This is a genomic window from Ferrovibrio sp. (assembly GCF_019636075.1).
In the GTDB taxonomy this organism is placed as follows: Bacteria; Pseudomonadota; Alphaproteobacteria; order Ferrovibrionales; family Ferrovibrionaceae; genus Ferrovibrio.
Genome location: NZ_JAHBYG010000005.1, coordinates 1 through 112,334, shown reverse-complemented (window position 1 = coordinate 112,334; position 112,334 = coordinate 1). Strand labels below are relative to the sequence as shown.

113 protein-coding genes (1 of these 113 running past the window's edge) are annotated in these 112,334 nt (G+C 61.0%); 71 read left to right on the top strand and 42 right to left on the bottom strand.

What is annotated here, in order from left to right:
- The 4 genes in view from KF827_RS04075 to KF827_RS04060 are tightly spaced (at most 58 nt apart) and all read left to right on the top strand, a layout consistent with a single transcriptional unit that may run on beyond the window.
- A protein-coding gene (locus tag KF827_RS04075) for a C4-dicarboxylate TRAP transporter substrate-binding protein (RefSeq protein ID WP_291000553.1) crosses the window boundary here: on the top strand, nt 1-1,031 show its 3' portion. It extends 94 nt beyond the left edge of the window; the window shows 1,031 of its 1,125 coding nt (coding positions 95-1,125); its start codon lies off the left edge, out of view; the stop codon is at nt 1,029-1,031.
- 58 nt (nt 1,032-1,089) lie between these two features.
- Nucleotides 1,090-1,821 (top strand): glucose 1-dehydrogenase, encoded by a 732-nt coding sequence (locus KF827_RS04070; RefSeq protein WP_291000550.1) that lies wholly within the window; start codon nt 1,090-1,092, stop codon nt 1,819-1,821.
- Between the two features lie 3 nt (nt 1,822-1,824).
- The gene (locus tag KF827_RS04065) at nt 1,825-2,586 is read left to right on the top strand and encodes an SDR family oxidoreductase (protein ID WP_291000547.1); all 762 of its coding nucleotides are present in this window, start codon (nt 1,825-1,827) and stop codon (nt 2,584-2,586) included.
- Nucleotides 2,586-4,280 carry an FAD-dependent oxidoreductase gene (locus KF827_RS04060; RefSeq protein ID WP_291000544.1) on the top strand — a complete coding sequence of 565 codons (1,695 nt, stop codon included), beginning with the start codon at nt 2,586-2,588 and terminating at the stop codon, nt 4,278-4,280. Before KF827_RS04065 ends, KF827_RS04060 begins: the two co-directional genes overlap by 1 nt.
- Here KF827_RS04060 and KF827_RS04055 read toward each other — a convergent pair.
- Both KF827_RS04055 and KF827_RS04050 read right to left on the bottom strand, forming a co-directional pair.
- Nucleotides 4,272-4,967 (bottom strand): amino acid racemase, encoded by a 696-nt coding sequence (locus tag KF827_RS04055; protein WP_291000541.1) that lies wholly within the window; start codon nt 4,965-4,967, stop codon nt 4,272-4,274. The two genes, KF827_RS04060 and KF827_RS04055, sit on opposite strands and share 9 nt — an antisense overlap.
- 4 nt (nt 4,968-4,971) lie before the next feature.
- Nucleotides 4,972-5,991, bottom strand: coding sequence for a D-cysteine desulfhydrase (locus KF827_RS04050; protein ID WP_291000537.1), 1,020 nt, complete (start codon nt 5,989-5,991; stop codon nt 4,972-4,974).
- A 159-nt stretch (nt 5,992-6,150) separates the two neighbouring features.
- Here KF827_RS04050 and KF827_RS04045 point away from each other — a divergent pair, with 159 nt between their 5' ends.
- Nucleotides 6,151-7,068, top strand: coding sequence for an NAD(P)-dependent oxidoreductase (locus tag KF827_RS04045; protein ID WP_291000534.1), 918 nt, complete (start codon nt 6,151-6,153; stop codon nt 7,066-7,068).
- A gap of 16 nt (nt 7,069-7,084) precedes the next feature.
- On the opposite strand, the gene KF827_RS04040 is transcribed toward KF827_RS04045, so the two are convergent.
- From KF827_RS04040 to KF827_RS04030, 3 genes are all read right to left on the bottom strand, one after another.
- Nucleotides 7,085-7,711, bottom strand: coding sequence for an SRPBCC family protein (locus KF827_RS04040; protein ID WP_291000532.1), 627 nt, complete (start codon nt 7,709-7,711; stop codon nt 7,085-7,087).
- Between the two features lie 2 nt (nt 7,712-7,713).
- Nucleotides 7,714-8,631 (bottom strand): polysaccharide deacetylase family protein, encoded by a 918-nt coding sequence (locus tag KF827_RS04035; protein WP_291000529.1) that lies wholly within the window; start codon nt 8,629-8,631, stop codon nt 7,714-7,716.
- Nucleotides 8,632-8,843: 212 nt separating this feature from the next.
- On the bottom strand, nt 8,844-9,536 hold the full coding sequence (locus KF827_RS04030) for a GntR family transcriptional regulator (protein WP_291000526.1): 693 nt from the start codon (nt 9,534-9,536) through the stop codon (nt 8,844-8,846).
- Nucleotides 9,537-9,834: 298 nt separating this feature from the next.
- Here KF827_RS04030 and KF827_RS04025 point away from each other — a divergent pair, with 298 nt between their 5' ends.
- The 10 genes from KF827_RS04025 (at nt 9,835) to KF827_RS03980 (ending at nt 19,936) form a co-directional block, all read left to right on the top strand.
- A complete protein-coding gene (locus tag KF827_RS04025; RefSeq protein ID WP_291000523.1) occupies nt 9,835-10,434 on the top strand; it encodes a TetR/AcrR family transcriptional regulator in 600 nt (199 codons plus the stop codon).
- 159 nt (nt 10,435-10,593) lie between these two features.
- The gene (locus KF827_RS04020; RefSeq protein WP_291000520.1) at nt 10,594-12,000 is read left to right on the top strand and encodes an amidase; all 1,407 of its coding nucleotides are present in this window, start codon (nt 10,594-10,596) and stop codon (nt 11,998-12,000) included.
- A 16-nt stretch (nt 12,001-12,016) separates the two neighbouring features.
- The gene (locus tag KF827_RS04015) at nt 12,017-13,075 is read left to right on the top strand and encodes an NAD(P)-dependent oxidoreductase (RefSeq protein ID WP_291000518.1); all 1,059 of its coding nucleotides are present in this window, start codon (nt 12,017-12,019) and stop codon (nt 13,073-13,075) included.
- Nucleotides 13,062-13,919, top strand: a complete 858-nt coding sequence (locus KF827_RS04010) for a GNAT family N-acetyltransferase (RefSeq protein WP_291000515.1) — start codon at nt 13,062-13,064, stop codon at nt 13,917-13,919. The genes KF827_RS04015 and KF827_RS04010 overlap by 14 nt, the downstream gene beginning before the upstream one ends.
- An 8-nt stretch (nt 13,920-13,927) precedes the next feature.
- Entirely contained in the window at nt 13,928-15,025 is a 1,098-nt protein-coding gene (locus KF827_RS04005; protein ID WP_291000512.1) for a dihydrodipicolinate synthase family protein, read from the top strand.
- On the top strand, nt 15,025-15,795 hold the full coding sequence (locus tag KF827_RS04000; RefSeq protein WP_291000509.1) for an ABC transporter permease: 771 nt from the start codon (nt 15,025-15,027) through the stop codon (nt 15,793-15,795). Before KF827_RS04005 ends, KF827_RS04000 begins: the two co-directional genes overlap by 1 nt.
- A 38-nt stretch (nt 15,796-15,833) precedes the next feature.
- Complete coding sequence (locus tag KF827_RS03995; RefSeq protein WP_291000505.1) at nt 15,834-16,847, top strand: ABC transporter substrate-binding protein; 1,014 nt, start codon at nt 15,834-15,836, stop codon at nt 16,845-16,847.
- A 33-nt stretch (nt 16,848-16,880) separates the two neighbouring features.
- Nucleotides 16,881-17,660: an ABC transporter ATP-binding protein gene (locus KF827_RS03990; RefSeq protein ID WP_291000502.1), complete on the top strand. Its 780-nt coding sequence runs from the start codon at nt 16,881-16,883 to the stop codon at nt 17,658-17,660.
- 6 nt (nt 17,661-17,666) lie between these two features.
- On the top strand, nt 17,667-18,509 hold the full coding sequence (locus KF827_RS03985) for a sugar phosphate isomerase/epimerase family protein (protein ID WP_291000499.1): 843 nt from the start codon (nt 17,667-17,669) through the stop codon (nt 18,507-18,509).
- Nucleotides 18,506-19,936, top strand: a complete 1,431-nt coding sequence (locus KF827_RS03980) for a mandelate racemase (protein ID WP_291000496.1) — start codon at nt 18,506-18,508, stop codon at nt 19,934-19,936. The genes KF827_RS03985 and KF827_RS03980 overlap by 4 nt, the downstream gene beginning before the upstream one ends.
- On the opposite strand, the gene KF827_RS03975 is transcribed toward KF827_RS03980, so the two are convergent.
- From KF827_RS03975 to KF827_RS03940, 8 genes are all read right to left on the bottom strand, one after another.
- Nucleotides 19,933-20,580, bottom strand: coding sequence for a nicotinamidase (locus tag KF827_RS03975; RefSeq protein ID WP_291000493.1), 648 nt, complete (start codon nt 20,578-20,580; stop codon nt 19,933-19,935). The two genes, KF827_RS03980 and KF827_RS03975, sit on opposite strands and share 4 nt — an antisense overlap.
- A 15-nt stretch (nt 20,581-20,595) precedes the next feature.
- Nucleotides 20,596-20,937: an antibiotic biosynthesis monooxygenase family protein gene (locus KF827_RS03970; RefSeq protein WP_291000490.1), complete on the bottom strand. Its 342-nt coding sequence runs from the start codon at nt 20,935-20,937 to the stop codon at nt 20,596-20,598.
- A gap of 37 nt (nt 20,938-20,974) precedes the next feature.
- On the bottom strand, nt 20,975-21,814 hold the full coding sequence (locus KF827_RS03965) for an ABC transporter permease (RefSeq protein WP_291000487.1): 840 nt from the start codon (nt 21,812-21,814) through the stop codon (nt 20,975-20,977).
- On the bottom strand, nt 21,811-22,638 hold the full coding sequence (locus KF827_RS03960; protein WP_291000485.1) for an ABC transporter ATP-binding protein: 828 nt from the start codon (nt 22,636-22,638) through the stop codon (nt 21,811-21,813). The genes KF827_RS03965 and KF827_RS03960 overlap by 4 nt, the downstream gene beginning before the upstream one ends.
- A gap of 16 nt (nt 22,639-22,654) precedes the next feature.
- The gene (locus KF827_RS03955) at nt 22,655-23,785 is read right to left on the bottom strand and encodes an aromatic ring-hydroxylating dioxygenase subunit alpha (RefSeq protein WP_291000482.1); all 1,131 of its coding nucleotides are present in this window, start codon (nt 23,783-23,785) and stop codon (nt 22,655-22,657) included.
- A gap of 83 nt (nt 23,786-23,868) precedes the next feature.
- Nucleotides 23,869-24,894, bottom strand: coding sequence for a hypothetical protein (locus KF827_RS03950; RefSeq protein WP_291000475.1), 1,026 nt, complete (start codon nt 24,892-24,894; stop codon nt 23,869-23,871).
- Nucleotides 24,884-26,380, bottom strand: coding sequence for an amidase (locus KF827_RS03945; RefSeq protein ID WP_291000473.1), 1,497 nt, complete (start codon nt 26,378-26,380; stop codon nt 24,884-24,886). The genes KF827_RS03950 and KF827_RS03945 overlap by 11 nt, the downstream gene beginning before the upstream one ends.
- Nucleotides 26,377-27,234, bottom strand: coding sequence for a GntR family transcriptional regulator (locus tag KF827_RS03940; protein WP_291000471.1), 858 nt, complete (start codon nt 27,232-27,234; stop codon nt 26,377-26,379). The genes KF827_RS03945 and KF827_RS03940 overlap by 4 nt, the downstream gene beginning before the upstream one ends.
- 213 nt (nt 27,235-27,447) lie before the next feature.
- Between KF827_RS03940 and KF827_RS03935 the strand changes: the two genes are divergently transcribed.
- From KF827_RS03935 to KF827_RS03855, 17 genes are all read left to right on the top strand, one after another.
- Nucleotides 27,448-28,347: a xanthine dehydrogenase family protein subunit M gene (locus KF827_RS03935; RefSeq protein WP_291000468.1), complete on the top strand. Its 900-nt coding sequence runs from the start codon at nt 27,448-27,450 to the stop codon at nt 28,345-28,347.
- Between the two features lie 60 nt (nt 28,348-28,407).
- Entirely contained in the window at nt 28,408-28,899 is a 492-nt protein-coding gene (locus KF827_RS03930) for a (2Fe-2S)-binding protein (protein ID WP_291000463.1), read from the top strand.
- Nucleotides 28,896-31,301, top strand: coding sequence for a xanthine dehydrogenase family protein molybdopterin-binding subunit (locus tag KF827_RS03925; RefSeq protein ID WP_291000459.1), 2,406 nt, complete (start codon nt 28,896-28,898; stop codon nt 31,299-31,301). Before KF827_RS03930 ends, KF827_RS03925 begins: the two co-directional genes overlap by 4 nt.
- Nucleotides 31,301-32,158 carry an FAD binding domain-containing protein gene (locus KF827_RS03920; RefSeq protein WP_291000456.1) on the top strand — a complete coding sequence of 286 codons (858 nt, stop codon included), beginning with the start codon at nt 31,301-31,303 and terminating at the stop codon, nt 32,156-32,158. Before KF827_RS03925 ends, KF827_RS03920 begins: the two co-directional genes overlap by 1 nt.
- Complete coding sequence (locus KF827_RS03915; protein ID WP_291000453.1) at nt 32,155-32,655, top strand: (2Fe-2S)-binding protein; 501 nt, start codon at nt 32,155-32,157, stop codon at nt 32,653-32,655. The genes KF827_RS03920 and KF827_RS03915 overlap by 4 nt, the downstream gene beginning before the upstream one ends.
- A complete protein-coding gene (locus tag KF827_RS03910) occupies nt 32,652-34,919 on the top strand; it encodes a xanthine dehydrogenase family protein molybdopterin-binding subunit (RefSeq protein ID WP_291000446.1) in 2,268 nt (755 codons plus the stop codon). Before KF827_RS03915 ends, KF827_RS03910 begins: the two co-directional genes overlap by 4 nt.
- 10 nt (nt 34,920-34,929) lie before the next feature.
- Nucleotides 34,930-36,594 (top strand): class I adenylate-forming enzyme family protein, encoded by a 1,665-nt coding sequence (locus KF827_RS03905; RefSeq protein WP_291000444.1) that lies wholly within the window; start codon nt 34,930-34,932, stop codon nt 36,592-36,594.
- A 1-nt stretch (nt 36,595) separates the two neighbouring features.
- The gene (locus KF827_RS03900; RefSeq protein WP_291000441.1) at nt 36,596-37,582 is read left to right on the top strand and encodes an NADPH:quinone oxidoreductase family protein; all 987 of its coding nucleotides are present in this window, start codon (nt 36,596-36,598) and stop codon (nt 37,580-37,582) included.
- A gap of 9 nt (nt 37,583-37,591) precedes the next feature.
- Nucleotides 37,592-37,771 (top strand): hypothetical protein, encoded by a 180-nt coding sequence (locus tag KF827_RS03895; RefSeq protein WP_291000438.1) that lies wholly within the window; start codon nt 37,592-37,594, stop codon nt 37,769-37,771.
- Entirely contained in the window at nt 37,764-39,116 is a 1,353-nt protein-coding gene (locus KF827_RS03890; RefSeq protein WP_291000435.1) for an amidase, read from the top strand. The genes KF827_RS03895 and KF827_RS03890 overlap by 8 nt, the downstream gene beginning before the upstream one ends.
- A gap of 10 nt (nt 39,117-39,126) precedes the next feature.
- On the top strand, nt 39,127-40,116 hold the full coding sequence (locus tag KF827_RS03885) for an ABC transporter substrate-binding protein (RefSeq protein WP_291000432.1): 990 nt from the start codon (nt 39,127-39,129) through the stop codon (nt 40,114-40,116).
- 442 nt (nt 40,117-40,558) lie between these two features.
- A complete protein-coding gene (tcuA, locus tag KF827_RS03880) occupies nt 40,559-42,037 on the top strand; it encodes an FAD-dependent tricarballylate dehydrogenase TcuA (protein WP_291000429.1) in 1,479 nt (492 codons plus the stop codon).
- The gene (locus tag KF827_RS03875) at nt 42,034-43,299 is read left to right on the top strand and encodes a Rieske 2Fe-2S domain-containing protein (RefSeq protein ID WP_291000426.1); all 1,266 of its coding nucleotides are present in this window, start codon (nt 42,034-42,036) and stop codon (nt 43,297-43,299) included. The genes tcuA and KF827_RS03875 overlap by 4 nt, the downstream gene beginning before the upstream one ends.
- 2 nt (nt 43,300-43,301) lie before the next feature.
- Nucleotides 43,302-43,811 (top strand): nuclear transport factor 2 family protein, encoded by a 510-nt coding sequence (locus KF827_RS03870; protein ID WP_291000420.1) that lies wholly within the window; start codon nt 43,302-43,304, stop codon nt 43,809-43,811.
- 117 nt (nt 43,812-43,928) lie between these two features.
- Entirely contained in the window at nt 43,929-44,942 is a 1,014-nt protein-coding gene (locus KF827_RS03865; RefSeq protein ID WP_291000417.1) for an ABC transporter substrate-binding protein, read from the top strand.
- Between the two features lie 85 nt (nt 44,943-45,027).
- Nucleotides 45,028-45,426, top strand: a complete 399-nt coding sequence (locus KF827_RS03860) for a VOC family protein (protein WP_291000414.1) — start codon at nt 45,028-45,030, stop codon at nt 45,424-45,426.
- 3 nt (nt 45,427-45,429) lie between these two features.
- Nucleotides 45,430-45,831 (top strand): VOC family protein, encoded by a 402-nt coding sequence (locus tag KF827_RS03855; protein ID WP_291000409.1) that lies wholly within the window; start codon nt 45,430-45,432, stop codon nt 45,829-45,831.
- Here KF827_RS03855 and cofC read toward each other — a convergent pair.
- Genes cofC through KF827_RS03795 form a run of 12 tightly spaced genes read right to left on the bottom strand, consistent with a single transcriptional unit; the run spans nt 45,828 to nt 56,925 of the window.
- Nucleotides 45,828-46,448: a 2-phospho-L-lactate guanylyltransferase gene (gene cofC / locus KF827_RS03850; RefSeq protein WP_291000406.1), complete on the bottom strand. Its 621-nt coding sequence runs from the start codon at nt 46,446-46,448 to the stop codon at nt 45,828-45,830. The genes KF827_RS03855 and cofC overlap by 4 nt on opposite strands.
- 2 nt (nt 46,449-46,450) lie before the next feature.
- Complete coding sequence (gene cofD, locus KF827_RS03845; RefSeq protein WP_291000403.1) at nt 46,451-47,383, bottom strand: 2-phospho-L-lactate transferase; 933 nt, start codon at nt 47,381-47,383, stop codon at nt 46,451-46,453.
- A gap of 18 nt (nt 47,384-47,401) precedes the next feature.
- Nucleotides 47,402-48,169, bottom strand: coding sequence for a coenzyme F420-0:L-glutamate ligase (cofE, locus tag KF827_RS03840; protein WP_291000400.1), 768 nt, complete (start codon nt 48,167-48,169; stop codon nt 47,402-47,404).
- 23 nt (nt 48,170-48,192) lie between these two features.
- Entirely contained in the window at nt 48,193-48,426 is a 234-nt protein-coding gene (locus KF827_RS03835; RefSeq protein WP_291000397.1) for a MoaD/ThiS family protein, read from the bottom strand.
- Entirely contained in the window at nt 48,423-50,708 is a 2,286-nt protein-coding gene (locus KF827_RS03830) for a xanthine dehydrogenase family protein molybdopterin-binding subunit (RefSeq protein WP_291000394.1), read from the bottom strand. The genes KF827_RS03835 and KF827_RS03830 overlap by 4 nt, the downstream gene beginning before the upstream one ends.
- Complete coding sequence (locus tag KF827_RS03825; RefSeq protein WP_291000391.1) at nt 50,705-51,208, bottom strand: (2Fe-2S)-binding protein; 504 nt, start codon at nt 51,206-51,208, stop codon at nt 50,705-50,707. Before KF827_RS03825 ends, KF827_RS03830 begins: the two co-directional genes overlap by 4 nt.
- Before the next feature lie 2 nt (nt 51,209-51,210).
- The gene (locus KF827_RS03820) at nt 51,211-52,083 is read right to left on the bottom strand and encodes a xanthine dehydrogenase family protein subunit M (protein WP_291000388.1); all 873 of its coding nucleotides are present in this window, start codon (nt 52,081-52,083) and stop codon (nt 51,211-51,213) included.
- Entirely contained in the window at nt 52,080-53,120 is a 1,041-nt protein-coding gene (locus KF827_RS03815; RefSeq protein WP_291000385.1) for an LLM class flavin-dependent oxidoreductase, read from the bottom strand. Before KF827_RS03815 ends, KF827_RS03820 begins: the two co-directional genes overlap by 4 nt.
- 32 nt (nt 53,121-53,152) lie before the next feature.
- Nucleotides 53,153-53,482, bottom strand: a complete 330-nt coding sequence (locus KF827_RS03810; RefSeq protein ID WP_291000381.1) for a hypothetical protein — start codon at nt 53,480-53,482, stop codon at nt 53,153-53,155.
- Between the two features lie 17 nt (nt 53,483-53,499).
- On the bottom strand, nt 53,500-55,050 hold the full coding sequence (locus KF827_RS03805; RefSeq protein WP_291000378.1) for a hydantoinase/oxoprolinase family protein: 1,551 nt from the start codon (nt 55,048-55,050) through the stop codon (nt 53,500-53,502).
- Nucleotides 55,047-56,123 carry a DUF917 domain-containing protein gene (locus KF827_RS03800; RefSeq protein WP_291000371.1) on the bottom strand — a complete coding sequence of 359 codons (1,077 nt, stop codon included), beginning with the start codon at nt 56,121-56,123 and terminating at the stop codon, nt 55,047-55,049. The genes KF827_RS03805 and KF827_RS03800 overlap by 4 nt, the downstream gene beginning before the upstream one ends.
- 37 nt (nt 56,124-56,160) lie before the next feature.
- Nucleotides 56,161-56,925 carry an IclR family transcriptional regulator gene (locus KF827_RS03795; RefSeq protein WP_367273117.1) on the bottom strand — a complete coding sequence of 255 codons (765 nt, stop codon included), beginning with the start codon at nt 56,923-56,925 and terminating at the stop codon, nt 56,161-56,163.
- On the opposite strand from KF827_RS03795, the gene KF827_RS03790 reads away from it, so the two are divergent.
- From KF827_RS03790 to KF827_RS03755, 8 genes are all read left to right on the top strand, one after another.
- Nucleotides 56,825-57,055: a hypothetical protein gene (locus KF827_RS03790; RefSeq protein WP_291000359.1), complete on the top strand. Its 231-nt coding sequence runs from the start codon at nt 56,825-56,827 to the stop codon at nt 57,053-57,055. The genes KF827_RS03795 and KF827_RS03790 overlap by 101 nt on opposite strands.
- Nucleotides 57,056-57,194: 139 nt before the next feature.
- Nucleotides 57,195-58,826 (top strand): ABC transporter substrate-binding protein, encoded by a 1,632-nt coding sequence (locus tag KF827_RS03785; RefSeq protein WP_291000356.1) that lies wholly within the window; start codon nt 57,195-57,197, stop codon nt 58,824-58,826.
- A gap of 47 nt (nt 58,827-58,873) precedes the next feature.
- A complete protein-coding gene (locus tag KF827_RS03780; RefSeq protein WP_291000353.1) occupies nt 58,874-59,890 on the top strand; it encodes an ABC transporter permease in 1,017 nt (338 codons plus the stop codon).
- On the top strand, nt 59,890-60,771 hold the full coding sequence (locus KF827_RS03775; RefSeq protein ID WP_291000350.1) for an ABC transporter permease: 882 nt from the start codon (nt 59,890-59,892) through the stop codon (nt 60,769-60,771). Before KF827_RS03780 ends, KF827_RS03775 begins: the two co-directional genes overlap by 1 nt.
- The gene (locus tag KF827_RS03770; RefSeq protein ID WP_291000345.1) at nt 60,768-61,754 is read left to right on the top strand and encodes an ABC transporter ATP-binding protein; all 987 of its coding nucleotides are present in this window, start codon (nt 60,768-60,770) and stop codon (nt 61,752-61,754) included. The genes KF827_RS03775 and KF827_RS03770 overlap by 4 nt, the downstream gene beginning before the upstream one ends.
- The gene (locus KF827_RS03765) at nt 61,751-62,728 is read left to right on the top strand and encodes an ABC transporter ATP-binding protein (RefSeq protein ID WP_291000327.1); all 978 of its coding nucleotides are present in this window, start codon (nt 61,751-61,753) and stop codon (nt 62,726-62,728) included. Before KF827_RS03770 ends, KF827_RS03765 begins: the two co-directional genes overlap by 4 nt.
- Nucleotides 62,729-62,762: 34 nt before the next feature.
- Nucleotides 62,763-63,086, top strand: coding sequence for a hypothetical protein (locus KF827_RS03760; protein ID WP_291000324.1), 324 nt, complete (start codon nt 62,763-62,765; stop codon nt 63,084-63,086).
- A gap of 10 nt (nt 63,087-63,096) precedes the next feature.
- Nucleotides 63,097-63,864 (top strand): SDR family NAD(P)-dependent oxidoreductase, encoded by a 768-nt coding sequence (locus tag KF827_RS03755; protein WP_291000321.1) that lies wholly within the window; start codon nt 63,097-63,099, stop codon nt 63,862-63,864.
- A 4-nt stretch (nt 63,865-63,868) separates the two neighbouring features.
- Here the strand turns inward: KF827_RS03755 and fgd are convergent, their stop codons facing one another.
- The 9 genes from fgd to KF827_RS03710 form a co-directional block, all read right to left on the bottom strand.
- On the bottom strand, nt 63,869-64,873 hold the full coding sequence (fgd, locus tag KF827_RS03750) for a glucose-6-phosphate dehydrogenase (coenzyme-F420) (RefSeq protein WP_291000318.1): 1,005 nt from the start codon (nt 64,871-64,873) through the stop codon (nt 63,869-63,871).
- A 32-nt stretch (nt 64,874-64,905) separates the two neighbouring features.
- Nucleotides 64,906-67,293, bottom strand: coding sequence for a 5-amino-6-(D-ribitylamino)uracil--L-tyrosine 4-hydroxyphenyl transferase CofH (cofH, locus tag KF827_RS03745; RefSeq protein WP_291000314.1), 2,388 nt, complete (start codon nt 67,291-67,293; stop codon nt 64,906-64,908).
- A gap of 185 nt (nt 67,294-67,478) precedes the next feature.
- Complete coding sequence (gene gnd / locus KF827_RS03740; RefSeq protein ID WP_291000311.1) at nt 67,479-68,456, bottom strand: phosphogluconate dehydrogenase (NAD(+)-dependent, decarboxylating); 978 nt, start codon at nt 68,454-68,456, stop codon at nt 67,479-67,481.
- 38 nt (nt 68,457-68,494) lie between these two features.
- A complete protein-coding gene (locus KF827_RS03735; RefSeq protein WP_291000308.1) occupies nt 68,495-69,223 on the bottom strand; it encodes a carboxymuconolactone decarboxylase family protein in 729 nt (242 codons plus the stop codon).
- A 15-nt stretch (nt 69,224-69,238) separates the two neighbouring features.
- Complete coding sequence (locus KF827_RS03730) at nt 69,239-72,628, bottom strand: molybdopterin cofactor-binding domain-containing protein (protein ID WP_291000305.1); 3,390 nt, start codon at nt 72,626-72,628, stop codon at nt 69,239-69,241.
- Nucleotides 72,625-73,083: a (2Fe-2S)-binding protein gene (locus KF827_RS03725; protein WP_291000302.1), complete on the bottom strand. Its 459-nt coding sequence runs from the start codon at nt 73,081-73,083 to the stop codon at nt 72,625-72,627. Before KF827_RS03725 ends, KF827_RS03730 begins: the two co-directional genes overlap by 4 nt.
- The gene (locus KF827_RS03720) at nt 73,080-74,006 is read right to left on the bottom strand and encodes a DUF1177 domain-containing protein (protein ID WP_291000299.1); all 927 of its coding nucleotides are present in this window, start codon (nt 74,004-74,006) and stop codon (nt 73,080-73,082) included. Before KF827_RS03720 ends, KF827_RS03725 begins: the two co-directional genes overlap by 4 nt.
- Before the next feature lie 14 nt (nt 74,007-74,020).
- Nucleotides 74,021-75,025, bottom strand: a complete 1,005-nt coding sequence (locus tag KF827_RS03715) for an LLM class flavin-dependent oxidoreductase (protein ID WP_291000297.1) — start codon at nt 75,023-75,025, stop codon at nt 74,021-74,023.
- 5 nt (nt 75,026-75,030) lie between these two features.
- Entirely contained in the window at nt 75,031-75,729 is a 699-nt protein-coding gene (locus KF827_RS03710; protein WP_291000294.1) for a GntR family transcriptional regulator, read from the bottom strand.
- Between the two features lie 338 nt (nt 75,730-76,067).
- Here KF827_RS03710 and KF827_RS03705 point away from each other — a divergent pair, with 338 nt between their 5' ends.
- From KF827_RS03705 to KF827_RS03615, 19 genes are all read left to right on the top strand, one after another.
- Nucleotides 76,068-77,168 carry an ABC transporter ATP-binding protein gene (locus tag KF827_RS03705; RefSeq protein WP_291000291.1) on the top strand — a complete coding sequence of 367 codons (1,101 nt, stop codon included), beginning with the start codon at nt 76,068-76,070 and terminating at the stop codon, nt 77,166-77,168.
- Nucleotides 77,168-77,869, top strand: coding sequence for a dipeptidase PepE (gene pepE / locus KF827_RS03700; protein WP_291000288.1), 702 nt, complete (start codon nt 77,168-77,170; stop codon nt 77,867-77,869). Before KF827_RS03705 ends, pepE begins: the two co-directional genes overlap by 1 nt.
- A 7-nt stretch (nt 77,870-77,876) precedes the next feature.
- Nucleotides 77,877-78,752, top strand: coding sequence for a xanthine dehydrogenase family protein subunit M (locus KF827_RS03695; RefSeq protein ID WP_291000285.1), 876 nt, complete (start codon nt 77,877-77,879; stop codon nt 78,750-78,752).
- A gap of 11 nt (nt 78,753-78,763) precedes the next feature.
- Nucleotides 78,764-79,279: a (2Fe-2S)-binding protein gene (locus KF827_RS03690; RefSeq protein ID WP_291000282.1), complete on the top strand. Its 516-nt coding sequence runs from the start codon at nt 78,764-78,766 to the stop codon at nt 79,277-79,279.
- Nucleotides 79,276-80,301: an extracellular solute-binding protein gene (locus tag KF827_RS03685; RefSeq protein WP_291000279.1), complete on the top strand. Its 1,026-nt coding sequence runs from the start codon at nt 79,276-79,278 to the stop codon at nt 80,299-80,301. The genes KF827_RS03690 and KF827_RS03685 overlap by 4 nt, the downstream gene beginning before the upstream one ends.
- Before the next feature lie 39 nt (nt 80,302-80,340).
- Nucleotides 80,341-81,174: an ABC transporter permease gene (locus tag KF827_RS03680; protein WP_291000276.1), complete on the top strand. Its 834-nt coding sequence runs from the start codon at nt 80,341-80,343 to the stop codon at nt 81,172-81,174.
- Nucleotides 81,171-81,986 carry an ABC transporter permease gene (locus KF827_RS03675; protein ID WP_291000273.1) on the top strand — a complete coding sequence of 272 codons (816 nt, stop codon included), beginning with the start codon at nt 81,171-81,173 and terminating at the stop codon, nt 81,984-81,986. The genes KF827_RS03680 and KF827_RS03675 overlap by 4 nt, the downstream gene beginning before the upstream one ends.
- Nucleotide 81,987: 1 nt before the next feature.
- Nucleotides 81,988-84,264 carry a xanthine dehydrogenase family protein molybdopterin-binding subunit gene (locus tag KF827_RS03670; RefSeq protein WP_291000268.1) on the top strand — a complete coding sequence of 759 codons (2,277 nt, stop codon included), beginning with the start codon at nt 81,988-81,990 and terminating at the stop codon, nt 84,262-84,264.
- Nucleotides 84,265-84,368: 104 nt separating this feature from the next.
- Complete coding sequence (locus tag KF827_RS03665; RefSeq protein WP_291000265.1) at nt 84,369-84,989, top strand: flavin reductase family protein; 621 nt, start codon at nt 84,369-84,371, stop codon at nt 84,987-84,989.
- 189 nt (nt 84,990-85,178) lie between these two features.
- Nucleotides 85,179-86,027, top strand: a complete 849-nt coding sequence (locus KF827_RS03660) for a DeoR/GlpR family DNA-binding transcription regulator (protein ID WP_291000263.1) — start codon at nt 85,179-85,181, stop codon at nt 86,025-86,027.
- Complete coding sequence (locus tag KF827_RS03655; protein ID WP_291000260.1) at nt 86,024-87,037, top strand: extracellular solute-binding protein; 1,014 nt, start codon at nt 86,024-86,026, stop codon at nt 87,035-87,037. Before KF827_RS03660 ends, KF827_RS03655 begins: the two co-directional genes overlap by 4 nt.
- Nucleotides 87,038-87,102: 65 nt before the next feature.
- Complete coding sequence (locus tag KF827_RS03650; protein WP_291000257.1) at nt 87,103-87,927, top strand: ABC transporter permease; 825 nt, start codon at nt 87,103-87,105, stop codon at nt 87,925-87,927.
- 5 nt (nt 87,928-87,932) lie between these two features.
- Entirely contained in the window at nt 87,933-88,736 is an 804-nt protein-coding gene (locus tag KF827_RS03645) for an ABC transporter permease (RefSeq protein ID WP_291000254.1), read from the top strand.
- Complete coding sequence (locus KF827_RS03640) at nt 88,737-89,768, top strand: ABC transporter ATP-binding protein (protein ID WP_291000249.1); 1,032 nt, start codon at nt 88,737-88,739, stop codon at nt 89,766-89,768.
- A 15-nt stretch (nt 89,769-89,783) separates the two neighbouring features.
- Entirely contained in the window at nt 89,784-90,599 is an 816-nt protein-coding gene (locus KF827_RS03635) for a phosphodiesterase (protein WP_291000246.1), read from the top strand.
- Between the two features lie 200 nt (nt 90,600-90,799).
- Nucleotides 90,800-91,819 carry a glycine betaine ABC transporter substrate-binding protein gene (locus KF827_RS03630; RefSeq protein ID WP_291000243.1) on the top strand — a complete coding sequence of 340 codons (1,020 nt, stop codon included), beginning with the start codon at nt 90,800-90,802 and terminating at the stop codon, nt 91,817-91,819.
- A 145-nt stretch (nt 91,820-91,964) separates the two neighbouring features.
- Nucleotides 91,965-92,837 (top strand): proline/glycine betaine ABC transporter permease, encoded by an 873-nt coding sequence (locus tag KF827_RS03625; protein WP_291000240.1) that lies wholly within the window; start codon nt 91,965-91,967, stop codon nt 92,835-92,837.
- Entirely contained in the window at nt 92,834-93,877 is a 1,044-nt protein-coding gene (locus KF827_RS03620; RefSeq protein WP_291000237.1) for a glycine betaine/L-proline ABC transporter ATP-binding protein, read from the top strand. The genes KF827_RS03625 and KF827_RS03620 overlap by 4 nt, the downstream gene beginning before the upstream one ends.
- A gap of 98 nt (nt 93,878-93,975) precedes the next feature.
- The gene (locus tag KF827_RS03615; RefSeq protein WP_291000233.1) at nt 93,976-94,719 is read left to right on the top strand and encodes a GntR family transcriptional regulator; all 744 of its coding nucleotides are present in this window, start codon (nt 93,976-93,978) and stop codon (nt 94,717-94,719) included.
- Here the strand turns inward: KF827_RS03615 and KF827_RS03610 are convergent.
- The 6 genes from KF827_RS03610 to KF827_RS03585 all read right to left on the bottom strand — a co-directional run bounded on the left by KF827_RS03610 (nt 94,716) and on the right by KF827_RS03585 (nt 99,590).
- The gene (locus tag KF827_RS03610; RefSeq protein ID WP_291000230.1) at nt 94,716-95,552 is read right to left on the bottom strand and encodes a fumarylacetoacetate hydrolase family protein; all 837 of its coding nucleotides are present in this window, start codon (nt 95,550-95,552) and stop codon (nt 94,716-94,718) included. The genes KF827_RS03615 and KF827_RS03610 overlap by 4 nt on opposite strands.
- Nucleotides 95,553-95,584: 32 nt before the next feature.
- Nucleotides 95,585-96,340, bottom strand: coding sequence for an ABC transporter permease (locus KF827_RS03605; RefSeq protein ID WP_291000227.1), 756 nt, complete (start codon nt 96,338-96,340; stop codon nt 95,585-95,587).
- Nucleotides 96,340-97,137 (bottom strand): ABC transporter ATP-binding protein, encoded by a 798-nt coding sequence (locus tag KF827_RS03600; protein WP_291000224.1) that lies wholly within the window; start codon nt 97,135-97,137, stop codon nt 96,340-96,342. The genes KF827_RS03605 and KF827_RS03600 overlap by 1 nt, the downstream gene beginning before the upstream one ends.
- 3 nt (nt 97,138-97,140) lie before the next feature.
- Nucleotides 97,141-97,860, bottom strand: coding sequence for an ABC transporter permease (locus KF827_RS03595; RefSeq protein WP_291000221.1), 720 nt, complete (start codon nt 97,858-97,860; stop codon nt 97,141-97,143).
- 78 nt (nt 97,861-97,938) lie between these two features.
- Nucleotides 97,939-98,949 carry an ABC transporter substrate-binding protein gene (locus KF827_RS03590; RefSeq protein WP_291000218.1) on the bottom strand — a complete coding sequence of 337 codons (1,011 nt, stop codon included), beginning with the start codon at nt 98,947-98,949 and terminating at the stop codon, nt 97,939-97,941.
- A 41-nt stretch (nt 98,950-98,990) separates the two neighbouring features.
- Complete coding sequence (locus KF827_RS03585) at nt 98,991-99,590, bottom strand: VOC family protein (protein ID WP_291000215.1); 600 nt, start codon at nt 99,588-99,590, stop codon at nt 98,991-98,993.
- A 142-nt stretch (nt 99,591-99,732) separates the two neighbouring features.
- On the opposite strand from KF827_RS03585, the gene KF827_RS03580 reads away from it, so the two are divergent.
- From KF827_RS03580 to KF827_RS03555, 6 genes are read left to right on the top strand one after another with little or no spacing between them, the layout of a single operon-like run.
- On the top strand, nt 99,733-101,391 hold the full coding sequence (locus KF827_RS03580) for an FAD-dependent oxidoreductase (protein ID WP_291000212.1): 1,659 nt from the start codon (nt 99,733-99,735) through the stop codon (nt 101,389-101,391).
- A gap of 28 nt (nt 101,392-101,419) precedes the next feature.
- Nucleotides 101,420-102,418, top strand: a complete 999-nt coding sequence (locus KF827_RS03575; RefSeq protein WP_291000209.1) for an ABC transporter substrate-binding protein — start codon at nt 101,420-101,422, stop codon at nt 102,416-102,418.
- Between the two features lie 24 nt (nt 102,419-102,442).
- Nucleotides 102,443-103,282: a fumarylacetoacetate hydrolase family protein gene (locus tag KF827_RS03570; protein WP_291000205.1), complete on the top strand. Its 840-nt coding sequence runs from the start codon at nt 102,443-102,445 to the stop codon at nt 103,280-103,282.
- A gap of 9 nt (nt 103,283-103,291) precedes the next feature.
- Nucleotides 103,292-103,702 carry a nuclear transport factor 2 family protein gene (locus KF827_RS03565; RefSeq protein WP_291000200.1) on the top strand — a complete coding sequence of 137 codons (411 nt, stop codon included), beginning with the start codon at nt 103,292-103,294 and terminating at the stop codon, nt 103,700-103,702.
- Nucleotides 103,703-103,753: 51 nt separating this feature from the next.
- A complete protein-coding gene (locus KF827_RS03560) occupies nt 103,754-104,014 on the top strand; it encodes a hypothetical protein (protein ID WP_291000197.1) in 261 nt (86 codons plus the stop codon).
- Nucleotides 104,011-104,547: a DUF924 family protein gene (locus KF827_RS03555; RefSeq protein ID WP_291000194.1), complete on the top strand. Its 537-nt coding sequence runs from the start codon at nt 104,011-104,013 to the stop codon at nt 104,545-104,547. Before KF827_RS03560 ends, KF827_RS03555 begins: the two co-directional genes overlap by 4 nt.
- On the opposite strand, the gene KF827_RS03550 is transcribed toward KF827_RS03555, so the two are convergent.
- Nucleotides 104,544-105,341 carry an IclR family transcriptional regulator gene (locus KF827_RS03550; protein ID WP_291000191.1) on the bottom strand — a complete coding sequence of 266 codons (798 nt, stop codon included), beginning with the start codon at nt 105,339-105,341 and terminating at the stop codon, nt 104,544-104,546. The genes KF827_RS03555 and KF827_RS03550 overlap by 4 nt on opposite strands.
- A gap of 141 nt (nt 105,342-105,482) precedes the next feature.
- Here KF827_RS03550 and KF827_RS03545 point away from each other — a divergent pair, with 141 nt between their 5' ends.
- The 6 genes from KF827_RS03545 (at nt 105,483) to KF827_RS03520 (ending at nt 111,177) form a co-directional block, all read left to right on the top strand.
- Nucleotides 105,483-106,112, top strand: coding sequence for a nuclear transport factor 2 family protein (locus tag KF827_RS03545; RefSeq protein ID WP_291000188.1), 630 nt, complete (start codon nt 105,483-105,485; stop codon nt 106,110-106,112).
- A 17-nt stretch (nt 106,113-106,129) separates the two neighbouring features.
- Nucleotides 106,130-107,209 carry a maleylacetate reductase gene (locus KF827_RS03540; protein ID WP_291000185.1) on the top strand — a complete coding sequence of 360 codons (1,080 nt, stop codon included), beginning with the start codon at nt 106,130-106,132 and terminating at the stop codon, nt 107,207-107,209.
- Nucleotides 107,210-107,221: 12 nt separating this feature from the next.
- The gene (locus tag KF827_RS03535; protein WP_291000182.1) at nt 107,222-108,106 is read left to right on the top strand and encodes an intradiol ring-cleavage dioxygenase; all 885 of its coding nucleotides are present in this window, start codon (nt 107,222-107,224) and stop codon (nt 108,104-108,106) included.
- Between the two features lie 102 nt (nt 108,107-108,208).
- Nucleotides 108,209-109,189 carry a tripartite tricarboxylate transporter substrate binding protein gene (locus KF827_RS03530; RefSeq protein WP_291000179.1) on the top strand — a complete coding sequence of 327 codons (981 nt, stop codon included), beginning with the start codon at nt 108,209-108,211 and terminating at the stop codon, nt 109,187-109,189.
- A 30-nt stretch (nt 109,190-109,219) separates the two neighbouring features.
- Complete coding sequence (locus KF827_RS03525; RefSeq protein WP_291000174.1) at nt 109,220-109,672, top strand: tripartite tricarboxylate transporter TctB family protein; 453 nt, start codon at nt 109,220-109,222, stop codon at nt 109,670-109,672.
- Nucleotides 109,669-111,177, top strand: a complete 1,509-nt coding sequence (locus tag KF827_RS03520; protein WP_291000171.1) for a tripartite tricarboxylate transporter permease — start codon at nt 109,669-109,671, stop codon at nt 111,175-111,177. The genes KF827_RS03525 and KF827_RS03520 overlap by 4 nt, the downstream gene beginning before the upstream one ends.
- Before the next feature lie 447 nt (nt 111,178-111,624).
- Here KF827_RS03520 and KF827_RS03515 read toward each other — a convergent pair.
- Nucleotides 111,625-112,334, bottom strand: a 710-nt coding sequence (locus KF827_RS03515; RefSeq protein ID WP_291000168.1) for a hypothetical protein, incomplete at its 5' end; no start/stop codon positions are given.

The following is a 112,334-nucleotide window of genomic DNA, read 5'->3' as shown; positions in this document are numbered from 1 at the left end:
TGGCGCCGGCTCATATTCTGAACGAGTTCACGTATCAGAAATGGGCGGAAGATGTGGCCAAAGCCAGCAATGGCAGCCTGAAATTCGAAATCCATTCTTCGGGTTCGCTGGTGCCGGCGCGCTCCACCATGCAGGGCATCCGTGATCGCGTGGCTGCTGTGGGCATCGTCTATCCGGGCTATACGCCTTCGGAATTGCCGCTCAACAACGTGATCAACGATCTGGTTTTCGTGACCGACGATGATTTCGCTGCTGCTTTCGCTTATTCCGAAGTGGGCATGCTGAATGCCAAGCTGCAGGGCGAGTGGAAGAAGAATGGCGGTCTTTTTGCCGGTGGTTACGCCACGCCTGTCTATAACTTCGTCTGCATGAAGCCCATCCGTGGCCTCAATGACGCCAAGGGTTTGAAGATTCGTACGGCTGGCGGCGCGCAGACCGATTGGGTGAAGCTGCTGGGTGGCGTGCCGGTTTCGGTGCCGATCGGCGACGTTTATACCGGTCTGGAGCGCGGCTCGCTCGATTGCACCATGACCGATCCCACCAACCTGGATAAGGGCAACAAGTTCTGGGAAGTGGCCAAGTCGGTCACTCTGCTGCCCATGGGCGTGGTGGTTGGCGCCAACTATGTCTACAACCCTGATTTCTGGAAGGGTTTGAAGAACGAGCAGCGGCGCGTTCTTCTCGATGCCATGGCTATGGGCAATGTGCGTGCGCAGATCGCCTATCATGTTGGCGTGAAGGCGGCGCTGGATGGTTCCAAGCAGCGTGGCCTGGAAATCATCACCCCGGCGGCCGATCTTTCGACCAAGCTGACGGAGTTCAACAAGGATTTCGTGAGTGGCCTGGCGAAGAATTCCGTCGAGAGCCGCAAGGTCGCCGATCCGTCTGACCTGGTTCAGGAATTCCTGAAGGTGCAGGACAAGTGGAAGGGCCTGCTCAAGGGTGTGGATCGCACCAACGAGGCTGCGGTGTACAAGGTGTTGCACGACAATCTCTACAGCAAGATCGACGAAAAGAAGTTCGGTCTGTGATCTGCCGGGCCGAGGGAAAACCCTCGGCCCCTTTTCTTTTTTTCCAAGGGTGAGCCAGATGGCTAAACCGATTGCATTGGTGACGGGTGCTGCCGCTGGGATTGGCGCGGCGATAGCCGAAAGGCTGGCTGCCGATGGCTACCGGGTATGTATTGCTGATCGTGCGGCGGGCCCAGCAGAAGCTACGGCGGACGCAATTCGCAAGGCGGGCGGAGACGCTTTCGCCGAAGCGTTGGATATCACCGATGAGATCGCGCAGGCCGCTCTGTTGCAGCGTCTCGGTGAATTGGATGTGCTGGTAAATAACGCCGGTATTTTCGATGTGAAGGATTTTTTCGAGCTGACGGCGGATGATTTCCGCCGGATGTACGAGATCAACACGGTGGCGATGTTCACCCTCAGCCGCAATGCTGCCACGCGTATGGCCAAGGGTGCGCGCATCGTGAATATCGCTTCACGCGCCATGCTTGGGGCGCGGCATTATGCCCATTATGTGTCATCCAAGGCGGCTGTAGTGGGGCTTACCCGCGCCATGGCCCTGGAATTGGCGCCGCGCGGCATCTCGGTGAATGCCGTTGCGCCGGGTGTGATCGAAACCCAGATGCTGAAAGCGCGCTCCGATACCAATCTGGATGGCCTGCGTGCCTTGCAGCCGTTGGGTCGCTTGGGTGTGCCTGAAGATATCGCCCGGACCGTGGCATTCCTTGCCGCACCGGAAGCCGATTTCATTACCGGACAAATTTTGCTTGTGGATGGCGGCCGTTCGTTGGGCGGCGCAACGGGGATTTAGGTGATGGCTGCAGAACTGAATGGCAAGATTGCGATTGTTACCGGTGCTGGCTCTGGTATTGGCCAGGCGATCACGCGCCTATTCTGTGCCGAAGGCGCCTGGGTGTTGGCGGTAGACCGCGATGCCAAAGGACTGGCAGAAACCCTGGGGCAATGCCCGCCCGGACAATTTAGCGAATTGGTTGGCGATGTAACCGACGCAGCTTTGCCCGATGCAATCCGTAAGGCTTTGCCCGGTCCGTTGGATATCCTGATCAATAATGCCGGCGTGGGTGCGGGCGGCATGATCGAAGCGACCAGCGACGATGATCTTCGCCGGTTTTTCGAGATCAATGTGGTCGGCTTGTTCCGTCTCGCGCGTATGGGCGTGGAACTAATGAAAAAGCGTGGCGGCAGCATCGTTAATCTCGCCTCGATCTTTGCCGAGATCGGTGCTACATCGTCGGCGGCTTACAGCGCATCCAAGGGTGCGGTGGCCTCGCTCACACGTCAGATGGCCACCGATTACGGCCCGATTGGCATTCGCGTGAATTCTTTGGGGCCGGGCCTGATCGAAACACCGCTCACCCGAGATCGTATTCGCGATCAGGCCTGGCGCCGCACCATTTTCATCGATCAGGCGCCGCTGCGTCGTGTTGGCCAACCCGAGGATGTGGCCAATGCAGCGCTGTTTCTGGCCAGTGATCGCTCGGCTTTCATCACAGGCGAATTGCTGCGGGTGGATGGCGGCTGGGCTATGGGGCGTTATCCGCGCGAGACGATCTGATGTCAGACGAATATGATGTTGTTGTCGTTGGCTCCGGTGCCGGCGGCATGGCCGCTGCTATCACCAGTGCGGCTGAAGGCTTGAAAGTTGTCGTGTTGGAAAAGGCCGCTGTTATCGGCGGTTCGACAGCTGTCTCCGGCGGCGCGGTTTGGGTGCCCAACACCCATTATGCCAAGGCGATGGGCATCCAGGATAGCGAAGAGGCCGTGATGGCCTACCTGTCCGCGGTGTTGGGTAATGCTCTGCGGCCCGATATGATGCGCGCCTATTTGCGCCGGGGCCCGGAGGCGATCGAATTTTTCGACCGCAACAGCGAAGTGAAGCTGGCGGCGCGTGCCTATTCGCCGGATTATTATCCGGAGCTGGAAGGGGCGGGCAAGGCCGGTCGACCGATGGATCCCGAGCCTTATGATGGCCGTTTACTGGGTGAGGATTTCAAGCGCCTGCGCGATCCATTGAAAGAATTCACCGTGCTGGGCGGCATGATGGTGAATGTGGTGGATGTGAAACATCTGCTCAAGGTCACCAAGTCATTCGCATCCTGGAAGCACGGCATGAAGCTGGTGCTGGCTTATTTTAGGGACCGCGCCAGCGGTCATGCCAGAGGCACGCGTTTGTTGATGGGCAATGCGCTTGCAGCCAGATTGCTGAAAAGTGCGCGCGATAGGGGCGTCGATATCCGCACCCAGGCGGAAGTTGTGGGCCTGCTGCGTGATGGCGGCCGTGTTGTGGGCGTGCAGGCCAGGATCAATGGCAAGCAAACGGATTTGAAAGCCCGCCATGGCGTGGTGCTTGCCACCGGCGGTTTTCCCTGGGATGCCACGTTGCGCGCCGAGCGTTTCCCAAAGGGCAGCGGCTTGTGGTCGATGGCGCCGCGCGACAATACCGGCGATGGTATTCGCATGGCCCGCCAGATCGGCGCGGATTTCATGGATGCACCTGCGGATGCCGGCCTTTGGGCGCCGGTTTCGCTATGGAAAAAGCCCGATGGCAGCGAAGTGCGCTTCCCGCATCTGATCTGGGATCGCGCCAAGCCTGGGCTTATGGCGGTGAATTCCGCCGGTCGGCGTTTCGTGAATGAAGGCACCAGCTATCATGAATTCGTGCGTGCCATGTATCGGTCGCATGAAAGCGTACCCAGCATTCCGTCCTATCTGATCTGCGACCGCGCCTTTATAGATGTATGGGGCCTCGGACTGGTCTTGCCGGGCAAGCGACCGCGCGGACATTTGATCCGCGATGGCTACCTAGTGGAGGCGCAGAGTATCCCAGAGTTGGCGGCCAAGCTGCAGATCGATCCGGCAACGCTTGCTGAAAGCGTGGCGCGATTCAACAAGTCTGCTGAAGTCGGTGAGGATGCCGAGTTCGGCAAGGGTAGTTCGGAATACAATCGCTATTACGGCGATCCTGAGAAAACCGAAGGGCATCCAAACCTCGGCCCCATCAATGCGGCGCCATTCTATGCCGTACGGGTTTATCCCGGCGATATCGGCACGGCCTCGGGATTGCGCACGGATGCGGATGCCCGCGTATTGGATGCTGGCGGACAGCCGATTGCAGGGCTTTATGCCTGCGGCAACGACATGGCCTCGGTGATGGGTGGGCATTATCCCGGCGCGGGTATCACGCTCGGGCCGGCGCTTACCTTCGGGTATTGCGCAGGCAAGGCTATCGTTGCCAGCGCATCACGCTAGCGCAAAGCCGATCGTTGCATTCACCAGCACGTCCACGCTGTCCACGGCCGGCAGGCCATCGGGCACGGCATCGGCGATGATGGAGAATTCGCTGCATCCGACCAGCATGGTGCCGGCGCCGCGCCGGTGCAATTCACGGCAGGCATCGGCGAATATCTCGCGCGCTCCGGCATCTGTGCTGGAGGCCTTGATGGCACGGATAGCGGCAAGGATCCGGTCCTGATCCTCAGGATACAGGCTGCGCAGCCCAAGTGCGGCAAAGGCCTTGTCGTATATGCCGGTGATCTTGATCGCCGGCGAGGCCAGGATGCCAACCGGTTTGCCGGCGCCGGCTGTGTTGAGGATTTGCCGGGCGGTGAGTTCCACCATGTTCAGCAGTGGGATCCGCACGGCGGCCTGAATCTCAGCAGCATAATTATGCGCCGTATTGCAGGGCATGGCCAAGGCCTGTGCGCCCTGGGCTTCCAGTCCGCGCGCCATGGCGGCCAGGGTTGGTACGGGGTCTTCCCCCTGGCCTTCGATCAGCCTTTTGATGCGCGATGGTATCTGCGTGTTGTTGTCCACGATCATCGGGATATGGTCGGCATCATCCCGCGCCTTGGTGTGCTGAATCACACGGGCCATGAACATCACCGTGGCTTCCGGGCCCATGCCGCCCAGCACGCCGATCTTGCGTGGCGCGGTCATTGTTTCAGCCCAGTTTCCATGAACGATCATAATCGAAAGCGTTGAGATAGCCGAACAGGCCGGCGGCGCCGCCGGTGTGAATGAACACCACGCGTTCGCCCTTGCGGAAATGCCCTTTGCGGATCAGATCGATCAGTCCGGCAGCACCTTTGCCGGTATAAACCGGATCGAGCAGAATGGCTTCCAGCCGGGCAAACATCTCGATGGCTTCGATGGTATCCGGCCCGGGAATGCCATAACCCTTGCCTACATAGTCGCTATTGGCCACCACATCGGTGCGCTGCACCGCATCGGGAATGCCCAGCTTCTGTGCCGCGGCCTGCGCCAGTTTGAACACAGTCTCTTCCTGCTTTTCCTTCGGTGCGCGCACGCCGATGCCCAGCAGCGGAATCTGGGCATTCAAGGCTTTCAAACCCACCACCAGGCCGGCCTGGGTGCCGGCGCTGCCGGTGGCATGCACGATATGATCGATCTTCAAGCTGCGTTCATTGGCCTGATGCAGCAATTCCAAGGCGCAGTTGGCATAGCCCAAAGCGCCGGTGGGATTCGAGCCACCGCCCGGAATGGTGTAGACCTTCAAGCCCTTGGCGCGTTCGCGCTCGGCCACGGCTTCCATCTCGGCATTCATGTCCAGCCCCGGGCCGCGTTTTTCGGCGCTGGCGCCATGCATGAAGTCCAGCAGCACATTGCCGTTGAAATTATAATTCTCGTCGTTGGAGCCGGTGCGGTCTTCCAGCAGGATGTGGCAGCGCATGCCAAGCTTGGCGGCAAAGGCGCTGGTCTGGCGCGCATGGTTGGATTGCGTGGCGCCCTGGGTCATCACCAGATCGGCGCCTTGCTGCTGTGCCTCGGCCATCAGGAATTCCAGCTTGCGGGTTTTGTTGCCGCCGGTGGAAAGCCCGGTGCAATCATCCCGTTTGATCCAGATTTCCGGTCCGCCGAGGGCCTCCGACAGTCTTTTCAGCGGCTCTAGAGGGGTGGGCAGATGGGCGAGGTGAATCCGGGGAAAGCGGGCCAGATGCATCAGGGGTTTCCTCAAAGGTTTTATCGGCGGAATGTTGGAACAAATTCGGCGGTGCTGTAAACGCATTCCATGGCGGGGCGAGCGAATTTCCGCGCCGGCCCTTGCTTGCCGCCGCCTGGCCGGAGAGGATGCGCCATGTTTCATGCCGAAGGAAGCAGCATGCGCGCGATATTTGTGGATGCCAACGAAACCCTGGCCCTGGTGATGGAGCGGCTGCGTGGCGCCGATGCGCCTTATGTGGCTGTGAACCGCCAACCCGATGTCACGCCGCCGGAATTGCCTGCCTTGCTGGGTGATGCCGAGATCGCCATCATCGACCATACGGCGTTGCCAACCGATATCGCGCGGCAATGCAAGGGGCTCAAGCATGTGGTGTTTCTAGGCACCGGTGCGCGCAGCTACATGAATCCCGAGGAATTGGCCGCGCTTGGCATCGCAGTGCATATCATCAAGGGCTATGGTGATACTGCCGTGGCGGAATGCGCCATTGCCCTCATGTGGGCGGCTGCCAAGGATATCGCCTATATGGATCGTGGTATGCGCGACGGCAAATGGCTGCGCCGCGATGGTTTGCAACTCACCGGAAAAACCATCGGCCTGATCGGCTATGGCGGCATTGCTGCCGAAGTGGCGCGCATCGCTACCGGCAGCGGCATGCGCGTGTTGGCATGGAACCGCAGCCCGAAAAACGATCCGAATGCAAACTTTGTGGGGCTGGACGAATTATTGGCGCAAAGCCATGTCGTGTCGCTGCATCTGCTGCTGAACGACGATACCCGCAATTTCCTTTCGGCGGCGCGTATCGCGCAGATGCGGCCTGGCGCCATCCTGATCAACACCGCGCGCGGTGCGCTGGTGGATGAAGCTGCCATGGTGGCCGCCTTGCAATCGGGCCATATCGCCCATGCCGGGCTGGATGTCTTTATCACCGAACCGCTGCCTGCTGACCATGCTTTCAGCCGGCTGCCTAACGTTACGCTTTCAGCGCATTCCGCCTTCCGCACGCCGGAAGCCAGCGACAATCTGATCAACGCTGCCCTGGAGCATTGCCGCCGCATTCGCGCCGAGGGGCGCTAAGCGGCGGGTCATGGGCTTAACTGCGGCCGGAAAATAGCCGGCCGAACATGGCGCGGATCGCCAGCCAAAGCAGGGAGAAACCGGAAATCGGTTTCGCTTGTGGCGGCGGCGGTGCAACAACCGTGGCGCTCGGTGCTGCGGCTTCGCCTGAAGCAGCCATTCCGGCCGATTGAGCAGGTGCCGCAGCCGGCATCTGTTCGATTTCCTTGCGCAGCGATTGCACGAACTGGCCGATCAACTGATCCGCAATGGTTTGAATCATACCGCTGCTGCGCCCATATTGCGCCACCATGCCCGAAAGCGTGAGGTCTGTGCGCACGAAAACCTTCGATCCGGCCGCAGTAGGCTCCAGGCGGAAGGCAACATTGGCATTGGCGCCGCCGCGCCCCTTGGAATCGCTGCCGTTGGCCTTGATGTTTGCCGTATGCGCTGCGTCGTTGATATCGAGCAATTGCGCCGTGCCGTTGAAAGACAGCGTGATCGGCCCCAGCTTCACCGAAACCTTGCCTTTGTAGCGGTTGTCGCCCAGCACTTCGGTCAATTCCGCACCCGGCATGCATGGTGCGATGCGCGGCACATCCAGCAGCACCTTCCAGGCCTGATCCGGCGGCAACGGCACTTCAAAGCTATTCTCGAACTCCATACTCACTCCTCCTGAGGCGCGCTGCCGGGAACGATACCCTTCGGCAGGCTGGCGGCATGCTCGGCGATCTGGCCCGGTGTGGTAACCCAGACCTTTCTGGCGAAATCACGATGGTTGAAAATATAATTTAGCGCCTGGCGCAACTGCGTCAGGCGGAATGGCTGGCCAACGCAGAATGTGTGCAGGGCGATGCCGAAAACCAGCGGCTGCCGCTCCGAAAGCGCCAGCATCGTATCGAATTGATCGATAATCATCTGGCGGAAATCGGTGGCCGGCTGAGCGCGGGTCAGCATGATCGGGCTATCGTTGATTTCGATCGGATAGGGCACTGAAAGCAGTGGACCCGAGCGCGTGCGCATCCAGAAGGGTTGATCGTCGGCCGGCCAATCCATCAAATAGCGATAGCCGGCTTCCTTCAATGTATCCGGCGTCTCCATGGTTTCGGCGATCCAGGGGCCCATCCAGCCATAGGGTCGTTTGCCGCAGGTGCGTTCCAAGGTTTCGGTGGCGGCGCGGATCATCGCGGCTTCGGTCGCCACGTCCATGTCTGATTGGCGTTCCGAATTGGTGTAGCCATGGCCCACCACTTCATCGCCGCGTTGCCGGATGCGCTCAGGGATTTGCGGGCAATGCTCTGCCGCCGATGCATTCAACAGATGGCACAGCGGCAACTTGAATTCTTCAGCCAGATCGAAAATGCGCCAGATGCCCACGCGCAAACCATAGTCGCGCCAGGCGAAATTGCGCGGATCCGGCGGCGGACCCAGCGAAGTAGGCGTATGCCCCAGGCCTTCGCCGAAAGAGAAATGCTCCACATTCAGCGCCACATAGAAGGCAAGGCGCTTGCCATCCGGCCAATCGTAATTCTGCCGCTGCGTGATGGGCGAGTATTCATAACGGCCATGGGTTTTTATTTGCACGGTAGGTCGCTTCCTGACGTGAGATATCTTCGGCTCCGCGGCTGGATTTTCGGCCTGCTTGCGGGGGCATGGCGAGGGCTGAATATTACGTCGTCGACATGACGCATTGCCACAATTTCAGCGGCTTTTATTGCTTTTGCCGGCACCGAACGCCGCATGCAATCCTTGGTCTTTTCGGCGCGGAGCCGCACAATTCATTAGGGTGGTCGATGTCAGTCCTTGGTGAATAGCATGCGAATGCGCGTGGAGCCGGCGGTGCGGATATGCTCTCGTGCGGCCCGCTCGGCTTCTTCGGGCTTGCGCTGTGATATCCATTTTACGATCTCGGCATGCTCATCCCAGGCCACCGGCATGCGGCCGGGATGGCTGAAGGTGGTGGTGCTCAGCAGCGCCAGCGCATCCTGCAGGATATTGAGGGCCTTCAGCAGATATACATTATGGGCCGTGGCGCTGATGGCTTTGTGCAATTGGATGTTATGCCGCGCCGCTTCGTCGGGGGTTTTGATGCTGGCCTGTTCGGCGATCAGTTCGTTGAGATACTGGATTTCGAGATCGGATGCCTGCAGCGCAGCAAAGCGCGCTGCGGCGCCTTCCAGGATTTCGCGCATCGCGTATAGCTCCATCACGCGGCCGCGGTCCAGTTGCGCCACGGCAAAGCCGCGCGGTTGGGTGAAGGCCACCAGGCCATCGGCTTCCAGCCGCTTGAGCGCTTCGCGGATCGGCGTGCGGCTGACATTGAGCTGCTCAGCCAGTTCAACCTCGCGCAGGCGGTCGCCGGAGCGCAGGCTGCGCTTTTGAATCCGCTCCCGCAATTCCTGATAGACGAACTCGCCGCGTGCTGCCGTCAGCCCGCCTGTGGCAGGTTTGGCAGTAACGGTCTTTTTCCGTGAGCCGGTTGTTTTCACGCCTGGTTCCCAATGTATCGCTTCGTATACTAGCGTATACTTGGTTCGAATCTAAGCGGATAGCCGGGCCGGGGCAAATTTTTATTGTGCTTTGCCAGAGTTTTCGTGCAGGCATGCCGGGCGTTGGCCAATATACAGGCCGTGGCATTGGCCTGCATTGCATTATATAGTTCCGATCAAACATTTGGTTGAGCGTTGGTCGGGGGCGGTGTCCATGGTATCGGCAAAGCCGACAGTGTCGGCAAAACCGGCGGGGGCGGTAAAATCCGGCAGGAAGCCTGCGGCGGAGCGCAGCGAGATGAGCAGCCGCGACCTGTTGTTGGCGGCGGCCCATGAGGAATTCGCCAGCCGTGGCTATGAAGGCGCCCGCGTGGATGCCATCGCCAAGAAGGCTGGTGTCAACAAGCAGCTGGTTTATCACCATTTTGGCAACAAGGAAGACCTTTACGGCAAAGTGCTGGAAAGCGCGTATGACGGCATTCGCGAGCGGGAGCGTCGACTCGACCTGGCGCGGCTGCGGCCACAGACGGCGATGCGGCGCCTGATCGAGACCAGCTTCGATTATCTTGCGGAAAATCGGGATTTTGTCGCTCTGCTGACCGACGAAAACCTGCATAAAGGCAAGCATATGAAGCGAATCGTGGACATCCAGCGGATGAACACGCCGCTGCTGGGCACGCTGGATGGCATCCTGCGCCGGGGCGCGGCCGAAGGGGTTTTCCGTAAGGGGCTGGACCCATTGCAGGTCTATGTCTCGATTGCCGGCATGGGCTTTTTCTATTTCAATAATATCTACACACTTTCAGCCATTTTCGGCCAGAATCTCGATAGCCAGGAGGCTATCGCCAGCCGCCGCCGCCATGTGGTGGATATGCTGATGCACGCCTTGCGGCCCTGAAGCCTGGCAAAAAAATCTGCCGAGCCGGTTCCTCCTCTGCAATCCAGTCCCAGCGTTTCTTTCTTGACAGGTTCCTAATCGCGGTGTTCAAATCAACCAACTGGTTGATCAGGGCCTTGATGTTGCATCGCGGCCGTTGGGCGCCAGCAGCGGGGGATCATGCAAAACGCCATTGAATGGTTGATGGCAACCGAGGTGTTGCAAGCCTATCGTGCGGGCGATCTGTCGCCTGTGGAAGTGGCGCAGGCGACCTTGCGGCGTGCCGAAGCCCTGCAGCCCAGCCTGAATGCTTTCTGTCTGCTCGACCCCGAAAACGCCCTGGCGCAAGCCAAGGCTTCCGAAGCGCGTTGGCGCAAAGGCCAGCCGCTCGGCTTGCTGGATGGCGTGCCGGTTTCGATCAAGGATATCATCCTCACCAAGGGCTGGCCCACCTTGCGCGGCTCCAAGGCGATCAACCCGGATCAACCCTGGACCGAGGACGGCCCGGCCGTAGCGCGTCTGCGCGAACACGGCGCGGTGATTTTCGGCAAGACCACCACCAGCGAATTCGCGGCCAAGCCCACCACCAACACAGCCTTGTGCGGCATTACCCGCAACCCCTGGAACACGGCGCGTACCCCAGGCGGCAGCAGCGGCGGTGCGGCGGCCAGCGTGGCGGCGGGCGTGTCGGCACTGGCTTTGGGCACAGATGCCGGTGGTTCCATACGCATGCCGGCGAATTTCTGCGGCATTTTCGGCTTCAAGCCGGGCGGCGGCCGGGTGGCGATGTATCCGCCTACGCCCTATGCCACTTTTGCCGGATTCGGGCCGATGACGCGTAGCGTAACCGATGCCGCGTTGATGCTCAGCGTGATTGCCGCGCCGGATCCGCGCGATTGGGAATCGTTGCCTGCGGAAGCGCAGCCTTATCATGAAGGCCTCAAGGCCGATCCCCGGCAATGGCGTATCGCCTGGTGCCCCAGTTTCTGGGGCGTGAAAGTGGATGCGGAAGTGGCGGCCCTCACCGAAAAGGCCGCGCAAGTGTTTGCCGCGCTGGGCGCCAAGGTCGAGCTTGTCGAACAGGTTTGCGAAGATTCGCGGCCGCTGCATGGTCAGTTGATGCGCGGCCTCACCGAATATGCCTTCCAGCGTTTCACGCCCGAGCAACTGGCGGTGATGGATCCCGATCTGGTGCGCAATATCGAGCAGAGCCGCAATGTGCCGGCCGTGGATTTGCTGGATGCCGAAATGCGGCGCGTGCAATTCGCCCGTCAGCTCAACGAATTCCATCAGAGCTACGATCTGCTGCTGACGCCGGTTACGTGTGTTGCCGCTTTCGATGCCGCACGTGATTGGCCAGAGGGCTATCAGCCGCGCGAGTGGTATCCCTTCACGGCGCCATTCAATATCACGCGCCAGCCGGCGGCCAGCGTGCCTTGCGGTTTCACCTCCGAGGGTCTGCCGGTCGGCCTGCATATCGTTGGCCCGCGCCATCGCGATCTGCAGGTGCTGCAAGCCGCTTTTGCCTTCGAGCAGGCCGCGCCATGGTCGGCGCGCCGGCCGCCGCTTGATCTCAAATTCGCATAAGGGAGCGTTCGACCCCATGAAGCAGGAAAAAGCCTCGGCCATGCAGGCAGCCATCGGTTGGCCCGCCACCATTGTCGATAACGAAACTTTGGAAGAGGTCTTGTCGCGGCCCGATATCGTCTTGCAGCAGCAATTGCAGAAGCTGGATGGCGATATCATGGTGTTGGGCGTGGGCGGCAAGATGGGGCCGTCGCTCGCGCATATGGCCAAACGTGCGGCTCCGGAAAAGCGCGTGATCGGCGTGGCCCGATTCAGCGAAGCCGGCTTGCGCGAGCAATTGCAAAGCTGGGGCATCGAAACCATCGCCTGCGACCTGACCGATCGCGCGGCGCTGGAAGCCCTGCCGAAAGCGAAGAATATCGTTTTCATGGCGGGTATGAAATTCGGCTCCGGCGGTGATCTGCCTGCCACCTGGGCGCTGAACACCTATCTGCCTGGCCTTGTGGCGGAAACTTTCGTTCAATCGCGCATCGTGGCGTTTTCCACCGGCTGCGTTTATCCCTTTGTGGGGTTGGACCAGATCGGCGCCACCGAAGACATGCCGCTCACGCCGCCAGGGGAATACGCCAATTCCTGTGTGGGCCGCGAAAGGCTGTTTCAGCATTTTTCCGCGCGCCACGGCACGCCAGGCAAGCTGATCCGCCTGAATTATGCCATCGATCTGCGGTATGGCGTGCTTTACGATATCGCCGTGAAGGTGCGCGATGGCCAGCCGGTGGATCTCACGACGGGCCATGTGAATGTGATCTGGCAGGGCGATTCCAATCGCTACGCCTTGCTTGCGCTGGCCCATGCCACGGCACCCACAACGCCGATCAATATCAGCGGCCCGGAAACCCTGGCGGTGCGCTGGCTGGCCGAGGAATTCGGCAAGCGGCTTGGCAAGGAGGTTGGCTTCACGGGCAGCCCGGCGCCCACCGCTTGGCTGAACAATGCCGCCGAAGCCATGCGGCAATTCGGCTATCCGCTGGTGCCGTTGAAATTAATGCTGGATTGGGTGGCCGATTGGGTGGCCGCCAATCGCCCCGGCCTGAACAAGCCCACCAAATTCGAGAATCGTGATGGCGCCTACTGAAGCCATTGTCCGTATCGCTCTGACCGAGGCGCATGTGCCAGCCGCACAGCGCCTGTCGGACGAGGCGCAATGGAATCAGGTTGCAGCCGATTGGCGCATGATGGTGCGTCACGGCCATGCCATTGGCATTGTTACGCAAGGCAATGATGCAGGCGACGCTTTGGTAAGTTCCGCGCTGGCCATGCCGTTCGGGCCTACGGTGGCCTGGATCAGCATGGTGCTGGTCAGCGCCAGCCAGCGCCGCAAGGGATTGGCCAGCAGGCTGATGGCCGATTGCATCGCCTGGCTTTCCGCACGCGGCAACGAGGCGGCTCTGGATGCCACGGCGGCCGGTGCGCAGGTTTATCGTCCGCTGGGATTTGAAACCGTGCGGCGGATGACGCGCTGGCAGCATACCGGCAACTCCGCCGTTGCGTCGGGTGCCGGGTTGCGCAATCTGACTGTCGATGACCTGACCTGGATAACGCCATTGGATGGTGTTGTGTTCGGTGCGCCGCGCGATTTCGTGCTACGCGATTTGCTGATGCGTGGCGATCGGCCGGCCCTCGGCCTGCCGGGGCAGGATGGTTTTGTGTTGGCGCGTTCCGGCCGCAATGCCACGTCGATCGGCCCGCTTCTGGCGCCCGATGCGGAGGCGGCGATCCGTTTGTTGCATGGCATGCTGGCGCGGATCGATGGTCCGGTTTTCATCGACATATTCGACGATCAATCCGCCATGGTGGCTGAGATGCAACGGTTGGGCTTTCAACGGCAACGGGATTTCGAGCGCATGGTGCGCGGCAATACCAAACATTTTGGCGACCCGGCGCGGTATTTTGCCGCCGCTGGTCCGGAACTGGGCTGAGGCGGCTTATGGCAAAGCATTGGAGCGATATCCCGGAGGCAGTGCTGACGCTGTTGCGTCAAGGCACCATCATCCCGGCGCATCCCCTGGCATTGGATGAAAAGCGCCAGTTCGATCCTGTGCGGATGAGCGCTCTCAGCCGTTATTACGTGGATGCTGGCGCTGGCGGCCTGGCCGTTGGCGTGCATACCACGCAATTCGCTATCCGTGAGGTCGGGCTTTACGAGCCTGTGCTGAAACTGAGCGCTGAAACCGCGGCTGCCTGGACCGATAGGCCATTGGTGCGGATTGCCGGCCTGGCCGGGCGTACCGAACAGGCCTGCCGCGAGGCGCAGATAGCGCATGGCCTGGAATATCATGCTGGCCTGCTCAGCCTGGCTGCCATGAAAGGCGCCAGCGAGGATGAATTGATCGAACATTGCACGGCGGTCTCCCGGCAGATGCCGCTGGTGGGCTTTTATCTACAGCCTTCGGTGGGCGGCATTCGTCTTTCTTTCGATTTCTGGCGCCGTTTTGCCAGCATTGAAAATGTAGTGGCGATCAAGATGGCTCCGTTCAATCGCTATGCCACGCTGGATGTGGTGCGTGGCGTGCTGGCAGCGAAGGCGGAAGATCGCGTCACGCTCTATACCGGCAATGATGATCATATCGTGGCCGATCTGGTGAATCCCTATCGGTTGATGCGCGACGGCAAGCCGGTAACCCTGCGTATCAAAGGCGGTTTGCTCGGCCATTGGTCGGTATGGGTGCAGGCAGCAGCAAGGCTGCTCAAGCGATGCCAGGAAGAGGCCGCAAAGCCGGCCGTGAGCGCCGATCTGTTGGCACTGGATTCCCAGGTGACCGATTGCAACAGCGCGCTGTTCGATGTGGCCCATGCTTTCCATGGCTGTATCGCCGGTTGCCACGAAATACTGCACCGCCAGGGCCTGCTCAAAGGCATCTGGTGTCTCGATCCCAATGAAGGCCTGAGCCCCGGCCAGGCCGAGGAGTTGACCCGGGTGAGCCTAGCTTATCCGCATCTCACCGACGACGCCTTTGTTGCAGCCAATCTGCAGCGCTGGCTGAGCGGCGACCGCAACACCGCCCTGCGCGAGGAGGCAGCTTGATGAAACGCGTGAAATGGGTTCTCGAACGCCTGCCGGCGCTGTCGTTATTCGCACTGCTTCTGGTGCTGTGGCAGTTCGCCGTGTCGGTGCTGGAGGTCCGTGAATATCTTCTGCCCAGCCCGGCCCAGGTTTATGCCGCGCTGACCGGCGACGATATTCCCTGGAGCCGCCATATCTGGGTGACGGCGGTGGAAATCTTCGGCGCCTTCACCATCGCTGCCGTAGCCGGCGTGTTGCTCGGCACCATGATTGCCTGGTCGCCGCTGATCTCGCGTGCGCTGCTGCCCTTCCTGGTTTTCGTCAACACCTTGCCGAAGGTGGCGATTGCGCCGCTTTTCCTGATCTGGATGGGCTATGGCATCCTGCCGAATATGCTGATCGGCGCACTGATCGGCTTTTTCCCAGTGGTGATCAACACAGCCGTGGGCCTTTCGCAGATCGAATCCGATCTGATCGATCTCGGTCGTGTGTTCAATGCGCCGAAATGGAAGGTCTTTGCCAAAATACGCATTCCAAATGCGTATCCTTATATCCTCAGCGCGCTGAAGATCACCGCCACATCTGCGGTGGTGGGCGCCATCGTAGGGGAATTCGTCGCCTCGCAACGCGGCCTCGGCTATGTGATCATCGCCACCCAGAGCAGCATGAACACATCGGTGGCGTTCGCCGCGCTGTTCTGGATTTCCATCACCGGCCTGATCGTGTTCGGCATCGTGGCGATGCTGACGCGCATTCTCACGCCCTGGGCCAACAATCCGGACCATCAGTGATTTGAGTAAAACGCAAACATTCTGACAGGAGGTTCCAAATGAAACGGCGTAAAATCTTGCTTGGTGCTCTGCTTTCGGCTTCGTTCGCTCTCATGGGCGGTCAGGCCGCGCAGGCACAGGAAAAGTTCTTGTTCGCTCTCAACTGGTTCCCAGTGGGCGACCATGCGGCTTATTGGGTGGCGCTGGATAAGGGCTATTACAGCCAGCGTGGCCTGGATGTCACGCTCGAGAATTCCAAGGGTTCGGGTGATTCGATTGCCAAGGTGGATACCGGCCGTGCGGATGCCGGCCTGGCCGATGCCGCCGTGGTGATTGCCGCCGTGTCGCGCGGTGCCAAGATCAAGACCGTGGGCATGATCTTCGACAAGACCCCGCTGAACGTGTTCAGCCGCCAGGATACCCCGATCCGCAAGCCCAAGGATCTGGAAGGCCGCACCATTGCCGCGCCTCCGGGCGACAGCCAGCGCCAGGTCTGGCCGGCCTTCGCCAAGCTGCATGGCGTGGATGTCAACAAGGTTACCTGGGTGAATATCGAACCCACTGCTAAAATTGCCGCCGTAAGCGAGAAACGCGTGGATGCCGTGGCCGATTATCTCACCGGCTTGCCGAATTACGACAAGGCGATGGGCGGCCCCGGCACGGCTGTGACCATGCCCTGGGCGGATTTCGGCTTCGACATGTATTCCATGTCGATCATGGCCAGCGAAAAGACCATGAAGGAGCGCGGTAAGGCCCTGAAGGCTTTCCTTGAAGCTTCCTATATGGGGTGGCGCGATGTGATGGCCGATCCTGAAGGCGCGGTGGCGATCTTCAAGAAGCGCGTGCCGGAAATCGATGTGCCTTATGTTTCGGCGAACATGAAGCTGGGCCTCACCCTGATGAATTCCACCACCTATCGTGAGAATGGCATCGGCTACATGGATTCCAAGAAGATGTGCAACTCGGTCGACTTGGTGAACACCTATATGGGTCTGTCCAAGAAGGTCGGTTGCGACGATGTCTACAGCAACGAGTTCCTGACCAAGGTGGCCGTTCCGGCCAGCTTCAAGTGATGCGTGCCGACACGGTCGAGAGGAGGATCCGTTTTGAGTGACCAGGTGATACAGCTCGATCGTGTCGGCATGATTTATCAGGCCGATAGTGGCCCCGTGGAGGCGCTGAGCGATATTTCGCTCAGCGTCAAGCGCGGCGAATTCGTGGCGCTGGTGGGGCCTTCCGGCTGCGGAAAATCCACTTTGTTGCGTATCATTGCCGGGTTGCGTCCGGCCACGCGCGGCAGCGTGGTGGTGAATGGCCAGCAGGTGACCAAACCCATTGATGCGGTCGGCATGGTGTTTCAGGCCTCGGTGCTGCTGAAATGGCGCAGCATTCTGGATAACGTGCTGCTGCCGGCCGAGCTTGCCGGGCTCAATCCCAAGAAATACCACGACCGGGCCTACGACCTTTTGCGCCTCACCGGCTTGCAGGATTTTGCGCAGAAGCGGCCCAACGAACTCTCCGGCGGCATGCAGCAGCGCGCTTCGCTCTGCCGTGCGTTGCTGCTCGATCCGCCTCTGCTGTTGATGGATGAGCCCTTCGGCGCGCTGGACGCCATGACGCGCGACGATATGAATCTGGAATTGCTGCGGGTCTGGGGCGAAAGCTCGGAAACCCGCAAGACCATCATCTTCGTTACCCATTCCATCCAGGAAGCGGTGTTCATGGCGGATCGTGTGGTGGTGATGTCGGCGCGGCCCGGTCGCATTGCCGAAATCAAGCCGATCGATCTGCCGCGTCCGCGCACCGTACAAGTGCGGGCCACTGCCGAGGCCGGCCAGCTTTCGCTGGAAATCTTCGAGAAGCTTACCGGCCGCAAGACGATGTGAGGCCCGGTGAAGCTGGCGCTCTGCAATGAAGTGATCGCTCAGGATCGCGGTCTGCGGCGGGATTTTGCCGCGCAGGCCGCGTTGGCTGCAAGTCTGGGCTATCAGGGCCTCGAAGTGGCGCCCTTTACGCTGGATGAAGCGCCGCATCTGCTGCCGCCATCGCGTCTCGCCGAATATCGCCGCATGGCCGAGGATGTTGGCATGCGTATTTCCGGCCTGCATTGGCTGCTGGTAAAGCCCGATGGGCTCTCGCTTACAGCGTCCGATCCCGTTACGCGTGGCAAGACGCGCGATGTTATGCTGCGGCTGGTGGATATGTGCGCAGCGCTGGGCGGCGATGTGCTGGTGCATGGCTCGCCGGCACAGCGGCGTTTGCCCGAGTATAGCGTTGAGGCGGCACGTGACCATGCGCAGGAGATTTTTGCGGCGGTTGCCGAACAGGCGCGTCAGGCAGGCGTGATATATTGCCTGGAGCCATTGGCCGCGCCGCTGGCGAATTATATCAATACCCTGGAAGAAGCCGGCCGGATCGTTGCTGTCATCGGCAATCCGGCCCTGCGCAGCATGATAGATTGTCTTGCTGCACGGCAGATGGAAACGCTGCCGCTGCCGGATTTGATTGACCGTCATCTGCCCAGCGGGCTGATTGCGCATATCCAGGTGAACGACAGCAACAAGCGCGGCCCGGGCCAGGGCGATGATGATTTCGCTCCGTTGATTGCCGCGTTGAAACGCCATGGCTATACCGGCTGGATTGCGGTGGAGCCGTTTGAATATGTTCCCGATGGTCTGGGCTGCGCGGCGCGCAGCATCGGCTATCTGCATGGATTGATGGAGGCAACAGCATGACCAGGAATGCTCCGAGGATTACCGTGCTGGCCGTTGAGGCTTTCGAGCGCGCTTTTGCATTGCGCATGCCTTTCCGCTTCGGCGGCGTTACCAACACCCATGGCCGGCAGGCGGTGGTTCGGCTGCGCATCCGCATGGCCGATGGCCGTGAAGGCTGGGGCTATGCTTCAGAATCGCTTGGAGGCAAATGGTTCGATAAGAATCCGGCGTTGAGCGATCAGCAGGGTCTGGACCAGTTGCGCTTGTCGCTCAAGCTTGCAACGGAAGCCTATCTGGCCAGCGGGCCCAACACGCCGTTCGGTTTCTTTGCCGATCATTATGCTGGTCAGGTGGCGGCCTGTGCCCAACGCGGCCTGCTGCCGCTGGTTTCCAGTTATGGCCCAGCCTTGCTGGATCGCGGCATCCTCGATGCTATTTTGCGCCTGGAAGGCCTCAGTTTTTACACAGCGATGCGTGCCAACCTGCCGGGTTTGCGGCCTCATGCCATTATTCCGGATATGTCCGGTTTCGATTTCGATGCATTCCTGGCGGGCTTGCAGCCTGCGCCCAGCATGGATGCGCGCCATACCGTGGGGCTGGTCGATCCGCTGGTAGCTGCCGATCAAACGCCGTCTGATCGAGTGAATGATGGTCTGCCGGAAACTCTGGAAGAGGTGATTGCGGCCTATGGCCATCGCTATTTCAAACTGAAGATCGGCGGCAATCGGGCGGCCGATATCGAGCGCCTGTCGCGAATCGCCACTGTGCTTGATCGCTTGGATGGGCCATATTTCGCCACTATCGACGGCAACGAGCAGTATGAGAATGCAGAAGCGGCGCTGGATTTTTGGCGTGCCATGGAAGCCGAACCGGCTTTGCAGCGGCTGCGTGAGTCGACGCTGTTCGTAGAGCAGCCGATCATGCGCCAGACCGCGCTTGGCACGCCGGTGGAAAGCTTCACGGCGGTGAAGCCTCTGATCATCGATGAGTCCGATGGCGAGATCGATTCCTTCGTGCGTGCCAAGGCCATGGGTTATAACGGCGTATCATCGAAGGTCTGCAAAGGCTTCTACAAGTCGGTAATCAATCGCGCCCGTTGCCAGCTTTGGAATGCCGAGCAATCAGCCAAGCATTATTTCATGTCGGCGGAAGATCTTACCGTGCATGCCGGTTTGTCTCTGCAGCAGGATCTGGTGTTGGTCAATCTGCTTGGGCTTGGCCATGTGGAGCGCAACGGCCACCATTTCGTGGATGGTTTCTGCGAGCGCCCGGCTAGCGAGGCCGATGCCTTCTTGGCTGCACATCCCGATCTTTATCGTCGGCATGGCGGCAAGGTACGGTTGCGCATAGAAGGTGGCAAGCTGCAAATGGCGTCGCTGGATTGTGTGGGATTCGGTGCGGTGCCGACGCCGGATTTCGGCCAACTCGAACCGATGATCTATCCTTAGGCGACGCGCAGATCGCCCGATTGCAGCCGGCCTACGCCGGCGGCGGCAAGTTCATCGGATAGCGCCGCGTTGCCCGGATCGGGCCGCGAACGCGAGGCATCATCGATGATGAAAGCGGGAAAGCCGGCTTTGCGGGCATCCAGTGCCGAGAAGCGCACGCAGCCATAAAGCGCCAAGCCGGCCAGGAAAACCCGCTCGAAGCCTCGGCTGCGCAGATAGCCGGCCAGGCCGGTGGTGGTGGTTTTGTCATTCTCCACGAAGGCGGAGAAGGAATCGATATCGCGGCGAAAGCCCTTGCGGATGATCAGTTCGGTATTGGGTAGATCGAGCGCCGGATGCATTTCCGCACCCCAACTGTTCACCATGCAATGATCGGCAAACACCTTTTGGTCGCCATAGGCTACCTTCACCATGTCTCCCGGCTTGGCTCCGGCATGGCTGCTGGCGAAGGAAATGTGGCCTTGCGGATGCCAATCCTGCGTCAACACAACATGGCGAAAAAGCCGCCCCACCCGATTCAGTACCGGCACAATGGCTTCCGCGTCGGGTATCGCCAGGCTGCCGGTGCAGAAGTCGTTTTGCACATCCACGACAACGAGAATGTCGGTTTCGGTGATGGCAATCGGGGTGGGGCTGCTCATCATGCTTATGGCCTGCTTTTACAGCACCACGTCGGCATAGACCGGCACGTAGGAACCCTTGTCGAGGTCCAGCACCAGGTCCAGGAAGGCGGGGCGCATATTTTCCACCAGCCACTTACGGATGCGGCGGTGCTCTTCCTTGTCGCGCCATTCTGCCAGCAGATAGAAATGATCGGGATCGTTTTCATCCTGGCAGAGGATGCCGTCCTTTACCTGGCCGGCCGAATGATGCATCGGATTATCTTCGGCCTGGTCGAATTCGGTGAAGCGCTTGATGAACTCGGCCGAGCTGCCCGGCTTCACCCGAAAATCATAGATATGGATGAAGTTGCCTTTTTCGGCCAAGGGAGGATTGCCCATCTGTCGCGTCCTTTCTTTGCGAAGCGGTGGCTAAGGATTAATCTTCGTCATGCCGGTTGCGATGCGACACATGCCAGGGCATGGCGCGACGCTCGATCATGTCGACGATTTGGAACATCAAGGTGCCCAGGATGGAGAGCACCAGGATCGCGGCGAATACACGGGGCGTATTGTATTGCCCTTGCGATTGCAGGATGACAAAGCCAAGGCCCCAATTCGAGCCGACGAATTCACCGACAATGGTGCCCACCAGGCTGAGCGAGATGGCAACCTTCATGCCGGCAAAAATGCTTGGCAGGGCGTTGGGGAAACGAATTTTCCAAAACATCTGCAAGGCCGTGCCGCGATAGGTGCGGGCCAGATCCAGCATGCCAGGATCCACAGAGCGCAGCCCCACCACGCTGTCCACCACCATCGGAAAAATGGAAACCAGAACGGCGATTAGCACTTTCGATTCGATATCGGTGCCGATCCACAGCACGAAAAGCGGAGCAATGGCCACTTTCGGTATCGCATTGGTGGCCACCAGCGTGGTGAACAGCGTGCGATCCAGCAGGCGGGAGTAAACGATACCCACCGAGAGAATCAGGCCCAGCACCACAGAGATGGCGAAGGCGATGAGAGTGGCCGAAACCGAATAGGCGGTATGTGCCGCCAGCCATTGCGGATCGTTGATCAGTTCCTTGAACACCTGGCTTGGTGCGGGAAAAATATAGGGCCGTACGCCGGTGACCGAACACAGCCATTCCCAAGCCGTAAGCACAAGGATGGAAAACACCAGAAAGAAGCGCAGGCGAGAGCTTTGCTTCCACCAGCGCAGGAAGCTGCCGTCTTCGCGTGAGGTTTCGGGTTGCTGAGCGGGTGTTTGCGTGGTCATCCGATGAAGGTCCCCAGGCGTTCGAAGATCGCGCGAACATGCGCCGAATAGCGAATGAAGTCAGGGCTTTCGCGCATGGCAAGCGTGCGCGGGCGCGGCAAATCGATCTCCACGATCTCCTCGATACGGCCCGGATCGCGTGCCATTACCGCAACGCGGCTCGAAAGCAGGATGGCTTCATTGATGCTATGCGTGATGAACAGAATGGTCTTGTTGGTTTGTGTCCAGATGCGCTGCAATTCGATATTCAAGTTATCGCGCGTGATGGCATCCAGCGCACCGAAGGGTTCATCCATCAGCAACAGAGAAGGATCATCCAGCAAGGCGCGGCAGATCGCTGCACGCTGGCGCATGCCGCCCGACAATTCCCACGGATAGCGGTCGGCCGAACGGCGCAGGCCGAAGGTTTCCAGCAATTTCAGCGCCGGCTCGATATACTCCTGCTTCGGCAACCGACGGAATTCCAGCGGCAACAACACGTTTTCCAGCACAGTGCGCCAGTCGAGCAGCATGTCGCGTTGGAACACGATGCCCATATTTTCCGGCGGGCCGTCTATATCCTTGCCATGCACCTGCACGCCGCCGCCAGAAATTTTTTCCAGGCCGGCCAGGCAGCGCAGCAAAGTGGATTTGCCGCAACCCGATGGGCCAAGCAAGCTGAGGAATTCACCTTCGCGGATATCGAGATTGATATTGTCCAGGGCGTGAATATCGCCACGCTTGGAATTATAGGTCTTGTAAACGCCGCGCAATTTCACATGCACCGGCTGTTCGGCTGCCATGATTGTTCCCGACGCGCCGCTCATGCTGGTTTCCGCACGCATTGTGTTATTCCCGCTTTCATTCAAAACCCATGCGTTCAAGATAGTCGTTGATCACGTGGTGGATAGTGGCTTCCACGCCGGCCATCGGGCCGGGCAGGTAGTTGCGCGAAGACATCGCCTTCTGCAGCGACACCATCATGCCGCGGTCTTCTTCCAGAACCGTGATCTGGAAATCGGCATAAACCTTGGCGCGTTCGGCGAAGTCCGGTAGCGAAAAGTGCTCGCTGGGATAAATGTGGTAGCAATACAGCTTGCAGGTATCCACCGAGGTGGGCCAGATCACCAGATAGCGGATGCCATCGATGCGCGCGAACATGTGGGTATTGGGCGGCATGCGGAAGGTGCAGCCAAGATCGTCGCCGCGATCCGATATCCAGGGCATGCGGCCAAACAGGCTGATGCCATCCGGAGTGGCTGGCGCGGATTTGTAGTAGTAACTCACCACGCCGCCTGGATCGAGTTTGATGTTTTCCTTGCTGGCGTTGAATTTGGCGCCGAAGGTGCCTGCGTGCAGCACTTTCACATGATAGATGTCCAGCAGATTCTCTACGGCGAATTTCCAGTTGCAATTCAGCTCTACCGGAATTTTCACTGCCATGCGGCAGCGATCATGGCCGAGATAATCCCATTGTTCACGATAGGGCTTGATGAAATCCTCGAAAGGCTGCGGATCCTTCGAGAAGTTCACGAAGATGTTGCCGCCCCAATTGCCCAGATGAATCGGCGGCAATTGGCAGTTCGGGCGATCGAAGGTGCTGTTATCCACCATCAGCGGGGCGCCTAGCAGCTTGCCATCCAGCTTGTAGGTCCAGCCATGGTAGGGGCATTTGAAAAAATCGGCCTTGCCGCTGCCTTCTGCTACTTCCACGCCGCGATGCGCGCAAACATTGGCAAAGGCGCGCAGTACGCCTTCCTTGTCGCGCGACAGCAGTAGCGGTTCGTCGAAAATCCGCAGCGTCATGTAGTCGCCGGGTTTTTCAACTTCTTCTTCGCGGGCTACGAACAGCCATTCGCGCATGAAGATGCGGTCTTTTTCCTGCTTGTAGATTTCCGGATCCGAATAGATTTTAGGCAATGCATGCCTGGCCTGCGACAATTCGCGGCGCGTTTCGGTAAAGTCCTTACTCAATTGGGGCATGTCGTTCATGGCTGTCTTCCGGGTTGGAATTTATCTCTGGCTAGGTTCCGTCACTATGCTCTTCGATTGCCTGTAAAAAAATCTTGCAGCTTTCATGCCGCCTTGGTTTTTTGCGCAGCGATGGTATCGGCATCCACGATGTTGCCCTGATCCACGATCAAGGCGCCATCCAGCCATACCGATTGCATGGTCATCACTGCGTCGGGGTGATTTTCGCCGCCGCCAGGCACCCACCAGGGTAAGCCCATACCCACGGCATCGCAGCCCGATACGCGCATGTCGTCGACAAAACAGCGGCCGGTAAAGCGCGCATGGGGATGCAGGCCTTGGGTGAAGTGGATGATATAGCCATACTGGCCACCACCGGCGCGGATCAGCGCGCGTTCCAGAATTGCCCGTTCGGCGCCGCCGCCGCTCACGCGCTGAATGCGGCCATCCACCTCAATGGTGATCGGCTCTTTCAGCGGCGTGTAATATTCGTGGAATACGGTTTCCACCACGATGCGGCCCTTTACGCTTTCCAACTCGGGGTTCAGCGAGCAGGAACCGGGAATGGTGTACATGCCGGGTTTTTCGGCGCGGCGTGGGCGGGTGGAATGCGGCTTGTCCAATGTGAAGCTTACATCGGTACCCAGCGCACTGGTGATACGCACGGCCTTGCCCACGGCGGCGGCGAGTTTGCGATCCAGCGCATCCTGCAATGGGAAATATTCATCCATGCTGCTGCCGAACAGGCGCAGCAGCGCATCGGCATTCATGTCGCTGGCCAGCATGTAGCGCGTGCGATTCTGCTTCATGCAGGCGGCATGCAAATCCGATCCGGCGATGTATGGGAAGGTTACATCCACCCATAGATCGGCCATGTTCACGGCCGCGCCCAAAGCGGGCTGCAGATAAGGATCGGCCAGTTTGCCCTGATACGGCAATTGCGGAATGATGATCACCAGAGGGCGCCCGCCGGCGGCAATGGCGGCAGCGTTCAGCGCTTCGATCACGGCCTGGTCGCCGGCGGTGTCGCCGGTGATCACAAGTTGTTCGCTGCCTTTGTAATTCAGGTAATCGACCAGGAAGGCCTGGGCTGCGCTGAACAATTCGGGCCGAAGCCGATCATTTGCCATAGCCGATACCCTCCGGATTGGTTGAGTCCCTGGCAATCTTACTGCTGCCGCGCTTTATCGGCGGGGTATTATCGAATTGCAGCAGGCTTTCCATCTGCTCGGCCACATGCAGCAGCATGGCTTCGTGCCATTTTCCCGCCACCAGTTGCAGGCCGAGCGGCAAGCCTTGTGGGCTCAGCCCCATCGGCATGGTCAGGGCCGGCTGTTCGGTGAGGTTGAAGATGTAGCCAAACGGGCTCCAGGCACGCGGATTATGCTTGGTGGCCGGATGATCCGGTACAAAACTTTCAGCGGCAAAGGCCGACACGGCAACCATCGGCGTCAACAGGATATCATGCGGCCCAAGCATATCCTGCAAGGCCTTGGCCAAGGTCTCGCGGCCACGGGCGGCGGCCAGCAGTTGCACAGCGGTGATCGAGGCGCCGGCTGCACGCGCATCGCGTACATTGCCGCTCAGTTTGGCAATGCCGGCTTCGTCCAGGTCCGCGAAGATCGAGGCGTAATTGGCGCGCGTATAGGTTTGAAACAAGCCGATCGGATCGCGCAAATCCGGCTCCACTTCGCGCACAGAGGCGCCGCGCGCACGCAGCAGCGCAATGGCGCGATCGAAGGCTGTGGTTACCTCTTCATCCAGGAAAGCGGCATAGCCCAGGCTGCGCGATGCCACAAAGCGCACCTGGCTGATATCCAATGGCAGGCTTTGATTGGGCGCGGGGCAGGTTGGGTCGGGCGCGCCGTAGGATGGGTCGGCCAGAACAGCATAAAGCCGCGCGCAATCGGCCACACTGCGGGCCATCGGGCCGGGACAGCCCATGGTGCGCAATACGCTGGCTGGATCGGTGGGGATGCGGCCGCCGGTGGGTTTAAGGCCCACTACGCCATTGAAAGCGGACGGAATGCGGATCGAGCCACCGGTATCGCTGGCGAGTGCTGCCGAACACAAACCGGCCGCGACCGAAACCGCTGCGCCGCCCGACGAACCGCCGGCCGTATGCTGCGGGTTCCAGGCATTGCGGGTGATGCCAGTGAGCGGGCTGATGGTGACGGGTGCGCCGCCATATTCCGCTGTGGTGGTGAGGCCGACGATAACCGCACCGGCATTGAGCAGGCGCTCCACGGCAGGGGCGCAGGATTGCACCGGTTCAGCCGAGGTGGTGAGCGAGCCGCGCCGCGCGGGCAAGCCAGGCACATCGAACATGTCCTTCACCGAGATCGGCACACCGTCGATATCGCTCAGCGGGCGATTTTGCCGCCAGCGCGCGGCGGATTCGGCCGCTGCCACGCGGGCGCGTTCCGCATCAACGCAAACAAAGCTGTTCAACTCGCCATCAATGGCGGCGATGCGCTCGAGAAAGAATTCCAACACCACTTCGGGCGATGAAATCCCGGCGGCATAGCCCGCAACGATATCGCCGATCAACGGCAGATTTTCAGCAGCATTGCCTGCTGTTATCGTGCGATTGGGTTTTGCCGCCGCGTGATTCATCCGGCCATGTTCCTCTCGCCGGAGGCGGCATCTATCGGCCGGATTTCGGTTTGCACCGTGAATTGATAATTCTCGCCATGGAACAGCACGATACCGTGCAGGGCGGGTTCGCCGGAGGCGAGGAAATACGTGTGTTGGCTGGAAAGCAGCGGCGCACCGCGCGGCACATCCAGCAGCCTGGCATATTCGGCATTGGCGCGCACGCTGGAAATCGTCAGCGAAAAGCGCGTGGGCGCTTCCTTGGCAAAATCGCGGATCAGCGAAACGATCGCCTTTTCATTCAATGCGGCATCGGAAATAAGCCGGGCGCGTTCGGCGGCCACATAGCGTTCTTCATAGCCGAAAACCTTGCCTTCCAGCAGGCGAAGGCGACGAATGCGTTCAACTTTCGCACCAGGCTGCAACCGCAACGCCTGCGCCACCGTATCCGGCGCTTCGATATCCATGCGGTCCAGCAATTCAAATGCCACGGCGCGCTGCGCTACGCGCATTTCGTCTTCAAAGGCGTGGCTGAGATCGTGGTTGATGCGTTGCGGCGCCACGAAGGTGCCTTTGCCGCGACCGCGCAGGATAAGGCCTTCATTCAGCAATTGCGCCATCGCCTGGCGCACAGTGGGGCGGCTTACCTTGAAATAATCCGTGCATTCCGCCTCGGAAGGCAGCGGCGCCCCCACCAGCGAGGCATGCGAGCGCCGGATCACCGTGGCGAAGCGTTCGGCCAGCTGCGCATAGAGCGGAACATAGCTTTTCGCTTCCAGAGCGGGCATGTCCTGCATGTTCAGCAGCGTAGAGTGAGTCATCCGGGTGGCTTCGGTGTCGGTTTCGGGGGTGAAATCGGCTTGCTCTAGGGTCACGACGGTTTCAGATCTCTGCAAATTTGGGGCGGGCTGGTCCTGCTTGTTGCGGGAATTTTTTATTCCCGACGATTCTTGTTGTAATGTCCTTACATCCTGTCGTATGTATGTGTATACAGAAATTAGGGCTGTTGCAACGGAAATCATGCCTCGCCCCGTCGACAAATCGTTCAAGCGCCTGCCAGGCATTGTGCGGCACACGCCGGAATTGCCATGAAGCCACCACCCTTCGCTTATCACGCGCCAAGCAGCCTCAATGAAGCCTTGCAATTGCTGGGCCGGCTGGAGAATGCGCGTGTGCTGGCCGGCGGACAGTCGCTGATGCCGATGCTGAATATGCGCTTCGCCCAACCCGATCATGTGGTGGATATCAACGGCATCACTGATCTGGCCTATATCCGCCGCGAAGGAATGATGCTGGAGATCGGTGCGCTCACGCGTCAGCGCGATATCGAGTTTTCGCCGCTGATCGCTGAGGCCTGTCCATTGTTGCGCGAGGCGATATTGCAGGTGGGGCATCGCCAGACCCGCAATCGCGGCACTTTGGGCGGCTCGCTCTGCCATCTGGATCCGGCTGCTGAAATGGCCGCCGTGGCGGCAATCTATGGCGCAGAGTTGGTTATTGCCGGCCCGCAAGGCCAACGTACCGCCGCCTTTGCCGAATTCGCGCTGGATTACATGACAACCTGCCTGGCGCCAGAGGAGATGCTGGTGGCTGTGCGTTATCCGCTCTGGCCGGCGGAAAGCGGTTATTGCTTTATTGAATATGCCCGCCGCCATGGCGATTTTGCCATTGTTTCCGCAGGTGTTTTGCTGCGCGCCGATGCATCGGGCCGCATAAGCCAGGCTTCGTTGGCATTGGGTGGCGTAGGCGCCGTGCCGCTGAAGTTGGATGCGATCGCTGCCGAATTGATCGGCAAGGCGGGATCGCCGGCTGTGTTCGCAACGATGGCCGAGGCCTGCGGTGATATAGATGCCATGGAAGATGCGCTGATCACTGCCACATATCGCCGGCAATTGGCGAAAACTCTGCTGCGCCGTGCGCTGGAAACCGCCTATGCTCGCGCCACCGGTCAACCGCTGCCGCGCCATGCGCAGCACCGGGCTGCATGATGAAGCGCGGGCGACATGATGGGGTGGAGTTGAGGTGGATTGCATGAAAAAGGCCGCCACATGAGCGAAACCCGCAGCATCAGTCTCACGGTGAATGGCCGTGCTGTCGCGGCCGATGTGGAGGTGCGCCTCACGCTGGCCGATTTCCTGCGTCAGAATCTACGCCTCACCGGCACTCATCTGGGTTGCGAACACGGAGTATGCGGCGCCTGCACGATATTGCTGGATGGCCGTTCGGCGCGCTCCTGCCTGATGCTGGCGGTACAGGCGAATGGCCATGCAATCACCACGGTGGAAGGCCTGGCGCCGAATGCAGAGCAGATGCATCCGCTGCAAATCGCCTTCCAGGAACAGCATGCGCTGCAATGCGGCTTCTGTACTCCCGGCATGCTCACCACGCTGACCGAATTGTTGCGCGATAACCCAGATCCCAGCGCAGCTCAGGTGCGCGAGGCGATATCCGGCAATCTCTGCCGCTGCACAGGCTATAACAGCATCGTGGATGCCACCCTGCAGGCAGCGAAAAAGCTGCGCGAAGGGGTGCCGGGATGAGCGCAGCCGGCATGAATGCAGGCGGTTCTAAGGCTGGCAGCCTGATCGGCAAATCCATGCCGCGCCTAGAGGATAAGGCGTTGCTGCGCGGCACGGCGCGCTTCATCGATGATATCAATCTGCCCGGCATGCTGCATGTTGCCTTTCTGCGTAGCGGCTTTGCCCATGCCCGCATCGAACGCATAGATTGCGCGGCGGCGCGTGCCCTGCCGGGCGTGCATGCGGTGTTGACCCTGGACGATCTGAAGCCTCTGCTTACCACGCCGTATTTGGTGGTGGCGCTGCCCAGTCCGCATTTCAAACTGGATCTCCATCGTCCGGCATTGGCCGATGGCGAAGTGCGCCATGTCGGTGAGCCGATTGCCGCCGTGGTGGCCGACAGTCGTTATATCGCTGAAGATGCGCTGGCGTTGATCGAAGTGGATTACGATCCGCTGCCGGCCGTGGCCGATTGCCGCGCCGCCTTGCAGCCGGGCGCCGATCTGTCGCACGCCGATCAGCCACATAATCTGGTGGCCGAGTTGCGCACGGAGTTCGGCGATATCGAGCAAGCCTTTGCCAAAGCCGCCCATATCAGTCGCGCGGATTTATGGGTGCATCGCGGCGGCGGTCATTCGATGGAATGCCGTGGCGATGTGGCGATCTACGATGATGTGCAGGATCATCTCACGCTTTACAGCTCTACCCAGGCACCCCATGCCGCCATGCAGCAATTGGCAAAGATTCTGGGGCGCCCGGAAACCGGTTTGCGTGTGATAACGCCGGATGTGGGCGGCGGTTTCGGCCCTAAGCTGATTTTCTACCCCGAGGATGTGGTGGTGTCTTGCGCCGCATTGCTGCTGAAGCGGCCGGTGAAATGGGTGGAAGATCGCCGCGAGAATTTCATCGCCACCACGCAGGAGCGCGATCAATATTGGTCGATGGAAATCGCGGTGGATGACCAGGCCCGTATTCTCGGCCTGCGCGGCGAGATGCTGCATGATCATGGTGCCTATACCGCGCGCGGATTGAACGTGGCTTATGGTTCGGCCCATACGGTCGTGATGCCATACGAAGTTCCTGCCTATGACCTGAATATCAAGTTGGCGGTTACCAACAAAGTGCCGGTTACGCCGGTACGCGGCGCTGGCCAGCCGCAGGGCGCCTTTGCCATGGAACGGCTACTCGATGTAGTGGCGCAGGAAATGGGCCTGGATCGCGCTGAAGTGCGACGGCGCAATTTGGTGCGAGCCGAGGATATGCCGCGTTCCAAGCCCATCGTCACGCGCGGCGGCATTGATGTGGTGCTGGATAGCGGCGATCTGCCTGCCGCTCAGGCCGATGTGTTGCGTGCAGCGGATTGGGATGGCTTCAAGGCGCGCCAGCGCGCAGCTCTGGCGGAGGGACGCTATATCGGCCTGGGCCTGGCCAATTTCGTGGAAGCCACTGGGCGCGGACCGTTCGAACCAGCCACTGTGCGGGTGGATATCACTGGCCGTATCAGTGTGATGACCGGCGCTGCCGCCATGGGCCAGAGCACGAAATCCATGCTGGCCCAGCTTGTGGCAGATCAGCTTGGCGTAAGCATGCAGCAGATCGAGGCGATCACCGGAGACACCGCACGTATCGCGCTTGGCATCGGCGGTTTCAATAGCCGTCAGACCGTGATGGCCGGCTCATCGGCACATCTGGCGGCCAAGGCGATCCGCGAGAAGATGATCAAGATCGTTGGCCACCGTTTCAATGCGGTGGAAGAGGAATTGGCCGTTGCCGATGGCCGCGTTTTCGTTGCCAATGATCCGGAACGCGGCATGAGCTTTGGTGAAATCGCCCAGGCCGTAGCCGGTCTGCCGGGTTATGTGCTGCCGCCTGGGGTGAGCGCCGGGCTTGAGGCGACGGAATATTTCACGCAGGACGCCATGGCCTATACCAATGGCGCGGCAGTTGCCGAAGTGGAAGTGGATGTCGAAACCGGCGATGTGCGCGTACATCGACTGATCCTGTCGCATGATTGCGGCCAACAGATCAATCCCATGATCGTTGATGGCCAACTCATGGGCGGCATAGCCCATGGCCTGGGCAATGCCCTGTTCGAGCGCATGGGATTCGATGATCAGGCTCAGCCGGTCACCACCAATTACGGCGAGTATCTATTGGTGGGGGCGGGCGAGATGCCTGAAGTCAGCTTGCTGCATCGTAGTTCGCCCACCCCCCTCAATCCGCTCGGCCTGAAAGGCGTGGGCGAGGCGGGTGTGATCCCAACTCCGGCCGCCATTGCATCGGCTATTGAGGATGCGCTATCACCGTTCGGTGTTCGCATCTGTCAAGCGCCGATTGCGCCGCAGGAAATCCTGTCGCTGATCGAGGCTGCGCGGCAAAACGCAGATGCGAATCCTGCTCCGTTGGCTGCCGGTATGCGCTGATGAAGGTTGCGCCCTTCCATTATCATGCGCCGGCTTCCAAGCAGGAGGCGCTCGATCTACTGGCGCACTACGAACCCGAGGATGCGCGTATCCTGGCAGGTGGGCAAAGCCTGATTCCCATGATGGCCTTCCGCTTGGCGCGACCCGGGCATCTGATCGATATCAACCGCATTCCCGGTCTGCATGGCATAGATTTGCGTGGCGATGCCATCTATATCGGCGCCATTGCGCGCCATGCGGCTTTTGAAAAGCCGATCGAACCTGGCCCCACCGGGCGATTGCTGGCCGATGTTGCCGCTGCCATCGGTCATGCGCCGATCCGCAGCCGGGGCACATTCTGCGGCAGCCTGGCCAATGCCGATCCGGCATCCGAGTGGTGCATGACGGCCACGGCACTTGGCGCGCGGATGCGGATAGAAAAATCCGGTGCGTTGCGCGAGCTTGAAGCTTCGGAATTTTTTTTCGGTATCATGACCACGGCGCTGGAAGCCGATGAAATGCTTACCGGCCTCACCCTGCCGCGCCTGCCTGCCGACGCCCGCCATGGTTTTTATGAAACCAGCCGGCGTGCCGGGGATTTTGCGTTGGGCGCTGCGCTGGCGATCTATCGTTTGCAGGATGGCCGCATGCAGGATGCCCGCATCGTGCTGGCCGGCGCCGAGCCGCATCCGCGCCGCCTGGCCGATGCGGAAGCCTGCCTGAATGGCGAAGTGCCCAGCGATGCGGCTTTTCGCGCGGCAGCCGAGGCAGCGGCCAATGCCATCGACCCGCTTACCGATGGGCAGGTGGATGCCGGCCTGCGCTGCGATATCGCGCGTGCGGTCTGCCACCGCGCCTTACTGCGGAGCCTGGCATGAAGCAGCCCTATCATTTGCAGGTGAATGGCCGCGATTGCGCGGTGGAAGCGGAACCGCGCAAGATACTGGCCGATGTGCTGCGCGAAGATTGCGGCCTTACCGGCACGCATATCGGCTGCGAACATGGAGTGTGCGGCGCCTGTACGATCCTGCTGGATGGCAAGCCCGTGCGCTCTTGCCTGGTCTTCGGCATTCAGGCCCAGGGGGCGGATATCCGCACCGTGGAGGGCCTGGCCGATGGCGATGAACTGCATCCCTTGCAGCAGGCCTTCATGGAACATCATGCCCTGCAATGCGGTTTTTGCACACCGGGGTTTCTGATGCTGGGGGCGGCGCTGTGGGAGTCTGGTGCGAAGCCCACGGAAGCAGAATTGCAGGCTTTGCTGTCGTCCAACCTCTGCCGCTGCACCGGCTATGGCAATATCCAGAAGGCGATTGCTTCGGCGCTTGATGCGCGCGATCAGGCACCGAAGCGAAGCGGGGAGGGCGCGCCATGAATGCCGTGCTCGGCAGGCGCGTCACCCGGTTGGAGGATCGTCCGCTGCTGACCGGATGCGGGCGGTTTGCCGGCGACATGGTATTCGAGGGCCAGCTTTACATGCGGATTGCGCGTGCAACTTGCGCTCATGGCCGTATCGCTGCGATGCATCTGGATGCGGCCAAGGCGTTGCCTGGCGTGGTAGCGATCTGGGCCGGTGATGATATTGCCGATTTGCCGCCGATCGATTTCCGCGATCCGGCGGCAACCGCGCTGGCGCCCTATCGCCAGACCATACTGGCGCGCGAACGCGTACGTTATATCGGCGAGCCGGTGGTGGCGATTTTCGCCACCGATGCCTATATCGCGGAAGATGCTGCCGAGTTGATCGAGATCGAGTATGACGAATACCCGGTTACGCTGGACGCCAGTGGTCCGCTAGGCGAATTCGCGCCGGGCCTGCAAACCGAACCCATCATGCTGGAGCAGGGCTATGGCGATATCGCCGCGGCCTTTGCCCGGGCCCATGCGGTGATCGAGCTCACTCTCAAGATCGGGCGGCATTCCGGCGTGCCGCTGGAAACCCGTGGCGCCATCGGTCGCTATGATGCCGCCAATGATATTCTGGAATTGCATGGCGCTGCCAAGGTGCCGCATCGCAATCAGGAAGCCATGGCGCGGTTTTTCGGCCGAGATCATGCTCATCTGCATCTGCATGAAGGCCATGTCGGCGGCGGTTTCGGTATACGCGGCGAATTGTATCCGGAGGATTTTCTGGTTTGCTTGGCTGCCCTGCGCCTGGGCCGGCCGGTGAAATGGATCGAGGATCGTCGTGAACATCTGATGGCCGCCAATCATTCGCGCGAGCAGGAACATCATATCCGCGCCGCGATCGACAAGGATGGCGTGGTGCTGGGCCTGGAAGACGAGTTCTTCCACGATCAAGGCGCCTATATCCGCACCCATGGTGCGCGCGTGGTCGACCTCACCATCGGCATGTTACCGGGGCCTTACCGTATCCCTGCCTATCGCGCCAAAGGCCATATGCGGCTGACCAACAAGACGCCGGCCGCTACCTATCGTTCGCCGGGCCGCTACGAGGGCAGCTTCGTTCGCGAGCGGCTGATGGATGCGGTGGCAGGCCGATTGGGGCTGGATCCCATCATAGTGCGGCAGCGCAATCTGGTGCCAAAGGATGCCATGCCCTATGCCCGCGGCCTCGGTGCGCTGGGCACCGATGTGGTGCTGGATTCAGGCGATTATGCCGGTTTGTTGGACAAGGCGCTGAAGCGATTCGATTGGCGGGGCCGGCAAGCTGCCATACAGGCGCGCCGTGCCAAGGGCGAATATGTAGGGCTTGGCATCTGCATGTTCGTGGAAAAAAGCGGTCTTGGCCCCAAGGATGGCGCGCGGATCGGCGTGCTGCCCGATGGCGGAATCGAAATCGTTACCGGCTCTGCTTCGCTGGGCCAGGGTGTGGAAACCGCGCTGGCGCAGATTGCCGCCGATACTCTGGGGGTGGATTATCGCAGCATCCGCGTGATCCATGGCCAGACCGATCGCATTCCCTATGGCATCGGCGCGCATGCTTCGCGCGCCACGGTGCTTACCGGCAATGCCACCCATCAGGCGGCGATTTTGCTGCGCGAAACCATCATGAAGGCAGCGGCCGACCTGCTGCAGCTGCCGGTTGCCAGCCTGCTGATCCGGGATAGTATCGTGTCGGCGCGTGAGGGTGGCCATGGGCCTTCGATATCATTGCGCGATCTGGCAGTGCAGATGCCCGATGCTTTGCATAGTGAAGGCTGGTTCCATACCGACCACATGACCTATCCCTATGGCGTGCACCTGGCCCAGGTTTGCCTGGATGCCGAAACCTGCCTCACCAAGGTGGAAAGCTATCTGGTGGCCTATGATGTGGGTCGTGCGGTCAATCCGGCCATGGTGGAAGGCCAGATTGCCGGCGGTTTCGCACAGGGTCTGGGCGGCGCGTTGTATGAGGAATTCCGTTACGACGAGCGCGGCGAACCATTGTCGGTCACCTTCGCGGATTATTTGATTCCCACCCTGCATGAAGTGCCGGCGCTGGATATCCTGGTCACCGAAGATGCGCCCAGTCCGCTCAATCCGCTTGGTATCAAGGGCGCAGGCGAGGGCGGTTGCACTGGCGTGGGCGCGGCAATCGCCTCTGCCGTTGCCGATGCCCTGCAAAAGCCCGAAGCCGTGAAAACTCTGCCGATCACTCCGCAACGTCTGCGCAATATGTTGCGCGGCCCAGCCTGAACAAGAAGCCATGACCAACACGCTGCTTACCCTGCTCAGCACCGAACGCCTGCAAACCCATGCAAGGGATGGCTTTTGGGGCGCCGATACGATTTATGCCCTGGCTTCGCAACATGCGGCTAAGGCGCCCGCGCATCCGGCTTTGCGCGACCGTTTCCGCCGGGTGAATTACCGCGAGCTGTTGGCTGCTGCGGATCGCTTGGCTGCCGATCTGGCGCGTAAGGGCGTGCGGCGCGGGCAGCGCGTGGCAGTGTGGCTGCCTAGCCGGATCGAAACCGCCGTGGCGCTGCTGGCATGTTCGCGTAATGGCTATCTCTGCTGCCCGTCGCTGCATCGGGATCACACTACTGGCGAAATCCTCGATCTGATGGAACGCACCCGCGCGCGCGCCTTGATCGCCCAGCCGGGCTATGGTGCCGATGCCGAACGAAACGATATTTTCGCTTCCTCCAAGTTGGAATCGCTTTGCGCGGTTTATGCCCTGCCGGCCTTGAACGAAACCATGGCGGATCAATTGCCCTTTGGCGATCTGCCAGTTGCCGATAGCGATGCGCCGCCGGCAACCAACGATCCGAACCGGCCTATGTATCTGGCTTTCACTTCGGGTACGTCTGGCCAGCCCAAGGGCGTGTTGCATAGCGACAACACCTTGCTGGCCTCGGTGCGCGCCGTGGCAAAGGATTGGAGCCTGGATGCCGAGACGGTGATCTACACGCTCAGCCCGCTCAGCCATAATCTCGGCATGGGTGCGCTGATCGCGGCTTTGGCTATCGGCGGCGAGTTGGTTGTGCATGATCTGCCGCGCGGTCAAAGCTTGCTGGATCGCATCGTGGGTACCGGCACCAGCTATCTGATCGGCGTGCCCACCCATGCCATCGACCTGTTGAGTGAAATGCGCGAACGCGGCTTCGCGGCCTTGGGCCGGGTGAAGGGTTTCCGCATCTCCGGTGCCGCCGCGCCGCGCGAAGTGGTGGCCGAGTTGCTGCGGCTGGGCGTTGTGCCGCAGAGCGGCTATGGCATGACGGAAACCTGCTCGCATCAATATACGCTGCCCAGCGATGACCCCAAATTGATCGTGGAAAGCTGCGGCCATGCCTGCGGTGGCTACGAAGTGCGCATTTTCCGGCAGGATAATCCCGATCTCGAAGCCCCGGTGGGCGAGATCGGACAGATTGCCGGCCGTGGCGCCAGTTTGATGCTGGGCTATTTCAACGACCAGACCGCCACCGAAGATTCCTTCAATAAGGATGGTTGGTTTCTCACCGGCGATCTCGGTTGGATCGACGAGAATGGCTATCTGCGCATCACCGGCCGCAAGAAAGACGTGATCATCCGTGGCGGCCATAATATCTATCCGGCCAAGATCGAGGATTTGGCCATGCGGCACCCAGCGCTGGAACGCGTGGCGGCTATTGCCGTGCCCGATGCCCGGTTGGGCGAAAAGGTTTGCCTGGTTGTTGCCGCACGCAAGGGCAAGAGCGTGAGCGCGCCGGAAATCCTGGCGCATCTCGACGCGGTTGGGTTGTCGCGTTTCGACATGCCGGAATATTTTGCCGCTGTGCCGGAGATACCGCTCACCAGCAGCGGCAAGATATTGAAGCGCGAACTTGTGGTCTGGCTTTCCGATGGGCGTTTGCAGCCCGAGCCGGTTCGCTGGCAAAAGCAGGGGGCGTAATATGCGCGCAGTTCTGGTTCGTGATTTCGGTCCGCTGGATGCGGCTAAGGTTGAGATCGTGCCCGATCCTGCGCCCGGCCCGGGCGAAGTGGTTGTGCAAGTGAAAGCCGCGCCGGTGAATTTCGTCGATACCGTGGTGATCGCCGGCAAATATCAGTTCAAACCGCCACTGCCCTTCATTCCCGGTAAGGGCCCTGCCGGCATAATTGCTGCTTTGGGCGCAGGCGTAACCGATTTGAAGATCGGCGACCGTGTTCTGGCCATGGCGGAAACCGGCGGCTATGCGGAACGCGTGGCGGTTTCGGCCGGGCAATGCTATCGGCTGCCTGATGCGATGGATTTCAACGCTGCCGCAACGGTCAGCCTGGCCTTCGATACGGCATGGTTCGGTTTGCGTGAGCGCGGCCGGGTGCAGCCGGGCGAAACCGTGCTGGTACTTGGCGCAACGGGCGCCGTAGGCCTGGCTGGTGTACAGCTAGCCAAGGCGTTGGGCGCGCGTGTGCTGGCTGCGGTTTCGGCGGCGGCCAAGGGCGATGTGGCTTTGGCATTGGGTGCCGATGCGCTGATCGATCTGTCGCAGCCGGATCTGCGCGAAAGCCTGCGCCAGCAGGTTTATGCCGCCAATAACGGCAAGGGCGCCGATGTGGTGCTGGATATGCTGGGCGGCGATATGTTCGATGCCGCCTTGCGGGCGATGGCTTGGCGCGGGCGGCTGGTGGTGATCGGCTTCGCTGCCGGGCGCATCCCCGAGGTGAAGGCGAATTATCTGTTGGTGAAGAATATCGAAGTCAGCGGTCTGCAAATCAGCGATTACCGCAAACGGATGCCTGATCTGGTGCGGCAATGCTTCACGGAAGTCTTCGGGTTTTTCGAAGCGGGCAAGATCAAGGCCGGTCCGGTGGATACTTTTCCGCTTGATCGCTATGGCGAAGCTCTGCAAGGCTTGGTGCAGCGCAGCCTTAAGGGGCGCGCCGTATTGATCCCTTAAGGAGGCCCCATGTCGCCTGTCGCTCCGCTTGCTGAAGCCGCTGGTCTGGCCAAAACTCTGGCGGAATTCCCCGATGAAGTGGAGGCTGCCATCAAGTTGGCTGCGCAGCAGCGCGCCGCGATGGCCAAGGCGCGTATACTCACGCCGGAAGAAGAAGCCTGGCCGCCGATGCAGGTGCTGCATGACTGATCCGGTTTGGCTTTCGGCAACCGATCTGGGCGATGCCTATCGCAAAGGCGCATTGTCGCCTGTCGCGGTGACTCAAGCCCTGCTGGCCCGGATCGAAAAGCATGAACCCAGCCTCAATGCCTTCATTCGCCGCGAGATGGATACGGCCTTGCTGGATGCACGGCAATCCGAGGTCCGCTGGCGCCAGGGTAAACCGCTCAGTGCCATTGATGGCGTGCCTTATGGATTGAAGGATGTGATCGATGCGGCGGGCCAACCCACAACCTGCCATTCCAAGCTGCGCCTGCATCATATCGCGGTCCATGATGCGCATGTCACGGCATTGATGCGCCAGGCCGGTGCGGTGCTGATGGGCAAGCTGGCTACCCATGAATTCGCCCTGGGCGGGCCGAGTTTCGATCTGCCGTTTCCGCCGGCGCGCAATCCCTGGAACCGCGATCATCATCCGGGCGGGTCGTCTTCCGGCGCGGGCGTGGCGGTGGCTGCCGGCATGCTGCCCTTCGCGCTGGGCACCGATACGGCGGGTTCGATCCGTAATCCTGCCGGTGCCTGCGGCATTGTCGGCCTGAAGCCGACCTACGACCTGGTGCCGCGCGATGGCGTGTTTCCACTGGCTCCCTCTCTGGATCATGTCGGCCCGCTTTGCCGTTCGGTGGCCGATGCCGCATTGTTGCTGGAAATGCTGGCGCAAAAGCCTGCGGCCTATACGGCTCATCTTGATAAGGGATTAGCCGGCCTGCGCATCGGTGTGGTGCGCAATTTTCTGGCGCTCTGCGAATCGCAGGTGGCCGCCGCGCTGGAAAAGGCGATCGTCGCCTTGCGCGATGCCGGCGCGGATATCTGCGATGTAGAATTGCCCGATCTGGGTTTTCTGCAAACCGTCAATCGCGTCATCCTGCAGGCCGAGGGCTGGTCGATCCATGCCCAGGATCTGCGCAATCGGGCTGGGGATTTTGCGGTATCCACCCGCAAGCGGTTGTTGCCGGGCGCTTTCCTGGCGGCGGAAGACCTGCTGTGCGCTCAACGCCTGCGCCGCAGGGTGATTACCGGCGTGCAGGAGTTATTCGCAGGCGTGGATATTCTGCTGGTGCCGAATTCCTTCGATTCGATCTGCCGTATCGATGACGAAGCCGCCTTGCAGCATAGCTATGCCCGCCAGGCCCGCGCGCCGTTCAATCTCACCGGCCATCCGGCGATTGCGCTGCCCATCGGCTTTTGCAGCAAGGGCTTACCGATTTCGTTGCAGCTTGCCGGCCGGTATCATGATGAGGCAAGCTTGCTGCGTGCGGCCTATGGATTGGAACGCGTGCTACCCAGGCAGACCAAGCTGCCACCGCTGGATTGAGGGAAGAACCATGGCAAAACTCACCCTGAGCCTGGCTTGCGGCGGATATGATCGCACCCGTGCCTTGTTCGATGGCCGGGTGCAGGTGGAAGGCTGCGAGATCGTGCCGCTGGCGATGTCGCCGGAAGAGGCCTTTCATCGCGCTTTTCGCCATGAGGAATTCGATATCACCGAGCTTTCGCTTTCCAGCCAGATGGTGGCGGTGGATCAAGGCAAGAATGCTTATATCGGCATCCCGGTTTTTCCATCGCGCCTGTTCCGGCATTCCTCGATCTATCTGCGGCCCGATAGCGGCATTGCAAAGCCTGCCGATCTGGCCGGCCGCATTGTCGGCTTGCCGGATTACCAGATGACCGCGGCGCTCTGGGTGCGCGGCATCTTGCAGCATGAATATGGTGTGGCGCCGTCGGCCATCCGTTGGCGCGCCGGCGGCCTTGAAGATGTCGGCCGCGTGCCCATGGTGGCGCTGGATCTGCCGGCGGGCGTGGAACTGCGCGCGTTGGATGCTGCGGATACGCTTGCTGCGGCGCTGGCGGAAGGCCGCATCGATGCATTGATTTCGGCGCGCTCGCCCAGCAGCATGGCGCGCGAGCCGCGCATCAAGCGGCTGTTTCCGGATTATCGCGCCGTGGAAGCGGCGTATTTCTCCAAGACTGGGATTTTCCCGATCATGCATCTGGTGGGGATTCGTCGCCGGTTGCTGGATCAGCATCCCTGGTTGGCCGTGGCTGTGCTGAAGGCCTTTCAGCAAGCGAAAGAGCTTTGCTATGCCGCCATGGAAAATGTTGGCAGCCTCTACACAACATTGCCCTGGCCGGTGGACGAACTGGAAAAGACTCGGGCGCTGATGGGCCGCGATTTTTGGCGCTATGGCGCGGCCGAAAATGCCACCGAGATTTCCGCCATCACCCAATATGCTTTCGAGCAAGGTCTCACGCGGCGCAAACTGGAAGCCGCCGATCTGTTTGCTGCCGCCACACTGTCGCTCGCCAAGGTGTGATTGCGATTGCTTGAGCGAAAGGCTTCCTGGGCGTTCAGACCAGATTAAAGGCAGCCCGCTCATTTCTCCGCCAGCTATCCGCGCCGCGCCGAAGAATTGCCGAAGAATCAGGGCAATTTTTCGCAGGGACATGCATAGGAATTCATCCGTGGCAGAACCATCATGCGAGGGCATGAAAAGGCATGCTACTTCGCCGCGCATGGCATCACACCTGTATGGTGCGGGAGCGGAAATCCGACAGTAGGCAGCGTAAGAATAATGTCGCATTTTACTGTATACACAGGAATACTTGCTGTGGAATAATGCTGTTGCCGAGGGCGATGCCGGTTTTCATGTCACGGATTGCCGATCGGTTTTGGCTTCGATTTTGCAAGGCCTTTCCTGCCCTGGGAGATGCCCTGCGTGTCGAATTTCAGAGGCTCGTCATTCAGAGGTATTGCCAGTGTCGTCTTCCGCAGATAAGCCCGTAGTCATCGTTGGTGCCGGGAATGCCGCTTTCTGCGCGGCTTTAGCAGCGCGCGAAAAAGGCGCTGAAGTTTTGATCCTGGAGCGCGCACCGGAAGAGGAAAGCGGCGGCAATTCGCGTTTTACGGCTGGTGCGATCCGCTGTGTGTATAACGGCGTGGATGACCTGCGGGCGATTATGCCCGATCTCACCGATGAGGAAGTGGCGCGCACTGATTTCGGCACCTATACGCGTGAGCAATTCTTCGACGACATGTTCCGCGTCACGCAATTCCGCACCGATCCTGCTTTGTGCGAGCGTCTGGTTGGCGATTCGCTCGATACCATGCGCTGGATGCGTGGCAAGGGCCTGCGTTTTGCGCCGATCTATGGCCGGCAGGCTTTCAAGATCGATGGCAAGTTCAAATTCTGGGGTGGCCTCACCGTGGAATTTTGGGGCGGCGGTCCCGGCTTGATCGAACAGCATACGGCGATTGCCAAGAAGCAGGGCATCCGCATCGAATACGGCACCCGTGTCACTGCGCTGATCTACGATGGCCATGCGGTTACCGGCGTGCGCGTGAAGCGCGGCGCCGAGACGTATGATATTGCCGCAAAGTCGGTGGTGCTGTGCTCGGGCGGCTTCGAATCCAACACCGAATGGCGCACGCGCTATCTCGGCCCAGGCTGGGAGCTGGCCCGCGTGCGCGGCACCCGCTTCAACACCGGCGATGGCATCCGGATGGCGCTGGATATCGGCGCCTCGCCGGCTGGCAACTGGTCCGGCTGCCATGCAGTGGGTTGGGATTTCAATGCGCCGGAATTCGGCGATCTTACGGTCGGCGATAATTTCCAGAAGCATTCCTATCCCTTCGGCATCATGGTGAATGCCACCGGCCGCCGCTTCGTGGATGAAGGTGCGGATTTCCGCAACTACACCTATGCCAAATATGGCCGCGTGATTCTCAATCAGCCGGGCCAAATGGCCTGGCAGATTTTCGACAAGAAGGTGACCCATCTGCTGCGCGATGAATATCGCATCAAGCGGGTTACCAAGGTGAGTGCCAACAGCATCGAAGAACTGGCCACCAAGCTCGAAGGCGTTGATCCCAAGGCTTTCGTGGATGAGATCAAGGCCTACAATGCTGCCGTGAAGCGCGATGTGCCGTTCAATCCGAATGTGAAGGATGCGCGCGGCACCGAAGGTCTGGCGGTGAACAAGACCAATTGGGCGAACACCATCGAGGATGGTCCCTTCGAAGCTTATCAAGTCGGTTGCGGCATCACCTTCACCTTCGGCGGATTGCGCATCAATCCCGAAAGCGGCCAGGTGCTGGATACCGATCATATTGAAATTCCCGGCCTCTATGCGGCCGGTGAACTCGTGGGTGGAATCTTCTACTTCAACTATCCGGGCGGAACCGGCCTGATGTCGGGTTCGGTGTTCGGCCGGCTTGCAGGAGACCATGCCGCATGACAGTTCAAGCCATCCCCCAAAATGCTGCGCCTAACCACGAATTGCCAGATCTGATCTGGCCGGAAAAGTCAGGCGATATCCCGGATTGGATCTATACCGATCCGCGCGTTTACGAGCTGGAGCAGAAGCGCATTTTCCAGGGCGCGACCTGGAATTATGTCGGGCTTGAGGTTGAAATCCCCAAGCGCGGCGATTTCATCCGCTCCTATGTCGGTTCGGTGCCGGTGATCGTGGTGCGCGACCTGCGCGAGCAGGTGCGCGTATTCGAGAATCGCTGCGCGCATCGCGGTGCGGAATTCTGCAAGAGCTATCGCGGCAATTCGCGCAGCTTCGTCTGCCCGTATCATCACTGGACCTACGATCTTACCGGCAAGCTGGCCGGGGTGCCGTTCCGCAACGGCGTAGATGGCAAGGGCGGGTATCCGGAGGACTTCAATCTCTCCGACCATAATCTGCGCAGCCTGAATGTCACGGTGCTGGGCGGTGCGATCTTCGCGTCTTTCAGTCAGGATATGCCTTCGCTGGAAGATTATCTCGGCCCGGAATTGTACGGCGAATTCACCACGATCTTCTCCGGTCGCAAGCTGAAGATGCTGGGGATCCATCGGAATGTGCTGCAGGGCAATTGGAAGCTCTATCAGGAAAACCTGAAAGATCCCTACCACGCCACATTGCTGCATACCTATCTCACCACTTTCGGCCTGTTCGTTGCCGGCAATAAGACCGGCATCGTGGCTGACAAGGATGGCCGCCATTCGGCATTGCTGAATGCCAAGCCGGAAGGCCGGCCGGATAACGACGCCAGCAAGGCGGAAATCCGCTCTTTCAAGGCGGCGATGCAGCTGGCCGATCCCAGCATCCTTGAATTCAACAAGGAATTCGATTCGCCCTGGACCAGCAGCGCGATCACGATCTGGCCGAACCTGATTCTGATCCGCCAGCTCAATATCCTCTCGCTGCGCATGATCGTGCCCCAAGGGCCGAACGAGTTCATGCTGGTCTGGACCGCCTTCGGTTATGAAGACGACAGTCCGGAGCTGGAGCAGCATCGGCTGCGCCAGAACAACATCTTCGGGCCTGGCGGTTTCCTGGGCATCGACGATAACGAGGCGTTGCGCTTCGTGCAGGATGGCATCAAGCGTTCGCTGCCCCGCCATGGCGTTGCCTCGCTGGGCAAGGACGTGGAGCCGATGGATACCGTGATCACCGATCGCGCCATCCGTTCGATGTACAAGCATTACCGCGAAGTGATGGGGCTGTGATCATGCAAGCCGCTGCCCCAAATGTCGCCGATAAGGCCACGTTGCGCGAATTGCGCGCCGCCATTGAGGATTTTCACTGCGATTATGCCGCTGAGCTGGATCGTGGCGATATCGAGAAATGGCCGAATTTCTTCACCGATGATGCGTTATATCGCGTGATTGCACGGGATAACCACGAAGCCGGCATGCCGCTCTGCCTGATGCTTTGCCAGGGCATGGGCATGTTCAAGGATCGTGCCTATGCAATCAAACACACCGAGATGTATGCGCCGCGCTATGTGCAGCATCATGTCAGCTTAGTGCGGGTTACCGGTTTCGACGGCACGCATGCAACGGCCGAGGCCAATTACACCATCCTGGAAACGCTGGTGGATGAACCCACCAAGCTGCTGCAGGCCGGCCGTTATATGGACAAGTTCCGCCTGCAACCCGATGGCAGTCTGCTGTTGGCCGAACGCCACTGCATCTTCGATAGCGTGATCGTATCCAATTGCGTGGTTTTCCCGGTGTAAGGGCCGCGCGGTGCAACAGTCCTGGCAATAAAGGGCAAGAAAAAGAAAAACGAGTTCTCTAGGGACCAAGCGTCCAGAGTGAATTGAAAACGCAAACCGCTTAACAGGAGGACGAGTATGAAAAAATGGATTTCCCTGCCCCGGAAGTATCGGGGTCTGCTGTCCACGGCGTTGGCTGCCGCTGGATTGTTCGCAGCCGCGGCCGCGCCGGCCGCCGCTCAAGAGAAGCTCACGCTCCGCTTCGACTTCCTGCCCTATGGTTCGCATGGCCCGTTCTATCTGGCCAAGGAAAAGGGCTGGTTTGCCGAGAATGGCGTGGATGTAGCCATGGATGACGGCAATGGCGGCGCGGTCACCGTGCAGCTGGTCGATGGCGGCAAATACGATCTCGGTTATGTCAGCTATGCCTCCGCCATGGTGGCGCGCGACAAGGGCATGAAGATCAAGGGTATCGCCGGTGTGCTCCGCAAGAGCGACATGGGCGTGCTGGTGGATCGCAACAGCCCGATGACCACGCCCAAGGATTTCGAGGGCAAGGAAATCTATTTCTCGCCCACGTCGGTCGAAACCCTCTATATCGACATGTGGTTCAAGCTGAATGGCGTGGACAAGAGCAAGGTCCGCCTCAGCAGCCTGGATATCGGCGCCAAGGTTTCCACCTATCTGGGCGGCAAGGGCGATGGCATGTTCGTGCCGATCCCGATCTACACCATCGATGCGATTCCGCGTCTCTCCAAAGGCATTCTGTTTGCCGATTACAAGTTGCCGCTGCCCGGCTTCGGTGTGATCGCCAGCGAAGATGCCATCAAGGGCAAGAGCAAGGCGATTGCCGGCTTCACCAAGGCCCTGCAGAAGAGCTGGGCTGGCATCAAGGATCAGTCGCTGGTCGACGAAGCCGTGGCGGCCCTGATCAAGAATCGCCCGCAGGCCAATATCCGGCCCGAATACGTGAAGCAGCAGATGCTGGCCGTTATCCCCTACATGGATACGCCTGCCACTGCCGGCAAGCCGCTGTTCTGGCAGTCGCCTGACGATTGGGCCGCCGGCCTGAAGGTTTCCGAGGAAGCCGGTGTGATCAAAGCGGGCTCCAAGCCCGAAGATTACTTCACCAACCAGTTCGTGCCGAACTGAACAAGCTGGGCGCCGCGCCTGATGGGAGCGGCGCCCATTTTCTATCTACCGCCAGGAATTCCATTCGTCGTCTGGGGAGAGAAACATGATCGGTCCGCTCAGTTGGATTCTGATCTATGTGAAAGACCTGAATAAGGTCCGGCCATTCTATGAGGATGTATTGCAGCTGCCGCTGAAAAGCGTGCGGCCTAAGATCATCGTGTTCAAAACCGGCCGCTGTACGCTGCAATTGATGGATAGCACGCTGAATAACGGCCCCGATGCGATGGACGATGCCCGGGGGTGGCAGCGTAACAAAGTGCTGATCTCCTTCCGGGTGCAGGATATCAATGCTGCCGTGGCCGCTGTGGAAAGCCGCGGCGCGCCCTGCATTTCCGGCATCCGGCCCACCATGGGTGCGCCGGGCGAACCGCCCAATGGCTGGCTTGCGCAATTCATGGATCCCGAGGGTAACATCGTTGAAATTTGCCAATTGAAGGAGTGAAACATGATCGGTCCGCTTAGTTGGGTACTGATCTACGTGAAGGACGTGAACAAGGTGCGGCCGTTCTATGAAGACGTGCTGCGCCTGACGCTGAAAAGCGTGCGTCCGCAGATCGTGGTATTCGATACCGGCCATTGCCGGTTGGAATTGATGGGCAAACTGGATAACGGCCCCGATGTGATGGACGATGCCCGTGGCTGGCAGCGCAACAAGGTGCTGATTTCCTTCCATGTGGAGGATATCAAGGCCGAGGTGGCGGCTATCGAAAGCCGTGGCGGCCAATGCATTTCCGGCATCAAGCCCACGGTGGGCGCGCCGGGCGAGCCGCAAAAGGGCTGGATCGCGCAATTCATGGATCCGGAAGGCAACATCATCGAGCTCTGCGAAGAGCCGCTGGATTTTTAAATCCCGCGTCCGGCCCAGGCGGCATGATCAGCCGGGCTGTCCAGATCGAAGCCGAGGCGTGCATCGCGCAGGATATTCAGGCGCAGCCCGAGCCGCCCGGCTTCGATTTCATGCTTGGCAAAGCTGCCCTCGCCGAATTGAAACCGAAAATCCTGCGCCGCTCGCCCGGTTAAGCGCAACGCATTGGTGCCTTGCTCGGCCAGATCGGGCGCCAATGCCACATCGCCCGGCAATGCCAGCAGAGCCTGCACGGCATCGGCATCCGCATTCACCAGATCGATCGGCAGAATCAGCAGGGTCTGCGCATCGAAATCGCCGCGCTGCCGGTGCCATAGCCGCACGGCCTGGCTGAGTGCGGGATTAAGGCCTGCATTGCCGTCCTGCATGCAGGCAATGCCCAGGCCGGCTGCCAATATGGCGGCTTCGGTATCGGCGGAAACCAGGCGGATATCGCCGGCGCTTGTTACCTGCAAGGCCAGTTGCAACGTGCGCTGCAAGAAATCGCGGCAGAGCGCATGGCGCTGCTGCTCAGACAGAATGCCCGCCAATCTGCTTTTGCCTGAGCGTAGGGAGCGGCAGGGAATCAGGATCAGGGGCGCAGGGGCGCGAGCTGCCATGGTCAGCGCCGCAGGCTATGCGCAAAATCCAGCACGCTCGCCGCCAGGGCGGCACTGTCCTCTGCCGATCGCATCAATGTGTTGGTCACCATTACGCGCAGGCCCAAAGCCTCGATATCTGGCTGCAAGGCGGCATCGGCGGTATCGATCACCAGGGCATCGGCCAAGCCTTGATATTTATGGGCCACGCCCAGGCTGGAAACAGTATGGCCTAATTCACGCATCATTTTGGCCGCCGGGCCTTTCACGGCCTGGCCGCCAATGATCGGGGAAACCGCCACGCGCGGTACGCGTTTGCCGGTCAGGCGCCTGCGCAAATCCGCGATGGCCAGGATCGGGTCGATGCTGAGATAAGGATTGGAGGGGCAGATTATGATCGCTTCGGCGCGATCCAGCGCAGCCATGGCCTCGGGCGTGGCGCGCGCTGTATCCGCGCCGGCGAAGATCACACCTTGCACGGCCACTTCACAGCGCCGGCGCACGAAATACTCCTGAAAATCCAGCAGGCCTTCGGCGCTTCGCACCTTGGTGTGCAGGGCATCGTCAGTCATCGGCAGCAGGGCGGCAGAAATCCCGAAGCTTGCGGCAATCCGCTGCGTTACCTCGGTGAGGCGCATGCCTTGCCGCAGCAGGCGGGTGCGCAGCACATGCAGGGCCAGATCGCGGTCGCCCAGCTTGAACCAATCCTCGCCGCCAAGCGCGGCCATCTGATCCATGAAATTCCAGCTTTCGCCGGCCTGGCCCCAGCCGGTTTCCGGATTGGCGCGGCCGGCCAATGTGTAGGTCACGGTATCGATATCCGGGCAGATGCGCAGGTCGAAATGATCGAAATCATCGCCGGTATTCACGATCACCGATACTTCGCCGCCCAGCAGATGCGCCAATCCGCGCGCCAGTTTGGCGCCGCCCACGCCGCCGGCAAGGGCGGCAATCATGCTGCGGGTTCCATCATGTCAGCGAAACATGTCATGGCTGGCGTCGCGCAGCAATTCGCGCAGGCTGCTTTGCCGGAAAGCCAGCGGAAAGCCGCGCACATGCACCACCGGCAGGCCTTCCGCGCCCTGTCCCATGACCAGCGATGCGGCGGCAGCCAGTTCGTCGGCAATCGCCACTTCGGTATGGCGCAGCAGGCGGCCATTGCGGTCGGGCAGGCCGCGCATGTCCCACAAGCCGGGCGGGCCGGATAATCCAATGGCAGTACCGATGGTGCCATTGCGCCAGGCGCGGCCGAAACTGTCGTTGATCACGATGCCGATATCGCAGCCCAATTTTTCGCGCAAGGTGGCACGCAGGCGCGTAGCACTGGCATCGGCATCCTCGGGCAGCAGCAGCACGCTTTCATCTTCCGCTGCATCATCCACGTTGGAGGCATCGATGCCGGCATTGGCCATCACCAGGCCGCTTTTATGCTCCACCACGATCACGCCGAAGTGGCAACGCAGCACGGCGCTGGATTCCTGCAGGATCAATTCAACAACCCTGGGGTCTTTCTTGGTTTCTTCCGCCATCTGGATGGCGCGCGGTCCAGGCGTCACATCGCGCAGCCAGACTTGCCGGCCTTCGGATTTGGATACGATCTTCTGCGCCAGCACAAGAATATCGCCATCTTCGGCCGCGATAGTTTCGCGTGCCATGGCAGCGATGATCAGGGCGGGCAGGTCGTCGCCGCGCTTGATGCTGGGCAGGCCGGCCAGCGCGGTAAGCAGCATGCGACGCGACATGCAAAGCCTCGAAGATCCAGGGCCTAGCCGCCTTCCAGATGCGGAAAGAAATCCACCGATGCGCCGTCGTGCAGCCGGGTGGAAAGCGGCACGGCCTCGTTATCGATCGACGCGACCCATATGTCGTGTTGTGCACGCAACCGCTGGATCACCTGGCCGATATCCGTGTTGTCGGGCAGCGCTAGCTGCATCGACGACACGCCATCCGGCAGAAACCGCCGCAGATTGCCGTGCATGTTCACTTCGATATGGATCATTCCCGTGCGCTGCGCAACTCCTTGACGATCTTTTCTGCCGTCATCGGCAGGCTATGCATCCGGGCCCCGGTTGCCGCGGCGATGGCATTGGCAAGCGCGGCGGGCGGGTGGATGCAGGGCGGTTCGCCCACGCCCTTGGCGCCGAACGGCCCCGCCGCCGAGGCGGATTGCACCAGAATACACTCGATCTCCGGCACATCCATGGCCGTTGGCATCTTGTAGTCGGTCAGATTGGCGTTCATCACGCGGCCATTCTGATAGACGATTTCCTCCGATAAGGCCTGGCCGATACCCTGGGATACGCCGCCTTCGATCTGCCCCTCAATATAGGTGGGGTTGATGGCGAAGCCAACATCCTGGGCTACCACGTAGCGGTTGATACTGACCGCCCCTGTCTCACTATCTACAGAAAGGTCCGCCGCCTGGGCATGAAAACTGGGGGTGTTCCAGGCCGGCAGCATATGGTTCTCCACCCGGCCGGGATCAAAGGCGGGGCCGGGCGAATTGGCCGTGCCATGCGCGATCAGGCCGCCCCCGCTTAGCCGCGAAAGGCGGGCCAGCTCGGCAATGGCAATCGTTTTATTGCCGGCGATCACCTGCTTGTCGCGCAGTTCCATGCCGTCGGTGGTGATATTCCATTGCTTGGCGGCCAGCTCGAAAAGCTGCTGGCGCAGGTCGGCTGCGGCGGCCAGGCAGGCATTGCCCACCGAAAAGGCAGTGCGGCTGCCCTGGGCGCCATAATCGTAGGGCGAGGTCTGGGTATCCACGCCGGCCACCTTGATGTCGTCTAAATCCAGCGACAGGGCTTCGGCCAGCACTTGGCTGGCCCCGGTCAACGCCGCCGTGCCGATTTCCACCGCGCCGCTTACCAGTGTGGCGGTGCCATCGGGATCGATTTTCACATATACGCCCGACGAGCCGCCGGTGGTCATCCACCAGGAACAGGCAATGCCTTTGCCGCGTCCGGGCGCGGGCTTGCGGTCATGCCAGCCGATGGCGGCGGCGGCCTTGCGCAGGCATTCCTCAACGCTCACCGATTTCAGCTCTTCGCCGCTGGGGCCTTTGTCGCCCTCATGCACGATATTGCGCAGCCGCAATTCCAGCGGGTCGATCCCCAGATCCTCGGCGATGATATCCATCTGGGATTCGACAGCGAAATTCGCCATCGGCCCTGCCGGCGCGCGGAAGGAACCGGCTGGCACCTTGTTGGTGTAGACGGCGATGCCTTCCAGCGCCAGGGTGCCATTACGGTAGGGGCCGGCCAGAACCTGCAGTGAAACCGATGCCATCGCCGGGCCGGAGCCGGCAAAGGCACCGCAATCCACGATGATGCGACCCTGCCGCCCCAGCAATTTTCCATCGCGGTCGACGGCGGTTTTCAGATGCACCACGGCCGATTGGCGCGGCGTGGCGGCGATGAGCTCTTCCTCGCTGGTGGAAAGCACCCGCACCGGCCGCGCGGTGTTGCGTGCCAGCAGCGCGGCATAATGTTCCACGCCGATACGCAGTTTGCCGCCGAATCCGCCGCCAATCCCCGGTACGATCACGCGCACGCGGCTCACCGGCAGGTCCAAGATTTCCGACAGGGTAGTCTGGGTGTCGAAGGGCAATTGCGTGTTGGTCCACACCGTTACATTGCCATTGGCATCCCAGTCGGCCACGGAAGCGCGTGGCTCGGTATAGCCGGGATGCTGAAGGGCGGTTTTGAAGCGGTGCTCGTAAACGCGATAGGCGTTGGCAAAAGCGGCATCCGCATCGCCGGTAATCATTCTGGTGCGGGCGGTCATGTTCCCGTCACGCACCAGAATCGGCAGCACTTTAAAATCCTGCCAGTCAGGATGCACCAGAATGGCATTGGTGAGGGCTTCCTCGGGATCGTAGACTGCCGGCAGGTCTTCCAATTCCACATCTATAGCCGCCAAGGCCTGTTCGGCGATTTCCAGCGTTGTGGCGGCAACGGCGGCAATGGCATGGCCATAAAAAAGCACGCGATCCAGCGCGAAAACCGGCGCGTCGCGCACGGCTTGGCCATAGCGAACGGCGGGAATATCGGCTGCAGTGATCACTGTGCGCACGCCGGGCATGGCCTTCGCGCGGCTGGTATCTATCTTCACGATGCGGGCATGCGGCTTGTTGCTGCGCAATACGCGGCCATACAGCATGCCGGGCAGCGTGAAATCGGCGGCATAAACATGCTTGCCGATCACCTTGCCTATGCCATCCATGCGCGGCAGGCGCTTGCCGGCCACGCGGCCGGTTGCGCGGAATGCTTCGGCATTCATGCTGCGGGCTCCTTGTGCTGCTTGGCCAGCCGGCGCTCGGCGGAAACGCTTATGGCGTCCACGATCTTGCCATAGCCGGTGCAGCGGCACAGCGTGCCGGCAACCGCCTCGCGGATTTCCTGCCGCGAGGGCACATGGCCGGGATTTTCATCCAAAAAGGATTTGGCAGTCAGGATCATGCCGGGAATGCAATAGCCGCATTGCACGGCCCCGCATTCGATGAAGGCTTGTTGCAGCGGGTCGAGATTCTCCGGCGTGCCCAGGCCTTCGATGGTGGTGATCTGATGCCCTTCGGCCTGGCCGGCCAGCAGCAGGCACGAATTCACCGCTCGGCCATCCAGCAGCACGGTGCAAACGCCGCATTCGGCTTCCAGGCAATTTTCCTTGGTGCCCATCATGCCGATCTGGTTGCGCAGCACGTGCAGCAAGGTCCAATGCGGCTCGGCCAGCAATTGATGGGTTTCGCCGTTGATGGTCAGTTCCAGCAATCTGCGGCTCATGGTCATGCTCCCGCTATGCGCTGTCGGCAGGTTTCCAGCGCGCGCTGCACCAGCACGGAAACCAGATGGTGGCGATGTTCGGCGGAGGCGCGCACATCGCTGATCGGCGCAGCCTGTTCGGCGGCAAGCTGTCCGGCGAGGCGGAAGCTGGCAGTATCCGCAGGAAGGCCGGCCAAGGCAGCTTCCGCTGCCGCGGCGCGATAGGCTTTGGGCGCAACCGCGCCAACGGCGATACGGGCGGCGAGGCAGGTTTTGCCACTGGCATCCAGGGTCAGGCTTGCGGCCACGCAAACCACCGAAATTTCCATCGCCTTGCGCCGGCCTTCTTTCAGAAAAGCCGTGGCGCTATGGGCCGGCAGTGGCTTGAACCGCACGGCTGCTAGGATTTCGCCGGCTTGCAGGCCGGTCTTGCCAGGGCCGAGAATGAAATCGCGCAGGCTTTCGCTGCGGCGGCCGGCTGCGCCCTGGATATCCAGTTCGGCATCCAGCGCCAGCAGGGCAGGCACGAAATCTGCGGCAGGCGAAGCATTGATGATGTTGCCGCCGATGCTGGCGATATTGCGCACTTGCACGCCGCCAACCACGCTGGCGGCCTCCGGCAGCAACTTCAGCGCATCCTGAAAGGCCGGGTGGCGTTCGATGTTGCGATAACGGGTGAGGGCGCCAAGGCTGAAACCATCGGCGGTCTGCACGATGTCGTGCCGCAGATCGGCAAGGTGGCTGATATCGATAACATGCTGTGGTGTGGCGCGGCCGCGATTGATCTGCACCACCAGATCTGTGCCGCCGGCAATATAGCGGGCGGCGGGGCCGAGGCGGGCGGCCAGCCCGATCGCCTCGGCCATGGTGTTGGGGCGATGGAGGTCGAAGCTCATGCGGCCTTGGCCTCGGCTTTCTGCACCGCCGGCCAAACCTCGGAGCCGAATCGCACGATGGTATCTTCTATCGTGGTGCCTTCGGCGGCAAACGGCATCACGATCACCTGATCCACGCCAGCTTTGCGCAACTCAAGCACACGCGCCGCCACTTCATCAACCGTGCCCGCCAGCATGAATGAATTGATGTGGCGGTCGGTGACATGTTGCATCAGCGGCAGATAGGGCGCAAAGCCATCGGCATAATGTGCGCCGGCCACCGAGGCCACCAGATCGGCGGGCAAGGTGAGGCCCTGTTGCTCGGCGGTGCGGAATTTCAGCCGTGCAGCACCCAGCAGGCGGGCGCAGAACGGCCGCAGCGCATCGCGCGCCACCTGGCCGTTATCGGCGATGCAGGTATTCAGGCGGGCGATCAACCGCACAGATTTCGGGTCGCGCCCGGCGGATTTGGCGCCTTCATCCAGAACCGCACGGAAAGCCTTCACCTCTTCGGGGTTACCGCAGGCTTCCATCAAGGCGCCATCGGCTACGGCGCCGGCCATCTTCTGGCCCAGCGGGCCGTTGCTGGCCACGTAGACGGGAATTTCCGAACGCACCGGCTTGAAGCTCAGCTTGCCCTCGATGAACTGGATCACCTCGCCGTTATAGGTCACCTTTTCGCCGCGCAGCAGGATGCGGATCAGTTCGATGGCTTCGCGGATCGCCTTGGCCGGTTTCTTGCGTTCGATGGCCAGTTCGGTGAAGCCGGAAATGCCGGCGCCGAACCCGAGCACGGCGCGCTGGTTGGAAAGTTCGTCCAAGGTGGCAATCGCCATGGCGGTGAGCGCAGGATGGCGGGCATAGGGATCGGTCACGCAGGGGCCCAGCTTGATACGCTTGGTATGCTGCGCGAAATAAGTCAGCGAGGAATAGACCTCACGGTAAAAGCGCTCATCCGCCAGCCAGGCGATGTCGTAGCCGTTATCCTCGGCCAATTTCACGCGCTTCAGCATCTGTTCCACCGGGGCGTTGCCCAGAATCAGCAGATCAATCGTCATGGTCGCTTCCCTGTCGCTGGTTTTTCGGAGTTTCAGATGCCGCCTTCGATCTCGTCGGCGGCGAAGTAGATATTCTTCGCACGGTCGAGATAGCGTCCGTATAGTTCTTCCCGCAAGGCGATGCCGGCTTCGGAAACCAGATCCTTGTCGTGCTGTTCCAGGCTTTTCACTTCGATGCGCTCGAGATATTGCCAGCCGGAATTCTCCGCTCCCTGGATGGGGGCGCGGATGCGGTGCACCTTGTAGCTGATGTAATTCGGCATGGTGCGCACCATGGCGTAATCGCGCTCTATCACCCAGGCTTCGTATTCCGCCGGATCGACGCCGGCTTTCAGGGTGCTGATCAGAAAACGAACCGGCATGGGAACTCTCCTTGCTGTTAAGCCTGTTGCAGCTGCTTTGCGCGAATATCGCCCACCACTTTCACCCGCACGCGCATGGCATTGCCGGGCAGATAGGCGATGGGAGTATCTTCGGCTTCAACCATGATCAGTGAATCGCTATCGGCGCCGGCATCAATGGCGCGGCTATCGGCTTGCTGGCGGGCTGCGGCAATCGCTTCGGCGCGGGTCATGCCCTGGAATACCTGATCCACTTCGCCGCTCACCTGGGCGATGGCGGCGCCCACAGCATTGGCGCAGCCGCCATGCTCCACGCGAACCACGCGGGCCACGCCCTGCAATTTATCGGGCACCAGGAAGGCGCCGCCGCCGACCGCGATCAAGGTAACGTCGCCGGCATCGGTTTTCATGCGGTCCACGTTCTCTTCGATCATCGCCTTGGCGCAGGCCAGAATGGCATCCACCTCGGCGGCCTTGAGATGTGCCACGCGTTTACGGTCGCCAAGTTCCAGCAAGCCGGCGGCGACGGCGATATCCGAGGCGGTCAGAGTTTTGCCACCGAAGATCAAGGCTTCCTGCGGCAGCCGGTAACCCACGCTTTGCGGGCCTATGCTGTTGGCCTGCAAGTCGATCAGGCTGCCGCCGCCCAGGCCGATGGAGATCAGGTCTGGCATGCGAAACAAGGTGCGCACGCCGCCCACATGCACCACGGCATTGGCTTCGCGCGGAAAACCCAGGCGCAGATGGCCGAAATCGGCAGTGGTGCCGCCCACATCCACCACGATGGCTTCCTTCAGCCCCGACAGATAGGCGGCGCCGCGCATGGAATTCGTGGGGCCGGAGGCAAAGCTGAAAACCGGGAAAGCAGCGGCACGCGAGGCCTCGGCCACGGTACCGTCGTTCTGTGTCACATAGAGTGGCGCTGCGATGCCCAGTTTACTCTTGGCGCGCTCGAAGGCATGGATGGTTTCTTCCGCCAGCGCAATCAGCGAGGCATTCAGGATGGCGGCATTTTCGCGTTCCAGCAGGCCCATGCCGCCAAGCATATGCGAGCAGGTGACACTCAGCCCGGGAACCTCCTGACGCAGGATATCGGCAGCGGTGTCTTCGTGCGATGTATCCAACGGAGAGAACATCGCCGTCACCACGGCGTATTTCAGGCCGCGCGTGCGAATCTCCTTGGCGGCCTGGCGCAGGGCATGCACATCCAGCGGCATGAAGCTGCGGCCATCGTAATCATGCCCGCCTTCCACCATCCAGATGCCGCCATTGGCCAGCGCTTCCAACTCTGCGGGCCAGCCGGAAAATGGTGGCAGGCTGGCAGTGGCCGGCAGGCCGATGCGGATGCTCGCCACCTTGGTAAGATGCTTGCGTTGCACCACGGCATTGATGAAATGCGTGGTGCCGATCATCAGGGCATCGATACCGGATTTCAGGTTGGTCTGGCTGCCCAGGGCTTCGATTGCGCCGATGATACCGCTGGTAACATCGGCGGTGGTGGCGGATTTAACGCCGGCCTTCACCTTGCCATCATCCACCAGAACGGCATCCGTATTGGTGCCGCCAACGTCTATGCCGATTCGCTTCATGACTGGAATACCGATTTGAAGTCGATGTCGTAACCAAAGGCGCGCGGACCCACATGCTCCAATCCGCGCGGCGAGAGAAACACCTCCGATGCCGGCAGCGCGATCACGGTGATGCGCTGGCCATAGCGGATGGTTTCGGTGCCGATCGCCTCGCCGGATTCGCTATCCAACACGCAGATCAGATCCGGTGTGGAGGCGATGGGTTGGCCGTCGCGCCACACAACGGTCCATTCATTCTGGAAATCGATCACGATCTTTTCGCCGCGATCTTCGCCGAGGCCTTCAAAACCGGCGCGGCCACGCAGAAAGCCTTCCGTGGTGCGGCGTTCCACTTCCACCACCTTGCCGGAGAAGAGCCGTTTGCCGGATTCGGCTTTCAGAATCGCTTCGATGGGATCGGCATGCCGGCGATTGGCTTCGGCCACGGCATGGCCCAGCGCGATGGCCTTCGATGTGGTGCGCGGAATGCCCCAGCGACGCACCTCGGCGCCAGTGCGGGGGGCCTTGCAGGTGGAGGCGATGGAGCCGAATTCTGTGCAGACCTTGCGGCTGACGCGTTCCATCCATTTCCAGGTCGGCGTGCGACCCACGATCACTTCGCTGCCGCGCGGATCCACCGAGGTGAGCGGCCAGGGCTTCAGATCGCCCACGGCAAAGCTGGTCATCTGGGCTTCCGGATAGGCGCGGCCCATGGCATCGGCATCCACCACCGGAATCCCCAGATGCGCCGAGGCGATCAGCGGCTGCATGCCGTTGCCGCCACCGATTTCCACCGCCATCACGGCCTTGAACTTGCGGCCGACGTAATCTTCCATAACGGAAACCGCGCGTGCGATCTGCTTGCTGTCGAGCAGGCGCTCAAGGATCACCAGCGGCGCGCCCATCACGGAGACCACGGCTACCGCGTCGTCATCAGCCAGGTCGTCGATATCAATCAGGTTGACGCGATGGCCTTCGGCATACAGCCGGCGCAGGGTAAGCAAGGCGTGGTAGGTGCTGCCGCCGCCGCCGGTACCAAGAATCCAGGCGCCTACTGCAAGCGCCTCGATGTCGTCGAGAGTCAACTGTTGCATCAAAAATCCTCTGGCAAAACAACTGCGCTGCGGCGGTTCAGGCCGCAGCGGTCTCTGCATCGCCCACGGCATGGATCAGGTGGGCGAAGAATTTGTCGTTAAAGCCGCTGGCGATGCGGCGGGCGGAGGAAACCAGCAGCGAGGTGATGCGCTGCTTTTCCGCTTCGGAGATGGTGGAGGCGGGGAAGGACAGGCAGAAGCCGATGGTTTCGCCGGCTTCCGAATCGGAAACGCTTACCGCGATGGTGCCCACGCCCACGATGGCTTCATCGACCGCCTGGGCCCAGCCGTTGCGGCGCACATCCGCCAGCGCGGACAGCAATTCATCCATGGTTTGCGGGGCATTCGCCGAAGGCGGGGTGATGCCCTCGGGATAAAGCTCGCGCACCCTTTCATCCGACAGGCGGGCCAGCAGCGCGCGGCCGATGGCGGTGGCAAAAGCCGGGGCGCGCTGGCCCAGCGGCGTGAAAACCCGCAGCGGATGCGAGCCCTGATGGGCGCGGATCACCAGCACATCGCTGCCATCCAGAATCGAGATATAGCCGGTATGGCCGGTATCCTGCCCGATCGCTTTCAAGGCCTGGTCGCTCACCTCGATCAGCGAGGAATTGAGGCGGTAAAGCCGCGAAATCTCGAACAGAAGATTGCCCACCTTGTAGCGCGGAGAATTCTCCATCCGCGACAGCAGGCCTTCTTCCATCATGGCTTTCATCAATCTGGATGCCGAACTTTTAGGCATGCCTAAAATTCGAGAGGCATCCGTGACCGATACTTCGAGTCGGTTTGGCGCAAAAAGCCGCAAAATGGCTGTCGCATTAGCAAGCGTGCTCATTTTTTGCCTCAAAGTTCCATTATGCAAGACTAGAGTTGACAATAACGGGATTATTGCAATACTGCAAGCCGTGAGTTTGGAAACGCGGCTTGGCACTTAGTCGAACCGCGTGACTGATGAGGAGTGACCTGATCGCATTTCGCCCGACCGCCATAGCCATGCAATCGCTAAGGCGGACGCGCACAGAAGCCAACGCATCCATGTGTCCTACGCAGCCATCACCACTAAGGGGGTAAGAAATGAGCATGTATTCGGATCGACGGAGTTTTCTGAAGCTGACGGCTAGCGCCGCCGCCTTGTTCACACTCAGCGGCACGGGCTTTATGCCCAGCCTGGCCGGCGCGCAGGACAAGCGCACGCTCACCGTGGCCTGGGATACGGATATCGACACGCTCGATCCGGCCTCGTTCAAGACCGTGGGCGGCTATACCATTCAGGCCAACATCTACGACAGCCCACTGATGTGGAAGGTGCAGCCGGTTTCCGGCAAACCCGGCCTGCTGCAATCCAAACCCGCCGAATACGAAGGCGGCATCGCCGAAGCCTGGGCGTTTGAAAACAACGAAGCCACCGTGGTGCTGAAAATCCGCAAGGGCGTGAAATATCCCAGCGGTAGCCCGGTAAACGCTACGTCGGTGAAATATCTGTTCGATCGCGGCCTGCAATCGCCCGGCTATATGCGCATCCTGTTCCCGCGTTTCCTGCGCGTGACCAAGCCGGAACAATTCGAAGTGCGCGACGAATTCACGATCGCCATTAACATGGCCGGCCCCAGCCCGATGGCGCTGGATATCCTGTCGCTGATCAATAATGCGTTGATCGATCCCGAAGTAGTTAAGGCCAATGCCACGGCGGAAGATCCTTGGGCCACGGCCTGGATGAAGCGCAATGCCGCCGGCCTGGGCCCCTACAAGCTGGTGAAAAATGATCCCAGCGTGGAAGTGGTGCTCGAAGCGCAGGAAGGCCATTGGCGCGGCAAGCCGTTCTTCGATCGCGTGGTGTTCAAGTTCGTGCCGAACGAAGCGGATCGTATTCTGCTGCTGAAGCGCAACGCGGTCGATATCGTGGTGGGTCGCCCGGGCCTGTCGCCGCGCAATGTGAAAAGCCTTGAGAATGAAAAAGATCTCAAGATCGTTTCGGTGCCGGACACCACCTGCCATTGGCTCTGCATGAATACGCAGAAGCCGCCTTTCGACAATGTGAAGGTGCGGCAGGCGGTCAACTATGCCATTCCGATTCAGGCCATCATCCCGAACGTGCTGTTCGGCTATGGTGCCGAGATGAAGAGCCCGTTGCCCAGCCTGACCCCGGGCTACGACGCTGCCGTCTCGCCCTACAAGCACAACATCGAATTGGCCAAGAAGCTGATGGCCGAAGCCGGGATCACCAAGCCGGTGCCGGTGGATCTGGCCATTCGCGTCGGCTGGCTGCCTCACGAACAGGCCTCGATCTGGCTGCAGACCGAGCTGGACAAGATTGGCTTCAAGGTCAATATCGTGAAGGAAACCGACGCCACCTTCCGCCAGCTGGCTTCCAAGGGCGACCACGTGCTGTCCATCGAATCGTGGCAGTCGTGGGTCAACGACCCGATGTACCATCTGTTCTTCAACTTCCACAGCACCGCCAAGGGCACCAACACGGCCTTCTACAACAATCCGGCCGTGGATAAGCTGCTCGACGAAAACCTGCTTGAGCCGGATGCGGCAAAGCGCATGGCCGCCGTGAAGGAATTGCAGAAGATCATCATCGGCGATGCGGTTTGGGGCCATCTCTGGTACGACAACTGGACCCGTGTGATGCGCAAGGATCTGGTTGGCATCGAAAAGCGCTGGGATACCTTCGAGCGTTATTTCAACATGAAGCTCGGCTGATAAGGCCGTATCCTGACATGGGGGCAATGCGAAGGAGTTCCTGCTAGATGGCGTTTTTGAATTACATTCTGCGCAGGCTCGCTTTCGTGTTGCCCACCTTGTTCGGCGTCAGTCTCATCTGTTTCGTGCTTACCTACATGCTGCCGGGCAATCCCGCCCTGGTTAAGGCCGGCCCCTTCGCTACCAGCGAATATCTGCAGGAAATGGAAAAGCAGATGGGGCTGGATCGGCCGGTGCATGAACAATATTTCCGCTATATGTCTGGCCTGTTGCGCGGCGATCTGGGCGAAAGCGCTTCCACTGGCCGCCCGGTGACGCAGGATTTTCTGCAGCGTTTGCCGGCCACTCTGGAACTCACCTTCGCCAGCCTGTTGATTGCTGTGATCATCGGCATCCCGCTTGGCGTTCTGTCGGCTGTACATCGCGATACCATCATCGATCATGTCGGTCGTGTGGTGGGCATCACCGGCGTGGCGATGCCCAGCTTCTGGACCGGCCTGTTGGCCATCTATGTGTTTTTCTTCCTGCTGGATGTGGCGCCGGCACCGCTTGGCCGGCTGGGTTCCGGTATTGCGCCGCCCGAAACCATCACCGGGCTTTACGTGATCGATTCGCTGCTTACCGGCAATTGGCAGGCTTTGCGGTCCAGCCTGTATCAGCTGATGCTGCCGGCGGCCACGCTGGGCTTCAGCGTGATGGCGCCGGTAGCGCGCATGGTTCGTTCCACCATGCTGGAAATCCTGGAATCCGATTACATCAAGGCGGCCTGGGCGGCAGGCTTGCCGCGCCGCACGGTGATTTACGGCGATGCTTTGCGCAATGCGCTGATTCCGGTGGTCACCATCCTGGGCATCGTGTTCGGCTTTCTGATGGCGGGAAATGCCGTGATCGAAAGCGTGTTTGCCTGGCCGGGTATCGGCAATTATGCGGTCACCGCGCTGATGACCAAGGATTCCGGCCCGATCCAATCCTTCGTGCTATTCGTTGCCGTGATGTATGTCGTCGTCAATCTTCTGGTCGATATCGTCTACGGTCTGGTCGATCCTCGGATTCGGTTGCGCTGATGACTATTGCCGCCCCAGCCACACAGACCAAACCCGCTGGCCGCTCGCTGGTCTGGCGTCGCATTCGCCGCAACCCGTTATCTTTCGGCGCGCTCTGCGTGATCGTATTGATCATCCTGGCGGCGATTTTCGCGCCTATCGTTGCGCCCTACGATCCGGATATGCCCGATGCCATGGCGGCTTTCGAGTCGGTATCCTGGAAACACCCGATGGGAACCGACATGTATGGCCGCGATCAGTTGTCGCGTATCATCTTCGCCGCGCGGGTGGATTTATCGGTGGCCTTTGCCGCCACGGCGCTTGCCGTGGCCATCGGCGCCATATTCGGCGCCATGGTTGGATATGCCGGCGGCTGGATAGACAATGTGGCGATGCGCCTGGTGGATGCAGTGATGGCCTTTCCGGCTTTCGTGCTGGCGATGGGTATTACCGCGGCTTTGGGCAATTCCACCACCAATGTGGCGCTGGCGATATCCATTACCCAGGTTCCCGCCTATCTGCGCCTGATACGCGGCGAGATGTTGCGGGTCCGCGAAATGGAATATGCCGATGCCGCGCGTACCGTGGGCAATCCGCCTTGGCGGATCGTGTTCATTCATCTGCTGCCCAATTGCCTGCCGCCATTGATCGTGCAGGCCACGCTGGCCATGGGTTTTGCCTTGCTCACCATGGCGGCGCTTTCTTTCATCGGCCTGGGCATCAAGCCGCCGCAGGCCGAATGGGGCGTGATGACCGCCGAGGGCGCTGCGCAGATCGTTACCGGCGAATGGTGGCTGTTTCTGTTTCCGGGCCTGGCGATCATGATCACGGTGCTGGCCTTCAATCTGGTGGGTGATGGTTTGCGTGATTTTCTCGACCCGCGCATGCGGGGTATCCGATGACAAACCTGCTCGACGTAGCCGATCTCACGGTGCATTTTCAAAGCGATGCCGGCGCCATCGAAGCCGTGGACCATATCAATTTTTCCATCCGTCGCGGCGAAGTGGTGGGGTTGGTGGGCGAATCCGGCTCGGGAAAATCGGTCACGTCTTTTGCCATCCTGCGCCTGATTCGCCGCCCGGGCGAGATTAAATCCGGTTCTGTGCGCTTCGATGGCGTCGATCTCGCGACGCTTTCGGAAGAACAGATGCGTCGCATTCGTGGCGCGAAGATCGCCATGATTTCGCAAAGCCCGCGCACTGCGCTCAATCCGGTGATTCCGGTGGGCAAACAGATTTCGCGGCTATTCCGGCTGCATGAAGGGCTTTCGGCCCGCGTCGCTGAAAAGCGCATGCTGGATATGCTGGATCTGGTGCGCATCCCAGATCCCAGGCGGCGCGCCGGGCAATATGCCCACCAGCTTTCCGGCGGCATGTGCCAGCGCATCATGATCGCCATGGCTTTGGCCACATCGCCGCGCCTGTTGATTGCAGATGAACCCACCACCGGCCTGGATGTATCCATCGCCGCTCGCATTCTGGATCTGCTGCGCGAACTCGGTGCAAAAACCGGCGCAGCCATTATGCTGATCACCCATGATCTGGGTGTCGTGGCCGAGATTTGCGATCGCGTGGTGGTGATGCATGCCGGCCAGGTGGTGGAGGCTGCGCCGGTGCGCAGTATTTTCCATGCACCTGCGCATCCCTATACCCGCGCCCTGGTCGGGTCGATTCCGCGCGTTGACCGCGATGTGGCGATGACGCCGATTCCAGGTTCGGTGCCGTCGTTGCTGAATCCGCCGCCGGGTTGCCGTTATGTCAGCCGTTGCGATCATGCCACCGATCAATGCCGCGTGGCGCGCCCACCGCTGGAATCGCGCGGCCAGGATCACGATGTCGCTTGTTATTACGATATTGGCCGGCAGACCGGTGGAGTTGCGGCATGACAGCGCTGTTGCAAGTGCGCGATCTGCGCATGCATTTTCCGCTCGGTGGTATCGGCGCCTTGCTATCGCAGTTGCGCGGCGAACCCGAGCGCGTGGTGCGTGCGGTGGATTCCGTTTCCTTCGACGTGCGGCAAGGTGAAACCTTGGCGTTGGTCGGCGAATCCGGCTGCGGTAAATCCACCGTGGCGCGGTGTCTGTTGCGATTGCTTAATCCCTCGGGCGGCAGTATGCGCTTCGGGGATATCGAGATTGCCAAGCTCGATGCCAAGGCTGTGCAGCATCTGCGCCGCGATATCCAGATGGTGTTCCAGGATCCCACCGCCTCGCTCAATCCGCGGCTGCGGGTTTCCAGCATGGTGGAAGAGCCATTGATGCTGCATACCGATCTTGGCCCCGCCGAGCGCAAGCAACGCGCGCTGGAGGTTCTGGAAGAGGTGGGCCTGGGTGCCGATCTGGCCGAACGCTATCCGCATGAACTTTCCGGCGGCCAGCGCCAGCGCGCCAATATCGCCCGCGCGGTTGCCACCAATCCGCGTTTCGTGGTGTTGGACGAACCCACCTCGGCGCTGGATGTTTCGCTGCGCTCGCGTGCGATCTTGCTGCTCGAAGCGCTGCGCGAAAAGCATGGCATGTCGTATCTCTTCATCTCGCATGATCTTGCCACGGTGAAGTATCTGGCCAGCCGCGTGGCCGTTATGTATCTCGGCGTGATCGTGGAAACCGGTGCCACGCATGAGATTTTCGCCAAGCCGCTGCATCCCTATACCCGCGCCTTGATGGCTGCCGTTCCGGTGCCGGACCCCGATGCCAAGCGCGACAGTTTCGTCTTGTCTGGCGAAATTCCCAGCCCCATCGAGCGCCATACCGGCTGTCGCCTGCGCGGCCGTTGCCCGCTTGCCAAACCGATCTGTGCCGAACCGGTGCCGCTGCGCGAGGTGGCGCCCGGCCGCCAGGTCGCCTGTCACATGATTTGATCCACCCGCTCACAAACCGCAGAGGATATTCGCCATGGCAGTCATCCGTTATGTGCTCGCCGCGCTCAAGCCTGGCGTGAAAGCCGAGGATTACGAACGCTTCGAGCGCGAAGTGGATTACAAAGTGGCAGCCGGATTGAAAACCATCATCAGCTATCGCACCCATCGCATCGGCGAAGTGGGGATGGGCCTGCAGGGCGGCCCCTGGGATTATATCGAGCGGATCGAAATCACCGATCGTGCCGCCTATGAGGCAGAACTGGCGGTGGCCGGCAAGGATTTGATCGACGAACTTTATGCCAAATATCTCGATAGATCGAAAACTGTGTCGATCTGGTCGGAACTGATAGAGCCCTGATCGCTTCGCCATGACCGATCTGGCAGGCAAGGTGGCATTGATCACCGGCGCTTCCTCGGGCACCGGCGCCGAGATTGCGCGCGCTTTTTCCCATGCCGGCATGCAGGTGGCTGTGCATTACCGCTCCGAGGCCGGTGCCGCCAAGCGGGTAGTGGACACGATCCGCGATGAAGGCGGAACAGCCGTTGCTTTTCAGGCCGATCTCGCCGATGCAGCCTCCACGCGCGATCTGGCGACAGCGGCTGTGGAGCGCCTTGGCACGATTTCGGTGCTGGTCAACAATGCCGGGCCGTTTATCGATACGCCCTTCCTGAAGCTGAAGGAACGCGATTGGGATGCCATGCTGGCGGCCAATCTGAAAGCGCCCTATCTGCTGGTGCAGGCCTTGGCGCCGGCGATGATCGAACAGGGCTGGGGGCGCATCATCAATCTGGGCGCCACGTCTGCCCTGGTGCGCAGCCACGGAATCTACGGCCTGGCAAAAGCGGCCTTGCTGCATCTCACCGAAAGTCTGGCGTTGGAACTAGCGCCTGCCATCACGGTGAATGCCATCATTCCCAGCCAAATCGCATCGGCGCGCACGGATACGATGCCGGTTTATAAAAACGCTGCAATTGCCGGTACGCCGATGGGTCGTTTGGTCACGGAAAGCGAGATTGCGAAAATGGCCGTGCTGCTATGCCGGCCAGATTTCGATTTCATGACCGGCCGCCCCATTTTGCTGGATGGCGGCCGGGCATTGCCTCAATTCCCTCGTCTGAAAATCGACGAGGCTTGAGCGATCAGCCAAAAGCCTTGCGCAGTTTCGGGAATACCTTTTCCGAATACAGCTTGATGAACTTCGCCTGGTCCGGCCCCGGAGCATGGAACACCAGGTGGCGGAAGCCCAACTCTACATAGGGGCGGATGCGCTCCACCTGCTCGTCCGGATCTACGGAAACGATCCAGCGGCTGGCGGCACGATCCAGCGGCAGGGCATCGGCCAGACGCTCCATTTCCAGCGCATCCTTCACGCTGGTTTTTTCTTCCGCCGAAAGCGCCAGCGCGGCCCAGAAGCGGGTGTCTTCCTTGGCCTGCTGCAAATCCGTATCGAAGGAAACCTTCACTTCGATCATGCGGTCGATGCTGTCTGGCGCGCGGCCGGCGGCCTTCAGGCCGGCATCCACATTGGGCAGCAGCGTTTCACGATAAAGCTCCGGCGCCTTGCCGCTGGTGCAGATGAAGCCGGCGGCCACTTCGCCGGCCAGAACCGAGGCGGTGGGCCCGGCAGCCGCCACATAGATCGGCACCGGATTTTCCGGCTTGTCGTAGATGGTGGCGTTTTCGGTGCGGTAATACGTGCCTTCAAAGCTCACGCGATCTTCGCGCCACAGCTTGTTCATCAATTCGATGGATTCCTTCAGGCGACCGAACCGCTCCTTGAAGCCCGGCCATTTCATGCCGAGAGCGGGCACTTCATTCAGCGATTCGCCGGTGCCCACGCCCAGGATGATGCGATCAGGAAACATCGATCCCAGCGTGCCCACGGCCTGTGCCACCACGGACGGATGATAGCGGAAGGTCGGCGTGGCAACGCTGGTGCCGATCAGAATGCGGTTGGTACGCGCGCCCACGGCGCCCATCCAAGCGAAGGAATAAGGCGCGTGGCCGCCGGTATGGCGCCAGGGCTGGAAATGGTCGCTCACGAATACGGAATCGAAGCCGGATTGCTCGGCCAGAACGGCAAAATCCAGCAGCTTCGAAGGCGTGAATTGTTCAGCCGAAGCCTTGTAACCGAGTTTAAGCACGTAAACCTCCTGTGGCACTCATGCAGTATTAATCAGGCGCTGCGGCGCGAAAGCGCTTGCGGATCGTTGGGCGCGGTGAGGATCAGCGGCGCCAGATCGGCAGGATTCTCGGCAGCGGTTTCGCGTTCGGCATCCACCGGGCGATAAAGCGTGTCGCGCTGCTGCGGGATGCGGCCCACCGAGCGGATCAGGGCGCGCATCGCGGGCGGCGGCAATTCCTGGCCATGCTGGGTTCCGGCGGCGCGGGAAATGCTTTCATTCATCAAGGTGCCGCCCAGATCGTTGGCGCCGGATTGCAGGCAAAGCCGCACGCCGGTTTCGCCCATCTTCACCCACGAGGTCTGGATATTGGCGATCTGGCCATGCAGGGCCAGGCGCGATACCGCATGCATCAACACGGCCTCGCGCAGGGTTGGCCCGCGCCGCGCACCGCCCTTGCGGAATACCGGCGCTTCCATGGCCACGAAAGGCAACGGCACGAATTCGGTGAAGCCGCCGGTGCGTTCCTGCAGGTCGCGCAATGCCAGCAGATGCAGTGCCCAGGAATCCAGGCCTTCCACATGGCCGAACATGATGGTGGACGTGGTGCGGATGCCCACCTTATGCGCGGCCTCGATCACATTCAGCCATTCGCCGGCGCTGATCTTGTCTGGGCAGATGATCGCGCGTACGGCATCATCCAGGCTTTCGGCCGCCGTGCCTGGCAGGGTGCCCAGGCCGGCATCGCGCAGGCGCTGCAGGAATTCCGATACGCCGATGCCCAAGGTGGCCGCACCCTGGCTGATTTCCAGCGGCGAGAAGGCATGGATATGCATATCCGGCACGGCGCGTTTCACCGCGTGGCAGATATCGATATAGGTCTGGCCGGTATAATCGGGATGGATGCCGCCCTGCATGCATACTTCGGTGGCGCCGCGCTCCCAGGCTTCCGTCACCCTGCGGGCGATTTCGTCCAGCGCCAGGTCATAGGGTTTGCCGCGCAGGTCGTCATGGGTCTTGCCTTTGGAGAAGGCGCAGAATGTGCAGCGGAAATAGCAGATATTCGTGTAGTTGATGTTGCGGTTCACGGCATAGCGCACAATATCGCCCACGGTTTCGCGGCGCAGCGTATCCGCGGCCTCGCAAACATGGCGGAAATCGCGGTCGCGGGCCTGGAACAGCCGCATGATATCCGCCGTATCCAGCCGCTGCGCGGCGGTGGCTTGATCCACGGCGCGGGCAATAGTGCGATCAACGGCTGCCAGATAGGGCGTGCGGTTGAAATCCGCCAGAGCGGTTTCCGATATCGGCAGGCCGGGCGCCCAGTTTTCGGTGCGGGCCAGGCCTTCGGCATCGCTCATCAAAAGCATGGCGGGGCGCACCCGGGCGTCCAGCCAGCGCTGCGGGTCGCGTGCGTATGCCGGATAGATGGTCAGGCGTTCAACCAGCAGATGGCCGGTGGCGGCGGTGGCTTTCGCCAGCGCCTCGATTTCCGGCCAGGGTGCCTCCGGATTCACGTGATCGGGGGTTACCGGCGAAACGCCGCCCCAATCGTTCAGACCCGAGCCCACCAGCGTGCCGTAGAAATCCGGCGTCAGGTTGGGCGGCGCCTGGATATTCATTTCCGGGCCCAGGATGATGCGGGCTGCGGCAATGGTCCACAGCAATTCCTGCAGATCGGGTTCGTCCGCACCGGCCAGCTTGGTGCCGGGCTTGGCGCGGAAATTCTGCACGATCACTTCCTGGATATGGCCATGACGTTCATGCAATTCGCCAATGCGCCGCAGTGCGTCGATGCGCTCGGCGCGCGTTTCGCCGATACCGATCAGGATGCCGGTGGTGAAAGGGATGGCCAATTCGCCGGCGGCTTCGATGGTTTGCAGCCGCACGGAAGGCGCCTTGTCTGGCGAGCCGAAATGCGGACCGCCGCGTTCGCAAAGCCGGTCGGCGGCGCTTTCCAGCATCATGCCCATGGAGGCCGACACCGGGCGCAGCATCGCCATCTCTGCCTTGGTCATCACGCCGGGATTGAGATGCGGCAGCAGGCCGGTTTTATCCAGCACAGCGCCTGCCGCTTCGGCAAGATAGGAGAGCGTGCTGTCATGGCCCAGCGCGGCCAGCGCATCGCGCGCTGCGGCATAGCGCGCTTCCGGCTTGTCGCCCAGGGTGAACAAAGCTTCGTGGCAGCCGGCGCGGCGGCCCTGTTCGGCAATGCGCAGCACCGCATCGATGCTCAGATAGGCAGGCACCCCGGGTTTGGGCGTTTCGGCGAAGGTGCAGTAATGGCACACATCGCGACACAGCTTGGTCAGCGGGATGAAAACCTTGCGCGAATAGCTGATCCGCCGGCCATGCCCGGCATCGCGCAGGACCGCAGCCTGCCGCAGTAGATCGGCAAAGGGCGTCTGTTCCAAGTCGCGCAAAGCCGAAATGTTCAACACATGCAAACCCATTCTCTGCCCGGCGGCGGCCGGATGAAAACCTTGCCCTTACTATACTCCACGGGCATTTCCGCCAGAAGGCGGATTTGCATTTTTACCGCATTTTTATTGCGATTTCCGTGTGTACCGCATTCCGGAACGCTGTTCCTTGCCGGGTGTCTCTGTTTCGCCCGCCTGTCTCACTTTCACTTGCTTTCCAGATGCCCGCCAAAGCCTGCGCGCATCGCCGAGAGGATTTTTTCGGCGAATTTTTCCTCGCGGCGCGACCGGAAACGGGCATAAAGCGCGGCGCTCAATACTTCGGCGGGCACCGCCTGTTCGATGGCGGCCTGCAGGGCCCAGCGGCCTTCGCCGGAATCGTTCACCCGGCCGGAATAACCGGCCAACTCGCCATCCTTGGCAAGTGCCGTGGCGGTCAAATCCAGCAACCAGGAGGTAACCACGCTGCCACGACGCCACACTTCAGCGATATCGGCCATGTTCAGGTCCAGCCGCAAATCGGCAGGCAGGGTATCGTCGCCGGCATGCTTCATGATGTCGAAGCCTTCCGCCATGGCCTGCATCATGCCGTATTCGATGGCATTGTGGATCATCTTCACATAATGCCCGGCACCGGCCGCGCCGGCATGCAGATAGCCTTGCGTCACGCGCGGATCGCGGCCTTCGCGGCCAGGCGTGAGAGGGATGTCGCCCTGGCCCGGCGCCAGGGTGGCGAAAATCGGATCCAGCCGGTGCACCACGTCGTCGGGCCCGCCGATCATCAGGCAATAGCCGCGCTCCAGCCCCCAAACGCCGCCGCTGGTGCCCACATCCAGGTAATGCAATTGCTTTTCGCGCAGCTTGGCAGCGCGGCGGATATCGTCCTTCCACATGCTGTTGCCGCCATCGATCACGGCATCCTGCGGGCTTAGCAGCGGCATCAGTTCATCGATGGTGTTTTCGGTGATTTCGCCGGCCGGCAGCATCAGCCAGATCGTGCGCGGCGGGGCCAGTTTCTGCACCAAGGCAGCCAGGCTGTCGGCGCCCACCGCGCCGCTATCGGCCACCAGGCCGGCCACAGCCTTGGGATCGCGGTCATACACCACGCATTCATGGCCGCCGCGCCGCAGCCGGCGCACCATGTTGGCCCCCATGCGGCCCAAGCCGATCATTGCAATCTGCATGTCTCACTCCATCACGAACGCTGATAATGCCGCGCAGGTTACTCCGCCGCGCCATCCAGGCCAAGCAGCGCCCGGCCTTCCCAGGCCGTGGTCATGGAATCGCAGAGTTCCAGTATTTGCACCACCTCCAGGATTTCGGCATCGCTGCTGCCCAGCGCCTTGGTTTTGTTTTCATGCACTTCGATGCAGCCGTCGTTCCAGTTGCTGGAAAAGCCATGGTTCTTCAGCGTGATCGCCATCGACATCAGTTGCACGCCGCGTTCGTCTAATGTGCGCGGTGCCAGTTTGATGGCATCCGAGCGCTGCAGATACAACCGCAGCCATTCGCCATCGGCGGCATAAACGCGGAATCCATTGGCGATGTATTTGCGGGTTTCCACGACCTTGCGGAAAATATCGGCGATGGTTCCGCTCTTGGGCGGCTTCACTTCCGGAAATACACCCGAACGCCACAGACCCAGCAGCTTCTGCGCATCCTGAAAGCCGCGCAGGCCGCGATAGAAATCCAGGATCTTGAGGATCAAGCGCAGATCATCCTGGGTGGCGCCGGCGGCCAGCGCACGCTGGCTGTGATATCGTGCCGCCACGCCATAGCGGTTGATCGTGTAGCCCACCACGAATACCAGCTCGCGCAGCTTGGGCTGCAATTGCCCGGCCTCGATATGGGCAAAGCGCTGGCGCATGGCATCCAGCCAGGTGTCCTCGCCGGCGAATACCGCCAGATAGGTCGGCTCGGGTGAAACAGTGTTGATGACGGCCGCGTTCATGATGAACTCCCTGGATCAAGGCGCGTGTTCGATGGCGGTGCGGATGGCGCGTTCGGCCAGATTCACCAGCAAATGGGTTTTATGGGCATTGTCGCGCAGCGGCAGGCTGCCCTGCACGGCCAGTTCGGCGGCGGCGCGAATCTGTTTTGCATCCGGTCGCCCGGCGGCCAGCAAGGCGCGTTCCGTTGCTTCGGCGCGGATCGGCAGCGGCGCCACGGCGCCGAGTGCGATGCGAGCGCCGGTAATCCGTCCGGCTTCCCAATCCAGCCGCACAGCCACCGAGCTTTCGGCAAAATCGCTGCGTCGCACGGCGAATTTCTCGAAAGCATGGCTGCTGCGTGCCGATAACGGCAATTCAAAGCGCAGCAGCACTTCCCCAGCGGTAAGGCAACTGAGGCCGGACCATTGGTAGAAGTCTTCCATCGCCACCTTGCGTTGGCCGTTGGGGCCGATGATCACAGCTTGCGCGCCCAACGCGGTAAAGATGGGCGCCAGATCGGCCGGGCAGGGCGCAGCGCAGCGTTTGGCACCGAGAATCGAATGGAAGCGATTGTTGCCCTGCACGGCAAAGCAGGGGCAGGTGGCGCCGCCCAGCTTGTAGCAGGGGAACGCGCTGCGGAAGAACCAGCAGCGTTTTTCCTGGCAAAGATCACCGGCCACGGTGGCCACGCGGCGGATCTGCGGCGTGGCGATCAAGTCCACACCTTCGGCCAGCATGGGCAGAATCCGGCGCACCAAATCGGAATCGGTCAGGCTGGCCAATGTATTGCCGGCGCCGATATGCAGCATGTCGTCTTGCAAAGCGATGCCGCGCAAAGCATCCACCCGCGCGGTATCCACCAGCAATTCCGTATCGTAAATGCCTTGGCGCAGACCAACGAACAGATCGGTGCCGCCGCCCAAAAGCTTCGTGCGCTTGTTCGGTGAAGCCAGAGCCGCAAGCAGGCCGTCGATATCGCGCGGTGCGGCGATTTCGGGTTTCACGCCCTGTTTGGGGGTGTTGGCGAATTTGGTGCCGATCTTACGCAGCACGGGAAACACCGCCGCCGGATAGGCCTTGCGCACGGTGGCCACTTCCAGATTGTAGGGCCGCTTCCAGGGCTTCAGTGCCAGTTTCCGTCCGGCTTGCAATTTCGGCAGGATACGGTCGGGGCTTAGCGGCAATTCATAAAACCGCATGCCGGTGGCATGGGCCACGGCATTGGCAATCGCCGCGATACTGGCATTGATAGTTGGCTCCGCGCCGGCCTTGGCGCCGAACGGGCCTTCCGGATCGTTGGTTTCTATCAGTGCCAGTTCGATCGGCGGCGCGTCGCCGATCCGCGGCACCTTGTAATCCAGGAAGCTGGCATTCACCGGCCGTCCTTCTTCGAAGATCAATTCCTCCTGCAAGGCCATGCCGATGCCCTGCAGGATGCCGCCATAAAGCTGCCCTTCGATGGCAACGGGATTAAGCGCGCGGCCCACATCTTGCGCGGCCACGATCTTGAGGATGCGCACCTGCCCGGTGGCCATGTCCACTTCCACTTCGGCGGCCTGGGCGCCGAACACATAGGTGGCGGCATAATTGCCGATACCGGTGGCCGGGTCTGGCCGTTCGCCCGGCGTGGAATAGCGGGCCTCTGCATTCAACTCGCCGCACAAAGCGGCCACTTCGGCGATATCGGCCATGCGACTGGGATCTGCGGTGCTGCGAACTTTGCCTTCGGCGAATGCCAGGTCGTCGGGATTGCAGTTCCAATGTCGGCCCAGTTCGCGCGCCACCATGGCACGCAAGGCCTCGCCGGCCCGTTTCGTGGCATTGCCGGAAACAAAAGCCACCCGCGATGCAGCGCTGCCCAAATCGGGCGGTGCGGCATCGGTATCCATATGCGAAACGCTTACCAATTCGCTCGGCACGCCCAGCGCTTCGGCGGCAATCTGCGCCAGGGTGGTGTTCTGCCAGGTGCCGGTATCGGCGGTTTGGGTATGCACCACAAAGCGGCCATCGGCCAGCATCTGTATCCGCGTGTTGGAATAATTGCCTTCCTGATAGATCACGCCGCCGCTGGGGTGGATCATCGCGGCAATGCCCACGCCGCGCAACTTGCCGGGCGTTGCTTCGCGCGGGCCCTGGCGTTTCTCGGCCCAGCCGATGCGGCGTGCCACTTCATTCAAGCAATCGCTCTGGCCGCAACTGCTGATCTTCCAACCCAGCGGCGTTACATCGCCGCTCTGGTTGGCTTGGCGCAGACGGTATTCCAGCGGATCCATGCCCAGATGGGCGGCGATCTTATCCATATGGGTTTCGATCGCCCAGATCATCTGCGGCGCGCCCATGCCGCGATATTGGCCGCCGGGCACTTTGTTGGTGTAAACCAGATCGCAATCGTAATGCGCGGTTTCCACGCGATAGAGGCAGGTGGTGCGTTGGCGTGCCGCGCCCACATAGGTGGGGGCATAGGCGGTATAGGCGCCGTTATCGATCTGCAGCGATGTGGCGCGGGCCAAGATGCGGCCATCGTCGGCTATTGCGGTACGCAGTCGGATCCGCTTGGCATGGTCGGTCTTGCCGCTGATGAATTCCTCGCGGCGATCCAGTATCAGTTTAACTGGGCGCTGGGCTTTCACGGCCAGCATGGCGGCCAGCGCTTCCTGCTCGCAGATTTTGGATTTGCCGCCGAAACCGCCGCCCACTTCCACGCCGCGCAGATGCACACGCTCCACATCCAAGCCCACCACATGGGCCACTTCCTTGCGGATGAAAAACGGCGCCTGGGTTGCGGTCCACAGCGTCAGGTCGCCGCTGGCCGGATCGAAGCTTGCCACGGTGCCGTTGGTTTCCATGCAGGCCGGCACCGCGACGCCATGGCTGAATTCATCCTCGAAAACCTTGGCGGCATCGGCAAAAGCCTGTTGCACGGGGCCGTAATCGCAGGTGAAGCGGATGGCCAGATTGCGCCCGCCAAGCATATTGGCCGCCTCATGCAACGGCAAGGCATCGGGCGCCAGCGCGGCCTCCGGCGTCAGCAGCGCCGGCAGGATTTCGTATGTCACCTCGATCAGCTTCAGCGCGGCTTGCGCCGCTTCCAGGGTTTCGGCGGCGATGGCGGCAATTTCCTCGCCATAAAACCGCACCTTGCCACGCGCCAGCGGATGGCGGTCGGAATAGCTGCCGCCCAGCTGGTAATACGGCTTGCCGGGAAAATCCTCGGCGGTGATTACAGCCACCACGCCGGGAGCGGCGCGCGCCGCAGTCACATCGAGGCCGGATATCAGCGCATGGGCGTGCGGGCTGCGCAACACGGCGGCATGCAACATGCCGGGCAGGGCGATATCCTGGGTATAAACCGCGCCGCCGCTCACGCGCTGTTCAGCGCCCTTTTGCGGGATGCGGCGGCCCACTTCGCGCAAGGGGGCGTTCATTGTTTATTTCCCACGCTCAGCACGGCGTCGATGATCTGGCGATAGCCGGTGCAACGGCAGATATTGCCGGTCAGGCCATGCACCACATCGGCTTCGGTAGGCTGCGGATTGCGCGCCAGCAGCGCGCTGGCGGCCATGATCATGCCGGATGTGCAGAATCCGCATTGCGTGGCGCCATGATCGATGAAGGCCTGTTGCAGGGCGGTCAGCCGTTCGGGTGTGGCCAGGCCCTCGATCGTGGTGATGGCACAGCCTTCGGCGCGAAAGGCTGGATAAAGGCAGGAGCAGACCGCCTCACCTTCAACCCACACCGTGCAGGCGCCGCATTCGCCATTGCCGCAGCCGATCTTGGTGCCGCGCAGGTTCAGTTGCTCGCGCAACACACGGGCAAGCGGCTGAAGCGGATCGGCTTCCGCCGTCTGCTCGATGCCGTTCACCCGCAGGGTCAGTTTCATGGCACGGCTTTTCCTGGCGTTTGCAGATGGCGCATCGAGCCATACAGCATCTGCAATTTCTGGAATTCCGTTGCATCGTGGAAGCTGCAGTTGCCGCGGCTGAAATTCTTCGCCACCTCGATGGAGAAGCGCACGGATTTTTCGATATCGTCGAGCTGGGTGGCGCCGGTGGCGCTGCCTGGCACGACGCTGCGCGCAGTCACCGCCACGCCCACCACCGGCACACTGGCATAAACCGAAGGCTGCAAAATCGAGTTGATATGGAACAGATCGTTGGTATAGGGCGTGATATCCTGGGTGCTGAGCGGCATCACCACGGCGGGCTCGGCGGTCACGATCTCCAGAATGTCGATCAAATCCTTGGCCACCGGCAGGATATAGCCTTCGCGCACCGTTGGCGTGATGGCGATGCCCTTGTGGTTCACCACGCGGTTGCCGCGCGATGTGTCGATGCTCAGCACGGCTGCCATATCGGGGTGGATTTCCAGCTTGCCCAGAATGGTGCGGTCTACCGGCGACGACATGAAGGGCACCGGCTGATGCGGCCGCGTGGGCGCTGCCGGGCAGATATGGGTGGAGATGATCACATCGCCATCCAGGCGATCGCCTTTCGCCGCCATGCTGGCCAGTTTCGCCGCCATCGCCACGGCGGCGACGGCGCCATCGGCATCGGATACGATGCCAATCTGCGCCGGCCTGGCGCCGATGCCGCCCAGTTTACCGATCACGCCCAGCGCCGGTGCGCCGGCCCGGCTGCCGGGGATGCGGATCTGCATGAAATCGGTATGCCGGTCCGGTGCGGCCACGCGCTCGATGCGGATGTCCTCCACGCCTTCATCGCGCAGATGATCGGCCACCGCCTTGCCATCCACATAGGCGCTGTCCAGCAATTCATAGGCATCGATCACTTGTCGCAGGGCCATGGCGTTGCGCCTTCTCAATCGCCGCGAATGGCGGGCATTACATCTTTCAGAAACAGCCGGGTCATCTCGGGGATGGTCATGCCGGCGGCTGGGTAGGGCAGTACGATCACCTGATCCACGCCGCAAGCTTCGATGGCGCGGATGCGATCTATGCATTCCTGCGGTGTGCCGGCGATCGAAAGATGCCCGGCCAGTTCATCGCTTACGGTTTCGCACATGGCGCGGTCATATGCCGCCGAACGCGAATAGCCATGGCGTTCCAGTTCCTCCAGCAGGCGCGGCGCGCTGATACCCAGCAGGTCCAGCGCTTCCGGGGTGGATTTGATGGTGCGGCCGATGGCGGGCTTTACGGCGGCGCGGGCTGCGTCGCCATCGGGCGATACCGAGGTATAGGCCCAGACCAGGGTTTGCGGCTTGCCGCGTTCGGGTGAGCGCTTTTTCAGGCCGGCGGCGATTTGCTCCTGCGCCGAACCGATTCCGTTGCGTGAGGTGAAATGCCCGATGATAACGCCATCGGCCACTTCTCCGCCCAGCGCGAGAATCTTCGGGCCGCGTCCCGCGATATAAACCGGAATCTGCCGCGCCGAAAAATTCATCTGCGCTGCCTTGGCGTAAACCGGGCCATCCAGATTGGTGATCGATTCACCGGCCCAGAAACGCCGGCACATATCGATTGCCTCGCGTACCGCTGTGGCGGGTGCATGGCGCTTGATGCCCAGCGCGTCGAAGCCGCTCACGCCGGCTCCTATCCCCAGGATGGCGCGGCCATTGGACAGTTCATCCAGCGAGGCCATGGCGGCAGCGGTGAGCAATGGGTGGCGGATATAGGGGTCGGTCACGCCAGGCGCGATGGTGCTGCGGCTGGTGGCGCAGGCAAGCGCAGCCATGGCAACGAATACATCGCGGAAGAAGCGTTCGTCGGGCACCCAAAGGGCAAGATCGCTGGCTTCGCATTCCTGCCCCAGGCGTACGAATTCAGCCAGCGGCAGCTTAGGCAATACGGCAATACCGAGTTTCATGAGGATTACGCAGCTTCCACGGAATTGTCTTTGGTTTTCGTGCCGGCGGGCCGCTCGTTGTTCAGCAGCAGGTCGGCGGCACGATGCAGATGGGCGCGCACGATCTGGTCCGCCTTGTCGCCATCGCGCAGCTCCAGGGCATCCACCAGCAATTCATGCTCGCGCACGAATTGGCGGCAGGCTTCCAGTGTATGGATCTGCATATCCTCGTCGGTGAAGATGAATTCGCGCTGATTTTCGAAAGCCTGGATCAGGCGCGGCGAGCGCGAGGCATGCGCCACGATTTCATGGAATTCCAGGTTCAGTTCTGCGCGGCGCACGGTATCGCCCAGTTCGATGGCCATGTTGGCGGCCACATTCTCACGCAGGCGCTGGATTTCCGGGTTGGTGATGTTTTGTGCCGCCAGGCGCGCGGCATAGCCCTCGATGGCGGCGCGCACATGATAGGCGTCGGCAATATCCTGGCGCGGATCGGTGACGATATATCCGGCGCGGCCGGCGCTGGCGATCAGGCCATCCTGTTTCAGTTTGGCCAAGGCCTCCCGCAGCGGCGTGCGGCTGACACCCAGGGCCTGAGACAATTCGGTCTCGATCAGGCGGGCGCCTGGCTGCAGATTGCGGCTTAGGACTGCCAATCTAAGGTTGCGATAAACGCCTTTCCAGGTCGGTTCTCGGCGTGGCAGCTTGAAGGTGTCTTCCAACATTCTGTATCCAGTATACAAATAATGATGGCTCTAATGGCGGCAAAACCGCCATATATTGCTACTGTTATCATGTATTCTGAGCAAATAAAAGAAAAATGACTGACTTTTGGATCGAAAAACAGGATTGACACTGAATACGGTATACAAGACAATTCGGCGTCACGTGGCGCTGCGGCAAGGCATGTACGCAAGCTTGGTGCCGCAAGATGAAACTATAAGTCGCACACCAATTCCTGGAGGCCTGCGTTTGATTCCCGCCCGATCCGCCGCCATGGCCGATATACCCCACCTGTTTGTTGGCTTGCCTGCGGGCTGCCTTGTAGAAAGGCCCTGAGGCCATGTCGGTGCGTGAGCAAGAGCCTGTGGGGGTAGAGGTCGACCGGATTTCGGTGGCCTATGGCGACACGATGCCGATCCGCGACCTGTCGCTGACCGTGCAGCCCGGCGAATTCCTCTCCCTGCTTGGCCCCTCGGGCTGCGGCAAGACCACCACTTTGCGGGCGGTGGCCGGCTTTGTGATTCCGGCGTCTGGCGATATCCGCATCGGCGGCCGTTCGGTGGTGGGCATGCCGCCCAATCAGCGCAATATCGGCATGGTCTATCAGGATTATGCGCTGTTTCCGCATATGACCGTGCTGGAGAATATCGCCTTCGGCATGAAGATGCGGTCTTTCCCAAAGGCCGAGATCGAGCCGATGGCGCGTCGCATTCTGGCGCAGTTGCAGTTGGGCGAATTCGGCCATCGCTATCCCACTCAGCTTTCCGGCGGCCAGCAGCAGCGCGTGGCCCTGGCGCGCGCGCTGGTATTCAATCCTTCGGTGCTGCTGCTCGACGAACCGCTGGCGGCGCTGGATCGCCAGTTGCGCGGCGACATGCAGTTCGAGTTGCGTGAATTGCAACGCCGCTTCGGCATTACCACGGTTTTTGTCACCCATGATCAGGAAGAGGCGTTGTCGCTGTCTGATCGTATCGCGGTGCTCAATCGCGGGGCCATCCTGCAGGTGGATGCGCCGCGCAGGGTTTATGATTATCCCGCGCATCGCTTTGTGGCCGAATTCATCGGCGTGGCGAACATGCTGCCGGGTGCCGTGACCCCGGCAGGCGATAGCATTGTTCTGGATGGGTTGGAGGGCCAGCACCGCCTGGGCGGCAAGCATGCTGCCGGTGCGGTTACGCTGATGCTGCGGCCCGAGCGGATACAGATCGCGTCGGCCGGTCAGGCTGTGGCTGAAGGCCGCAACAGCCTGCGCGGCACGGTGGTCAATTCGGTATTCGTCGGCACCACCATCAAGTATCAGATTGCGGTGCGGCCCGATCTCGTGCTGCGCGTGGATGTGCCGGCGGAAGTGCAATCCACCAGCGATGCCGGCGCCGAGGTGCTGCTGAGCTGGCGGGCCGAGGATGCACGGCTGTTCCGTGACGATCTGTTGGAGGCGTGATGCGCCTGCTGCTGATCAGCAATTCCGGCCGCCCAATGCTGTGGCATTGCCTGCAGGATATCCATCATTTTCTGGGTAGCGTGCGCCGGGTGGGCTATATCACGGCGGCGCGTCTGGATGATGAAGAGGCGCGTTTCAAGACCGCCGCCGAAGCTTTGGTACAGGCCGGCATCACCGCCGAGCATTTCCGTGTGGACGATGCCCTGCCTGCCAGGCTGAAACAGGCCGAGGCGGTGTTTGTCGGCGGCGGCAACAGTTTCGCCTTGCTGCAAAGGCTGCGCGATAGCGGCATGCTGGCCTTGCTGGCCGAACGTGTGCGCGGCGGCATGCCTTATATCGGCACCAGCGCGGGCAGCAATATCGCAGGCCCCAATATTCTTGCCACCAATGACTGGAATGTGGTGGGCACTGCGCGCTTCGACGCGATGAACCTGGTGCCCTGGACGATCAATCCGCATTACCAGGAAAGCGATCCGGCCATGGCGCCGGGCAGCGAAACCCGCGATCAGCGCATCGGCGAATATCTCGCCGTCAACAGCAATCCGGTGCTTGGCATCGAAGAACAGACCGCCGTGCGGGTGGAAAACCAGTCTGCCATCGTGGTGGGCAGCGGCCGTGCCAAGCTGTTTTTGCGCGGCCGTGCGCCGCGCTGGCTGAAGGCCGGCGAAGCTGTGCCGTTGATGGCCCTCGAGCCGGCGTGAGACGGATATGAGCGTGCAGGGCTTCCATATTCCGCAGGATGTCGCCGAAACCGTGGCGCTCGCCGCCAGACTGGGCAGCGAGGCTTATTTCATTGCCGGCGGCACCGATCTGGTGATCCAGATGCGCCGTGGCCGTCGCAAGCCCGGCCATCTGATCAGCCTGCAGGCATTGGATGGTCTGAAACAGATCGAAAGCGGGGCTGGCCTGGTGTCGCTGGGCGCATTGGTCACCCATAAACAGATCGAAACCGCCTTTGCCGCCGATCCGGTGCTCTATGGCCTGGTGGAAAGCGCGCAAGTGGTGGGCGGCAATCAGGTGCGCCATGCCGGCACCATCGGCGGCAATATCTGCAATGCCTCGCCGGCGGCCGACCTGCTGCCGCAATTGCTCACGCTGGATGCCGAAGTGGTGTTGACCGGTGGTAATGGTCCGCGCCAGGCAAAGCTGGCGGATTTTCTGCTCGGTCCGGGTCGCACCACGCGCTCGGCCGATGAGTTGCTCACGCATATCCGTTTCCGTCGCCCGGCCGGAAAGGCGGCCACCGCTTTTCTCAAGGCCGGCCGTCGCCGTGCCATGGAAATTTCTGTGATCAGCGTGGCCGCCTGCATCGGCCTGTCGCCGGATGGCAGGCTTGAGGATGTGCGGCTGGCCGTGGGCGCGGCTGCGCCGATGGCGTATCGCGCGCATGATGCGGAAATTCTGCTGCAGGGCCACAAACCGGATGAAGACCGCCTGTCGCGCGCCGGCATTCTCGCCGCTTCGGCTGCTGTGCCAATCAGCGATGTGCGAGCCTCGGCCGAACATCGCCGCCGCTTGGTGGCGGCGCTGCTGCCGCGCGCGATCCGGCAATGCCTGCTGCGCATCGAAAAGGCCGCCCAATGAGCCAGCATTCCGTGACCAGATATCCTGTCAGCCTGCAGATCAATGGCGAGCGTTATGATGTCGATGTGGCGCCTGATACATCGCTGTTGGATGTGCTGCGCGATGAATTCGGCCTCACCGGCACCAAAGCCAATTGCCTGGAGGCCGAATGCGGCGTCTGCACCGTATTGCTGGATGGCAAGGCGGTGAATGCTTGCATCACCCTGGCCCTGCAATGCCAGGGCCGGCAGATACTCACTATCGAAGGCCTGGCGCATGGCGGCGAATTGCATCCGCTGCAAACCGCCTTCATCGAATGCGGTGCGGTGCAATGCGGCTATTGCATTCCGGGCATGATCCTCACCGCGAAATCATTGCTGGATACGCAGCCCGATCCCGATGAGGCGGCGATCCGCGAGGGCCTGGCCGGCACGCTTTGCCGTTGCACGGGATACCAGAAGATCGTCGATGCGGTGGCGCATGCGGCACGGCAGATGAATCAGCAGCAGAGTCAGATAAAAACCACAACGACAGGAGATAGGCAATGAAACGGATTTCAATGATCAAGACGGCGGCCATGGCATTGGCTGCCTGTCTGCTGGGCGGCAATCTGCCTGCCCAGGCGCAGGAAAAGCCGCTGGTCTTCATGACCTGGGGCGGCGTGTGGCAGAAAACCTTCACCGATCTGGCGAAGGAATACGAAGCCGCCACCAAGCAGCCGGTTACCGTGATCGCCCAGGGCGCAGGCGAAGCCGGCGTGGCGCGCTTGATTGCGCAGAAGAGCAATCCGGAAGTGGATATCTGGTCCACCAACATGGTGAACTACGAGCGCGCCAAGAAGGAAGGTGTGATCGCACCTATCAACAAGGCAGCGATTCCCAACACCGCGAATATCAACAATTCTCTGGTCTTTTCCCATGGCGTTACCGCCTGGGTGTCGCTGCGCGGCATCTTCTATCGCAAGGATCTGGTGCCGTTCGAGCCCAAGACCTGGGAAGATCTTTGGGATCCGCGCCTGAAGGGCAAGATGGCCGCGCCCGCAGCCAGCTTCGATCCGGGCTATTTCCCCACCATGGCGGCACTGATCTCCGGCGGCAACGAAAAGAACCTGGCGCCAGGTTTTGCCAAGCTGAAGCAACTGCGCCCCAGCGTGGTTACCTTCTATACCAATAACGTGCAGTCGATCCGTCTGCTCGAGGCCGGTGAAGTTGGGTTGGTCGCCTGGGGCATCCTGCCCAATGTGATCAGCTATATCAAACCCGGCAGCAATTACGGCTTCGTGGTGCCGGAAAAGCCGCTGCTGGTGGCTGAAACCCCGATCACCCTGGTGGCCAACAATCCGCGTCAGAAGCAGGCCGAGAAGTTCCTCGACTTCCTGCTATCGGATGCGGCGCAGACCCGCATGGCTGCTGATTTCGGTGCAATGCCGGCCAGCAACAAGGCCAAGGGGCCCGATGTGGTGCAGTCGATCCTGAAGAATCTGGATAACAGCTACGCCATGGATTACGGCCATCTGGCCGCCACCATGTCAGACATCATCAGCCAGTATGACCGCGAGGTCATCCAGTAACTTTCCCGTTCGGTCGAGCGCCACGAAGGAGCCGTCAGCATGACGCAAAAGATCAGAGCATTCCTGCTCGTCAGTCCGGCGATGATTCTGCTGGTCGTCTTCTTCGCGGCGCTCACCACCGTGTTGTCTATGAGTGTGCGCAGTCCGGCGGGGGATTTCACTTTCGCCAATTATATCCGTTTCGTGAATGACACGCATTTCCTCGGCTATCTTTGGCGCTCCATCCGCGTGGCCTGCTATGTCACGCTGGCGGCGCTGATCGCCGGCTATCCTATCGCCTATGTGATGAGCCGGGGTTCGCGGCGTTTTGCCAGTTTCATCACGCTTGCGCTCGCCATCCAGTTTTTCTCGATCTACGTGATCAAGATGTATGGCTGGATGCTGATGCTGGGCAATAATGGCGTGATCAACCGTTTTCTGAAATATATCGGCCTCACCGAAACGCCGGTGCGCTTGATGTATAACGAGCTTGGCGTGGCCATCGGTTTGTTCGCCTCGGCTCTGCCGCTGATGGTGTTTCCGATCAGCTCGGTGCTGCAGAATGTTTCCAGCCGCTATGAAGAGGCTGCCAACGGCCTGGGCGCTACGCCCCTGCAAGCCTTTTTCCGCATCACCCTGCCGCTCAGTGCGCCTGGCGTCGTGGGCGGTGCGGTGCTGGCCTATGTGTTCTGCTTCACGGCCTACCTCACGCCGTCTCTGCTGGGTGGCAGCATCTTCAAGATGATCGGCAATCTGATCTACGATCAGGCCATGGTGGGCTTCAATTACGGTCTTGCCGGTACGGCCGCCGTGGTCACCTTGTTGATGAGCCTGCTGGTTGTGTTCGGTATCAATTCGTTGGGCAACCGCCTGTTGCCGGGAGGCACGCGATGAGCGCGTATGCGAAGGCCGATGGCGCCCGGCGCAAGGATCCGCTTTATCCGATCTTTGCCGGTATCAGCGTTATCGTGCTGCTCTGGGTGGTCGCGCCGCTGATCGTTACATTCTTCAGCGCTTTCAGTTCCACCACCAATGCCAGCTTTCCGCCCGATGGCTTTTCGCTGCGCTGGTTCAGGAATGTGTTCGAGATCGACGAATTCAAGACGCCATTCTACCGCAGCATAGCATTGGCATTGATCTCCGGTATTTGCGCCATGACATTGGGCACGCTCTCAGCCTTGGCGCTCACCAAATACCGCTTTCGCGGCAGCGAAGCGATTGATGCGGTGTTGATGTCGCCGCTGATCGTGCCGCAGGTGATCATCGGCCTGTCATTCCTGATTTTCGTATCGCGCATGCAATTCACCGGGAAATTTGCAGTATTGGTGGTGTTGCATTGCGTGCTCACCCTGCCTTATGCCGTTCGGGTGATCCGCGCCTCGCTCACCCGCGTGGGCCGTTCGCTGGAAGAAGCCGCCGTGGGCCTCGGTGCCTCGCCGCTGAAGGCCTTCTTCCTGGTCACGCTGCCGCAGATCAAGGCCGGCATTTTCGCCGCCAGCTTCTTCTGCTTCGTGATTTCCTTCGATAATTTCACCGCCACGGCGTTTCTGTCGCAAAGCAATTCCACGCTGCCGGTGGAAATCTACTTCTATATCGAAACCCGCGTAGACCCCACCATCTCGGCCATCGCCGCGCTGATGATGCTCGGCACCACGGCTTTCGTGCTGCTGATCGATCGTATGGTCGGGGTGAACAGGATCACCTGACATGTCTGCCAATTACAGGATTGTGGGCAAATCCCATCCGCGTTTCGATGCAGTGGGCAAGGTGACCGGCAAGGCGATCTACGGTACGGATTTTGCCCTTCCCGGCATGCTGCATGGCAAACTCTGCCGTTCCAGCCAGGCCAATGCGCGCATCAAGGCGCTGCATGTGGATGCCGCCCGCCGCATGCCCGGCGTGCGCGCCATCGTTACGGCGGCCGATGTGCCCTGCGAGCGGTATGGGTCCTTCATCAAGGATATGGAGGTTTTCGCCGCTGAGCGCGTGCGTTATATCGGCCAGCCGATAGCCGGTGTGGTGGCGCGCAGCGCCGCCGAGGCCGAGGCCGCCGCGGCAGCCATCGTGGTGGAATACGAAGCGCTGCCGGCGGTGTTCGACCCGGAGGCTGCGTTGGCGCCCGATGCGCCGCGGGTACACGAGGATTTGTTGCAATACAAGGCCATGCCCACGGTGCGGCGCGAAGGCAATATATCCAACCGCGCCCGGCTGATTTACGGCGATGTGGAAGCGGGCTTTGCCCGATCCGATCGCATCTTCACCCATCGCTACAGCACCTGCATGGTGCATCCCGGATATACCGAGCCGCGCGCCGCCGTGGCCACATGGGATAGCGACGGACGCTATACGGTGTGGTCCAACACGCAGTTGCCCTTCGAGGCGCAGAATACCCTGGCCGATATCCTGATGGTGCCGGCTTCCCAGGTGCGGGTGATCTGCACTGTGATCGGCGGCGGCTTCGGCGGCAAGCTGCGGCTGGGCGTGGAGCATTATGTGGCGGTGATGGCCAAGGCCTGCGGCCGGCCGGTGAAGATGGTCACCAGCACGGAAGAGGAGATGACCACCGCCTATCCGCGCCAGCCGGTGATCGTGGAGTTGAAAACCGGCGTCTCCGCCGATGGCCGCATCCTGGCCAAGCAGGGCCGCATCATCGTGGATACCGGCGCCACCTCCGGCTCCGGCGTTGGTGTCGGTTCGTCCTCGGCATTGATCCTGGCCGGTCCCTATCGCATTCCCAATCTGTTGATCGAGGGCCTGGCGGTTTATACCAACAAGACCCCCACCGGCTCGTTCCGCGCACCATCCGGCCCGCAGGCGAATTTCGCCGTGGAAGCGCAGATGGATGCCATCGCCGAGGCAATCGGCCTCGACCCGCTGGAATTCCGCCTGCGCAATATTCTGCGCGATGGCGATGTGGCCCCGAATGGCCAACAGCTCGGCAAGGTCAGTCTGGAGGAATGTTTGCGCAAGGCCGCCGATGCCATCGGCTGGGCGGATCGCAAGCCAGGCCCCTGGCGTGGCAAGGGCATCGCGTGCAGTTGGTGGACCACCACATCGGGGTCGTCGGGCGTGTATGTGAAGGTGGATCCCGATGGCAAGGTGGTGATGAATACCGGCTGCGCCGAAATCGGCACCGGCGCGCTCACCGGCGCGGCCATGGTGCTGGCGGAAGATCTGGGCGTTGCAGTGGATGATATCAGCATCGTGAGTGCCGATAGCACGGCCACGCCGTTCGATTATGGTGCACAAGGCAGCCGCACGGCTTTTGCCGTGGGCAATGCCTGCCGTGCGGCGGTGGTCATCCTGCGTCAGCAGGCGCTGGCTGCTGCGGCCAAGCGCCTGGATGTGGCGGAGGACAAGCTTACCCTGGCCGATGGCAAGGTTTCGGGCGAGGGCAAATCGCTCAGCCTGGCCGATATCGCCCGTGGCCTGCAGCTTTCCGGCGGCGGCCTGATCGCCCATGGCACCTTCATCGCACCGCCTACCATGTATGATGCCAAGCGCAGCGAGAACATGGTGATCACCACGCTCAATTCGCCCAGCTTCCATGCTCATGCCGCCGAAGTATCGGTGGATCCGCAAACCGGCGAGGTGCGGATCGAGGATTATGTGGTGGCGCAGGATGTGGGTTTCGCCATCAATCCGATTTACGTGGAAGGCCAGATCGAAGGCGGCGTGATGCAGGGCCTGGGCCAGGCGCTGTCGGAAGAAATCGTCTACCGCGATGGCCGGGTGCTGAACGCCAATCTCACCGATTACAAGATGCCTACCGCCGTGGATGCGCCGCGCATCCGATCGATCCTGGTGGAATGCCCAAGTGAAAGCGGCCCGTTCGGCGCCAAGGGTGTGGGCGAGCCGCCCGTGATCGAGCCGCCGGCCACCATTGCCAATGCCGTAGCCGCCGCCTGCGGTTGCCGCATTGCCGATCTGCCCATCACGGCGGAAAAAGTTGCAACAGCACTCCAGGCATCGCCCCGAGCATAGCCCCGGGCATCGCCCCGAGCATAGCCCCGGGCATAGCCCCGAGCATAGCCCCGGGCATAGCCCCGAGCATAGCCCCGGGCATAGTCACAACCAGCGAGACACAGATGAAAATCCTGGCATCCGATCTCACCGTTCCTGAAACCTACAAGTTGTTGACCGGTGTGGTGGTGCCGCGCCCGATCGCCTGGATTTCCACGCTGTCGGAGGCAGGGCATGTGAATCTGGCGCCGTTCAGCTGCTTCACGTTCGTATCGAGCGAACCGCCGATGATCGGCGTCAGCATCGGTGGCGGCATGCGCGGCTTGAAGGATACACCTGGCAATATGCGTCGTACCGGCGAATTCGTGGTCAATATCGCCGATGATTCGATGATCCAGCAGGTGCATGCCACATCCTTTGATTTTCCACCCGATGTAAGCGAGGCCGAAAAATTCGGCCTGGCCACCATTCCCAGCGATATCGTCGGTTGCCCACGCTTGCGCGATGTGCCGGTCAGCATGGAATGCCGGTTCTCCACGGCGGCGAAATTCGGGCAGGGCGCTACCGAGTTCTATGTCGGCGAGGTGGTGTGTTTCCATATCCGCGACGAGCTTTATCAAAACGGCAAGGTGCATACCGCGCAGTTGCGCCCGATCTGCCGTATCGCCGGGCCGAATTACGCCACGTTGGGCCCCATCGTCACGCAATCGGCTCCTGGCCATTGGGGGCCGCCCGGCGCGCAATAGTTGCGGTATTGGGTCGAATTATTGCGCCGCAACAAAGGCTTTTGCCTGTTGCGGCGTTTTTCATTTGATGACATAAAAATTTCATGCGAACGTAAAATAACCAAAACAAGCGCCGGATAATTTTCATACGAACTTCGGCGCAGCGTTTCAGGCAAACTGGAACGTTCGGGAAAAGGGAACGTAAGAGTCGTGGCGATTCCGGCGGATGATCGCGCCCGGGCCATCGTGGATCTGGTGCGCCATCAGGGCTTCCAGACCATCGAGGCACTGGCAGGCAGTTTCGGTGTCACGCCGCAAACCGTGCGGCGCGATGTGAATCTGCTTTGCGACCGCGGTTTGCTGCGTCGCCGCCATGGCGGTGTGGAAGCGCCGCCGCGCGAAATCGCCGATGGCCGCAACCTGGCCTATCCGGAACGCAGTATCCTCAATCTGCAGGCCAAGCGTGCCATCGCGGCCGCCGTGGCGGCTGCGGTGCCGGCGGGATCCTCGCTGTTTTTCGGCATCGGCACCACGCCCGAGCAATGTGCGCTGGCGCTGACAGGTCATGCCGGCCTGCGGGCGATGACCAACAACCTGAACGTGGCTTTTGCACTGGCCCGCAATCCCGATACCCAGATCATCCTGGCCGGCGGCGAGATGCGGAATATCGACCGCGATGTGGTGGCCGGCGAGGCGCAGGGCTTTTTCGCGCATTTTGCCGTGGATATCGGCATCTATGGCGTGGGTGGCGTGGCCGAGGATGGCACGTTGCTGGATTTCAGCCAGGAGGAAGTGGCCATGCGCCAAAGCCTGGCGCGCAATTGCCGCCAGCGCTTCCTGGTGCTCGATCATTCCAAATTCGGACGCGGCGCCACGGTGCGCGGTGGCCATGTCTGCGAGGCCAGCATGGTGTTCACCGACCAGCCGCCGCCGCCGGCCATCGCCGCCATGCTGGCCGAGGCCGGCTGCCGCCTGGTGGTGGCCGATCTGTCCGTTCTTTCGTCTGTTGCGCAACCGACCCATCCTCAAGTCCAACCCGACAGGAGAGTCCAATCATGATGAAACGTCTCGTTATTGCAGCCACGCTCGGCATCGCCGCGCTTGGCAGCCTGCCGCAGGATGCCGCCGCGCAGGCCCGCGCCATCTGCTATAATTGCCCGCCGGAATGGGCCGATTGGGGCTCTCAGCTCAAGACCATCCAATCCAAGCTTGGCATCCAGGTGCCGCCGGATAACAAGAATTCCGGCCAGGCCATCGCGGCGCTGATCGCCGAAAAGAACAACCCGGTGGCCGATGTCACCTATCTTGGCGGCATTGCCGCCGATCCGGCCAAGGATGCCGGTGTGCTCACCCCCTACAAGCCGCAGGGCTGGGACAAGATTCCCGCCAGCCTGAAGGATGCCGATGGCTATTGGTTCACCATCCACTCCGGCACGCTCGGCCTGTTCGTCAACAAGCAGGCTTTGCGCGGCAAGCCGGTGCCGCAAAGCTGGGCCGATCTGCTGAAGCCCGATTACAAGGGCATGGTGGGCTATCTCGATCCCACTTCGGCCGCCGTGGGCCAGCTTGGCGTGATGGCGGTGAATCTCGCGCTGGGCGGTTCTTACGAGAATCTCGACAAGGCCATCGACTTCTACAAGAAGCTGGCCAAGAACGATCCCATCGTGCCTAAGCAGACCTCCTATGCCCGCGTGATCTCCGGCGAAATCCCGATCCTGCTGGATTACGATTTCAACGCCTATCGCGGCCAGTATACCGACAAGGCGCCGGTGCAATTCGTGATCCCCAGCGAAGGCTCGGTGGTGTTCCCTTACGTGATGGGCCTGGTCAACAAGGGCCCGAATGCCGAAAACGGCAAGAAGGTGCTGGATTTCGTGCTGTCGGATGACAGCCAGGCGATGTGGGGCAATGCCTTCCTGCGCCCGGTCTTCGCCGACAAGCTGTCGGCCGAAGCCAAGGCCAAGTTCCTGCCCGATGCCGAATATGCCCGCGCCAAGCCGATCGACTTGAAGAAACTTGCCGCCGCGCAGAAGAGCATCATCGACCGCTACAAGAACGAAGTGAACTGAAGCCTGTCAGGCGGCGGCATAATGCTGCCGCCTGATCCTTCCTTCCTGCCCGGATTGATACCCGTATGGCGCTGCGACGCGAAAATTCCCTGCTGATTGCCCTGCTGTTGCCGGCGGGGATTTTCTTTTGCGCTTTCTTCCTGCTGCCGCTGGTGCGCCTGTTCCTGATCGGCGGCGAGGGCAAGCTGGGCTATGCGGCCTATGCCGCCATCGTCACCGACCGCAATTATTTCCGCAGCCTGGTCTCCACCCTGGTGCTGGCTGCCGGCACCACGGTGATTACCCTGATAATCTCCGGCATTGCCGGCGTGTTCCTGCAGCGCCACAGCTTTCGCGGCAACGCCGTGCTGGTTTCCATGCTCACCTTTCCGCTGGCCTTTCCCGGCGTGGTGATCGGCTTCATGGTGATCATGCTGGCTGGCCGCCAGGGCCTGATCGGCGATATCACGCTGGCGCTTACCGGCGAGAAGCTGGTTTTCGCGTATTCGATGGCCGGTCTGCTGATGGGTTATGTGTATTTCTCGATTCCGCGCACCATCCTAACGGTGATGGCGGCGGCTGAAAAACTCGATCCCAAGCTTGAGGAAGCGGCCCGCAGCCTGGGCGCCTCGCCCTGGCGGGTGGTGCTGGATGTGATCATTCCTGGCCTGAAGCCCGCTTTCCTGGCAGCCGGCGCGATCTGTTTCGCCACCGCCGTGGGTGCTTTCGGCACCGCCTTCACATTGGCCACCCGCATCAATGTGCTGCCGATGGTGATCTATACCGAATTCACGCTCCAGGCCAACATGGCCATGGCGGCGGCCTTGAGCTTCGTGCTGGGTGCGGTCACTTGGATCGTGCTGGCCATCGCGCGGCAATTCGCCGGCGGCACTGTTGCGGCGGCAGGGTGATGGCCATGCAGCGCAAACCCCTGTTCTGGCTGCAGCTTGCCTTCACGCTTTCGGTCTGCGTGTTCCTGGTGGTGCCGGTGGTGCTGTCGGCTTTGGCCGGCCTCACGGTGAATTACCAGACCGGCCTGTCGTCCGGCCTGACATTCCGCTGGGTGATTGAGGTCTGGTCCGGTTATCGCGACACCATCTTCCGCTCCATCGGCATTTCGCTGGCCTGTCTGGCGGTAACATTGGTGCTGGGGATTCCGGCCGCCTATGCACTGGCCAAGAAGCAGAACGGGTTTACCCGTGCGCTGGAGGAATTGCTGGTGATGCCGGTGGCCGTGCCTGGCCTGGCCACCGCGCTGGCGCTGATCGTGATGTATGGCGGTGCCGGCGGTTTCCGCACCTCCTGGCTGTTCATCCTGGTGGGCCATGTGCTGTTCACCTTGCCCTTCATGGTGCGTTCGGTGTTGGCGGTGCTGCTGGCCATTGATCTCAAGACATTGGAAGAGGGCGCTGCCTCGCTTGGCGCCGGTTTCATCCAGCGTTTCACCCATATCGTGCTGCCGAATTGCCGCGCCGGCATCGTTGCCGGTTCGCTGATGGTGGTTACGCTCTCCATGGGCGAATTCAATATGACCTGGCTTTTGCACACGCCCTTCACCAAAACCCTGCCGGTGGGGCTGGCCGATGCCTATGCCTCGCTGCGGCTGGAAATCGGCAGCGCCTATACCCTGGTGTTTTTCGTGATGATCGTGCCGTTGCTGATCGCCATGCAGGCAGTGGCACAGAAGCCGAAACAGACCTTCAAGACCGACGAGGAATGAATGCAGCCCGTATCGATCCGTCTTAGCCGCTGCGGCAAAACCTTCCCCGACGGCACCCGCGCGCTGGAGCCGCTGGATCTGGACATCGGCGCCGGCGAAACCATGGTATTCCTCGGCCCGTCGGGCTGCGGCAAAACCACCACCTTGCGCATCATCGCCGGGCTGGAAGCGCCCGATGAAGGCGGCAGCGTCACCTTCGATGGCGTGGATGTCACGCCGTTGCCGATCGAGAAGCGCAATGTGGGTATGGTCTTCCAATCCTATGCACTGTTTCCCAATATGAGCGTGGCCGAGAATATCGGTTATGGCCTGCGCATCCGTAAGCGCCCGGCAACCGCAATCCGCCAGCGCGTGGGCGAGTTGCTGGAGATGATGCGGATCAGCCCGCTGGCAGATCGTCGCATCGATCAGCTATCCGGCGGCCAGCGTCAGCGTGTGGCCTTGGCGCGCGCCCTGGCCGCCGAGCCGCGCGCCCTGCTGCTGGACGAACCGCTCACCGCGCTGGATGCCAAGCTGCGCGATGTGCTGCGGCTGGAAATCGATGGCCTGCTGCGGCGCTTAGGAATCACGGCGATCTATGTCACCCATGATCAGGCCGAGGCAATGGCGCTGGGCGACAGGATTCTCGTGATGGATCACGGCAAGGTGGCGCAGATCGGCAGTCCGCGCGATATCTACCAGCGCCCGGCCTCGCGCTATGTGGCCGAATTCATCGGCACCATGAACCGCTTGAGCGGCCAGCCGGAATCCGGCGGCTTTCGCACCGCCGGCGGTCTGCTGCCCTGGGCGGCCGCTCCGCATGCCGCGCGCGAAGCCTGGTTCCGGCCCGAGGATACCGCGCTGGCCGATGCCGCTTCGGCGCCGCTATCGGGCAGTATCGATGCCGCTTTCTTCCTGGGCGACCGCACGCGGCTTTTCGTCAGCATCGGCAACGACAAACCGCTGGTGGTGGAAACCGCCGAGCGTCGCGAATTCCGCATCGGCGAAACCGTCGGCTTGCAGGTGGATGCCAGCCGCATTCTCGCATTGTAAGGATCGGATCGCCCCATGCTGATCTGCCAGATCACCGATACCCATATCAAACTGCCGGGCAAGCTTGCCTACAAGAAGGTGGATACCGCCGATATGCTGCGCGTCTGCGTGGCTGAAATCCAGCGGTTGGATCCGCAACCCGATCTGATCGTGCTGACCGGCGATCTGGTCGATCTCGGTCGGCCTGAGGAATACCAGCATCTGCAAGGCATCCTGGCGCCGCTGAAACAGCCGCTTTACGTGGTGCCGGGCAATCACGATGCGCGCGACCCGATGCGCCAGGCCTTTGCTGCCGGACGCTATCTACCGGCCAGCGGTTTCCTGCATTATGCCGTGGAAGAATGGCCTTTGCGCATCATCGGCCTGGATACCATCATTCCCGGCCAGGGCGGCGGCGAGCTTTGCGCTGAACGCCTGGCCTGGCTGGATCGCACGCTGGCGGAACAGCCGGATACGCCCAGCCTGATCCTGATGCATCACCCGCCATTCCCCACCGGCATCGGGCATATGGACAAGATCGGCCTGATCGGTCGCGAGGGCTTCGCCCAGGTGATGGCCCGCCATCCGCAGGTGGAGCTGGTGCTCTGCGGCCATCTGCACCGGGTGATCCATGCCCGGGTGGGCGGCCGCCCGGTGCTGACTTGCCCCAGCCCGGCGCATCAGGTGGCACTGGACCTGCACGATGATGCCCCCAGCCAGTTCCGCATGGAACCGCCGGGTTTCATGCTGCATCGTTGGCGCGACGGCATGCTGGTCAGCCATGTGGCGGCGATCGGCGATTATCCCGGCCCGTTCCCGTTCTTCGATGCCGCCGGCAATCTGATCGATTAAAAAAAGATTTTTTCTCGAAAAATCGAAATTCAAATAACCGCCCAAGTAACGGACGGCTGGCTATTTGCGTGCTTAATAATCATTAGTTTATTAAAGTATATATACAGTATTATTTAAGTAATACTACCGATGGTTGACAATTATGCATTACATATTATAATAAACTCTCCTATTGGTTGTAAATATAAAGGAGTAAAACTATGAGGTTTGGGGAAAAATCAGCTCTCGCAGCGATAACATTTTCTTTTCTTTCGGTTTTTTCGATTCAAAGTCCGGCTCAAGCTGTTACATGCGATACCAATAAGACTATCGATATCGCTGAAATGACTTGGCCTTCCGCCGCAGCCCTTGCACATATTCATGCCACGATTCTGGAAAAGGGTTATGGCTGCAAGGTGGCCATCGTGGCGGGTGATACGGTGCCCACTTCCGCCTCCATGCTGTCGCGCGGCACCCCGGCCGTGGCGCCCGAACTCTGGACCAGCGCCATCGAGCAGCAATGGGCCAAAGGCGAGGCCGAAGGCAAGGTGGTCAAGCTGGCCGATGCCATCACCGACGGCACCGTGGAGGGCTGGTTCATTCCGCGCTACATGGTGGAGAAGCATCCTGAACTGACCAATGCCAAGGCGGTGATCGCCCGGCCAGACCTGTTCCCGGACCCAGAGGATGCCAGCAAGGGCCGGCTGTATTCCTGCCCGCCGGGTTGGGTCTGCGAATTGTCCACCTCTGCGCTCTACAAGGCGCTGGGCATGGATGCCAAGTGGAACCTGTTCTCGCCCGGCTCCGGCGGTGCGCTGGATGCGTCCATCGCGCGCGCCTTCACCCGTAAGGCGCCGATCCTGTTCTACTATTGGGGCCCCACCGGAATCCTGGGCAAATACGATACGGTGCAGATCGATCTCGGCCCCACCAAGCCGGATGTCTATGCCTGCAATACCGACAAGGCCTGCAAGAATCCGCCGGGCGTGACCGGCTATCCGTCTTCGCCCGCCATCGTGGGGGCGGCCGCCTGGATCAAGAAGGATGCGCCGGTGGTTGCCGGTTATCTGTCGAAGGTGGGGCTTAGCAACGCGCAGATCAGCGAGTTGCTGGTCTACGGCGATGAGAACAAGGCCGATGCCGCTACCACCGCCAAAAACTTCCTCAAAACCAAGGACGCGGTTTGGAGCAAGTGGGTAAGCGCCGACGTAGCCAAGAAAGTGCGGGGCGCGGTGAACTAAATCACCCGCGCATCGTTTTTCCCGGAGCATTTCAGGCTCCGCTTCGGCCGCCCGGCATAATCCTGCCGGGCGGCTGTCGTATCGGCGGCGTTTGTATTTTTTCAATTCCGCAATCCGATTCTGCCAATAGATATAAGAGGCTTTCATGTTTCCGGATGTCTTGGACACGGTGCCGCTGCGCCGTGCCGTCGACGATGCTCTCGAATGGGTGGTGATGCATTGGGGCGGCGGCTTCGAGGCCGCTGCCTATCCACTGCTGATGCTGCTTAACATTCTCGAGCGGCTGCTGATTGCCACGCCCTGGTGGGCGATCATCCTGCTGCTGACCGGGCTTGCCTGGCTTGCCACCCGCACTTGGCGATTGCCGGCTGTGGTGCTGGTAGGGTTGGTGTTCATCGGCTTGATGGATCTGTGGCGCGATGCCATGGCCACCACCGCCTTGATGATATCGGCGACGCTGGCCGCCATCGTGATTTCGATTCCTCTGGGCGTGTGGATGGCGCGGTCGTTGCGGGTGCGCCATGTGGTGGTGCCTTTGCTCGATCTGATGCAGACCTTACCCAGCTTCGTCTATTTGATTCCCACAGTGATGATTTTCGGGCCAGGCAAGATCCCGGCATTGATCGCCACCATCGTTTATGCCGCGCCGCCCTTGGTGCGGCTCACGGATCTGGGCCTGCGCGGCATTGATCCGGCGGTGATGGAAGCCAGCCGCGCTTTCGGCACCACGCCCGCCCAGCGCCTGCTGGGTGTGCAGATTCCCCTTGCTTTGCCGACGATTCTGGCCGGCGTGAACCAGACCACCATGATGGCGTTGTCGATGGTGGTGGTGGCTTCGATGATCGGCGCCGGCGGTTTGGGATACCAGGTGCTGCAAGGCATCGGGCGGCTGGAAGTCAGCCGCGGCCTGTTCGCCGGGCTGGGCATTGTGGTGCTGGCGATTGTGTTCGATCGCATCACTCAGGCTCTCGGTAAACGCTTGCAGGCGCGGATCGGTCTTGCGGAGATGCGGATATGAGCCAACAACAGACTGCCGATTATGCCATTCGCATGCGCAAGGTCACCAAGATCTTCGGTGATGCGCCCTTGCAGGCGCTGGAAATGCTGCGCCAGGGTAAATCCAAAGCGGATCTGCAATCCGAATCCGGCCATGTGGTGGGGCTGGATGATGTTTCGCTCGATATCGAGCGCGGACAGATATTCGTGGTGATGGGCCTGTCCGGATCTGGCAAGTCCACCCTGGTGCGCCATGTCAATCGCCTGATCGACCCCACGGGCGGCGAGATCGAAGTGGATGGCGTGGATGTATTGAAGATGAACCTGGCAGAATTGCGTGAATTCCGCCGCAGCAAAGTCACCATGGTGTTCCAGAAATTCGGGCTGCTGCCGCATCGCTCGGTGATCGATAATGTGGCCTATGGTCTGGAAACCCGTGGTGTGGGCAAGGCTGATCGAATGCAGGCAGCGGCGCAATGGATCGAAACCGTGGGGCTGGCCGGTTATGAACAATCCTTGCCGCGACAGCTTTCCGGCGGCCAACAACAGCGGGTAGGCCTGGCCCGCGCTTTGGCCATGGATACCGATATCATCCTGATGGATGAAGCCTTCTCGGCATTGGATCCGCTGATCCGCTCCGGCATGCAGGATCAATTGCTCAGTCTGCAGCAGCAACTGGGTAAGACCATCCTATTCATCACCCATGATTTCGATGAGGCGTTGAAGATCGGCAACCGTATTGCGGTGTTGCGCGATGGCGCCGTGCAGCAGGTTGGCCGGCCAGAGGATATCGTGTTGCGCCCGGCCAATGCGCATATCGAGGAGTTCGTTCGCGATGTGAATAAGGCGCGCGCCATCCGGGTGCGCTCGATCATGGAAACCGGGCCGGCAGAAGCCTGTGAACAGGCGGTGGCGATGGATGCGCGCTGCGAAGATGTTCTGCCGCTTTTCGCCGATCATCAATGGGTTGGCGTGCTGAATGGGCAGGGCGTGCAGATCGGCCGCATCACCGCGCGGCAAGTGATCAAGGCGCTGGCCCGGTATGCGCCGCAGGCCGGCTAGCGGGCATTGAGATTTGGGTGGATTTTTCTTACCGGATTTCCGCTAAAAAGCTCTGATGCCGTCTTGGCGGCCGGGCCGTGCCGGGGTAAAATCCGGCCATGACCTCCACCCATCTTGAAAGCGTGCTGCTGCAACTCCGCGAGATGATCATGCGCGGGGAATTTCCGGTCGGCAGCCGGCTGATGGAAATTCCAATCGCCCAGCGGCTGAATGTATCGCGCACGCCGGTGCGGCTGGCGCTGCAGGCGCTGGCTCAGGAAGGCCTGCTGGTCTACATGCCGCAGCGCGGTTTCGTGGTGAAGGCCTATACGGTCAAGGAAATCGTCGATGCGGTGGATGTGCGCGGGCGGCTGGAAGCCATGGCCTGCGCCATGTTGGCCGGCATCGGGCTCAGCCATGAGCAAACTGCCTTGATCGAGCGCAATCTGGCCGATACAAGGCTGCTGGCCGAACGGCAGGATTTCGGGCCGGCCGATGCGGAAGCCTGGCGCGAACTGAACGGTTTCTTCCATGAGAATATCGTGGAGTGGAGCGGCAACCAGAGCCTGACCCGCATGGTGCGGCAATTCGATCCGATCCCGCTGGTGGCGGCACGCAACGTGGCGGCCACCAATTCCAACCTGGCGCGCATCCAATATACCGTGCAGCAGAATGTGTATATGCATGCGCTGATTTTCGATGCCATCCGGCTGCGCCAGGCCGAACGTGCAGAATTGCTGATGCGCGAACATGTGTATCAGGGCCGCGAGGCGCTGCGTGATGTGCTGGAGCGCATGGCGCAGCCTTCCGCCCAGGCCGCATCGGATGTGCCGATGCTGCGCCTGGTGGCCGATAACAATTAGGCTTCTTCCGCTACCGTGTTGCTCAGTGTGCCGATGCCGTCGATGCTCACGCTGATATCGTCGCCGGGCTTCAGGAAGCGCGGCGGCGAACGCTTGTAGCCGCAGCCGCCCGGTGTACCGGTGCAGATCACATCGCCGGCATTCAGCGGCGTAGCCTGCGAGATATAACTGATCAGCTCTTCCACCGGATAGGTGAAGTTGCCAAGCTGAGCCTGCTGCATGATCTCGCCATTCAGCCGCGTGGTCAGCGTGCTCTTGCTCAGATCAGGCAGGGCATCGCGCGTGGTCAGCCAGGGGCCGAAGCCGCCGGTGCCGGGAAAGCTTTTGGCCAGGGTGAAATGCCGGCTATGGCGCATCCAGTCGCGTGGTGTTGCGTCGTTATAGCAGGCATAGCCGGCCACATGCTCCATCGCCGCCGCGCGCGCGATATTGCGGCCCGGTTTGCCGATCACCACCGCCAATTCGCCCTCGAAATCGAATTCGTTGGAAATCTTCGGCTTGATCAGTGCCGCCTTGTGGCCCACCTGAGTATCGGCGAAACGCGTCAGCAGATGCGGAAATTGCAGCTTCGGCCGGCCGGCTTCCAGCCGCAGCGCCTCGTAATTCAGCAGTACGGAAAATACCTTGCCGGCATCCGGGATAACGGGCAGCCATTGCACGGCATCCAGCCCATGATCGGGTTTTTCCCCGGCCAGTTTCGCCAGGGCCGGCAGATCGGCCAGCGCCTGCTTAAGGCTTGGCGCTGCAAGCCGCCTGCCGGCATCGACGATGCCCGTATCGGTTACCAGCCCATAGCTGGCCCTGCCATTCGCAACGAAGGAACATAAACGCATGTCACAGCCTCACTCTTTAATGCGCCGGATTTTCAATGCGCAACGCTGGCGTCTTTCGGTCGCCATGCCATCACCTTGGCCTGCAGGCGCTCCAGCAGCCAGTTCAGCCCCAGCACCAGCGCGGTCACCACCACGATGCCGGTGAATACCCCGGTGGTATCGCCCATCTGGCGGGCATGTTCGATCATGTAGCCAAGGCCCTTATCGGCCACCAGGAATTCACCCACGATGGCGGCGCTCAAAGCGCGCGGCAAAGCCACTTTCAGGCCGGCGAACATGTAGGGCTGTAACGAGCGCCACAGCACATCGCGCGCCAGCTTCATCGGATCGGCCCCCACGATCTTCGCCATCACGATCAGTTTGTGATCCACCCCGCGCAGGCCGCTGAAGGTGGAAATGAAGATCATGTAGAATGTCATGAAGGCGATGATCACCACTTTCGGCGCATCGCCGATGCCGAACCACAGGATCAGCAACGGCGCCAGCGCGAATTTGGGTATCCCCATCGAGGCCAGCACCGCCGGTTCTATCGCCTTGGTGGCGCGCTCGGATTGATCCAGCAGGAAGGGCAGCAGCACGCCGAAGAAAAACCCGATGGCAAAGCCCAGTGCGGTGATCCAGAGCGTTGAGGCGGCATGGCCCCACAGGCTGCCATCCTCCACGATTTCCCGCAGGCGCTGCACAACTTCCATCGGCGAGGCAACAAACAGATTGCCAGCCACCCGATGGCCCCATTCCCAACAGGCCAGCAGGGCCAAGCCCAGCAAGATGCGGCCGGTAGTGATCATCACTGAACCTGCGCCCGGATGGTTTCATACAGGCCGGCGAATTGCGGCACGGCGTAAATGTCGCGCAGGTTACGCGGGCGCGGAATGTCTATGCTGTGGTCGCCGATGATATGGGTTGGGGCGCGCGACAGCACAAGCGTGCGGTCGCCCAGCGCGATGGCCTCGGCGATATCATGGGTGATGAACAGGATCGTCTTGCGCCCGGCTTCCCATAGGCGCAGCAGGTCTTCCTGCAATTGCACGCGGGTTTGTGCGTCCAATGCGCCGAAGGGTTCGTCCATCAGGATGATCGGCGGATCGTAAACCAGCGTGCGGATCAATGCCGCGCGCTTGCGCATGCCGCCGGAAAGTTCATGCGGGTAATAGCGCTCGAAGCCGTTCAAACCCACTGCCTTCATCAGGGTTTCGGCGCGTGCGCGGCTGGCATCGTCCAGCCTGCCCTGGGCTTCCAGTGGAAACAGCACATTGTCGATGGTGGTGCGCCAGGGTAGCAAGGTGTCGTCCTGGAACACATAGCCGATCTGGCAATCCAGGCCCGGGCTCAGCCGTGCCCCTGCCTCGCGCACCGGCTTGCCGCGAAAGCGGATTTCGCCTTCGGAGGGTGCATCGGTTTGGGCCAGCATGTTCAGCAGCGTGGATTTGCCCGCGCCGGATGGCCCGATGATGGTGACGAATTCGCCATCCTTCACCGAAAAGGACAGATTCTGGATCACCCAGGGCGACATCGAGCGACCGTCGCGCGAGGGAAAGCGTTTGCCCAGACCATCGATTTCCAGCAGCGGCGCCGCAGCATTCATCACTCACATCCCCCCAGAAGCAGCGTCTTTATTCAGTGCGTTGGCCGGGCGCCAGCGTAGCAGGCGGCGCTCGATGCCATTCACCAGCGCATTGGCGCCGATTACGATCAGGGTGATTGCCAGAATGGCGGCAAACACCTCTACGGTTTTGAAATTCATCGCGCCAAGCTGCACCAGGTAGCCCAGGCCGCGATTGGACGAGATCAGTTCGGCAATCACCGCACCGCCGATGGCATAGGGCGTTGAAACCCGCAATCCGGCGAAGATGAAGGGCACGGCGGAAGGCCAGATCACCCGGCGCGCAATCAGCAATTCGCTGGCGCCCACCAGGCGGGCCATCTGCACCAGCTTGGGGTCTATGGCGCGCACACCGGCCGTGGTGTTGAAAAACACCAGGAAGAACACCACGCTGGCCACCACTGCGATTTTCGATTCGATGCCGATGCCGAACCACAAGATGAAAAGCGGCGCCAAAGCCAGCTTGGGGATGCCATAGCCGCCCACCAGATAGGGATCCAGGATGGCGCTCAGCCGCGGCATGCGGCGCAGGATGAAGGGCAGCACGGCACCGGGCAGGCCGCCGATCAGAAAGCCCCAGGCAGCCGCCTGGAAGGTATAGCTGGCATGGCGCGCCAATGCGCCGCTTTGCGCCATGGCCCACAATGTTTTCAGCACCGGCCATGGCGCCGGCACCCAATAGGCGCCGGCGGAAAGGCTAGCCATTTGCCAAAGCGCGATAACGCCTGCGACAACCAATACGCGGTCGAGAACGGTACGCGCTTTATGCATAACGGCAGCCGCTCACTTCAGATAAGCGTTGGTGTAGATCGATTTCAGATCGGTGATGCGATCCTTCTCGGCCACCAGGCCGCCCACCACGCTGAAATCCATCGCATTCTTCAATCCGGCTTCCTCCACTTCGGCACTGGCCGGCATGGTTGGGGCCAGCACGGCGAAGGCTTCCTTCACCAGCGTCGGATCCAGGCGGTCGAATTTTTTCTGCAGCATCGCCACGGTTTCATCGGGATTCTTCTTGATGAAAGCCTGGGCGGCATTGATGCCGGCCATGAACTTGCGGCACACATCCGGCTTGGCTGGGCAGAAATCGCCGCGCGCGATCAGCATATTGTAGGCATAGGGCTGCATTTCCGGCAGGTCGCCGGCCGGGCTGGAAAACAGCGTAACCGCGCCGGCTTCCTTGATCGCCATCAGCGTGAAGGGTTGCGAGAAGATGAAACCATCCACTGCCTTGGCCTTGATCGCCGAAACCATTGCCGGCGGTTGCATCGGGCTTACGGTGAAATCGCTCTCGGTATTCATGCCATGCTTGCCGGCGATATAGCGCATGTAGATGTGCGCAAAGCCGTTCACCGAATCGACGCCCAGCGTTAGGCCTTTCAGCGCTTTGGCGCGCGTGGCTTCATTGGCATTGGCCGGAAGATTCAACTTGGCGGCAACGTCGGGCCGCACCACGGCTTCCAGCAGCAGGCGGTTGGCGGTGTTGCCGATGGCGGTCAGTTTCTGGCCGCCAATGATGGCGCGAAACATCGGGCCGGGGCCGCTCATGGTGAAATCGGCGCTGCCGGCCAGCACGGCATTGGTGGCGCCGGGGCCGGCCACCACGATGCTTTTCACATTCAGCTCCTGATCCTTCCAGAAGCCTTTTTCCTCGGCCACATAGGCCGGCACGAAAAGCAGCGTGGTGGTGGGCAAGGCCAGCGTGGTGTCTTGCGCGATGGCGGGTGCGGCAACCTGCATGGCGGTTGCAAAAGCGACAGCGGCGGCCAAGCCACCCAGTTTGAAGTGGGTCATCTCGTAATTCCCTCCCGATTTTTATTTATGTGTAGTCGTGGTTATTCCAGCAGGTCGAGGCCGCGGCTGTCGCCGATTGCCTGGCCGGCCTTCAGCGCCTGGTAGTCGCGATATAGCTGGTCGCCATCCACCGGATAGCCGATATGATTTTCCTCGAATTCTTCGCTCATGGTGGTGCCGAATGCGATGGCAGCGGCCATGTTGGGCAGATTTTCGCACCACACTTCCAGGCTGTTGCCATCGGGATCCTTGAAATAGATGCCCATCCCGGTGCGATGGTCGATCACGCGCTCGATTTCCACCTTGGCATCCGACAGGCGGCCGTAATAGCGCACGAATTCCTCGTAATCGCGCACTTCCACGGCAAAATGGTTCATGCCCACGGCCATCGGGGCATTGGCCTTGCTGTCGCGCGCGGCGGGGATCAGGGCGATATCGTGATGCTGGTAGCCAAACGAAACCGTGGCAAAGCGGCCTTCCGCGCTTTTCATCACCTTCATGCCCAGGGCGTCGCGGTAGAACGCCACCGAACGGGCAAGGTCGGAAACGTTCAGGCCGATATGGGTGATCCGGGCGCTTGGCCAGCGGATGCTGTTATCGCCAATCGGGGCGGAATCCCGCCCTCCGTCCATATGGCCCATTTCCTCACCCCTGCATGCATTATGCTGCGGTAAAACCGCCTTGACTGGTTAATATACGCAAAAACTCCTCATCGGCAATGGCAATCTTGCCCAATCCACCGTTTTCGATCTATAAGATGCATGCATTTAAGGGGAGGTGAGGGTGCAACACGATTATCCCGTCATAATTGTCGGCGGTGGCCCGGTGGGCATGGTGGCGGCGGCCGAACTGGGGCTGCGCAACATTCCCTGCCTGTTGCTGGAGCAGGGCGACGGCACCAACAACCACCCCCGCGCCAATGTGGTCAGTCCGCGCAGCATGGAGCATTTCCGCCGCTGGGGCATCGACGAGCAGGTGATCGCCGCCGGCCTGCCGGTGGATTATCCCACCGATATCGTTTTCACCACGCGGATGACCGGCAAGGAAATCTTGCGCTTCGCCTTTCCCTCCATCGCGCGGGCACGCAATGCCGATGCCGATCTGCTGGCGCAATATCCCGAGATCGCGCATTCGCCGTATTTCAAAACCGCCGTGGGGCAGAATCATATCGAGCCCGTGCTGCGCCGTTTCCTGCAAGGCCTGCCCAGCGTGCAGATGCGTTTCGGCGCCAGGGTGGAAGCCGTCGCGCAGCAGGCCGATGGCGCCACGCTAACATTGGCCGATGGCAGCCAATTGCGCGCGCGTTATGTTTTGGCCTGCGATGGCGCCAAAAGCACGCTGCGCCATTTGCTCGATATCCCGATGGATGGCAAGAGCAGTCTGGGGCAGAATGTTGGCGTTTATATCCGCGCGCCCGATCTGCTTAAGCGTAGCGGCAAGGGCGGCTGCATTCTGTATTGGACCCTGGCGCCCGATTGCACCGGCGTGTTCATCGCCATCGATGGCCGCGAACATTACACCATGCAGCGCCATATACTGGGCGAAGAAGAGCTGGAAAAATTCGATGCCCGCGCTGCCGTGCGCCGCGCCATCGGCGATGATGTGGATTTCGAGATCATCACCATCCAGCCCTGGGTGCCGCGTCAATTGGTGGCCCAGCGCTATCGCGATGGCAATGTATTCCTGCTCGGCGATGCGGCGCATCTCTTGTCGCCCACCGGCGGCTTCGGCATGAATACCGGCATCGGCGATGCGGTGGATATCGGCTGGAAGCTGGCCGGCGTGCTGCAAGGCTGGGCGGATGCGGCGATACTCGACAGCTACGAAATCGAACGCCGGCCGATTGCCTGGCGCAATGCCGTGGAAGCCACCGATAACCGTTCCAGCCTGCATGCCAGCGCCGAATTGCCGGCCGAGATCGAGGATGATACGCCGCGCGGCGAGGCCTTGCGTGCGGAATTGGCCGAGAAGCTGAAATTGCAGCGCAAGCATTTTGCGGCCGTGGGCATTCATCTGGGCTATCGCTACGAGGATTCGCCGATCTGCATCCCCGATGGCACGCCGGCGCCGCCCGACGATCCGCAGAAATACCTGCCGGTGGCCCGGCCCGGCTCGCGCGCGCCGCATTGCTGGTTGGGCCAGGGTCAGACGCGGGATAAATCGATCCTCGATCTGTTCGGTCATGGCTTCACCCTGTTGCGCCTGGGTGATGCATCGCCTGATGTAGCCGGCTTTCAGCGCGCCGCCGAGCAGCGCGGGATGCCGCTGGCCGTGCAGCATGTGACCGATGTCGAAGCAGCGCGGCTTTACGGCGCGGCCCTGGTGCTGGTGCGCCCCGATGGCCATGTGGCCTGGCGCGGCGATGCCATACCGGCCGATCCGCTTGGCATTATCGACCGCGCACGCGGCGCGGGCGCACAACCGATCAGCCGGGTGGCATAAACGGATCAAAAAAACAGGGGGTGGGGAAATGAAGACATGGTTTGCCGCTGCCATATTGGCAGTGGGTGCGGCGCATGCCTCCTTGGCGACGGCCCAGGAAGTCACGCTTGCACTGCCCACCACCAGCCTGGTTTTTCTGCCCAATTACGTGGCCGCCGATCGCGGCTTCTGGCAGAAGCGCGGCCTTGAGGTGAAATCGCCGATCATCTCGGGCGCCGGTTCCTCTAACGCGGTGCTGTCTGGTGGCGCTGATTTTACCACCATCGGTCCGGGCTCTACGCTGCGCCTGATCGCGCGCGGCCAGAAGCTCAGCATCATCGGCACCACGGTGGATCGTTTCCTGCTGGAATTCGTGCTGCGCAAGGATGTGGCAGCCAGGTTGCCGGCCAAGCCCGATGCCGATCTCGCCACGCGGGTGAAGGCCTTGAAGGGCGTATCCTTCGGCGTCGATTCCATTAACGGCTATTCGCACAGCTTCCTGCGCTATCTGTCGGGCCGCTATGGCCTCGATCCTGAGCGGGATGTGGTGGTGTCGCCGGTGCAGCCCGGCAATCTGGTGCCCTCTTTGGCCGCCAAGCGTATCGATGGCTTTATCTATGGCCAACCTTGGAGTCTGCAGGCGGTGAACGATGCGGAGGGCGTGATCTGGATTTCCGGCGTGTCTGGCGATGTGCCCGAGTTGGCGCCGTTCGCTTATATGATCACCATCGCCAAGCCGGAAACCTGCCAGCAGCGCCGCGCGATTTGCGAAAAGCTGATGGCCGGATTGCAGGATGCGCTGGATTTCATCCATGCCGATTCGGAAGGCACATACGAGGTATTGCGCCGCAAGCTGCCGCAGATGAATCCGGATTTGCTGCGCCAAGCCTTGGATGTTGTGCGTCCGGCGATTCCACGCAGCACCGAAACCAAGTTGGAAGCGATCGCCAAGGCGCAGGAATTCGGCTTGATCGGCGGGATGATGGAGGCGAACGAGCAAGTGACGGATTGGCAGCCTTACATCGATAACAGTTTTGTGCGGCGCTGAAGCCGCATCGTTCGGGAGGAAAACATGAAGTTGGTGAGTTATCGCAAAGCCGGCATTGATGGTTATGGCGTGGTTGTGGGCGAAGGCGGCATCGTGGATGCCGGCAAGCGCCTGGGCCTGCCCAGCCTGCGTGCCGTGCTGGCTCAAGGCCGGCTGGCCGATCTGAAACCGCTGGCGGCGATGGCGCCGGATTTTTCGCTCACGGATGTTGAATTGCTGCCACCGATCCCCGATCCGGAAAAGATTCTCTGCGTCGGCCTGAATTATAAATCCCATGTGGCCGAGGTGGGGCGCGATCTGCCGGCCAATCCCAGTCTGTTCGGTCGCTTCACCAACACCCTGGTGGCGGCAGGCAAGCCGATCATCCGGCCGAAAGTTTCCAGCCATCTGGATTATGAAGGCGAATTGGCGATGGTCATCGGCAAGCCGGGCCGCAATATCAGCGAGGCCGATGCCTTGCGCCATGTGGCCGGCTATAGCTGTTTCAACGATGGCAGTCTGCGCGATTACCAGAAGCATTCGGTCACGGCCGGCAAGAATTTCCAGGCTACCGGCGGTTTCGGGCCCTGGATCGTCACCGCCGATGCGGTTGCCGATCCGGAAGCGCTGGAACTTACCACGCGGCTGAATGGCCAGCAGGTGCAGCATTCCAATAGCTCGCTGCTGATCTATTCGTTGGCGAAGATCATCAGCTACATTTCTGAATTCACCGCCTTGGAACCGGGCGACGTAATCGCCACCGGCACGCCGGAAGGCGTAGGTGCGCGCCGCGATCCGCCGCTCTGGATGAAGGCCGGCGATGTTGTGGAGGTGGAGATTGCCGGCATCGGCCTGCTGCGCAATCCCATCGTTGATCAGGCGTAAGGACAGATCATGAGCGATAGCATGCAAGCGCAATGGGCCTGTCAGCAGGCGCTGACCGGCTTTTTCAATGGCCTCGACGATCGCCGCTTCGACGACATGCTGGCGCATTTTGCGTCTGATGGCGTCTGGACCCGCCAGGGTACGCCGCTGAACGGCCATGCCGGCATCCGCGCCGTGCTGGCCGAACGGTCTGCCACGGTGGTAACCCGGCATCTGATCAGCAACGCAGAAATGCGTGTCGCCGGCGATACCGCTGAAGGCAGTGCCGTGGTGACGATCTATCATCACGACGACAAGACCGGCGCTCTGCCGGCCAAGCTGGAGCCGCCGCGCTCGATCCTGCTGTTCAAGGCAAGCTTCGCCAGGCGGAATGACCATTGGGTTATTATCCGTTTGCGCTCCGAACGCCTGTTCGCCTGAGCACGGCTTGCCGCTATACTGCCGACGGAATCATTCGGCAGGAGGGCGGCAATGCATACGGTTTACATGGTTCTAGGCGGCCTCGCCGCATTGGCGGCAGGTTTGCTGCTGGGCCGCGCCTTTGGCGGCATGGCGGTTCTGCCGCTGGTGGCGAAAGTGTTCATCGCGCTCTGGCTGGTGGTGGCGCTGGCCAATATGTGGGTTGGGGTCAGCCATGCCGGCTACACCGTGATGCAGGAATTGCCGTTCCTGGTGGTGGTGTTCGGCGTGCCGGCTGCCGTGGCGGCTTTCGTGTGGTGGAAGCTGTCGTGAGCGATGCATCTGGCGTCGTGGCCTTCTGGCGCGAGGCCGGGCCGGAACGTTGGTTCGCCAAGGATGCGGCGTTCGATGCCGCTTTCCGCGACCGCTTCCTCGATCTGCATTTTGCCGCTGCACGCCGCGAATGCGATGGCTGGATGAACAGCGCGGAGGGCGCATTGGGGTTGATCCTGCTGTTGGATCAATTTCCGCGCAATTGCTTTCGCGGTACCGGGCATATGTATGCCACCGATCCGCTGGCGCGGCGGTTCGCCAAACAGGCGATGGCAGCCGGCCTGGATGCACAGGTGCCGGCGGATTTGCGGCTGTTTTTTTATCTGCCGCTATCGCATTCGGAAGATCTGGCCGATCAGGAATGGGCGGTGGAACTGGGGCGCGGCCTGGGCGAAGAGCCGCTGCGCCACGCTATCGGTCACCGCGATATCATCAAGCGGTTTGGTCGCTTTCCTCATCGCAATCCCATTCTCGGCCGCGAGACAACGCCGGAAGAGCGGGTATTCCTGGAGGGCGGCGGTTTCGCCGGCTAGGCGGATCTTGCCATGATTTCCGCCAGCCGGTTTGCCGTGGCCTGCAGGCGCTGGCGAAACAATATGGCATTATGCTTGCCATAGCGCACCGTGGGCACGGCCAGGTTCACCATGCCTGCCAGCATGTTGTTCACCACCACGGCGGTTGCGATGCCGGCAATGCCGATGGTGAATTCCTCCCGCACATAGGCAAAGCCTTCCTCGCGGGTGGAGTGGATCTGTTCCCACAGCACGCGCGGCGTGGTGATGGTATGCGGCGTCACTTTCTGGAAATGGGTGCGGGCAAAATAGGCCTTGATCTCGGCGTCGGTCATGTGGCCCAGCACGATCTTGCCTGAAGATACGGCGTAAAGCGGCGCTTTCTCGCCCACCTGCATGGTATAGGCCAATGCCTGGCCGCCGGTGCAGGTGGCTATCGCGGTAACATAATCGCCATCGCGCACATAAAAGCCGGCGGTTTCATTGGTTTCGCGGCTCAAGGCCTGCAATGCGGGCATCACCAGGCTGGGCAGCGATGGTGTCGGGCGCTGGTTGTTCAACTCGGCTATGCGTGGGCCCAGACGATAGCGCATGCTGGCTTCGTCCTGTTCCAGATAGCCGCGTGCCATCAGATTGTTCAGCAACTGAAACAGGCTGGAACGCGGAATACCCAACTCGCTCATCAGCCGCGAAAAAGATATCCGCCCAGCATTGGCCGCCACGGCTTCCAGGATATCCAGCACGCGATCGGCGGATTTCACCGTTGCAGCGGATTTCAGCGGGCCAGGCGATTTCTCGGCATTGCGTTTCGGCATAGCCGGCTTGACAGGAGATTCGTTTTTTTGTTTCATAGTGTGAACCGGTTTATATACATGAACTTTAAAGATATCGGCCGGTTTCGTCAAGACTTTGTTTGCCTCGCCGCAACAAACGGCTGATGGCCGGGAGGAAATTAAATGTATCCGGAACGCGAAGATCGATCCGCCATTCGGGATCTGCTGGAGAATTGGGCGGTATGGCGCGATGCCGGCGATTGGGAGCGCTTCCGCACCGTCTGGCATGAGGATGGCTGGATGATGGCCACTTGGTTCCAGGGCCCGGCGGCGGAATTCATCCGCGTCAGCCAGGAGGGCTGGGCCAAGGGCGTCAGCATCCTGCATTTCCTGGGCGGCATTTCCATCGACCTGGCCGGCAATCGCGCGATCAGCCAGACCAAGATGACCATCTCGCAGCGCGGCCCGGTGCAGGGCATCATTTGCGATGTGGTTTGCACCGGGCGTTTCTACGACTTTCTCGAAAAGCGCGACGGCAAATGGGGCGTGGTGATTCGTCAGCCGATCTACGAAAAGGATCGTATCGATCCGGTCGATCCCAGCCAGGCGCCCAAGCTGGATGCCGCCAAGCTGGCCGAATTGCCGGAAGGCTATCGCCACCTCGCCTATATCCAGGAAGGCATCGGCTACAAGGTGAAGCGCGACATGCCGGGCCTGAAGGGGCCAGAAGTGCAGGCGCTCTATGAGCGCGGCGCCACCTGGCTGAAGGGCGGCAGCATCACGCCGCAGATGTTCTTCAAGCAGCCGGCCTGATCCAGCGAGCCGCGCGCATGCAGCCTTTCGTTTATAGCAGCCTGCCGCAAACCGTGCGCTTCGGCCATGGCACGTTGGCCGGTCTTGGCGCCGAATTGGCGCGGCTGGGCATTGCGCGCGCCTTGCTGCTCACCACGCCTGAGCAATCCGGTCTGGCCGCGCAAGCCATGGCGGCCGCCGATGGGCGGGTTGCCGGGCATTTCCACGGCGCCGCCATGCATACGCCGGTAACGGTGACGGAAGCGGCATTGGCAATGCTGAAGGATGTGCAAGCCGATGGCCTGGTGGCGATTGGCGGCGGTTCCACCACCGGGCTTGCCAAGGCGCTGAACTTGCGCAGCGGGGTACCACAAGTGGTGATCCCCACCACCTATGCCGGTTCGGAAATGACACCGATCCTGGGCGAGACCGCCGATGGCCGCAAAGTTACGCAGCGCGATCCACGCCTGCTGCCGGGCAGCGTGATCTACGATGTGGATATCACATACAGCCTGCCGCCGCATCTTTCGGCGGTGAGCGGCATGAATGCCATGGCGCATGCGGTGGAGGCGCTTTATGCCCGCGATGCCAATCCGGTGATCGACCTGATGGCCGCTGAATCCGTGGCCGCCCTGGCCAAGGCGTTGCCTGCCATTATCGCCGATCCGTTGGATGCCGAAGCGCGTTGGCGGGGGCTGTATGGCGCCTGGTTGGCCGGCATCTGCCTCGGCAATGTGGGCATGGCGCTGCATCACAAGCTTTGCCATGTGCTGGGCGGCAGCTTCGATCTGCCGCATGCCGAAACCCATTGTGTGGTGCTGCCCTATGCGCTGGCCTGCAATGCGCCCTTTGCCGAGAAAGCCGTGCAGCGGTTATCTGCCGCGTTGGGGCATGCCGATCCGGCGCGTGCGTTGTGGGATTTGGCTGGCCGGTTGAATGCGCCGCGTTCGTTGGCGGCCCTTGGTTTGGCCGAAAGCGCGCTGGAGCGTGCCGCCGATATCGCCGCCGAGAATCCCTATTGGAATCCCCGTCCTCTCAATCGCGACCTGCTGTTGGCTGTGCTGCGGCAGGCCCATGCCGGCCAAGCGCCAGTAGCGCCGCAGCCGGCAACGCCCTAATGGTATGAAAACATGAGCCAGGATATCGAAAACAGCATCACCCAGGCCGTGCTGGCCAAGGCCGGGCAAGGCGCCGACCCGCGTATCAAACAGATCAGCCAGGCATTGGTGCGGCATCTGCATGCTTTCATCCGCGAGGTAGAGCCCACACAGGCGGAATGGAAGGCGGGGATCGATTTTCTCACCCGCACCGGCCATATGTGCGACCAGCATAGGCAGGAATTCATCCTGCTGTCGGATGTGCTGGGCGTGTCCATGCTGGTGGATGCGATCAATCACCGCAAGGATGAAGGCGCCACACAATCCACCGTGCTGGGGCCGTTTTATGTGGATGCGCCGCCGGAAGCACCGCTGGGCGCCGATATCGCCGGCAGCATGCGCGGCGCGCCTTTGCTGGTGCAGGGCAGTGTGCGCGATGCCGCCACCGGCCAGCCGCTGGCCAATGCCATCGTGGATAGCTGGCATGCCGATGAAAGCGGTTTCTACGATGTGCAGAAGCTGGAAAGCTTCGGCGGCCTGTGCGGCCGCGCGCGTTTCCGCACCGATGCGCAAGGGCGCTTCCATTTCTGGACGGTGAAGCCATCCTCCTATCCGATCCCCGATGATGGTCCGGTGGGCGATCTTCTGAAGGCGCAGGGCCGGCATCCCTGGCGACCGGCGCATGTGCATTTCATGATCTTCGCCGATAATCACAGCACGCTGGTGACGCATGTTTTCGAACAGGGCGACGAATATCTGGAGAGCGATGTGGTGTTCGGTGTGAAGCATCAGTTGATCGCGCCGCTGGAACAACACGGTGCCGGCATCGCGCCCGATGGTCGGCGGATGACGCAGCCATTCTTTCGGTTGACGTACGATTTTGCGCTGGCCCCGGCGCAAAGCCAGCAAGCGGCTTGAACGGGGCAAAGATTGACAGTCTGGCGTATGTCCTTCAAAGTTCAAGGATAGAAAATAGTTCATATATATGAACCATCTAAACAAACATCCGGGAGGAAAACAATGAGCAAGATCAGCACAAGCATTATGGCTGTTGGTATCGCCGCTGCCGCTTTCACTTTTGCCATGCCTGCCGCGCAGGCCGATAGCTGGCCGTCGCGGCCGATCCGCATGGTGGTGGGTTTCGGCGCTGGCGGCGGCACCGATATCATCGCCCGCCTTGTGGCGCAGCCCTTGTCGGAAGTGCTGGGCCAGCCGGTGGTGGTGGAAAACAAGCCGGGTGCTGGTGGCACTATCGGCGCCGATACCGTGGCCAAGGCGGCGAAGGATGGCTATTCCATTTTCATGATGAATAACGGCCATGCGGTTTCCGCCAGCCTGTACAAGTCGCTGCCGTATCAGTCGGCCAAGGATTTCGCGCCGGTTTCGCTGGTGGCCACCATGCCGCTGATCATCACCGCCAACAAGGATCTGCCGGTGGCCGATCTCAAGGCATTGGTGGCGCGCGCCAAGGCCGAGCCGAACAAGCTGCGCTTCGCCAGCGTGGGCGTCGGCAGTACGCAGCATTTCGTCGGCGCCGTATTCGCCACCATGGCCGGCGTACAAATCCGTCATGTGCCCTATCGCGGCACGCCGGCCGCTATCGCCGCCACCCGCAGCGGCGAAGTGGAATTGCTGGTGGAAGTGGCTTCGCCGTTGATTGGTCAGATCAAGGGCGGCGAGTTGAAGGCGCTGGCGGTCAGTTCGGCCGAACGCTACGAAGTGCTGCCCAATGTGCCCACCGTGGCGGAAGCCGGCATCAAGGGTTTCGATATCTCCACCTGGTACGGCCTTGCTTTCCCGGCCGGCACGCCGGTCGATATCGTCAATAAGATGAATGCCGCGATCAACCGCGCCGTCACCACCGACAGCGCGCGCAAGCAGATTCTGGATGCCAGCTTCATTCCGGCCAGCAATACGCCGTCGCAATTCGCAGCCCATCTGGATTCCGAAATCACCCGTTGGGGTAAGGTGATGCAGGAAGCCGGCGTGCAGCAGCAATAAGTGGCAAGCCGAAACAGGGAATGATGCCAGATGATGTCGCGTGATGCCTTCGCCGGTTTGTTCGTCGCCTTGCTCGGCGGAGGCATCCTGCTGCTCACCTGGCGCTATCCCAGCGGCACAATGTCGGATATCGGCCCCGGCATGGTGTTACAGCTTGCCGGTATCGTCATGCTGCTGCTGGGCGTGGGCATGGCCTTCATGGCCTTCCGCGCCAGCCAGGGGGATACGGAAAGCATCCTGCCGCGCAATCTTCGGCCCTTCATCATCCTGGCCGGCATGGCCGTATTCGGCCTGGCATTGGAAAGCGTCGGGCTGGTGCTGACCGGTTTTCTCAGCACCTTTCTGGCCACATGGGGCAGCCCCAGCATGACTTTGCGCGGTCGTATCGTCTGTGCGGCCATCCTCACCGTTTTCGTCACCCTGCTTTTCGGCTACGGGCTGCGCTTGCAGATTCCGATCTGGCCGCGTTGGTTTCTGGCATGATTGAATCCCTGGGTCATTTTGTCACCGGATTGGGCGTCGCGCTCGAACCTACCAATCTGCTGTTCTGCCTGATCGGTGTGTTATGCGGCACCTTGATCGGTGTGTTGCCCGGCATCGGGCCGGTGGCCACCATCGCCATGCTGTTGCCGATCACCTTCTATCTCACGCCGGTGGCGGCGCTGATCATGCTGGCCGGCATTTATTACGGCTCGCAATATGGCGGCTCCACAACATCGATCCTCATGCGCGTGCCGGGTGAATCCGCTTCCGTGGTCACCTGCCTGGATGGCTATGAAATGGCACGCAAAGGCCGGGCCGGCGCGGCCCTGGCGATCGCGGCGCTGGGCTCCTTCTTCGCCGGCATCCTGGGCACGTTTTTGAATGTGCTGTTCGGGCCGGAATTCGCGCAGATCGCGCTGTCCTTCGGATCGGCGGAATATTTCGGCCTGATGGTGCTGGGGCTTTCGGTCTCCATCGTGATGTCGCATGGCTCCATGCTGGGCGCGGTGGGCATGGTGCTGCTGGGCGTGGTGCTGGGCAGCATCGGCCGCGATATCAATACCGGCTTTCCGCGCCTCACTTTCGACAATCCGGTGTTGTCCGATGGCATCGGCTTCGTGCCGTTGGCCGTGGGCCTGTTCGGCATCGCCGAGGTGATGCGCAATCTGGAAGGCGGCTCCGGCGCGGCCGGCTCCATCCTCAAGGTCGGCACGCTCTGGCCCTCGCGCGAGGAAGCCCGTCGTGCCACGCCGGCCGTGCTGCGCGGCAGCCTGCTCGGCACCATCCTGGGCATCCTGCCCGGCGGCGGTTCGATCCTGGCTTCCTTCACCGCCTATGGCCTGGAAAAACGCCTGTCGCGCCGTCCGGAAGAATTCGGCCAGGGCGCCGTGGAAGGTTTGGCGGCGCCGGAATCGGCCAACAACGCGGCGGCGCAAGCCTCTTTCATTCCGCTGCTCACGCTCGGCATTCCGCCCAATGCCGTGCTGGCCTTGCTGGTGGGCGGCATGATGATCCATGGCATCGCGCCGGGCCCCACGGTGATGACCGAACAGCCGGCGCTGTTCTGGGGCCTGATTGCCAGCATGCTGATCGGCAATATCCTGTTGGTGATCATCAACCTGCCGCTGGTGGGCATCTGGGTGCAGTTCCTGAAGATTCCCTACCGCTTCATGTTCCCGGCCATCTTCCTGTTCTGCTGCATCGGCGTGTATGGCGTGAACAGCAGCAGTTTCGAAGTGCTGCTGGCCGTCGGCTTCGGCCTGCTCGGTTTTGCCATGAGCAAGCTGGGCCTGGAAGCGGCGCCGCTGGTGCTCGGTTTCGTGCTCGGTCCGCTGATCGAAGAGCATCTGCGTCGCGCGCTCACCTTGTCCGATGGCGACTTGAGCGTTTTCGTCACCCGCCCGCTGGCCGCCACCTTGCTGGCCCTGGCCGTGCTGGCGCCCTGCCTGGTGCTGCTGCCGCAATTCGGCAAACGCCGCAAGGAAATCTTCCAGGAAGAAGAGTGAGGCGAAGCCGCCGCGCTTTTTTCAGGGAACGCGCCTTGCGCTTCGCATTTTCAAGCCCTTCGATCCGGCCGGATTTTTTGGCTGTATCGAAATTTCCATTCAATCGGGGCCCAACAGCATAAGTGGGTATTCCCGGTTTTCACTATTCCCGCCTGCATCAAGAGGTATATACTTGCCCTGTAATTCCTTATTCTCGTGCCATTGAATGACATCGGTGAGCCTTGAAGGCTGCCATAGAACGATATTTGAGAAGCTATCCGAAGGCGCAAGTCCATATCTTGCGAAAGCATGCCTATGCCCTCGGATTTTGGCTGCGCGCTTACCCAAGGATGACATCCTGGAAGCGCTTTTCCGTTTTCATAGAAAGAACGATACTTATTCCGGGAACCTTATGGCCAGTTGCAATCGGTTTAATCCTGCTTGCAGCAGGATGGATAGATCGTCGTTTCAGTCGTTGAGTTTTTGTCTTCTATCGCGCTCTTCGTATAAGCGCTCCAGGCCCCTTTCAAAACTTTTGTTTGCCGCTTTCAGTGTCAGGCTAAGCCATGTGTTTCCCTTTCTTACTGGCTGTGGGATATTTAGAGTCGGAATCCTTCCTATGGCTTTTCCTGTATCAGAGGCATCGCCAAATTTCTTCAGCCAGCCATGCGCTGCCTCTGTTTCCTTAATATGCTTCTCAAGCTGCTCATCTGTCAGCAAAGTGGGCTGCCAGATCGGGCTGGCGCGACTATCCGCAACGGCGCTCCGCAATTTTCCATGTAGCTTGGGGTCGATGGACTTGATCTTTTCGACCTGGCTCAGCGTCTTCTGCTGGGTCTGCGGATCGAAATAATTGTAAAAGCGCGTGCCGATCAAAGCGGCCTGAATATCTGGATTCGTCAGGTCGATTTTCTTCGTATCAAGCCCGAGTGCATCGGCAATGTCGCCGGCTGATTCTTGAGCCTTCTCTGGCGTGGCTTTCTCAGGTTCAAGATTATCCGGTTCAGACGCTTGTGCATCGCGACCTTGCCGCTGCGACAAACCATCCTCCTGCTGTGCCGGTTGCACAGGCGTGGCATCGTCGATGCCGCTGCCGCCGGAGAGCGTCTCCGCCAGGGGCTGAATTTGCGGTTGCCGTGCGGCCTGCTGTTCGTAGAAATTGCGCTCGCGTTCATCCA

What these genes read in the sequence shown, in the direction of transcription:
- KF827_RS04070 (WP_291000550.1), top strand. Translation starts at nt 1,090, where the DNA reads ATGGCTAAACCGATTGCATTGGTGACGGGTGCTGCCGCTGGGATTGGC.
- KF827_RS04065 (WP_291000547.1), top strand. Translation starts at nt 1,825, where the DNA reads ATGGCTGCAGAACTGAATGGCAAGATTGCGATTGTTACCGGTGCTGGC.
- KF827_RS04060 (WP_291000544.1), top strand. Translation starts at nt 2,586, where the DNA reads ATGTCAGACGAATATGATGTTGTTGTCGTTGGCTCCGGTGCCGGCGGC.
- KF827_RS04055 (WP_291000541.1), bottom strand. Translation starts at nt 4,967, where the DNA reads ATGACCGCGCCACGCAAGATCGGCGTGCTGGGCGGCATGGGCCCGGAA.
- KF827_RS04050 (WP_291000537.1), bottom strand. Translation starts at nt 5,991, where the DNA reads ATGCATCTGGCCCGCTTTCCCCGGATTCACCTCGCCCATCTGCCCACC.
- KF827_RS04045 (WP_291000534.1), top strand. Translation starts at nt 6,151, where the DNA reads ATGCGCGCGATATTTGTGGATGCCAACGAAACCCTGGCCCTGGTGATG.
- KF827_RS04040 (WP_291000532.1), bottom strand. Translation starts at nt 7,711, where the DNA reads ATGGAGTTCGAGAATAGCTTTGAAGTGCCGTTGCCGCCGGATCAGGCC.
- KF827_RS04025 (WP_291000523.1), top strand. Translation starts at nt 9,835, where the DNA reads ATGAGCAGCCGCGACCTGTTGTTGGCGGCGGCCCATGAGGAATTCGCC.
- KF827_RS04020 (WP_291000520.1), top strand. Translation starts at nt 10,594, where the DNA reads ATGCAAAACGCCATTGAATGGTTGATGGCAACCGAGGTGTTGCAAGCC.
- KF827_RS04015 (WP_291000518.1), top strand. Translation starts at nt 12,017, where the DNA reads ATGAAGCAGGAAAAAGCCTCGGCCATGCAGGCAGCCATCGGTTGGCCC.
- KF827_RS04010 (WP_291000515.1), top strand. Translation starts at nt 13,062, where the DNA reads ATGGCGCCTACTGAAGCCATTGTCCGTATCGCTCTGACCGAGGCGCAT.
- KF827_RS04005 (WP_291000512.1), top strand. Translation starts at nt 13,928, where the DNA reads ATGGCAAAGCATTGGAGCGATATCCCGGAGGCAGTGCTGACGCTGTTG.
- KF827_RS04000 (WP_291000509.1), top strand. Translation starts at nt 15,025, where the DNA reads ATGAAACGCGTGAAATGGGTTCTCGAACGCCTGCCGGCGCTGTCGTTA.
- KF827_RS03995 (WP_291000505.1), top strand. Translation starts at nt 15,834, where the DNA reads ATGAAACGGCGTAAAATCTTGCTTGGTGCTCTGCTTTCGGCTTCGTTC.
- KF827_RS03980 (WP_291000496.1), top strand. Translation starts at nt 18,506, where the DNA reads ATGACCAGGAATGCTCCGAGGATTACCGTGCTGGCCGTTGAGGCTTTC.
- KF827_RS03975 (WP_291000493.1), bottom strand. Translation starts at nt 20,580, where the DNA reads ATGATGAGCAGCCCCACCCCGATTGCCATCACCGAAACCGACATTCTC.
- KF827_RS03970 (WP_291000490.1), bottom strand. Translation starts at nt 20,937, where the DNA reads ATGGGCAATCCTCCCTTGGCCGAAAAAGGCAACTTCATCCATATCTAT.
- KF827_RS03965 (WP_291000487.1), bottom strand. Translation starts at nt 21,814, where the DNA reads ATGACCACGCAAACACCCGCTCAGCAACCCGAAACCTCACGCGAAGAC.
- KF827_RS03960 (WP_291000485.1), bottom strand. Translation starts at nt 22,638, where the DNA reads ATGCGTGCGGAAACCAGCATGAGCGGCGCGTCGGGAACAATCATGGCA.
- KF827_RS03955 (WP_291000482.1), bottom strand. Translation starts at nt 23,785, where the DNA reads ATGAACGACATGCCCCAATTGAGTAAGGACTTTACCGAAACGCGCCGC.
- KF827_RS03950 (WP_291000475.1), bottom strand. Translation starts at nt 24,894, where the DNA reads ATGGCAAATGATCGGCTTCGGCCCGAATTGTTCAGCGCAGCCCAGGCC.
- KF827_RS03945 (WP_291000473.1), bottom strand. Translation starts at nt 26,380, where the DNA reads ATGAATCACGCGGCGGCAAAACCCAATCGCACGATAACAGCAGGCAAT.
- KF827_RS03935 (WP_291000468.1), top strand. Translation starts at nt 27,448, where the DNA reads ATGAAGCCACCACCCTTCGCTTATCACGCGCCAAGCAGCCTCAATGAA.
- KF827_RS03930 (WP_291000463.1), top strand. Translation starts at nt 28,408, where the DNA reads ATGAGCGAAACCCGCAGCATCAGTCTCACGGTGAATGGCCGTGCTGTC.
- KF827_RS03925 (WP_291000459.1), top strand. Translation starts at nt 28,896, where the DNA reads ATGAGCGCAGCCGGCATGAATGCAGGCGGTTCTAAGGCTGGCAGCCTG.
- KF827_RS03920 (WP_291000456.1), top strand. Translation starts at nt 31,301, where the DNA reads ATGAAGGTTGCGCCCTTCCATTATCATGCGCCGGCTTCCAAGCAGGAG.
- KF827_RS03915 (WP_291000453.1), top strand. Translation starts at nt 32,155, where the DNA reads ATGAAGCAGCCCTATCATTTGCAGGTGAATGGCCGCGATTGCGCGGTG.
- KF827_RS03910 (WP_291000446.1), top strand. Translation starts at nt 32,652, where the DNA reads ATGAATGCCGTGCTCGGCAGGCGCGTCACCCGGTTGGAGGATCGTCCG.
- KF827_RS03905 (WP_291000444.1), top strand. Translation starts at nt 34,930, where the DNA reads ATGACCAACACGCTGCTTACCCTGCTCAGCACCGAACGCCTGCAAACC.
- KF827_RS03900 (WP_291000441.1), top strand. Translation starts at nt 36,596, where the DNA reads ATGCGCGCAGTTCTGGTTCGTGATTTCGGTCCGCTGGATGCGGCTAAG.
- KF827_RS03895 (WP_291000438.1), top strand. Translation starts at nt 37,592, where the DNA reads ATGTCGCCTGTCGCTCCGCTTGCTGAAGCCGCTGGTCTGGCCAAAACT.
- KF827_RS03890 (WP_291000435.1), top strand. Translation starts at nt 37,764, where the DNA reads ATGACTGATCCGGTTTGGCTTTCGGCAACCGATCTGGGCGATGCCTAT.
- KF827_RS03885 (WP_291000432.1), top strand. Translation starts at nt 39,127, where the DNA reads ATGGCAAAACTCACCCTGAGCCTGGCTTGCGGCGGATATGATCGCACC.
- KF827_RS03875 (WP_291000426.1), top strand. Translation starts at nt 42,034, where the DNA reads ATGACAGTTCAAGCCATCCCCCAAAATGCTGCGCCTAACCACGAATTG.
- KF827_RS03870 (WP_291000420.1), top strand. Translation starts at nt 43,302, where the DNA reads ATGCAAGCCGCTGCCCCAAATGTCGCCGATAAGGCCACGTTGCGCGAA.
- KF827_RS03865 (WP_291000417.1), top strand. Translation starts at nt 43,929, where the DNA reads ATGAAAAAATGGATTTCCCTGCCCCGGAAGTATCGGGGTCTGCTGTCC.
- KF827_RS03860 (WP_291000414.1), top strand. Translation starts at nt 45,028, where the DNA reads ATGATCGGTCCGCTCAGTTGGATTCTGATCTATGTGAAAGACCTGAAT.
- KF827_RS03855 (WP_291000409.1), top strand. Translation starts at nt 45,430, where the DNA reads ATGATCGGTCCGCTTAGTTGGGTACTGATCTACGTGAAGGACGTGAAC.
- cofC (WP_291000406.1), bottom strand. Translation starts at nt 46,448, where the DNA reads ATGGCAGCTCGCGCCCCTGCGCCCCTGATCCTGATTCCCTGCCGCTCC.
- cofD (WP_291000403.1), bottom strand. Translation starts at nt 47,383, where the DNA reads ATGATTGCCGCCCTTGCCGGCGGCGTGGGCGGCGCCAAACTGGCGCGC.
- cofE (WP_291000400.1), bottom strand. Translation starts at nt 48,169, where the DNA reads ATGTCGCGTCGCATGCTGCTTACCGCGCTGGCCGGCCTGCCCAGCATC.
- KF827_RS03835 (WP_291000397.1), bottom strand. Translation starts at nt 48,426, where the DNA reads ATGATCCATATCGAAGTGAACATGCACGGCAATCTGCGGCGGTTTCTG.
- KF827_RS03830 (WP_291000394.1), bottom strand. Translation starts at nt 50,708, where the DNA reads ATGAATGCCGAAGCATTCCGCGCAACCGGCCGCGTGGCCGGCAAGCGC.
- KF827_RS03825 (WP_291000391.1), bottom strand. Translation starts at nt 51,208, where the DNA reads ATGAGCCGCAGATTGCTGGAACTGACCATCAACGGCGAAACCCATCAA.
- KF827_RS03820 (WP_291000388.1), bottom strand. Translation starts at nt 52,083, where the DNA reads ATGAGCTTCGACCTCCATCGCCCCAACACCATGGCCGAGGCGATCGGG.
- KF827_RS03815 (WP_291000385.1), bottom strand. Translation starts at nt 53,120, where the DNA reads ATGACGATTGATCTGCTGATTCTGGGCAACGCCCCGGTGGAACAGATG.
- KF827_RS03810 (WP_291000381.1), bottom strand. Translation starts at nt 53,482, where the DNA reads ATGCCGGTTCGTTTTCTGATCAGCACCCTGAAAGCCGGCGTCGATCCG.
- KF827_RS03805 (WP_291000378.1), bottom strand. Translation starts at nt 55,050, where the DNA reads ATGAAGCGAATCGGCATAGACGTTGGCGGCACCAATACGGATGCCGTT.
- KF827_RS03800 (WP_291000371.1), bottom strand. Translation starts at nt 56,123, where the DNA reads ATGCAACAGTTGACTCTCGACGACATCGAGGCGCTTGCAGTAGGCGCC.
- KF827_RS03790 (WP_291000359.1), top strand. Translation starts at nt 56,825, where the DNA reads ATGGCTTTCATCAATCTGGATGCCGAACTTTTAGGCATGCCTAAAATT.
- KF827_RS03785 (WP_291000356.1), top strand. Translation starts at nt 57,195, where the DNA reads ATGAGCATGTATTCGGATCGACGGAGTTTTCTGAAGCTGACGGCTAGC.
- KF827_RS03780 (WP_291000353.1), top strand. Translation starts at nt 58,874, where the DNA reads ATGGCGTTTTTGAATTACATTCTGCGCAGGCTCGCTTTCGTGTTGCCC.
- KF827_RS03775 (WP_291000350.1), top strand. Translation starts at nt 59,890, where the DNA reads ATGACTATTGCCGCCCCAGCCACACAGACCAAACCCGCTGGCCGCTCG.
- KF827_RS03770 (WP_291000345.1), top strand. Translation starts at nt 60,768, where the DNA reads ATGACAAACCTGCTCGACGTAGCCGATCTCACGGTGCATTTTCAAAGC.
- KF827_RS03765 (WP_291000327.1), top strand. Translation starts at nt 61,751, where the DNA reads ATGACAGCGCTGTTGCAAGTGCGCGATCTGCGCATGCATTTTCCGCTC.
- KF827_RS03760 (WP_291000324.1), top strand. Translation starts at nt 62,763, where the DNA reads ATGGCAGTCATCCGTTATGTGCTCGCCGCGCTCAAGCCTGGCGTGAAA.
- KF827_RS03755 (WP_291000321.1), top strand. Translation starts at nt 63,097, where the DNA reads ATGACCGATCTGGCAGGCAAGGTGGCATTGATCACCGGCGCTTCCTCG.
- gnd (WP_291000311.1), bottom strand. Translation starts at nt 68,456, where the DNA reads ATGCAGATTGCAATGATCGGCTTGGGCCGCATGGGGGCCAACATGGTG.
- KF827_RS03735 (WP_291000308.1), bottom strand. Translation starts at nt 69,223, where the DNA reads ATGAACGCGGCCGTCATCAACACTGTTTCACCCGAGCCGACCTATCTG.
- KF827_RS03730 (WP_291000305.1), bottom strand. Translation starts at nt 72,628, where the DNA reads ATGAACGCCCCCTTGCGCGAAGTGGGCCGCCGCATCCCGCAAAAGGGC.
- KF827_RS03725 (WP_291000302.1), bottom strand. Translation starts at nt 73,083, where the DNA reads ATGAAACTGACCCTGCGGGTGAACGGCATCGAGCAGACGGCGGAAGCC.
- KF827_RS03720 (WP_291000299.1), bottom strand. Translation starts at nt 74,006, where the DNA reads ATGGCCCTGCGACAAGTGATCGATGCCTATGAATTGCTGGACAGCGCC.
- KF827_RS03715 (WP_291000297.1), bottom strand. Translation starts at nt 75,025, where the DNA reads ATGAAACTCGGTATTGCCGTATTGCCTAAGCTGCCGCTGGCTGAATTC.
- KF827_RS03710 (WP_291000294.1), bottom strand. Translation starts at nt 75,729, where the DNA reads ATGTTGGAAGACACCTTCAAGCTGCCACGCCGAGAACCGACCTGGAAA.
- KF827_RS03705 (WP_291000291.1), top strand. Translation starts at nt 76,068, where the DNA reads ATGTCGGTGCGTGAGCAAGAGCCTGTGGGGGTAGAGGTCGACCGGATT.
- pepE (WP_291000288.1), top strand. Translation starts at nt 77,168, where the DNA reads ATGCGCCTGCTGCTGATCAGCAATTCCGGCCGCCCAATGCTGTGGCAT.
- KF827_RS03695 (WP_291000285.1), top strand. Translation starts at nt 77,877, where the DNA reads ATGAGCGTGCAGGGCTTCCATATTCCGCAGGATGTCGCCGAAACCGTG.
- KF827_RS03685 (WP_291000279.1), top strand. Translation starts at nt 79,276, where the DNA reads ATGAAACGGATTTCAATGATCAAGACGGCGGCCATGGCATTGGCTGCC.
- KF827_RS03680 (WP_291000276.1), top strand. Translation starts at nt 80,341, where the DNA reads ATGACGCAAAAGATCAGAGCATTCCTGCTCGTCAGTCCGGCGATGATT.
- KF827_RS03675 (WP_291000273.1), top strand. Translation starts at nt 81,171, where the DNA reads ATGAGCGCGTATGCGAAGGCCGATGGCGCCCGGCGCAAGGATCCGCTT.
- KF827_RS03670 (WP_291000268.1), top strand. Translation starts at nt 81,988, where the DNA reads ATGTCTGCCAATTACAGGATTGTGGGCAAATCCCATCCGCGTTTCGAT.
- KF827_RS03665 (WP_291000265.1), top strand. Translation starts at nt 84,369, where the DNA reads ATGAAAATCCTGGCATCCGATCTCACCGTTCCTGAAACCTACAAGTTG.
- KF827_RS03655 (WP_291000260.1), top strand. Translation starts at nt 86,024, where the DNA reads ATGATGAAACGTCTCGTTATTGCAGCCACGCTCGGCATCGCCGCGCTT.
- KF827_RS03650 (WP_291000257.1), top strand. Translation starts at nt 87,103, where the DNA reads ATGGCGCTGCGACGCGAAAATTCCCTGCTGATTGCCCTGCTGTTGCCG.
- KF827_RS03645 (WP_291000254.1), top strand. Translation starts at nt 87,933, where the DNA reads ATGCAGCGCAAACCCCTGTTCTGGCTGCAGCTTGCCTTCACGCTTTCG.
- KF827_RS03640 (WP_291000249.1), top strand. Translation starts at nt 88,737, where the DNA reads ATGCAGCCCGTATCGATCCGTCTTAGCCGCTGCGGCAAAACCTTCCCC.
- KF827_RS03635 (WP_291000246.1), top strand. Translation starts at nt 89,784, where the DNA reads ATGCTGATCTGCCAGATCACCGATACCCATATCAAACTGCCGGGCAAG.
- KF827_RS03630 (WP_291000243.1), top strand. Translation starts at nt 90,800, where the DNA reads ATGAGGTTTGGGGAAAAATCAGCTCTCGCAGCGATAACATTTTCTTTT.
- KF827_RS03625 (WP_291000240.1), top strand. Translation starts at nt 91,965, where the DNA reads ATGTTTCCGGATGTCTTGGACACGGTGCCGCTGCGCCGTGCCGTCGAC.
- KF827_RS03620 (WP_291000237.1), top strand. Translation starts at nt 92,834, where the DNA reads ATGAGCCAACAACAGACTGCCGATTATGCCATTCGCATGCGCAAGGTC.
- KF827_RS03615 (WP_291000233.1), top strand. Translation starts at nt 93,976, where the DNA reads ATGACCTCCACCCATCTTGAAAGCGTGCTGCTGCAACTCCGCGAGATG.
- KF827_RS03610 (WP_291000230.1), bottom strand. Translation starts at nt 95,552, where the DNA reads ATGCGTTTATGTTCCTTCGTTGCGAATGGCAGGGCCAGCTATGGGCTG.
- KF827_RS03605 (WP_291000227.1), bottom strand. Translation starts at nt 96,340, where the DNA reads ATGATCACTACCGGCCGCATCTTGCTGGGCTTGGCCCTGCTGGCCTGT.
- KF827_RS03600 (WP_291000224.1), bottom strand. Translation starts at nt 97,137, where the DNA reads ATGAATGCTGCGGCGCCGCTGCTGGAAATCGATGGTCTGGGCAAACGC.
- KF827_RS03595 (WP_291000221.1), bottom strand. Translation starts at nt 97,860, where the DNA reads ATGGCTAGCCTTTCCGCCGGCGCCTATTGGGTGCCGGCGCCATGGCCG.
- KF827_RS03590 (WP_291000218.1), bottom strand. Translation starts at nt 98,949, where the DNA reads ATGACCCACTTCAAACTGGGTGGCTTGGCCGCCGCTGTCGCTTTTGCA.
- KF827_RS03585 (WP_291000215.1), bottom strand. Translation starts at nt 99,590, where the DNA reads ATGGGCCATATGGACGGAGGGCGGGATTCCGCCCCGATTGGCGATAAC.
- KF827_RS03575 (WP_291000209.1), top strand. Translation starts at nt 101,420, where the DNA reads ATGAAGACATGGTTTGCCGCTGCCATATTGGCAGTGGGTGCGGCGCAT.
- KF827_RS03570 (WP_291000205.1), top strand. Translation starts at nt 102,443, where the DNA reads ATGAAGTTGGTGAGTTATCGCAAAGCCGGCATTGATGGTTATGGCGTG.
- KF827_RS03565 (WP_291000200.1), top strand. Translation starts at nt 103,292, where the DNA reads ATGAGCGATAGCATGCAAGCGCAATGGGCCTGTCAGCAGGCGCTGACC.
- KF827_RS03560 (WP_291000197.1), top strand. Translation starts at nt 103,754, where the DNA reads ATGCATACGGTTTACATGGTTCTAGGCGGCCTCGCCGCATTGGCGGCA.
- KF827_RS03550 (WP_291000191.1), bottom strand. Translation starts at nt 105,341, where the DNA reads ATGCCGAAACGCAATGCCGAGAAATCGCCTGGCCCGCTGAAATCCGCT.
- KF827_RS03545 (WP_291000188.1), top strand. Translation starts at nt 105,483, where the DNA reads ATGTATCCGGAACGCGAAGATCGATCCGCCATTCGGGATCTGCTGGAG.
- KF827_RS03540 (WP_291000185.1), top strand. Translation starts at nt 106,130, where the DNA reads ATGCAGCCTTTCGTTTATAGCAGCCTGCCGCAAACCGTGCGCTTCGGC.
- KF827_RS03535 (WP_291000182.1), top strand. Translation starts at nt 107,222, where the DNA reads ATGAGCCAGGATATCGAAAACAGCATCACCCAGGCCGTGCTGGCCAAG.
- KF827_RS03530 (WP_291000179.1), top strand. Translation starts at nt 108,209, where the DNA reads ATGAGCAAGATCAGCACAAGCATTATGGCTGTTGGTATCGCCGCTGCC.
- KF827_RS03525 (WP_291000174.1), top strand. Translation starts at nt 109,220, where the DNA reads ATGATGTCGCGTGATGCCTTCGCCGGTTTGTTCGTCGCCTTGCTCGGC.
- KF827_RS03520 (WP_291000171.1), top strand. Translation starts at nt 109,669, where the DNA reads ATGATTGAATCCCTGGGTCATTTTGTCACCGGATTGGGCGTCGCGCTC.